This window comes from Frankia sp. Allo2 (genome assembly GCF_000733325.1).
Classification (GTDB): Bacteria; Actinomycetota; Actinomycetes; order Frankiales; family Frankiaceae; genus Frankia; species Frankia casuarinae.
In genome coordinates this window covers 1-107,391 of record NZ_JPHT01000015.1, presented here as the reverse complement: position 1 = coordinate 107,391, position 107,391 = coordinate 1, and the positions used below count along the sequence as shown (strand labels likewise).

The following is a 107,391-nucleotide window of genomic DNA, read 5'->3' as shown; positions in this document are numbered from 1 at the left end:
GTTTGGATGCGCACCGCCGCGGCGACCGTGTCCCGGTGCACGTCAAGGCCCGCGCACCGTGGGAATAACACCTGCATCTGCCAGCCCTCCATGGTCAGCAACCTGTAGGTGCTGTCCGGAGAGGCCCTGACCACAGGAAACTGAGGAACGCGCTCGTAGCAGCAGNAAAGAGTNCCCCAGGNCCNCCACCGCCATACTCTTGGACGGGCTCTGAGCACCAGAGAACGCCGACGTCGATCCGGACAGCATCGGAGATGCTGCACGGGACTCGGCGATACCGGGCCGAAACGGCCCACCGGCCAACATCAGGACCACAGGCGTCCCGCGGCCGGACTCAAATTCTCATACGAAAGGGTGGCGGCCACGCCGCCCTGGCTGCTCTTGTCGTACGCCAGCGGAAGGTCGTGCAGACCCTCATCGAGGGCTGGCAGACGTCCCGGGACCGAGTCCGGCTGCTGCGGGCCGCGGGGCGGCTGTCGGGGCTGGCCGGCTATATGGCGGTGAACCTCGGGGACTTCCCACTCGCGCGCGCCTACTGCGTGGAGGCGTTCACCCTTGCGGTGGCCGTCGAGGACAGCGATCTGGCGGCCTGGGTACGGGGCACCGAAAGCCTGTGCGCCTACTACGCCGGTGACTACCGGCTGGCGTTGGAACGGGCCCGAGAGGGGCAGATCCACGCCGCGGGCGGGCCGCAGGCGATCCGGCTGGCGATCAACGGCGAAGCCCGCGCCCTGGGCCAGCTCGGTGACCGCGACGGTGTGCGGGAAGCCGTCGGCCGCGCGTTCGACCTCGCCGAGGACGCCGAGCTACCCGAGGGCATGTCGCCGTGCATCTCCTTCGGCGCCTACAGCCTCGCGCGGATCGCGGCGAACGCCGCGACCGCCCACGTCGGCACCGGCGACACCGCCCTCGTCCAGAGCTACGCCCAGACCGCCAGCAGCATGCCGGGCGCCGACCGTTCCCGGTGGAGCGATGTCCTGATCACCCTCGATGTCGCCACCGCGCTGACGGCCGGCGCCGACCCCGACCCGGAACACAGCGCCGCGCTCGGCGTCGAGGCCCTCNCCCGCGCCGGTGCCGCCCCGATCGAGTCGATCCGCCAACGCGGCCAGGAACTGGCCCGCCGCACCGCGCCCTGGCGGACCCTGCCCGCCGTCGCTGAACTCGCCGAGGTGACCCAGACGCTGCCCCGCGGCGCGTCACGGTGAGCGAGCACGATCCGGTCCACGACGACTGGGAACGCTTCCGAGTCCTACCCTCCATGACCGACCACTGGGATCGGCCCGGCTGGACCCCGGGCCGGAGCAGCTTCCACTGGTTCCTGACCTTCGACAGCGCCGCGCTACGCGACCTCGCCGCGACCTGCCAGCAGCAGCTGCACGACCTCGCCTGTCTCGACCCGGTACCCGCCGACGGGCTGCACCTCACCGTGCGCCGGCTCGCGTTCACCGACGAGATCGACCCCGCCACCCTCGCCGCGGTCACCCGCCGGGTCGCCGAACAGTGCGGTCACCAGCCGGCGTTCCGGCTGCGGGTCGGACCGCTGGCAGGATCGAACGGCGCGGTCCGCTTCACCGTCNCCCCCTGGGAACCCTTGATCAGACTGCGGGACTCCCTGGACGACGTGTCCACCGCCTGCGGCCTGCCCGCCGTGANACGGCGTTTCCGTCCGCACATCGGCATCGCCTACTGCAACCGCGACACGCCCGCGGAACCGATCATCCACCGGGTCGCGGGGCTGCGTGACCTGCCCCCCGCCGAGGTCTCCGTAGCCGATCTACGGTTGGTGCGGCTGTACCGCGAAGGCCGGACCTACCAGTGGGACACCGCGACCGTTGCCCCTCTGAGCGCCTGACACGTCTCGTCTGGTCGCCCGGGTCGGACGACGCGGCGGGGCTGCAACGAGGGNGCAGGCCGGNGGTTAGGGCCGGGTGAGGGCCAGCTGAGCGAGGCCGACCAGGACAGCAAAGATCTCGGCCAGATCTGCCGGCACCCGCTGGCTCGCATCCCCCGCAAGGAAGACCCGGACAATTCTGATCGCGGGCGGGGCTCGACGGTTCTCCCCAGCCCGGCGACGAGGTCTGCCCAGATCGGAGGAACTCCTCAANCCCGCGCAGGATGNCCNCCCGGANTTGNTTGGCTNTTGACGCTGNGTNGGNGGNGAGGNCCGCAGCNGGTGTNCCCGCCGGTGTCTGCTGATTGAGGCTGCGCTGGAGCACACGGGTAGCGTGCGCGGCGCTGTCCAGGGCGTCCACGGCTTCGACGTGAACCTCATCCAGGAGGCCATGCAGCTCTGGGTCGTGGGCGAACGCGTCGAGGCGCAGCGTGCGGTAGGTGAGGAGGATCGCGCCCGGACAATCCGCGGGGCGTCGAGCATGAGCGTCCAGACGTTCAGGTGGCGGCGAGGTCGGATTCGCGGCGAGGAAGGCCACGGCGGTCGGGGCCAGGTCATCGACGGGCATGGTCGCGTCGATGACCTGGCCCCGACTCCCTTGTCCACCACTCGGCGCGCTTCCGTCGATGTCGTCGCTGGCAGGCCGAGTGACTCGACGGACGCGTGGACGGCCGGTATGAACGCCGAAATGGCGATTCCGCTAGTGAATGCCCTGGATGTTGAGGGTCGGCTGGTACTCCTCGATCAGCCGTCCTTCGGTGCGGTCCATCTGACGGCCGTCCCGACATCGGATCACCGTGACCCGCTGGACGCGGTAGCGCCTCGTCGAGTCGCTCATGTGCTGGCCGAGCCGGGCCAGGATGTTGGTCGACTTCCCCACGTAGAGCGGTCTGTCGGGGTCGGTCCCCCAAAGCAGGTAGACGAAGCAGCCGTGCGGGTTGAACTCCCTGTCCACGGCGGTGACGACCAGGTTCGCGAGCGCGTTGCGCACCCGTGACTCGACGACTCGAAGCACTCGCGTGTGGGCGCGCTCGGTGCGTTCTCGTCGTTCGGTCTCGACGGTGATGCGCAGCGCGGCCTCCTCCGCCAGCGCCTTGACAGCCACCAGCTCAGGTGCGATCGCGTCGAGTACGGCATCTGGGTCGGACACCAGTCCGTGCGCAGCAGCTCGCCGGATCGCGATCTTTATGCAGGTATGCGCGTCGCGAAGATCTCCGATCACGTCGTCCGACGATTGGCGTACAGGCGCAGCCAAGCCCTGATGCGTACAGGACATACCTGCCGTGTCGGTCATTGCGCGACGTTAGTCCGGCGCACCGACAGATCCGCCCATCGCCACAGGAGTCGTCGGCATCTGCACCTGGCGGAGGAGATGGCCGCAGACCGTACGCTGGGCAGATGACCTTGAAAGCGCGTCTACGGGGCCGGGAGACCGACCTCGCCCTGCTCTCGCGGGTGCTGCCCACGGGTGACACTCAGGTCTCCTGCGACGAGGAGGGCTATTACCTCACCTCGACAGCGGTGGACCACCGGCCCGAGGACACGGACTTCTACGAGGCAGCGGCCGAGGTGCTCGCCTGGGTCAACGGCATCGGTTGGCTGAACGGCACCGACTTCCACGCCGTCGAGCTGACCGGGATGTACGACGACGGTGATCGACGTCACGCCGTCCTCACGCCTGAGACAATTAGGTGTACTACCCAATTCGGGAAGGTCGTTGTAGGAGGAGACGCGGTGGCCTCCGAGCCGCCNCCGCCGCCAGGCCCGCCGCAGGCGGCTGCCGCGGCCCGCGGTCCGGCGCTCGCGGAGGCCCTGGCGATGCTCGGCCGGGCCACGCACCTTGGGTGGGTCGAGCTCTACAAGGTGTGGGAGATCGTGCAGGACGGCCGCGACCCGATTGCCCTCGGCTGGGTAACGAAAGCCGAGAAGCAGGCGTTCAAGCAGGCCGCGAACCATCCCGGTATCAGCGGACAGGCCGCACGGCACGCCAGGATGCCCGGCACCCCGAGCAAGACATCGGCCATGAGCCTCACCGAAGGACGAGCCCTCATACGACGAGTGATCCTCGCCTGGATCGCGGCGGAATCGATCTGACGCCGGCGGACTACGACTGGAGATGCCGGGGAGCAACGACAGCGGCGACGGCCATCGCNGCNTGGTCGCTGAGGCCNTNGTGGCGGGGGGCNTGGANGTAGTCGCANCGGGTCAGGTCGAGNCGGTCGNNGGNGAGGAAGGNGTGGTCGAAGCGGTAGCCGTTGCCGCCGCGGCCGTACCAGCTGTGGCCCGGGGTGGTGGGTTGCAGGGTGCGGTAGGCGTCGATGAGGCCGGTGTCGGTGAAGGAGCGGTAGAAGTCGTATTCCCAGCGGCCGAAGACTGGATAGTGCGGGACGTGGCCGGGTTCGACGACGTTGAGGTCGCCGGTGACCACGACGGGCCCGTCGAAGCCGGCAAGGACGTCGGGCAGGGCCCGGGTGACCGCGTGTTGGAAGGCGCGCTTGTTCTCGTTGCGGCGTGCGGCCGGTCCGCGGGACGGGACGTAGAGGCCGACCAGACGTAGGCGCTGTCCATCGATCCGCAGGTCCACGACGGGTGCGCGGTGGGCAAGAACGTCGATGCCCGTGGCCACAGGTTCGAGGGGCGCGTTGCGGGAGGCGATGACCGTGCTGTAGTCGGGCGCGCCCGGCCGTGGGGCGTGGATGTGGGCGTAGCCGTGCTGCGCGAGTGCGTCGAGCAGGGTGTGGCCGCCGGGTCCGTGGCCGACCTCGGTGAGCACGACGACGTCCGCGTCGGTCTGCTGTCCGAGCCAGGCGGCTTGGCGGCGGGCCCGGTCGGGTGCGGCGTGCTGGGCGTTGAAGGTGACCAGCCGCAGCTCGGTCGTGGCCGCGGGAGCGACCGGTGCGGGCGGGTTTGGGAACAGGGCCTGCTGGGGGTTCATGCGGGTGGCGCCGTTTCGTCGAGGAAGACCTCGCCAGCGGCGTCGAGGTCCTGCTGGAGCTGGCCGAGGGTGGCCCGGACGAAGGTGAGGTCGTCGGCGGACAGGGGTGTGTCGAGGGCGGTGAGGTTCTCGCGGATCTGGTCGGGGGTGGTGAAGCCGACGAGCACGGCCGCGTTGTCGGCGCGCTGAAGGCTGTAGGCCAGCACCACCCGGGCCAGGTCCTGAGTCGACGGGCCGAACCGGTCGCGCAGGGGCGCGAGCCCACGGTCGACGACCGCGAGTGCGTCAGGGGTGTACCAGCGTTTGCGTCGCCGGTGATCCCCGTCGCCGAAACGGGGTGGACGGCGCGGGTCGTATTTGCCGGTGAGCAGGCCCTGGCCGAGCGGCTTGTTGATCAGAATGCTGGTGTGATTTTCGGCGGCGAGGGTGAAGATGTCCTGTTCGCCGGCAGGTGCGGGCGGGGTCAGCGGGTTGTGGCGGACAGCGAGGAAGTCAGGACGGACGCGGTCGAACAGGGCCCGGAACCGGGCGTGTTTGTCTGGCCGGGCGGATGGTGGCTGGGTGAGCCGGTGGGGGGCGTAGCGGTGCGGGCCGCGCATGCCGACGGCGCGGATGAGGCCTTGGCGTTGGAAGTCGCGCATCTGCTCGATGGCGCCGTCGAGGTGGCGGTCGTCGGGGCCGAACTCGTTGTTGTGGAAGAAGTAGATGTCGAGCCGGTCGGTGCGCAGGTTCTCCAGGCTGGTCTCCAGCTGGCGGCGCATCGCCGAAGGCAGGTAGGCGTGGGCGGCGGTCCCGGCGAAGTAGCCGACCTTGGACGACAGGACGAGGCTGTCCCGGTCGACCTGCGCGACGAGCTGGCCGAGGAGGCGTTCGGAGTGGCCGTGGCCGTAGACGTCGGCGGTGTCGAACAGGTTCGCGCCCAGGGTGTAGGCGAGTTCCAGTCCTGCGAGGGAGGCGCGGTCGTCGGCGGTGGACCAGCCCATCGGCAGGCCCAGGTTGTGGTCCGGTCCGCCGATGGCCCAGCAGCCGACGCCGACGGGGTGGACCGTCAGCCCGCCGGCGAGCGTCCGGGCGGTCAGAAGATTCGGTGCCGTCATCTCGTTCCCCTCGTTGTCCGCCGGCGATCTCTGGGATCGACCTGTGTGTGAACGCTGCTGGCTGTGACGTTAGGGTCACCGGCATGACGACTCCGGACCCTGCCACCCTGCTGGACCTGGATGCGATCAGGGCGAAGGGGTGGGCCGACCGTAGCGACTTCCCCGACGCCGAGTTCGACCGGGCCGCGGCGTTCTACGCGGCGATGCGCGCCCACGACGAGCGACTGCACGCGGTGCGCGCGCAGGCGTCGGACCTCATCGAGCGCTGGACCGGGCACCGGCCGCGGGACGTCGGCTCGTTCGGGACCCGGCTGAACCTGGAGGCCTCCGACCTGGACCTGGGTATCGGCTACCCGGTGGAACGCCGCGCCGAGCTGATGTCCACGCTCGACGGCCGCGCCCGTTTCCTTGGCGAGCGCCACACCAGCTTCTCCACCACCCGGCTGGTGTTCAGCTTCACCGTGGACGGCGTTGAGGTCGATCTGAGCGCGCTCACGGTGGACGATTTCGCGGTGGCCTGCCGGATGCTCGACCAGATCGACACCGCGATGAGCCACGACGAGCGGGTCTGCCACACCTGGGTCAAGCACCTGCTGCGCCAGAGCGGCCGGGTGGAGGACTACGCGGCGTGGAAGCTGGTGACCTACGCCCGGTTCTGTCCGGAGTTCAACTGGGTGCCGATCCCGGAGAAGACCGGCACCTNTTGTTGTGGAAGAAGTAGATGTCGAGCCGGTCGGTGCGCAGGTTCTCCAGGCTGGTCTCCAGCTGGCGGCGCATCGCCGAAGGCAGGTAGGCGTGGGCGGCGGTCCCGGCGAAGTAGCCGACCTTGGACGACAGGACGAGGCTGTCCCGGTCGACCTGCGCGACGAGCTGGCCGAGGAGGCGTTCGGAGTGGCCGTGGCCGTAGACGTCGGCGGTGTCGAACAGGTTCGCGCCCAGGGTGTAGGCGAGTTCCAGTCCTGCGAGGGAGGCGCGGTCGTCGGCGGTGGACCAGCCCATCGGCAGGCCCAGGTTGTGGTCCGGTCCGCCGATGGCCCAGCAGCCGACGCCGACGGGGTGGACCGTCAGCCCGCCGGCGAGCGTCCGGGCGGTCAGAAGATTCGGTGCCGTCATCTCGTTCCCCTCGTTGTCCGCCGGCGATCTCTGGGATCGACCTGTGTGTGAACGCTGCTGGCTGTGACGTTAGGGTCACCGGCATGACGACTCCGGACCCTGCCACCCTGCTGGACCTGGATGCGATCAGGGCGAAGGGGTGGGCCGACCGTAGCGACTTCCCCGACGCCGAGTTCGACCGGGCCGCGGCGTTCTACGCGGCGATGCGCGCCCACGACGAGCGACTGCACGCGGTGCGCGCGCAGGCGTCGGACCTCATCGAGCGCTGGACCGGGCACCGGCCGCGGGACGTCGGCTCGTTCGGGACCCGGCTGAACCTGGAGGCCTCCGACCTGGACCTGGGTATCGGCTACCCGGTGGAACGCCGCGCCGAGCTGATGTCCACGCTCGACGGCCGCGCCCGTTTCCTTGGCGAGCGCCACACCAGCTTCTCCACCACCCGGCTGGTGTTCAGCTTCACCGTGGACGGCGTTGAGGTCGATCTGAGCGCGCTCACGGTGGACGATTTCGCGGTGGCCTGCCGGATGCTCGACCAGATCGACACCGCGATGAGCCACGACGAGCGGGTCTGCCACACCTGGGTCAAGCACCTGCTGCGCCAGAGCGGCCGGGTGGAGGACTACGCGGCGTGGAAGCTGGTGACCTACGCCCGGTTCTGTCCGGAGTTCAACTGGGTGCCGATCCCGGAGAAGACCGGCACCTGACCTGGCGCGGGCCGGCGGGTCAGCTGGCACAGGAGTCCACCGCGTTGATCAGCGTCCAGCCGCGGGCCGCCGACCATCGCCGGTGCTCGCCGGCGAGCAGCTCTGCGTGCTCACGGCTGAGGGCGGTGAGCAGGTCGTGCACGGTGGCCGCGAGCTCGCCCCGCAGCAAGGCGAGGCGCCTTTCGAGTCGCTGCCAGATCCGGGCGTCCAGGACGGCCTCGGCCGTCGGATCATGATGTGGCGGCTGGGTGTCGATTTCGGCGATCAGGTCGCCGAGTAGCAGGTAGCTTGCGTCCTTCAGCACCCTACGGGCCTCGCGGATCAGGCGGCGCGGCTCGCCGTCGAGGATTTTCTCCGTCGACTTGAAGGTGTAGTCGAGGGCAAAGTGCCGGTCGACCCAGCGTTGCGCCCAGCCGGCGGCGNCCCCGATCCGCCAGTCCGCGTAGCGGGCCTCCACCCGCCCCATCGACGGCGTCACCGCCCCGGTGAGACCGGCCCGCTGGACCTGGCGGGTGTAGGCGGCACCGATCAGGCATTCCATGCCGACCAGCAGGTAGGAGATCCCCCGGTAGAACGGCATGCCCGCGCTGGCCGTCGCGACGAAGCGGCCGTCCCGCACTCCGCGCGCGACCTCGGCGGCGGGAATATCCGGTTGCGGGGCCAGGAGCAGGTCTGTGCGCCCCTGGAAGGCGTGGGTGGCTTTCAGCTCGTCGAGGGTCATCAGCGGGTCGAAGGTGATGTAGGTGAACCGGGTCGGCACGCCGAGCACGGACAGGGTCCGGACCGCCAGCACGTTCTGGTCGCCGCTCGTCCCCTTCGCGAACCGCTCCAGGACGCTGTCCACCCCGGACTCGACACCCAACAGCATCCGCCGCAGACCCCAGGCGACCAGCATCCGCCACATCTCGGCGCGCTCGGCATGCCAACCGAGGTCCCGGTCCGGGTCGACGACCTGGTCGATGCGGCAGCTGGACTCCCAGCCGAAGCCCGCCCCGCGCAGCAGACCGGCCAGCCGCAGCGCCCGGCCCGGGGCATCGGGGCCGCGGCCGAGGAACTCCTCGTCGACCAGGTACAACGTCCGCGACACCCGCGGGTAGCGGTCGAAGACCGCGCCCAGCTCGCCCAGCAGCCACGGCAGCCGCTCGACACCGGCACCCGACCAGGCTCCCTTGTGATCGCGGGGGCAGAACGAGCAGTAGCTGGTACAGCCCCGGCTGGTCTCCAACTGTGCGACACCGTGACGGTCCAACGTCGCCGGCAGCAGATCGAGCTCGGGAACGACATTCGCTGTCACGTCCCGGACGACGGGTTTCGCGGTTCGCCGCCGTCCGACCGCCAGCCCGCCCCCACGGGGCGCTCCCACGTAGCCGAGCGCGGGGACCTCGTCGAGGCCGCCGTCGCCGTGCCAGTGCGCCAGCAGGGCGCTGATCGTCGCTTCCCCACCCGCCCTGGCGACCAACAACTGGGGAAACCGGTCCAGCAGAACCCGCTCGACCCTGGCGGTGAGACTGCCACCGGCGACGACGAGCGGCGGATCAACGTTGGCGTAGACCACCTCCAGCAGGCGGGTGAGCAGGTCGTACTGGCCGAACGTCGCGGAGACCCCGAGGACGTCCGGCCGGTCCGCCTCGACGCGAGCGATCAGGTCGTCGAGGGGGAGACCGAGCTGCATGTCTGCCAGCGACACCGTGCCGAGCAGTGTTCCCCGGGCCGCGCGCGCCACCGTGCTGATGCCCAGCGGGAACCGCGGCAGCGGAAACGTCTCCGGGTGATAGAGCGCCGCCAGGAGAACATTGGGACGCGACAGCCGGCGCACGGCATCCTCGGCCAGCATGGCCAATGACAGCGACGATCCTGGATCTTCGATGACGACCGACTCTCGCGCCCACGGGGGCCAGGCCCGGGAACGGTGCGGCTGACCGGACAGATCCGCGACGACCCACCGATCGTCGAGCCGTTCGACGAAGACCAGACGGCGGTCAAGCGTGCCCGCGACCCGGACTCGGCCCACCTCGTCCGCGAAGCGTCGTTCCACCCAGCCGCGCAGCGCACCGGGATCCAGAAAAAGATCACTCTGAGGTGGCGTGGGGGCTGAACTCGCGCCAGCGAGGCGCAGGGCAGCGGACAGCCGGGCGAAGGGCTCATGCGGATGCTGCATGGACTTTGCCTCCGGACGGACGGTGCCGAAGCCCTGCCCTGAGGCTTCCAAAAGGTTTCGGCGGTTGTAAAGGTCCTGTCACTGTCCGCGACCTGGCGACATGAGTCATTCCCCGTACTGCGAAGAAGTTCTTCGGTACCGAAAAGGGCCTCCACCTGCGTAAACAGCGGAGCCGGGCCGCGTTACTTCCAGCGTGACCGGGCCTGCAGGGCGACTCACTGGTGAGAGGTGAGTGCCTGTCGCAGCGGACGCGTCGAGGCTCCCGCGAAGCAGGCTGGATTCATCGCCGGAGAAGTCGGCGGGGCCGATCTCGCAAAGCCCCGGTTCCTCTTCGCCTCCCCCGGGCTCGTGGCTGAGACATGCGGGCGCGAGCCCCCGATGTGGGCAGGTCGCGACTGGCGCGGTCGGAAGAAGTCGGACACGCCGAGCCTCGACGTCGAGAGGGGATGACCGTTGCCCTATGCTGACCTCTCGGCCGCACCACAACATCTGGCGCCCCTCGCTATGTAGTGACGCTATCTGTTGTGATCATTACTGGATGTAGCTCGTCAGAATGAACATGTCGATCGAGAGGAACGCGCCGTGGTTGACGCGACGTCGACGATGGGAACCCGTACGCCCAGTGGCGTGGCACGGCGGGCGCCACGCCATCGTCAGTCCATGACGAGAGCCTTCACGGTTGGGGGCGCCTACGGCTTCATCATCGCGTCTCTGCATACCGACGGTTCGCTGGCGGACGTCAATCTGATCATGGCGAAGCAGGGATCCACCTTGCGTGGAATGACCGAGACCGTCTCGTCGGCGATCTCGACCGGTCTGGCACACGGAGTGCCGCTGGCGACATACGTTCGGCAGTTCGCTGACCTGCGGTTCGAGCCCGCGGGAATGACGGACGATCCGGAGATCCCGCGAGCTCTGTCGATCATCGACTATGTGGTCAGGCGGCTGGCGCTGGATTTCCTGCCGCTGGAGGATCGCACTGCGTTGGGCGTCCTCACGCCGCTGGAGCACGCCGAACTCGCGGCCGAGTCGGCACCACCGCCGCCCGCGTCGTCGAACACGCCGCAGTCGCCGAGATTCGCGCCTTTCGACATCCCCGTCCAGGTCTCCTACTGAAGCGCGTCGGCCTGACGGGCCGCCTCAGGCCGCGTCGGTAAGCGCACGACATGCTGCTGCCAGGGCACTGTCTATGTCATTACTGATTGTGACGGACGGCAGCATGTCGAAGCTGCACTGCGGTGAGCCCTTGGCGATGATCACGGGTTTGCCGTAGGCGAGTGCACAGCCGATCTCGGTCGTGACGCCGTCGCTGCGCCGGCTGAGCGGGTAGGCGAGGAGAAGTCGGGCGCGGGCGATGTCGTCGATGCAGAGTTGGGCCGCGAGCTGGTTGAGGACGATGCCCGCGTCGAACTGGCTGCTGGGTCGCGTGAGGGGGTCGAGATCGATCCAGCGAGCGGTGGATTCCAGGGGCGGTGGCATGCGGGCGCGGACGCGCCGGATTTCCTCCCGGTCACGCAGCGTCGCCGCAAGGTAGACATCGTGACGGTTGGCAGAGTCTTCCGCGGGACTGTGCGTCGTCGGCTGCGGGGCGCGTGGTGGCGGCAGGACGGCGATGGTGGCCGGTGCCGGCGGGTTGACGGGTGCGCTGCGGGCCTGCCGGTAGGGGGNGATCGGGCAGTAGGCGTAGGGCGTGTCGTCGGCCAGAGTCGGCAGTCCGATTCGCTGCCGCTCATCGTCGACCTTGCTGATTTCGGCGGTGGGGTAAAGAAAGCATGGGCGGTCGTCACGGACGAGGACGAACGTTCCGTACCGCTGCTCCTCGCCGCGCAGGGATCGGTCCCGGTCGGTCAGAAGCGCCAGATGCCGAGGGTCTGCTCCGCGATTTTTCCAGGCGTCCGCCATGTCACGGAGAAGGTCGCGGCGGGTCTCGGTCTCGGTGTCGGNGTGTTGGAGTAGCAGCCAGGCGGCGTCGCGGGCCGCGGGGTGGCTTGGAGGCGGCCAACCCCATCGGCTCAGTGACGCGAGGACCTGCGCGGTCGCGGCGGTGGAGACAGCTGCGTAGGCGGCGAGTTCGGGTGTGCCGGCGGTGAGGTGCGCGGCCCTGCTCGGGAGCAGCGTCAGGGGCAGAGGCCAGTCGGGGTAGTTCAGGGCCGCGGCGACCTGAGATTCGAGCTGGGAGTCGGTGACGAGCCGGGTCAGGACGGCGAGGAGCGCCTGCTGTTCCTGCTCGGCGAGCGCGATGAGGTCAGCCCACGCGGTGATGTCGGGTGTTGTCATGAGCTGGCCTCCTGGTCGCTGAGGAGCTGGCGGGCGCAGACGAGGTCGACCTTCCCCGCCGGGGTTCGGGGTATGGCGGCAACGACCCGGACCACCCGTGGGATCTTGTAGCCGGCGAGGTCGCCGCGGATGTCGCCGAGCACCTGCGCGAGTCTGCCTCCAGCGCGGAGCTGCAGGACGCAGCCGACGGCGCTGCCGAGCCGCGTGTCGGGAACGGCGAGGACAGCGGCATCGGCGACATGGGGATGGGCGAGGAGCGCGGCAGCGACCTCGGGGGCGTAGACCTTCTCGCCGCCGGTGTTGATGCAGTCCTGCCCACGGCCGAGCAGCTCGATCTTCCGGGACGGCAGAAGTCGGACGAGATCCCCGGACAGCAGGTAGGTGCGTCCGTCATCGGAGTGGACATAGCGGTCGGCCGGAAGGGCGCCCTGAGGGTGAAGACCGGCTGGTAGCGGTTGGCGGACGGCAACACGGCCGATTTTGCCGACGCGGGTCGGTGTTCCATCCGCGCCGAAGACCTGGGCGTGGCGGCCGAGGTCGAAGTGCCCGGTTGCCGGCACGTGCCCGGAACGGGCAAGAGACGAGCCCAGGCCGGTGGCCTCGGTGGCGCCGAAGGTCTCGACCAGCCGCAGATGCGGGACCAGGGCGAGGAGTTCGGTTTTGGCTTCGGCGGTCCAGGGCACACCCGAGGAGGTGACGGTGCGCAGCGCCGACAGGTCGATTTCAGGGCCGGCGTGGATGATGTCGATGAGCGGGCGCGCGTAGGCGTCGCCGACGATGGCCAGGGTGTCAGCGCGGTGCCGCACGACCGCGTCGAGCACTCCGGCGGGGTCGTAGGAGGCCCCGGGCACGGTGATGACCATCCCGCCGGCGCACAGCGCGCCGAGTGCTCGGGTCAGACCCGAGCCGTGGCTCAGGGGGCTGGCGACGACGATACGAGCGTCGGCCAGAGCCAGGGCGGTCCGCGCGGGAGAACGGGTCAGGTCATGGCGCGCCCAGGGGTTGTGGGCGTTGAGATTGTTGAGGATGTCGGCGACGCGCCAGGCCACGGCCTGAGGAGTCCCGGTGGTTCCACCCGTACATTTGATCATGATGCACTCAGTTGATTCATCCCGCGGCGGCACCGAGGAGAGGCGCTCGGCTGCGCTGGCCACGAGCAGTGGATAAGCGCCAAGCGGNCGGATCTGTGTTTCCTCGCGGAGACGGTCGCCGGCGTGGAGCGCGGCGATGTGAGAGCCGGAGTCCGGGTCGGAGATCGTCGCGGCGGGTTGCAGGAGGCGGAGCAGCTGGTCGAGTTCACGGGAGCGGTAGCGCGGGTTGAGCTGTGCGGGTGTCGCGCCAAGACGCAGAACGGCAGCGAGGCTGACGAGATGCTCAGGGATGTTGGGCAGGCAGAGGGCGACGACCTGACCGGGTGTCACTCCTCGCTGGCGCAGGTCGTCCGCGACGGCCGCTGCCGCCGTGTCGAACTCCGCCCAGGTCCACGCCAGGTCGCGGTGGACCAGCGCGGTCGTGTGGGGCTGCAGTGTCGTGATGTGCTGCCAGAGGGCCGTGAGGGTCCATGAGGTCGTCATGACATCTGCCTGGCCGTGACGGGGGCAAGGTCGTCGACGGTGCGGCGGATGAGATCGGTGTGCGGGGCGGCTTCCCAGTCCCAGGTGCCGTCCTCCAGCCGCGGGTCGAGCGTGGCGACGACCTGCCGCAACCGAATGCGCGGCTGTGTGTCGGTGGGGACCGGGAAGACGGCCAGTACGCCACTTTGATCGCGAACGGTGATGTAGGAGTGGGCGGGGTTGGCGGGGAGGTCGGCGAGGGAGGCGATGGGGTACCCGGTGAGCCGGTCCGCCAGCCAGCCGTGCAGATCCGCCGTGGTGGGCAGGAGATGGAGGTGCCCATGTTCGATCCGGCGCTGCCCGGCGGCGTTCAGGCCGTACTCGAAGCCGAGCACCGGGCTGTCGTACCGCTCGGCGAGCCGCCCAGCCATCTCGCGCATCAGTGCGTCGACGCCGGCTCGGGCATCCCGATCGAGACCTCCGAGAGACAGGACATGGGCCCTGGGGACGAGGAGCAGGTAGCCGGCCGTGTAGGCCCCGATGGTCGGGATCGCACAGGCATGCGCATTCGCCGCGAGGACGCGAGGTTGCGCCCTGGCCAGATGCCGCTGCAACGCGCAGTCGATCACGGCCGGGTCGAGAGCGGCGCAGAGGTCACAGATCGACGGCATGGGCAGTCGCCTCCGGCGGACTGGGACGGATCAGGTCAAGACGGACGGGGCGCTCGGGCGCGGCAAGGCGGGCGGCGCAGTAGGCGTGGAGCTTCTCCGTGGTGAGCGTCAGGGCCCGTGTCTGGACCTCGGCGATCAGCCGATGGCCGTAGACGGTGTCGGGGACTGCGGACACCGTGCAGTAGTCGATCGCGGGGTGCGCGGCGAGTACTGCGTGGACGTGTGCGAGGGCGACGTTGACGCCGCCGACGATGGCCCGTCCGGCCATGGCAACGGAGGCGAGATGCAGCCGCCCTGTGCTGTCGAGATGGCCCTGGTCACCGACGGTGTGCCAGGCGCCGGGTGGTGGGCATCCCTCGGGGAGGAAATGGCTGGCGAGCCCCACGTCGCTGCGCGCCTCGACCGTGCCGACGGTCCCCGCCGGGGCCGGTGCACCGTCCGGTCCGCAGATCCGAATCTCGGCCCCGTTGATCGGGACGCCGCCTGCGGCGTCACCGATGCGGAGTGTGCCGTCGTACCCGGCGGAACCGTAGTACTCCGCGATCCGCTCGGCGCCGAACACGGCGAGAAGACGGGCACGGAGGTCGGGCGGACAGGGCTGGGAGGAATACACCAGCCTGTCCACCGAGGCGGCGGCCTGGGCGACAACGGTCTCGCCGACGTCGTCGAACAGCCGACGTAACTGGGTGGGGACCAGGAAGATCCAGCTCGGCCGATGCCGGTCCGCATATGTGACCCAGACTTCGGGGGCGTAGACCGGACAGATCACGACGGTGCCGCCGAGCAGAATCTGCCGCACGGCGAACTCGAACGGACCGTTGAGGNGTAACGGAGAACTGATCAACGCGCAGCCGTCGGGCCGCATGCTGAGCGCGAGCGCCTTCCGTGGGACGCTCGGTGGCTCCCCGTGAGTGACCAGGAGACGGTAACGACCTTCGTCGATGCCGAGGACAGCCTTCCACGGCTCGCATCCGGCGCCCGGGGTGCGCGGCAAAGTGCGCGCCAGCTCCGAGGCACCGTGGGCTGGCAGTGGCAGGGGGATTCCGCCGGCCAGCCAGGTTGCGAACACGTCGACGAGGAAGTCGACATTCGATCTGGCAGTGACGGGACGCAGCCGACGGCAGCAGTGATCGAGATTCCGTGACCTGTCGCGAGCCCGCCGGTGCAGTTCGTTGAAGGTAAGCGGGCCTGCAGAGTCGATCACCGCCGGAGCGTCGCGGCGATCATCCGCGAGGCGATCGAGAACAGCGGCAAGCTCGTGCCGCCATGGCCGCGTGCCGCTCACGCGCTTCCGCCTGCGGGGCCGGCGGGGACCGATGGCGGCGTCCAGGTGGATGCGGCGACGCGCTGGAGATCGTCGGTGAGCCATCCGCCGCGCAGGCCCCGTTCGACGGCACCGGGCCGCCGGTCGGCCACCGGCAAACTGATCCAGCATCGCAGCAGATGCCGCGCCAGCCGCGGATCGGAATCCGTGTAGGCCGTGCGGGAGTGCAGGACGCAGTGATTGTGCACGATCTGGAGATCACCGGGCTGGAGTTCCATGTCGCAGGCCAGGCGGTCCGCGACATCGTCCAGGAGGTCGAACGCGGCAAGCGCCCGCGACGACAGCGGTACGTCGGTTATCTTCTGCGTCTCCAGCAGTGTGTGCCGCACGAAGCGAGTACTGAATTGCTCGCGGTGCACGCAGAAGATCGGTGAGATGAACGTCGGTGGACCGCCAGGGATGTTCCCCCCGGCCATATGGAAGTGAAATGGCTGGTAGAGCTCGGCGACGANGTCCGGTGCATCCGCCAGCATCGCGTTGTGCACGGCCGCAGCGGAGGCCACACGACTCAGACCACCCCGGTCGGCGGCACGCAAGCACAGCAGAAGGGCCGCGTCGGCGCCGTCGGTGTGGAACCACAGACGCTCAGCTGTCTGGTGTCCCCGCACCCGACCGTCACCGAGAGTGTGACCGGCGCGAACGTGGCGGATGAGCTGCCCGTCACGGCTCTGAGTCGCGATTCGTCCCAGCTGAGCAGCCACGCCGCGGATCAGTACGAGGCTTTCGTGTTCACTGAGTTCGTCGACCGGAAGGCTTCGGAGCACGGCAAACCCGGGCCCGTTGGTGACGGCCGCAGACAACGCGCCTAGGTGCGTGTTCAGCTGCGACAGAGAGAAATCGTCGTCCGTCAGGTCGCGGTCACGGAAAACGTCCCTAGCTGCCAGCCGTGCACTAGCTGCGCGCACTTCCGCAACCAGATCGGCACGATGGCCGTCNTCGATCCGCTGAAGATAGATATCTGGGCGCAGATCCCGACCGATCCAGATCGGCGCATGGTCGGTAGAAAGCTGTACAGGGGAGAAATCTGGGTCCGTGGGATTCGCCATTGGAGCCCTCCGGATTGAAGGAACTGGCAGTTTTCGAGAGATATCTAGCGGTGCGCCTCGGCGGTGATAGCGTCGCCCGCGATCCAGCCGGTTTCGGCGGCACCGATGATTCCGCCGGTCAGTCCGGGCCCGTCGCCCACGAGATACAATCCTGGATGGCCAAGGGCTGACATATCGTCATTGACGGTGAAGCGGGACGCCCAACGCTCTACCGCCGGCCCGTAAAGGACATTCTCCGGATGGAGGATTTCAGGGCACAGGGCGGAGAGTCGGTGAAGGTATGACTGCAGGACGTGAACGATTTCGGCCGGGAATTCGGTGGTGAAGTCGCCGGGAGTAGCTGCCGGGATGCTTGGCGAAAAACCGCGTACCGCCCGGCCGGCGGCGACGTCCTCGTTCGAGAGGAAATCGCCGAGACGTTGGCTCATCAGACCGCCGTAGCGGCTGTTGATCCCGGCCACTAGCCCTCGGACATCCGCCGCGCTGAGGGGAAGCCGGCGCCCGGCCGTAGCGATGATGGCACTGTTCGAACGGTTCTCGGCGTGGGTGGAGGTCGCATGCCCGCCCACGAGCAGCAGGCCGTGATAGTCGGCAGGGACCACATTGCCGCCGTAGCACACGCAATGGGTCCGCGCCTCGACCCCGTCGGGTCCGCTCCAGATGACTTTGGGATCAGTAGCGACCTTCAGGAGAGGTGCGAGAAATTCCTTCGCCCCCTCCAATCGGAAACCGNTCTTCGGTTGCGCCGGGTCACGGCGCAGGTCGAGGGCGCGGCCAACCTCCCCGAGCCACGATGCTCCTACTTTCCCGGGCGCCAGGACAACGTTGACCGCATGGACCCGCTTGAAAACTGGGCCGTCCAGCTCCAGCTCCCACCGGAAATCGCGACGTCCAGACGGGCGAAGGTCCAGACAGGTCGTACGGCAGGCGATAGTGGCATTCTCAGACAACCGCAATCTCAGCCGCTTGAGCATCCGTGGAAGCTGGTCGGTTCCTAAGTGTCGGACCGGATAGTGAACATACTCCAGGTCGGCGGTCTCGGCCAGTTTCTCCAAACCTTTTGCGGTCTCCGCGTCGGAGCCGNGAAGGTCTGCCCGTTCACCGGAACGAAGAATCTCATCGATCGCGTGCTGACGCTTCGAGACGAGAGCTGGGGGAAATCTGTGGCTGACGGTGCTCCCGATCCGCGGAGACAGGCACAGCTTCCCGTCGGAGAACAGGCCAGCGCCCCCGAAACCNCTGGTCACGACATTACGTCGATCTCCCGACCGCATGACGCCAACGCGATCGTCTACATCGTCCCCTCCGTCGAGGAGGAGAAGTCCTGGCGCAGGCACATCACTTCGGTGCGCCGCCATTAATCCGCCGGGGCCTGCCCCCACGACGACGGTATGAAACTCGCGCTCGTTCATCGTGAATATGAATCCTTTCGGCAAACTGTGCTACGGATCCCCGGGGTGATCAATTGGACCGCTGGGTGCGAGTGGATTAGCGGTGATGAGCCGAAGATCGACTGAAATCCGGCAACCTTCGATGCGGAATATCGGAGTGGAGACTCTCTCCGGCGACTCGTCGGAGCCGATATCGGTGTTCGCTAAATATTCCAGCCGGAGACGGTGAAGTTTTTCTTCTGCTTGCAGAGTTCAATTCCAACGCGAGTGTACGGGTAGGTATTTTCGGGGAGGCTGTCGAGTGGGAACCAGGCGATCCGGGCGCACTTGTGGGGTTCGGAATTGACCGGCTCTCCGCTCCATGACCTTGCGTGAAAGAAGAGTCCAAGGCGTGCTTCGCCGTGCTCGTTTCGAAAATGCACGGTCGAGGCGAGAGACAGGTCGTCCCGGGTCAGTAGAATGCCAACCTCTTCGCGGGATTCACGACATACTGCGGCGACCGCATCCTCATCGGCATCGAGTTTTCCACTGGGAAGATTCCACCACCCGTCGGCAAACCCGGTACCGGACCGCAGGGCGAGTAGAACGGTGTCGCCGCGGAGGAACAGGAGCATGACGTCGATGACGCTGCGGTACGTCATGGTGGGTCTCCCTGCGGTGCGAGGNGGTCAGCGGGTGGTCGGGTCGAGGCCGAGCGCGATGAGCTGCCCGGCGATCCAGTCGACTCTCGCGCTGGTGGACATGTTTGGTGGGATATCGTAAATGTGCTGCCCGACGCTGGCGCAAATGCTGCGTACGACTCGGTCGGCTGCTGGCTGAATGTCGAGGACTTTCGACCGGTAGGGATCTCCGATCTGGTGCTGGTCGAACTTGTCGCAGCAGTAGAACACCGCGTCGTAGACGTGCGACCAGGCCCGGCAGAAGGATTCCATGGCGCGTAGGATGGGCGCATGTGGTCCGTCTGGGCCGCCAGGCAGGACCAGCCAGGCGTAGGCGAGGACATTCGCGATGGTTTTGTCGGCGATGATCATCGTGTGTTGGCGGGCGGTGCGCAGCTGGCTGGTCAGCTGGGCGGCGAACAGGTCGACCTCGGTCTCCAGGTCGAACTCGCCGCGTCCGTGTACGACGATCTCCTCGATGAAGGGGCTGTTGCGCGCGGGTTCGGGGACGCAGGCGACGTGTACGCCGCGTTCCCGGTAGTAGGCGGCGAGCGCGTGGGTGAGCGTGGTCTTGCCGGAGGCATGGGTGCCTTCAACCGCGACAACCAGGCAGTTACGCAGCATCGGCAAGCTCCTTTCAGGACCAGAGGCCGGTCGTCGCGTTCGGCGGGACGGTGCGCGGAAACGCGCGCAAGGCCGGATCGGCCCACGTGCCTGACGACGTCATGGGACGGGCGTGGAGCACAGTTCGGTGAATTGGTCCCAAGCGGTGGCCTCGATGACTGTGTCGAGGTGGAGCGCGTTCCATTGGTAGTGGCTGGTGCTCCCCGCGGCGATCAGCGCGATGGCCAGCGCACGCGTGACGAGATGCCGCAGGATCTGCGAGCCCGACCACGATGAGCCGGCCGCGACCCAGGAAGCATCGAGGGAAAGACCATGAAGACGGTGGGCGGCGCACACGTCGGCCAGCGTGGCCGGGGCCGGTTCGCTGGCAGTTTCATACAGGCGCGCCAGACCTGGCTTCGGGGGCTGGCCGTTCCACGCGCCTGCTACCGCAGTGATTCCCCGTGTGACCTGTCCGGAGCTGGTGGCGGTCAGGGCCGCGAGTTCGCCGGCGAGCCGGTGGCCGGCGAGGATCGCCGCCTGTCGTCGGGCTTGGACAAACAGAGCGTCGACCGAGGCCACGACGGCGGCAGCCTCCGCCCGCCCTTCGGCTGCGACCGCATGGAAGCCGAACCGAACCGTCGTGTCAGCCACTTTCAGTGGGCGCGTCTGTGGCAGCGGCAGGTACACGGCGGCGGCGGCCGGTGAGTCGTCTGCCGCGTTGATGGTGAAGGCGGCAAGCAGGGAGGCCCGGTTGGCGAACGGGCGCCGTGCGCCGCCGAACGGGGTGTCGATCCAGTTCAGGTTGGTCGCGTCACGCATGTGTGATCCGCAGCGGATGGCGTGCGGCCGGCGGTCGCTCGGTGCGACTGGCGGAGTGGATCGTGTGCCCGAGGTACTTGGCGTAGTGGTTGCGCTTGAACCGGTAGCGTGCCCAGATCGCGGAGATCGGCTCGTCGAGCAGGTTGCCCAACGGTTCGAGTAGATCGGGGGCGTCGTAGACCGGCCAGGCACTCGCCAGCCCACGTGGGCTGATCACGATCATGTGACCTTCGGTGTCTGGGGTCCAGGTTGTCAGCCGCAACGCTGGCCGCCAGTCGTTCACGGTGCGTAGCTCGGCCAGCCGCTCAAACGCCGCCGTGGCCTCCTGGACCGTGAGGAACTCGTGGTCGGCGAGATCGAGGGCGTTGCCCTTGCGCAAGGGGAGGATCAGCTTGAGCTTCCCGGCGTCGAGTACGTCGGCGATCTGGAGGGTGAATGGCAGCGCCGTCAGCGTTGAGCGATAGACGACCGCCGACAGCGACAGCGGCAGGCCCGCGTCCTGGAACGCCCGCNCCCCCGCCATGATCCTGTCGTAGTCGCCGCGGACCCGGTTCGTCGTCGACCGCGGCCCCTCCAGCCCAACGGTGACGAACGTGACCTTGCCGGCCAGGTGACGTGCCTGCTGAAGGCCCCGCGTGGCATTGGTCGGCAACCCGATCACGGTGCCAGCGAACATGTCGACGATGTCGACGATGTCGCGGCGCAGCAGCGGCTCGCCGCCGGACAGGAACNCCCGGGGCNCCCCCACCAGATTGTCCCGCACCCGCCCCAGCGTGGCCAGGGTGGGATCCGGTTCCTGCAGCGTCTCGGAACAGAACGAGCAGTCGAAATTGCACCGCTTTGTCACCTGCAGGATCNCCGACAGCGGGCCGGATGCGCCTGCGGCGATCGTCTCCAGGTCGCCGAACGCCGCGAGGTTGAAATGGTGACCTTTAGTGAAGACGACAGGTTCGTCGGTGTGGATAGGGTTCTCGGCTTCGTTGGACTGGCTCGCGGGGCCGTGGGCAGGCGCGGGCGGGGAATGCGTGATCACCGTGTCCTTCTCGATGTAGGCGCGTACGACGACCGGGCCAGATACTCGCAGCCTTCATGGCGGCGGGCTGCCGAACCGATGCTGAACGCGCTCAGCGTCCCAAGCGACCCACGTGTTGGTCATTCCCCACGGAACGAACATCTGATTCGGGTCCGTAGGTGGTCGCTGACCTGCCCGAAAGCGCGCTGGCATGCCCTCATGTTCGTCTCGGCTGCGGGGAATCGTTCGGGTGCTCATTGAGCCCAGGCTCACCCGAAGCCCCCGTTTCGCCTGCGAGTGGACGGCTACGGTGGTGCTGGTTCAGTCGGTGGCCGAGATCCCCAAGGCCGATCGAGTCGAAGTTGAGGAAGGGGACACCGGGCCATGGGCGAGATCAGTCAGCGGGCTGAGTAGGAGGAGCTGCGCCCGAATGCGCGCGGTGGGTATGGCGCACGATGAGATCGCTGTCGAGTTCGCGCGCCGCTACCCTGCTGCGACCTCGTGCCGCGAAAATGATCAAGAGGTAGATGTATGGCAGGGCGAATTTCAACCTGCTCCGCAAACGAGTTCTCCTCGCGACCTGAAAGCGTGAGGGTCCACTTCGACCACAAGATCAGGGGTAGATCCTGTTTTCAGTGTCCGTTGACAGGGGTGCCTCACGCGTTGCCTGGGGTCCATTGCATCGACATGCGCGGATCCTCAATCCGCACGACTTCGAACCCGAGGCGGGTATAGAGGGCCCGTGCTGGATTGTTGACGAAGACGCTGAGCCGGACCGGAACGCCACGCCGCTGAGCCGCCCGAAGGATGCCCTGTAGCAGATGGGTGCCAATGCCACGGCCTTGCGCCTCGGGGAGCAGCGCGATCTCCTCGATGAAGTCGTACTCACTCTGGTGGATGACACACGTGTAGCCGATGGGTCGCCCGCTCTCCTCGACCACGGCACATGGCAGATTGGCGAACTCCTTGTCGGCGGTTATGCGCTGTTCCGCATCATCCCACCCCGACGTCTGTTCGACGTATGCCCGCAGGGCGGCTCGCCTCACCTCGAAGAAGAACTCTCGATCGCTGCTCAGAGCGAGCCGAACCCGAAGGTCATGGGAACAGGTCATTGCGTGAGGCTACGACTTCGATCAAAGGGAAACCTTCACGGCTGCGGCACGAGCCCGACTGGTGGCGAAGGGAGCCGGGAACGCGCCGCTGACCTGGTCTTACCCCGCACCGTGCGCTGAGGCGATTGCCTGGATGCGCCGGGCGAGCTCGATGTCGTGCTCGGCGACGTAGCCGCCGATGTCGCTGGAGCTGATGGACACGTGCACGGTCTTGTAGCCGAGCGTCGCGTCGGAGTGGTGACCGAACTCGTGCTGAATGGCGGCGATGTGCATCACGAACGCCGCTCCCTGGAGGTGGGGCAACGAGTACAGCCGTTCGATGCGTCGGCCATCGGTGGTCCAGCCGTCCAGGGTCGTGAGGTGGTGCTCGATCTGTTCCCGTGACAGAGCCTCAGCCATGTTCTCTCCCGGTCTCGTCAGTGGTGACGGGCGCGAGCGCCTCCGCCAGATCCTGGCCTACGGAGTGTGTGTGCCATGGGGTCATCGCTGCGGCGACCGCGGCGAGTTCTCGACGGGCTCGCGCGGAGCCGGTCTCCACCGCGAGCGCGGTCGCGTAGCGTGCGAGGCCCACCGCTCGTTCCGGCTCGCCTTGCTGCGCGGCGGCGACGGCATGGCGTGCGGACCAGACCCCGACATCGCGGCGGGCAGAGGGAGGCGCGGCGGGGNTGATCTNCTGCCAGAGACGGTCGGCGTCGTCAGCCAGGCCGAGCCGTCCGTAGCAGGTGGCGCGCTGCACCTCGACGTAGCTGTCGGTGCGGCGGCAGGCTGTGCCCCACTCCTCGACGTCGACCTGGTCTACGAGCCTGCCGGCCTGATCGAGCAGGAGATCGACCTGCCGGCGGTCGCCGCGCAGCGAAGCACCGTGCGCCTGCTGCTGCAGGGCGAAGATCTGAACCTCGGGCGTGAGATGCCGGGCGTCGACCAGCGCGGCCTGGCACAGGTCGATCACGGCCATCGCGTTGCCCAGGTCGGTGAAGGCCATCGCCCGGTCGACCAGAGCGCAGGCGACGGCGTCGCGTTCCCCGCAGCGGTGGGCCAGTTCGAGGGCGGCGTCGTGGCAGCGCATCGCGGCGACCGGATCGCCGGCGTCCAGCCACAGCCACGCGGCGAACGCGGCGAACGACGAGCCGACCTTCGCCATGCGCTGGCGGGTCGGCCCATCCGCTGTGTCCACCAGCTGCTCGATGACCTCGAACTGGGAGACGACCGTGCCGATCAGCGCGCCGGAGCCGAGCAGCATGTCCGCGCGGTAATGGCCCTGCAGTTGGTCGTCGAAGTAGGAGACGAGCGCCGGGTCGACGCGGCGGGCACGACGTGGCCCTGCCAGACCCGCCACAAGCGCGGAGCCGGCGAGGAGGGTGAACCCGCGGCGGCCGAGAACGTCCACTCCCTCGATGCTCCCAGCCGACGCATCGAGACGCAGCCGCTTGGGCACACCGCCGAATCCCGCGTCTGCGCCAGGATCAGCCGGCGGCCGGGAATAGGGAACCGTGGGCGGTGACAGCGCCGCGGGGAATCCTGCCAGCGGTGTCGATGGAGCGTCTCCGCGTGTGGCATTGATCAGGAGTGTGTCGGCGGGGTTGAGGTTTTCGCGGTCGTCGAGGTCGATGAGGTTGTGGATGCTGGTGCCGTAGACCTCGGCGAGTAGCGCGAGGAGCTGGGGGGTGGGGCGGCGGCGGTTGTTCGGTAGTGGCCAGTTCTCCAGTTCCGAGAGTNGGGGGGTGGTCATGGGGGCGGTGCCGTGGGGGTCGAGGCCGGTGCGGGCGGCGTGGGCGTTGATGTGGTTNGCGGCCTGTGCCTGGGTCCAGCCGTGTGCGATGCGGTGCGCGGCGCGGGGGCGCAGCTTGTAGCGGCGGGCGAACTCGACCGCGATCTCGTCGTGGGACATGCCGGCCGCGCGCATCCGTGTACGCAGCTCATCCTGCTCCGCCCGCAGACTGGGCCTCGTCATGTCTCACCCTTCCTGGGCCTGTGCGCCACCCAGGTCGTCCTCGGTCGCTCGGCGCGGCTGGGAAGCGGCATCGGAGTGCTCGCCGGACAGCCGGTCCTGCGTGGAGGACGGCCAGGTAACCGCGATACGGCTGTGGCGGCGGGTCAGGATGAGGGCGCCCGGAGGAAGGGACTCGTCCGGGGCGTCTGCGGGGTGAACGCTGATGCGGGCGTTCAGACTGGTGCCGTCCCAGGATCCGATGAGGTCGGCCAGCTTCGCGGCGGTCGTGTCGGCGTGGGGGCCGTGCCCGTAGGCGCCGAACTCGAAATGCTCGCGTGTCTCGTCCGTGGGTCGGAAGGTCAGGTACGCGAAGCTGTCACCGTCGAGAAGGGTCGGGACTCCCAGCCCCCAGGAATGGGTGACGAGGCCGGAATCCACGGCGGCTTTCGTCACGGCGAGCAGCCCGAAGTCGGGCAGCTTCATGGCCATCCACAGGAACAGTCCGTCGAACCTGCCGCCTTTCTCGACGCTCCCTGCCCACGCCTCCTTGCGGGGCATCGTCAGCGCGGCGCCCAAGGCGTCACCGTCGGCCTGCTGGCCGTCGTCCAGGCGCAGGCGCACCTCGTCGCCGTGGAGCGGGACGAGGCGTTCACGTTGTTCTCCGGCGCCCTGCATCGGCACGAAGCCGCACAGCTCGTAGCCGCGGTCCACCAGACGGTTGTTCTCCCGCTCGAACGCCACCGACCGGGTCAGGCCACGCATCCGCAGCGGGACAACGAGCCGGCCGCCCTCGGCGAGCTGGTCACTCCAGGCTGGGGGCAGGTCCATCGCGCCGACGGTGACGATGATCCGGTCGAAGGGAGCGTGCTCGGGGGCGCCGAACTCGCCGTCGGTGCGCAGCAAGATGATGCTGTCGTAGCCCGCCGCCGGTAGGAACCGAGCTGCCCGGTCGATGATGTCCTGATCGATGTCGATCGAGACGACCTGGCCGGTCTCGCCCACGAGTTCGGCGAGCATCGCGGCGTTGAGCCCGCCGGTGCCGATCTCCAGAACGCGCATCCCGGGGCGGATCTGGGCCTGCTCCAGCATCATGGCCTGAACCCGCGCGGCGGACACCGAACTGATGCTGACCCCCAGCTCGTCGTTCTTCGTCACGTAGTGGCGCTCGGCGGCGTACGCCTCGGTCAACGGCAGCTCGGGGACGAACAGATGCCGGGGCACTGCCCGCACCGCCTTCTCCACCTCCGGCGTCACGATTGCCTTCAGTTCCCGCAGTTCCTGGATGAGCTCCTCGCGCAGGCGAGCGACATCGTCGGGCTGGGGGGCCACCTGTTCCTGGGTGGGCTCACTCGTGGAGGTGGACACCAGGCTTCTCCTCGCTCGGATGACGACCTTGTGTGATGGCCTGTCGACTCTACGGCGTCAACGATCTTTCGGGTGCGGGTGGATTGGTGCGACGCGGCTCTACGATGCCTGGCGCCGCGAGGCGGGTCATTCCCCTCGCCACGAACGTTTCCTTCGGTACCTGCAAGGCGGCTGACCTGCGAGAACTGTTGCTGCTGGCCGCGTTTGTTCGCCACGGGCATGTCAGTTCGTTCGGCCGGATCAAGCTTTTTCGATCTTGAACGGCGTCTCCGTCCTGGCGGAGAGGGGTCTGCGGGCTGGTTCGCTAGCGATCAGTCCTTGTGTCCGACTCCGCACATCCCGAACGGTGCGAGTGGGTCCTCCGGTTCAGGAGCGTTTCGCCAGTGTGCTGGGGGCACGATGCCGGGTTCGACGACGTTGAGGCCGTCGAAGAATCCGGTGATCTCCTGTGGTGTTCGGTACTGGTATCCGTGGTGTTCGGACAGCTCTTCGAGCTCTGTGATCTGTTCGTTGTCCGGGTCGACCGTGCCGTCGTCCAGGACGAGGTAGCTGCCCGGTGCCAGGCCATCCAGGAGTGTCTGGGTGATGGCGTACGCCTCGTCGAGGTCGACCAGCCCCATGACCGCCGTCAGGATCAGGCCCACGGGTTCGGCGAGATCGAGGGTCTCGGCCGCGCGTCCGAGGATCACCTTCGGCTCGTGGATGTCGGCATCGACGGTGACGGTCACCCCCTCGGGCGCTCCGATGAGCAGCGCGCGAGCGTGAGCCAGGACAAGAGGATCGTTGTCGACGTAGACAATGCGTGACTGCGGTGCCACCTGTTGGGCGATCTGGTGGGTGGCGTGTTCGACGGGCAGGCCGGGCCCGATGTCGAGGAACTGCCGCACGCCCGCGTCGACGGCCAGGTAGGTGACCGCACGGACCAGGAACTGCCTGGACGCATGGGTCGCCTCCGCAATGTTCGGGACGATCGAGACAAGGGCGGCGGCGTGCTCCCGGTCGACCGGGAAGTGGTCCTTGCCCCCGAGGAAGTAGTTCCGCACCCTGGCCGGGTGGGGGCGGGTGGTGGCGAAGGTGGGCGGCGGGTATGCGGCCATCGGTGGACTCCCGAACAGATGTCAGGTTCGTGGGTGGCGGTCCGCGGCGCCGCGCCCTGCGCGACGCGGCGGTGTCCAGCGGTCAGGTCCCGGTGTCTGGCTTGACGGCGGTCAGGTAGACGATCGGGGTGGTCAGCACGAGGGGGCGGCGGCGCGCGGTTACGCGCCACGCATCGGCGTAGCGGCGGGCGAAGGCGGCGCCCNAGGCGCGGNTGATTGCCTGGTAGACGGACTCGCCGGCCGGGCCCGGGGCGNGCAGTGCAGCCTCGGCGGCGGCCACATTCGTGATCCTGGCGGTGACGGTGTCGGTGATGTGCTCGATGTGGACGAGGCCGGCGAGGCGGGCGTTACCGACCGCGGCGGGCACGGNGAAGGCGTGAGCTGCGGGCTGGACGTCTGTTAGGACCTTCACGACCTGGGCGAGGTCGTGCCAGCTCAGTCCGTCGAGGTCGGTCGGGCTTCGCTGGCCGAGCAGCGGTTCGCAGATCGACAGCCGTCCGCCCGGTCGCAGGACGTGGGCGATGTCGATCAGCATGCGGCGGGGATGGCCGAGCGGCGCCAGGACGGTGCGGCCGATCACGGCGTCGGCGCTGGCGTCGAGGAGAGGTAGATCGGTGAGGTCCCACACGGATCCCCACCGATAGCGGGTTTCCGGGGTTGGCCGGATCAGGGCCAGGGCTGAGGCGGTCGGGGCGACGGCGGTGACGCTGCCCCCGGGGCAGACCGCGGTCAGCGCGCCCGTCATCAGCCCTGGGGTCGGGCTGAGCGCGACCAGGTCCTGTCCGGGCCGGGCGCGTGCGCCGGCGAGGACGACGGTCTCGCCGGCGGAGGGTCGGCGGTGACGGGGGTCGGGCTGATCGAAGCGGCGGACGACGAGCAGGTCCGACTCGGTCCACTCGCTGATACGGAGGGCGCCCCAGCTCGTGTCGGACAGGTGCTGCGAAGCCACGGCCACTCCTGGAATTGAGACGGTACCCACCTCCCGCGGGCAGGCAGACAAACAGAATGATCAGCTGGATTGATCGCCGTGTCGTCCCCCGCGGAGGGAACGTTCTGTTCGCCTGGTGGCCACTGGCCTGAGCTGCGTGAACGCCGTGATGCGGCGCCCGTTGTTCGTCGCCGAGGGCGGCAGACCGTCGACCCCGGCCCCCGCGATCATGGCGGCGATGTCGACTTGCTGGCATGCCTCGTCCAGGTCCAGTCTCTGTTCAGCTGCGTGGTCATAGGCGTCCAGCGCCGCGCAGAGGTCAATCCAGGCCGCGCCCGCGGGGTCAATGGGCGGGATGAAGGCGGCGAGCACGTCTGCCAGCTCGGTGGGCGGGAGGAGATCGCGCATCCGCGCGAGCAGGACGACCGGTCGGAGCGTGGGTGGGACCGTGCGCGGGGGCGTCATGGGCGTCGGCTTCGGTGTCGAGGGGTGAAGGCGGGCGGGCTCGGCTGCCGGGTCGTGTGACGCTTCCCCTCCAGAGACGGGGTGGTGCGTCCCAGGGGTAGGTCTGCGGGCAGTGAGGTTGGAGCCCAGTAGAAAAGAATGATCACGGGATGTCAGGGCAGGACGGGCCAGTCTGGGCTGGCCCAGCCGATCTCGGTGTAGGGCGTGATGGTGAGGAGCACCGGAAGGGCTTGGGCGTCCCAGGGGGCCATCCGCTCAGGGGGTCTGCCGGGAGAGGCCCACTGACGCCAGGCGCTGTGGGCAGGTTCGCCGTTCCACACACCGACGCTGAAGACCAGACGAATCGTGTCTTGCGCGGTGGTTCTGTGCGCGCTGACGTGAGCAAGCAGGAGATCGCGTTCGGCGACCTCGATCCCCAGATCCCTCCCGGCGAAGGCGACGACATGGCGTTGGGGTGAGACGTCGAAGCGCAGCTCGGTCGCGGGCAGGCCCCACCGGCTGTTCGCCGCCTGCTGTAGCAGGATCCGTCCCGTCTGGTCGATCAGGAGCAGGTGCGCGGTGACCGCGATCGGCACGGAGCGTGGGGGGTGTGTGGGCTTGGTGGCGGTCGGCGCCGCGCCGGCCACGGGCCCGCTGCTGCGCGGTCCGGCCGCCCGGCTGGCCGCTAGTGGGTGGATGCGCGGACCGCTGGCGTCGGCAGGGTGCGTCGGTGGATCGGCGACCGTACCGGATCGGGGTGTGCCCCGAGGCGTGTCAGACGGGGCCATGGTCGTCCTGTGTGTGGCACGGCGAGGTGGTACGGACGCGGGTGACCGCGCGGGTGAGGGCCGAGATGAGGGCGTCGATCTCATCGAGGGTGAGGGCTTCGTTGTCCGCGTCGTCGGCACCTAATCCGATGGCGATCATCGGCTGGTGGGTGGTCGTGGCGGTGACGTACTGCTCGATCGCGACCTGGATCGCGGNGGNGTCCCGCAGGCCGGGGNTCGGTGGCAGGNCGATGACCGTGAACGCGGAGATGTGGTAGTCGCCGGGGCCGGCGGGTTCGGCGACCAGGTGGCCGGCGGGCTGCGTGCACCACGGNGGGCAGGAACGGTCGGCGGATCGGGTCATGCTGTGCCGCCTGTTCCAGGCTGGTGGGGGTGGCTGCTGGTGTGGAGGTGGGTCCCGTCGTCCAGGTTGCGCAGGCCGTCGCGTACTCGTTGCAGCAGCGCCAGGTCGAACCCGATCGGGTCCTGTGTCGTCTCGGTGAGGCCGGGGGATGTGGCGCGCCGCGGTAGATCCCCAGCGGCGGTGTCCCGCGGCACCTGGGTGGATGGGGTTGTGTGCGGCAGGCTCGCCCAGGTCACCTTGCCTTTCGGCCGGTGGCCGGCGGCGGTGCGGACCCGGGCCTGGTAGTGGCCGCTGTGTCCGCTCAGGGCGGTGACCAGTTGCAGGCCGCGGCCGTCCTCGGCGTCGGGTCCGGCGGTCCGGCGGGTGGGGCGACCAGCGCCTGCGTCCCACACCTCGACGATCAGGTCCTGAGGGCTGTAGGTCAGGCGCATCGCGATGCGGGAGGTCAGGTCGTCGTCCCCGCTGTGGCGTGCGTGGTGGCTGGCGGCGAGCGGGTTGGTGACCAGCTCGGAGGTCACGAGGGCGGCCGTGTCGGTCAGGCTGTTGAGGCCCCAGTGGTGGAGTTGGGTTGTCACGTGGTGGCGGGCATCGGAGGCGGACCGCGGGGCGGCGGGGTAGTGCCAGATGCGGTGCGGCAGCGGCTGGTCGGGCGGTTCGGTGGGGGCGGATGGGGCGGCAGCGGTGGTGGTCACGGGGTTCTCCCGGCGGAGGGTTGCGGGCCTGGTCGCGCCCTCGCGCAGCGGGGGCGTAGACGGGGATCGGGCGGGGGTCGTCTCGTGGACGAGCGCGAGGTTGTGCTCGGCGAGTACCGCGGTGCCGCACGGCCAGGTGCCTCCGCAGCCCGCGCACACGCCATCGCGGTGAACGTGAACATCCAGGAGGTGGACGGCGGTGCGACGAAGCCGCTCGAACGCAGCACTCGCCTGGTCGGGCGCTTGTTCGCCTACGCGGCGGCCAGCCTGCCCTTCGCCGATGATCACCGGATCGGTGCCGGCATCGGCGACGATGCCCCGCAGGCCGAGGCGCCGCTGGGGCCAGGTTCGGGTAGTGACCGGTTGTCCGCCGACGGGCGGAGAGCCGTAGCCATGCAGAGACACCTCGGGTTCTGAACGGGAAGGCGAACAGGGTCGGCAAGATCAGCGGGGTGTGGCTGTTGCGGTGAGCTCTGCGCTGTCGGTGGCGGTGCCGGCGGATGTGGTGCCGGCGAGCGCGTTGAGGGTGGCGTTCAGCGCCGCATCGGTGCCGCGGCGGCGTAGCTCGCAGGTCAGCACGTCGAGAGCGGCCAGCGCTGGCAGGGGATCGGTCCGGAGCGCTGCGGTGACGGGTGCGAGCGGCAGGGCGGCGGGCAGCGTTTCAGCGGTGACGACCCGGTCGAAGACGGTGGCCGCCCAGACCGTGAGGACGGCGGACAGCCAGCCTTTCCACTGCTCCCGGCGGGCCGCCAGCTGGCCGGCGAGCCAGGCTTCGAGGCCTTCGACAAGGTCCGCCCGTACGCTCGGCGCGGCACCGACCGCCAGCAGATGCAGGTGGCCGAGCAGCGTCCCGGTGTCCGCCGGTTCCCCCTCGGGCCCGAGCGAGGGTGCTACCAGCATCGGCGCCGGCGAACCGTCGGGATACAGCATGTGGCCGGGGGAGAGGTTCCCGAAGGCGAGTCCGGCGCTGGGACAGGCCGTGGGATCCCACCGGGCGGCCAGCCGGCCCAGCCGCATCGACAGGCTTCCCGCGAGCGCCCGCAGCTCCCCGACCTCCCCCGCCGGCGCCCGGTCGGCGTGGAAGTGATCCGTCGTGTGCTCCAGCGCCGCGGTGACCACCCGAGGCAGGCTGCGGGCCTGGGCCGGTGCCGCGACCTGCCGCAGCTGTCGCGCCGGATCACGGTGCAGTTCGCTCAGGTCGTCCATCAACGTGGCCAGCAGCTCGGTCAGCATCGCAGGCTGGGCCTGTACGCGGGCGGCTAGGCTCGGCCCCGCCGCCCAGGGGGTGAACAGCACCCCGCCGGTCAGGGCGGTCGGGGCGGCCACCCGAAGCCCGCTGTGCGCGGCCAGTGCGGTGAGCTGCTCTGCCTGTGCCTGTGCCTGTACCTGGTCCGCGCACCCGCGGTCGTCCGAGCGCACCGCGGCGAGGTCACCGTGGTCGCCGCGGACGACACGCGACAGCGCACCCCCAGGTCGCACCGCCGCGCACACCACGGACCCCCCGACCTGGACCCGGCTGGCGAACGTGGTGCCCGCCGTGAACAGCGGCCCGATGTCCACCCGAAACTGCGGCCACAGTTCCGCGGTCGCGGACACGATCCGCCGTCGCGTGTCCTCGACCAGCCACCGCACATCGGCATCCGGCCAGCAGGCCGGGCAACCGGACGGCCGGCTCACCGCGCCAGCTCCCCGCTCCCCGGCAGGACGCAGTCGTCGCCCCTCGCACCGCCCGGACCTGCAGGCCCACCCACGGCGAAGCCCGTCGAGCCCGTCATGGATGCGCCTGCGACCAGCCGGCTACTCCGATGCGGCCTCTGGCCGGTCGACACCGCCGGCTCCATCCGGCCGGTGCGGGTGGCGCCGGGTCCGGGGGGATGGTCGCGGAGTGTGGCGTCGGCGATCCACGTCATGGGAACGGCCCTCACTGACGGTAGGCAAAGTGGAACCGTTACACCATCGCCCCAGCCGTGCCGCCGGTCATTCCCTCGAACGCGAAGAAGCTGTTCGTCTTTCTCGACCCCGTGTGAGCTGGGAAAACACCAACGGCGGCAGCAATCGTTTCGCGGCGATACCGCCCCTGCCTCCCCGGGGCGTGATCGATCGACTACCGTGGACAGGCCTCCGGAATCGCGAGATGACACTCTGTCACGGAAGGGACTCACGATCGTCGTGGCCACGCCCAGCCATCGCGTCGAGCAGGACGAATTGCGGGAGCGGATGCGCGCCGTCGGCATGTCCCACGACGAGATCGCGATCGAGTTCGCCCGCCGTTACCACTACCGTCCCCGCGCCGCGCACCGGATCGCGCACGGCTGGACTCAGCAACAGGCCGCGGGCCGTATCAACGCTCACGCCGCCCGCACCGGCCTTGACCCGCACGGCAAGGCCCCGATGACCGGCCCCCGTCTCAGCGAGCTGGAGAACTGGCCGCTGCCCCTGCGTCGCCGGCCGACCCCCCAGCTCCTTGCGCTGCTCGCCGAGGTCTACGGCACCAGCATCCACAACCTCATTGACCTTGATGATCGCGAGCAGATGCCCCACGACGATCTGCTCCTCATCGCGCAGATCCACAAGAGCATTCCACGGCCGGCGCAGGACGGCACCGCACACANCGCCACCGCGATCAGCAGCCGACCGCGGCCTGAGCCGGTCAGTGTCGAACACGTGCGTGTGCCCGCTCTTCCGGGCCGGGTGAGCTCTGTCGCGCCCGCTGGCAACGATCCCATAGAGGAGGACATCGACGCGGATACNGCTCTGCGCCGCGCGCACGAGTGGCTGGTGACCGAACCACCCCAGGTCGTGGAGACCCGCGTAGGAAGGCGGATCGGCGAGGCGTTTACCCGCACGGTGGAAGGCCGGGTCGTGCAGCTGCGCCGTCTGGATGACTTCGTCGGCGGCCGGGACCTGCACGAGTTGGTCTCCCGGGAAGTCGCCGCCACGACCGCCGTGCTCGGCGACGCGATCTACGATGAGCATCTCGGACGTCGGCTGCAGTCCGCGGTCGCGGAGCTCTGCCAGCTCGCCGGATGGGTCGCGATGGACGCCGGCCACACCCAGGCCGCGCGCCGTTTCTATCTCGACGGAGTGAAAGCCGCGCACGCTGCGGGTAACAGCCCGGTCGCGGCGAACCTGATCTCGACGTTGAGCTACCAGTTCGCGAATCAGCACGACCCGCGCACCGCGATCCTGTTGGCCCGCACCGCCCTGCGCGGAGCGGAGGACTCCGCCACACCGGCCACTCTGGCGCTGTTGTACGAACGGATCGCCTGGGCACATGCGAAGGCCGGCGACCGGTCGGCCACGGAGAAGGCGCTCGCCGCGGTGGAACGGCACTACGAGCAGCGCCACCCTGACGACGAACCGACCTGGGTGTACTGGCTCGACGACAACGAGATCCAGATGATGGCCGGCCGCTGCTACGTCGAACTCGGCCTCCCGAAACGCGCCGAACCACTGCTGGTCGACGCGGTCGCCCGCTGCGACGAAGACCACGCCCGCGAAGCCGCCCTCTACCGCTCCTGGCTCGCCGAGGCCTACCTGCAGACAGGCGATCTCCACCGGGCCGTCGAGGAAGCCTCACACGTCGTCCGCCTCGACGCCCGCGCAGGATCAGCACGCACTTCCGACCGGGTCCAACACCTGCGCGCTCGTCTCGCCGCGTTTCGAGCCGATCCGGCGGTCCGCGCCTTCGAGGACCTCTACGAAGCTGAAGTGGATCTTCCAGGCCTCCCACATCGGCCCCGCTGACTGGCTTGCCAGCGGTCAGCGGCACGGTGAAGAAGGCCACGATCCCCTAAGCACGCAGCGACTGGCGGAAGCATCATGGGCTGCGGCCAGCCGACACCTNGTCTGGAGCGGCAGGCCACGAATCCCGCACACCCGCACCCGTCGCGCGATTCATGGGGCAGGACTGCCTGGTGCCGCCCGGATGGGCGACGCGGGTACAAGCCCGGCGGCGGCTCCGATGAACGCGACCGTCTGGTCGAGCGTCGAGTGTTCCGGGACGACCTGTTCGCCATCTACCCCGAGAAGATCACGGGGCAGGTACCAGCCGCGCATGTCCTCGCTGGTGAACTCGGCCGCCTGCGGCCGGGTGGCATGACGACGCAGCGTCTCCTCCAGCGACACGTCAAGGTAGAAGACGAAACTCCGGCCCTGATGCGCACCAAGCAGTCCTTCGATCATGCTGGCGTAGCGGGCCGCGGTGAGGATGCCCTCCAGCACANCGTGGAAACCATGATCAAGACAGAAACGCACGGTCTGATCGATCAGCGCCGGAGCGAACCCGCCGGGATCGCAGGGCCCCGGCAAGTTTGCTGACGCGTAGGCGGTGGGTCAGGCCTGGGGTTTGTGGTGGGGCTGTGTAGCGGGAGACCGGCCCGCGGTCGGGGGCTTCATGGGTGCGGGCACGACACCTGGAGATCATGGAGGTTCCTACGCCATCATGATCGACCTGAGGTGCCGTGCCCGCCGTACCAGTATCACCGCCTGTTCCTGTTCTCGATCAGCTGGCTGTCGCTGTCACTGACGGCTATCAGGGCCCGTCCTCGTTGTCGGGTCTGCTGGCGGTCTTCGGCCGGGTGCCGGATCCACGGAAATCCCGAGGGCGGCGGTACAGCCTGGCCGTGGTGCTGACCTTGGCGACCTGCGCGGTCGTCGCTGGCGCGCGGTCGTTCACCGCGATCGGCGAGTGGGCCGCTGATGCCGGTCAGGCGGTCGCCGGTCCGCTCGGGATCGTCCGGGTGCCTGAGGAGTCGACGTTCCGCCGGGTGTTCGCAGCCCTCGACGCTGATGCGCTGGACACGGCGCTGGGAGCCTGGGCCGCCGCGGTGACCAGCCCGCGGGAGGGGACGCGGCGGCGGGTCGCGGTCGACGGCAAGACCCTGCGTGGCTCCCGCACCGGCGAGGTCGCGGGTCGGCATCTGCTCGCCGCGCTCGACCATGACACCGGTGTGGTGCTCGGCCAGGTCGCGGTGGACGCGAAGTCGAACGAGATCCCCGCGCTACCCGTCCTACTCGCGGGCCTCGACCTGGCCGGTGTGATCGTTACGGCGGACGCGTTGCATACCCAGACCGAGACCGCTCGCTGGCTGGTCGGCCGCGGGGCGCACTACGTCCTGACGGTGAAGGCGAACCAGCCCAGCCTGTATGCCCAGCTCGCGGCTCTGCCCTGGGGCCAGGTGAGGACCAGCGCGCGGACCGTCGAGCGGGGCCACGGCCGCCGCGAACGGCGCACGGTGAAAGCCACCGAGGTTCGCGCCGGGCTGTTGTTCCCGCACGCCGTGCAGGCGGTGCGGATCACTCGTCGACGTCAGCCACTCACCGGCGGGCTGGTCGAGACCGAGGTCGCCTACCTGGTCACGAGCCTGCCAACCCATCAGGCGAGCCCGGCTGAGCTCGCCGCGTTCACCCGGGAGCACTGGCACGTGGAGAACCGGCTGCACTGGGTCCGCGACGTCACGTTCGGCGAGGACCTCGATCAGGTGCGGACCGGTAACGCGCCCCAGGTCATGGCCAGCATGCGCAACCTCGCGATCACGATCCTGCGCCTGGCCGGTACTACGAACATCGCCGCGGGAATCCGTTATCACGCCCGCCGCCCCGAACGCCCACTGGAGACGATCATGAAGATTGCTTGCTAAGCGACAACTTTGCCGGGGCCCTGGCCGGGATCGTCCCGTTCTCTGAGCACCACCCGGCGCAGGTAGTCCTGCTCGACCTTACCAACCGCCAAAAGTGTTGAGTCGCCTCCAGGCTGGGCATCCACGTCGTGAACATGTTCGCGACGTGGGCTGTCGCATGCGAAGCCTTACACGGTTTCCCGAGAGTCGGGTGTCGGTAGCGAGCGCCGCGCAGGCGGCCGACAACGGTCATCGGGTGGGAGAAATGAGCACGGGTTCCAGCATGATTCTGGAGAGATCGGCGTCGCTTGACCATGATCGGATGTGATCGAGGCGGTGCTCTCCTTCGCTCCGCAGTTACCGGAGCTGGGGGAAAGTCCCGGTGGCCAGCCCTAGATTCTTCAGGTCGTCGCTCAGCCAGCGGGCGGCGACGCTGGACGCGGGTCGGACTTCGGCCATGTCGTCCGCGGCGGTGTGGGCCCAGCCCAGGCTGGCGGTCGACTCGCGTCCGCGCTGCGCCAGCCAGGCCCGTACCTGTCCGAGCATCGCCGGGAACCGGTCTGCTGACGGTTCCGGCTCGGCGTAAGCGATGATCGCTCGGCCGGATGCGGACCGGATGGCCGGCTCGCGTTCGGCGGCGAACTGTGGGAGCAGCGCCACCGGCACTCGCGTCAGCGATAGGCCCGGCGGTTGGTCGCCGCTGGCGCTTGTGAATTCCATGACGACGCCGAACGGCGCGAGCGCCGCACCCGGCATTGACCAGCTGAGTCGAGCGAACGCGTGCGCCGCGGCCTCGTCGTAGGCGTCGCAGGCGCGGCCGTAGACCTCGACCTCGAACTCCATGAGTCGCTGTGGCGAGAACCGGTCCCAGNCCCNCCCGCCGGTCGGATGCTCGATGTCCGCGGTTGGCAGGTGGGACTCCACGTGTTCCGCGGCACTGTCGTCGATCCAGCGGACGAGGTCGTCGAGGTCACTGCCGCCGATCTTCCGGCCGTTGAGCACGATCCTCGCGTTGCGTGCCCCGCCGACCGCGTCGAGGATTTTTACGGCCTGCGCGCGTACCCGTTCGGCGGGCAGCGGCTGTTGGAATCGCGAGCCCCGGTTGAGCAGCCGCCGCGCGAGGTCGAAGCGGTGCTCGGCGACCCACACGCCGTCCGAGGCACCCAGCCGATGGTCCCAGGACAGCCTCTCGATCGTCGCCTTGGCGACCTGGTTGCGGACCATGGTCCACGGCCAGACGTCGCCTTCGGGCGCTCCGCCGCTGATCCACGCCGACCAGCCCACCGTCGATCCGCCAGCCAATGGATGCACTCCCTGCGGCAGCTCGGTTACGAGATCCGCCGCCGGCGCGGACCTGGCGAACCCGACGTCGATGCGGGGCCCAGACACGGCGACGCCCAGTTCGACCGGGCCTGCCACGACCGGCCACGGGACGGTGTCGGCAGCGAGGCCTCCTAGCGCGTCAGTCCAGGTGCGCAGCGCGCGGAGCAGGCGCGCGCCGCTTGTCGTCGGGTCGAGCGCTTTGTCGTCCGGCGCGCGCCAGTCCCGGTGACCGGCGAAGGCCGTCTTGAGGATCCAGGCGGCTGCGCCCGGGTTCGCCGCGACCCACGCGGTGAGCAGGTCGTCAACGGCGTCAGGCCCGTTCGCGCTGAGGGCGGCCACAGCCGCGGCCCAGCGCCATCGGTTGAAGCTCATCGCGTCAGCCATGACTTCGCTGGCGGGCACATCTCCTGACAAGAGCGCCTGGGCCGCGAACCAGTGCTGGAAGATCGGCAGCGAGAACCGGGCCGTGCCATCGACGGCGTCGGCGACGAGCCGGCTTGACCGAGCGATCTGGCGGTCGCCGAACGAAAGCCCGTCGGTGCCGGAGCGGGTGAGTGCCACGGCCATCGCTGTGAGGACCGATCGCGTCTCGGTCGAGGTGACCGCCGCGCGCTGCTTCCCGTGCTTGAGAGCGTCCTCGACGAGCCCCCGGATCAGGTCGGCCTCACCGCGCGGCGCCTCGTCCCGCGCTAGCATCGCGCCGGCGGCGAGCGCGAAGAACGGCCGCGCGACGGTCGTGCGCATGTTGGCCGTCCACTGCCACGTGTCGTGTGCTCGCCCCCCTGCCAGTTCAACCAGGCTCTGAGCCTCGTCATCGGCCAGAAGCGGCGCCGTCAGCTCCTCTGCATCCGTGGGCGCGAGGACGCCGGGCCGCGCTGTGAGCAGCATGCGGACGTTCGTGAACGTCCGAACGGTCGTCCGCGCCGCTTCCAGCAGCGCCTGCGCGGTGAATGGGTCCACCTCGTCGGCGCCGTCGACGACGGCGGCGGCGCCGCGGCCGTGCCGCCACGCGGCGCCCACCTGCCGTTCAACGGCAGCCTCCAGCGACTCGGCGACGAGGTCGCGGGCGTTGCACCAGACGGGGAACGGCGCCGACTCGTGCGCGGCGAGGTCTGTGATGCGGGCCCGGTGCCAGGCCTCGCCGATTTCAGACTTGCCGGAGCCGAAGTCGCCAAGCAGCACCCGGACCTCGCCCGCCGGAACCTGCACGATCTCGACGTGCGCGAAGTGCGGCGCCAGCGTGTCCTCGTCCAGTTCATAGGGCTGCAGGCGTACCGCGCGCCGCGCTCGCGAGCGGGCTTCCAGGGCGCAGGCCAGGTCGGGCGAGCTGAGCCCGGCGCCGGGGCCGACCAGTTGGAGGAGCAGGTCCCGCACTTGCAAGCTGCGCTGCTGCGCCCAGCTCTCGCATATCGCCGTCCGATTGGCGTCGCCAAGTCCGGCGGCGATCGCCGGGTACGTCAACTCAACCAAACGCAGTGCCCGTGATAGGTGCTCCGGCGACTGCACCCAGTCTGTCGACGCCGCGGCCAGCATCGCGTCGAGACGAGCGGCCAGGTGCGCCTGGATCTCCTCGACCGGCGCAGCGAGCTCCTCCGCCGTGAGGGTCTTGAGCCACTTCCGATAGGCGCGCCACGGACACGGCCACTTGACCCGCTTGCGTACGCGGCGACAGACCGCCCGCCGGAACGTCGCCTTCCGCGCGAGCGCCCGAGCCGCGGGCGAAGCCACGGACGCGAGCAGACGCACCCCGCCCGCGGCGGCCAAAGCCCCCAGCCCGGTCATTGCCCTCCCTGGGTGAGGCGGCGAGTTGATATCGGTGCCTGACACGCCAGCCGCCGAGACGTGCCTGTGCCGGCGAGGAGCCGACGAGCGTTGTCTACCAGAACCCCCGTCAGCGCCGGCGGTCGGCTCATCATCCGCTCATCGATCGAAGCGCATATTGAATCATGGTCTCCAGGTCGCGATCGTCAGCGCCGGAATGACCGGGGGTCCGCCCCTGTAGGGCGGGGTGGCTTCCGACCGCGTAGGTCACCGATCAGGACGATCAGGTCGGGAGCCTGTCGGTCGGTTCAACTGTGCGTCGACGAGTTCGGCTTCAAGGTCGGCGAGGCGTTTGNCGAGGAAGCGGTTGTTGGAGCGGGCGGCGTGCAACTTCTGCTCCAGGCTCCGGTTGCCGTCGGCGAGTTGGCGAACACGCTGCTTGAGCGCGCCGTTCTCCTCTGCGAGGCGTTGGGCGGTGCCCTCGGTGTACTCGGCATGCAGGTCACGGAGTTGTCCGAGGAGGATGCTGATCCGTTCCCGTTGGGTGTCGATTTCGGCGTAAGCGACCTTGATGGCGTCCTCGGCGTTGAGAGCCCGCTGGTGCCAGGATGCTTCGACCTGCGCGTCGTGTGCTTCCTGGGTTCGGCGTCGCTGGTCGCCGCTGGCGGCGATCGCCGTGGTCATCAGTTTGTTGGCGTCGGTGTTCTGGTAAAGGAAGGTGCGCGAGACGCCGGCCCGTCGGGCGACGGCCGGGTAGGTGATCGGAATTCGCTCGCGGCGCAGGGTGCGCAGCGTCGCCTCAACACGGGTGAGCTTGTCGCGGGTGGCCTGCTGGCGGGCCTGGTTGGCGGCCGTCGTGCGCGCTACTCCCGCGTCCAGGTTGGTCATGCGCTGGCGTCCGCGCCGCCGATGGTGGCCAGGTCGGTGGTGCGGAAGCCGGTGGTCCAGAGGCGGTGGAAGTAGTCCTGGGGGCGGCGCAGGTCCAGCGCGAGTGCGTCGTCGAGCAGGCCGAGTCCGGCGAGGGCGCGTTCCAGGCCGATGATGGCGCGGGCGGTGGGCTCGAACTGCTGGTGCAGCCAGTCGGCCATCTCGTCGGTGGGTGCGCGTTCGGCCAGGGAGTACCACTGCTCGCGTTTGCGCCGCCAGTAGTGCAGGTCGGCGCCGGTCATCACGAACTTGTCGCAGTGCTCGCAGTCCAGCTTCCACGGGCAGGCGCCGCCGTCAACGACGACCTGGTAGGTGCAGATCCCACCTTCAGTCGGGGTGGCGCGCCGTCCAAGATCGATCGCGAGGGCGTGGACCTGCTCGTGCGGCAGCGGTGTCACCTTGTCGGAGATCAGCTGGCCGGGTTGGGGCGCGCCGGGGCCGGTGACCCATACCTGCTGGAGAACGTCGTCGAGGTCGCTGAGCGCGACCTTCGCATAGTGTTCGGTCATCCGTTCGGAGACGTGGCCAAGGTAGCGCTTGATGTGCGTCAGGCTGGCGCCGGCGGCCAGCAGTCTGGTCGCGAGCGTGTGGCGGGCCTGGTGCGGAACCGCCGGGCCCAGGTTGAGGCCGTGCAGCCAGCGGCGGAAGTGCCCGTGGAACCAGGTGTAGCTGACGGCGTGAGTGCCACGCGGGTTCTTGTGGCCGCGGGGGAACATCGCCATGGTCGTGCGTTCCTGCGATGTCGGGGTCCGCGCGTAGCGCTGCTCGAAACGGGTGATGGTCGTGCGTTGCCGTTCCCGCAGCCGCTCGTGAAGGTAGTCGGGGATGCGGATGGCCTCGTTGTAGTTGCCGACCTTGGTCTGATCGTGCCAGAGGAGCGGAACGCCGTTGTAGATTCCGACGCAGTCCAGCCGTAGCCCGAGAACCTCGCCGGCCCGCCGCCCGGTGACCACGATCGTTTCCCAGATGTCGCGGGCTCCCCGGCCTTCGATGTCGGTCTGGTCGAGCAGGGCGAGGTTGGCTGGGTCAGCGAGGGCGCGGGCGGTGTCGTCGGTGTAGGGGCTGCGAGGCCGGAAGATCGGCTTGTCTCCCGTGGGGAAGGCGGCGACGAACTCCCGGTCCAGCCCGATCTGCTCGGTGCGACCGGACTCCAATGCCGCCCGCATGATCCTGCGAAGAATCTCGAAGGTGCTCTTGCAGTTGACGTCGGTGACGACGGGCCGCTTGGCATGGTAGCTGGGCCGGAGCGCCGGTAGCTGGTCTCGGGCTCGGCGACGATGATCGGCAACGAACTGATCGACGTGTGCCGCGCGCAGTAGCGACGGGTCCTGGCCGGCGGCGGGAGCGTTGGCCTCCAGGAACGCCCCGAGTTCCTGGACCGCGACGCGGATCGCGAAGAAGGTGCCCCGGCCGCGGGGGCAGTCGACCGAGCGCAGAAGGTCCGCGAGGTGGTCCCAGAGCAGATCACGGAGCCACCGTTGCGGAATCTGGGTCAGGTCGAACCTGCTGTTGAGATGGGTGATCCTGCGGCCGAAGTGCTCGAAGTCGATGTATCCGGCCGTCTTGCTCTCGCTCGGCGCCACGTAGACGATCTCCAGATCGCGGCGGATCTCGGACACGATCATCCGCTCGTGCGCGCCTGCGCCGACGAGGTCGTAGTCCGCCATCGAGGTGAGGCCGCGGCAGCCGTCGACGACTCGCAGGATCGCGTGCATCCACCACCGGGTGTGATCGCTGCGCTGGCTGTAGGCATGCAGGGCCCATTTCAGTTCCGCCGTGACCAGTGGGCTCAGGCCGTGCAGGCTGATCTGCCCCGGCCGGGCGGCCGGCTGCACCTGGCGGCACCAGCGTCGAAACGCCGGCTCGTCGTCATAGGAGACCGCGACGCTGCGACCACGGCGATCGAACCAGCGGCCCCAGTTGGATGGCAGCTGGGCGCCGCCGGGGCGCCCAGCCCGTCGGTAGAGCTTCTCGTGGTCCTCACACAGCCGCAGCGGTGAGCGGGCCAGATCCGTGCAGCACTGCGCGGCGCACGCGCCGAACGAGGCGCGCGGCGCCTGGACGACCATCCACGCCTCGAACTCGCCGTCTTCCAGCACGCGCACAGACCCGGCCCGCTTCTGCCAGCGGCGCAGGTGGAAGGCGCACAACTCGGCGAACACCTTCCGCTCCGCAGGCCGGCCGCACCGCGGCACCCGACAGCCGCCAGGCGCGGCCAGCCGCTTCTGCGCGGCGACCGGCGCGGCGGTGCGCAGGAACTCCAGCCGTTCCACGCCGGCGGCCTGTGCCTCGCGCCAGCGGATCAGGTGATTCCCGCACAGCTCGCGGGCACGGATGTAACCGTCGCAGCCCTCGATCAGGCAGTTCCAGTGCAGCGCCGGATGGTCGCGCGGGACGCGGATGACATCGTCCCGAAACAGCGGGTCNAANCCCGGCCCGCCGATCAGAGCGGTCAGAACTTCCAACCGGTCCCGCGACTCCCGGCTGGGCCGCGGCAGGGCGAGTCGGGCGGCGGTCTCGGTCACGTCTGGTTCCAGACCTTGCGCAGGGCCGCGTCGAACTGGGGATCGTGGATGTCGGTATGGCCGTAGATCTGGNCCNCCGTGGCGGCGGACGCCCAACCGCCGGCGTCGCGGGCGATCGTGAGGTTGCCGCCCGAGGCGTCCAGGACCGCTGTGGCGAAGGTGTGCCGCGCCTGGTGCGGGTGAACCCGGCCGAGCCCGGCCCGCAGGCCGACCCGGCGGAACATGCTGCGCGCACCCGCGGCCGACAGCGGCTGCCCGTGGTCCTCACCGGCGAGCTGCACCAGCAACATCCCGTGGCCGCTCGCCGCGGAGCGCGGGTACTCGCTGGTCATGTAGACGAAGTAAGTGTGGATCATCTCGGGGCTGACCCGGCGGATCAACCCGCCCTGTACGACCCCGTTCACCAACTGCCAGGGGTGTTTCGTCTTCGCCCTGGCCTTGTTGACGTTGCTCTCGCGGTGGCAGATGTGCACGTGGGCGCCGCGCGCCTGGGCGCAGCCGGCGTTCTCCCGCAGGTGCAGGTCCGCGAGATGCAGCCCGCACAGCTCGCCGATCCGGAACCCGCCGTCATACAGCCACGTGACGATCATGCGGTCGCGAGCCGTGGTCGCTCTCCGCAGCAGCCGGCCACGGCCCTCGTCCGGCAGCATCTTCGGATGCCGCTGGGTGCCCTTGCCCGGTGCCAGCGGGTTGGCCGGCATCGTCGAGGTCACATGCCCCAGCAACGACCTGTTCCGGTCCAACTTCGAGGGCAATCGAACCTGGTCCAGGTCTCGCCGGAGCTCGACGTGGCGATGCTCGTCCGAGAGTCCGAGGTAGAAGCCCTTCAGCACCGATGCCGCGGTGCCCAAGGTCGTCGCGCTGTAGGGCCGCTTGCCGACCCGCCATGGCTCGCCCAGCGGCATCCGCACCTCGGCGCCGACGATCCCCATGTACCGCTGAAGATCCCGCAGCCGCACTGCCTCAAGCTGGAGTGCTTCGCGTTCCAACCACCGCAGATGATCCACCAGCAAGTACGCGTACGTCCGCTGCGTACCTGGCTCGCCCTCATACCGACGCAGGAACCGGTCCGCGTCCTCGTAGACCGCGCCCTCGGGCCACAGGATCGTCCACGCCCGGCGACCGCCACCGAAGACGATCTCCTGCACTCGTATCTGCCCAACGACCCGTCTGCGGTCCACGCATCCTCACATCCCCACGTCCCGAACGTAGAGATCATGAAAGGTTAGAGGCCCAGAAGGATCAACGATCCACGCCGCCGCAGACGTCACGTGCACCAGGAGGACGGTCGGAAAGCTCCACCAGCGCGACACCACGCCCAGCCCGCGCTCGTAGCGCCCGCGCGACCGAGCTCTTCCCCGCTCCCGAGTTGCCGCGAATCACCACCAGCATGGTCGTCGCTGATCCTGCCATCGCCTCGTCCGGCACCTCCACGATGCTGCCAGTACCGACACCACGACCGACAGCCAGTCCGGACGCCCGTGACGGTAGGTGATCGGCGCATCCGGCCGCGCTCGCTTTGCAGACGTGCGTGACGTGGGCTACGCCCACGAAGAGATAGCGCTCAGTCTCCGCATTCGCGCAGGTCACGTAGACGATGCCGCGCGAGCAGATCGTTCGTCGCGGCGGGAATGACGCCGGCGGCTGTCCGGGCGATGGTGTGACAGTGTCCGCTCGTCCGCCACGAAGGACCGTCTTGATGTCGGCTGCCCTGGTGGCGTGGAGCTGCCCCGCCCGGCGTGTAGTTGGAAAGGACCGACCTGCATGACCATTGAGTTCAGTGCCGAGCCCGACGATCAACTCCGGGCTGACGTTGCCTGGCTCGGAGCGTTCCAAGATGTGCCCGGGGTGCTGGAGTCGTTTATCGCCAGGCACGCGCCCCGTCTATTCGCGCTCGTCGAGCAGGACGTCGGTCTGTTGGAGGATGCGGTGTTCGGCTGGGGCTTCCAGTTCGACGACCACGCCTTTGTCATCGCGGGTGGCGCGACCCTTCACGCGTCGTGTGCCCACGCGGAGGACGCCGTCAGGATCTTCGCAGTGGCCGGACGGAACCTCCGCCTCGTCTGGCACACCCCTCTCGGCATGCGTTCCTCGGCAGGCAGCGGCGTCGTGACACAGCGGGTGATCCGGTGACCGCCAGCGACTCCTGCCCCGCGTGGTGCCAGCTTCCAGAGGGCCATCTCCGTCCCGAACCCGGTGGCCCCGGCGACCACCACATTGCGGAGATCGCGGAGATCGACATCCCGGAGATACCTGGGCTGCGGTCCGCGAGCGGCCTGCTGCGCGTACGGGTCGAACAGCGGATGACGGCGTCCACCGTCCATCCCGCGGTCGTCAGTGCCGACTTCGGTGATCGTGCGCCCACCCGCAGCGGCATCGAGTACCTCACCGCGCAGGAAGCGCACGCCCTCGCCTGGATGCTGATCCGCGCCGCGACCACCATCGATGCCGGAGCCTGCCTCCAGCACCCAAAACGGAAGGATGTTGCAGGCGAACGGGCCTGACCCTTTGGACGCAGCGACAGGCACGCGGCACTCCAAGCCCCGAGCTCGGTCAGCCACTTGGGACCGTAGGGGGTCTGGCAAGCCACCTAATCAGGGTGCAACCGAATAGCTATTCCGCTTCCAGTAGACCGGTGTGTTCGAGGAGGCTGCGGCCAATTCGTTCCGCCACGCTTACGGCTACGGCGTTTCCGATCGCCCGCATGGCCGCCGTCCGTGTCGCTGGGAACTCATAGTTGTCCGGGAATGATTGAATTCGAGCTGCTTCTCGGACGGTCAAGTAGCGGACTGACTCGTCGTGGAAGCGGATCATCGCTTCCCCTCCGCAGACCCCGTGCACTCCCGCCTTGAGGGTCTTGGCCGGCCAGTCTATCAATCCGCCGGTATGCCGTTTGTAGGTGCGCGCGCCGGGAATCCCGCGGTGGTTGACGAATTCCTCATGGTCAACATTGTCGATGGGTTCCGGTAGGCCACACAACCCGTCACGTGTGGTNTTCCAGCGAAACTGATCCGCCGTATCAAATTCTTGCTGGCGGAGCGTGCGTACCCGCGCAGCGAGCCGCGGCGGAATGTCTGGCCGTTCAAGAATCTCGTGCTCTTCCCAATATTCCCCTGTCAACCATTGCGCGCGTAGGAGCTGATCCCTGCTATGGCTGGCCGCAATACCAGGCCAACTATCGAAGTTCGCGACGTCGGTTCGAATGCCGACAAGGAAGACGCGCTCTCTTACTTGCGGGACACCAAGATCCGCAGCGTTGATCTTGGATCGATAGACTCGATAGGCGAGTCCATTGCGATCCCCTTGCCTTACTCGGCTCCAGTGAGTCTGCCACGACTCGTCGGTTCGGGGCATGATATCTGGGTTGGAGAGCTGGTCGAAGATGTAGTTGTAATATGGTAGAAAATTGGGTCGCAGCAGTCCTGGCACATTTTCGAACACGAATAGTTTCGGGCGAAGTCTGCGAACCGTCTCGATCGCGGCGGGGAACATGTTGCGCTTATCGTTGTGGCCCGCATGTACCCCACTGATCGAAAACGGCTGGCAAGGTGGCCCACCGGCGACAAGATCTACACCATCAAGATGTAGATCGTCAAGTTCCTCCAACCATTTGAGGACGTCCATCTCGCGGACATTGTCACTCTTCCACAGCGATGGGGTACGCTCGGCGTTGGCGCGGAGGATGTGACTGGGCTTGGACTCCTTCTCGACAAGCTGCTCGTGCTCGAAGTCGGCGTTACGCATACCGAGCGCCATACNGCCACCACCAGCGAAGATCTCTACCGATCTTGGCATTCGGCCACCACGCCCCTACTTCCCGAAAGTTGTCCACCTTAGGCCTATTATGTCGAATTTTTTCAGGTGTGTCGAGAGGCTTGGGAGCGTACGAGGTATTCGACCTCGTCCGCGACGTCGCCGAGGTTTTTCTGGAGCCGTGACTCGTAGACTCGGTAGACGGTCCACCCTGCCTGTTGCAATTCATGGGTCACCCGCTCGTCGCGGGCCATGTTGTTCCGGATCTTCTTCCGCCAGAAGTCAGGGTTGTTCATCCGCTCGAACTGACTATCGAAGGTCGGCATGCCGCGCACCCGCCAGGCATTACCGTGCCAGAAATCACCATCAACGAAGACGGCCACACGAGGTGTCGGGAAGACAATGTCGGGCTTCCCAGGTAGACGGCTACGAATACGGTAACGTAGCCCACGTCGCCACAATGCTTGACGGAGACCGACCTCGGCCTTGGTGTCCCGGGACCTGACGGCGGACATGATCCTGCTGGTGACCTCTGGATCGCGCATCGTCAGTCCGCCCCCGTGGTTGGAGTATCACGCACTGTGGTGTGTCGAACTTCGAGTCCCGCCTGCTTTGCCAGAAGGGCGTGCCGGGTGATCTCCCCGTCGCTCAACCGCTGTCCCTGGCGACTGACGACGACGAGGAGGGGCGTGGGCTCGTGGTCGACCTCAGCGTTGATACCCGCCCAGATCAGCGCGCGAAAGTTGGCCGGTTTCCCCCAAATCATCAACCGATCGGTGCGGCCGTCGCTGACTTCGCAGCGGTTGGGCTTAGCGCGAATGGTCTGCTCCCGGATGGACCAGCCAGGGCCGAGCACCTGACGAGCCAGATGATCGGGCCCAGGAAGCCGGCGGCGTACCAGGGGGGCGTAGGGGCCGATNCCGCGGCGGGCGCGATCGTAGTGCTTCATCGGCACGTCCTTGATCCACACTCTGGCGCGTTCGGGAGCGAGGAAGCGGAGAAGGACCGCCCCAATCTGGGGATCATCAACCCAGCTGTCGTAGGCCCTGGAGCGCTCCGCCTGGCTGAGGCCATCCCAGTCGAGCTGGTCGGCTCGGTCGAAGATCTCCGCGATGATCTCGCGGCGTAGCGGTTCGGGGATGTCACTCATGCCATGTACCCGAGAAGACCTCAGGGGAGGGGAACTGTAGTCGTGCTTCGTCCAGCGCCGTCTCCAGGCTTGCCGCGTCCTTGATCCATTCCTGCATTAGGCTCTCGACGGCTCGGTCCATGAACTCAAACCGGGTGCCAGCGCCGGACAAGCGTAGCGTCTCGATCTCGTCGGCGGACACCCGCTCTCGCAGATTCATGATCGCGGCGACCCGCCGGATGTCGCTAACGAAGTCGAGGGCTTCGACATGCGTCTTGCCCTCTCGTAGACGCAGGCCACGACCCAGCTGTTGAACGAAGATCCGCCGACTGTGAGTAACGCGAGCGAAACAGATGATGTTCACGTCAGGTACGTCGACGCCTTCGTTGAGAATGTCGACCGCGGTGATGATCGGTGTCTCACCGGAGCGGAACCTCATCAGGCGAAGTTGCCGGTCTCGCTGGTCAAGGCTTGCGTGGACTGCCTCGGCTCCTCGCCATTGCGGCACTCCGTTAAGGAGGGTGGCCATCCGTTCGGCGTGTTCGATCGTGCGGCAGAACACTACGGCGCGAGGCTCAACTGTACGTGCCCAGGTGTCTACTAGCTGATCGCGGATTGCCTCGTCGCGTTCCGCTACGAATAGCCGAGCATTAAGATCTTTAATGGTATATCGGTGACGACTCGCTTCCCGAACGAAATCCCAGTCGATGTTATCGGCAAACAGGCGGTACCGTACTTCGGCGAGGTAACCGAGCCGCATCCCATCCTCGATGCCGAGGGTGTAACTGGGTTCGCCGAAACGATGCCGGATGTCGAACCGGTCTCCACGCCAGGGCGTCGCGGTAACTCCGAAGTGCTGCACGTCACGAAGGAGATCGAGTAGCTCCGCGAACTGCCCGTCCTCGGCGACGTGATGAGCCTCGTCCACCATCACCAGCCCCGGTCGATAGCCTCCTTTCACATAGGACAGAGCGCTCGCGACGGTGGCGCAGGTGATCCCGCGCAGGTCGTCCGGCTTGTGGTCCCCAGTCAGGAGCTGGGTACGGGTCTCCTTACCGACGTGGTGCCATAGCGCCCGCTCTAGCTGCTCGACCAACTCCTTCGTGTGCGCCACGACGAGGACACGGTCAGCCGGCCGACGGCGAAGGTGGCGAGCAATGACCTCACCACCGATGACGGTCTTCCCGAGTCCAGTAGCGAGGACGAGTAACGCCCTACCGTGTTCCTCAAGATCCTCTACCAACCGCTGGAACGCCTCCGCCTGGTATGGCCGTAGGGGACGCTCAGGCAAGCGCGGACGGGTGACGCGCTCGTCGGCGTAGAGCTCGACGAGCTCCTTGCCTGACCACAGGTCGACCCGCACCCCTACGCGCAGCAGCTCGTCGCGGCGTCGGTCAACTGAAGGACCAAAGCGGGAGTTTGTGACGACGGCAGCCCGATCCGTCTGATAGTAAGCGCGCGCCCGAACGACCTCGTCAATCGCGCTAGATGGTACCGCCGCCCTTGCCTTCCACTTTGCCTGGAAAACCCACCGCTCGCCGAGGCGGTCGGCGAGAAGGTCGCCACCCTGATCATTGGAACCGTCGATATTGACGATGTTGGTGAACCCCAGATGCCGCAGCAGGCGCTCCACCTGCCGGGCAAACGCGACAGGGCCAATCTCGTGAAGGAACGCGGGGTCCATGAAGGAAGTCTTCACTCCACCTCCTCCCACTTGGTCTCTTGGTCTAGAATGTCCAATACCAGCCGGACCATGGCAAGGTCGAGACGGCTCTTGGCGTCAGTACTCGACATGAACTCCGCGAGGGCGTCGAAGCGACGCGCGAGGCGTTCGACCTGACGTGCCTTGGCGTCATGGCTGGGCCAGGTGGCCCACGTGGTGCCGAAGACGATTCCGTCCAGCACGAGATCGGGTCGTCCGCGGATGATCGCCGCGACGGCGCCCGCACCAATATGAGCGACGAAGCGCCCATCCATTGTCGCTTCCGGCCAGACAAGCCGCGGCTCGGTGGCTCCAGCGTTGCGTTCCGCAGCCTCTTTCTCACTGATTGGCAGACAGGCCCACAAAGCCGCAGCATGGTCTGCTGCGACGGGCGCCATCGTCTCCCGGACACTCTGGAGCAGATTGTTGACACGCTCTCGCAGCGCCGCGTCGGTGAACCTCTGGTCCGGCAGCCGTTCAGTGATGTCGGCGGCCACACGCGCGATGGCGTCGTTGCTGCGAGCCTCGGTTCGCAGCCCTTCCGCTAGCGTCATAATTGCGTAGTCGCGCGGGTCGCGACCACACTCACGAAAAACCGCGTGAGTACCGCTGACGAAGATGGTCAGCTCCCCGCGTGCGCTGCGGGACAAGGATGGTGTCTCCTGCCCGTTCGCGTCAATGAGCCGCTCGGAGGTCTCATAGACCACCACCCTGCGACGGCCAAGCTGCGGAAGGCTAACATCACCACACAGGTCCGGCAACCGCCGCGCGGCCGCCCGGTATCGGCGGAACCGCTCGTCTTCCGTCTCCGGACGCGGGTCGGGGCCAGCCGGAGCAGNCCCACCGCCGGTAGCAGGCTGCGACACGCCGAGCCCGGTCCGGGTGAGCAGGTCATCCGGTGTTTGACCTGGGTCTTTCGTTCCGCCGGGTTGGTTCCCGGGCGGAGGGGGTGACGGCGGGTCCGCCTGGCCGGTCCTTATCCGATCGTGCTCCGCCGCCGCCTCGTACCACCGCTCATCGGTAAGGTAGTCAGCCTGACCTTGCCGAAACCGGACAGCCCACTCGCGGGCGCGTTCATGCAGCGGATTCTGGCCGTCACCCGGAATTAGGCGCTTCAGACCCGCGGTATTCCTACGGTAGGCGCTGAAGATCCAACCGAGAGGTGACTGATTTTCACTGAAACCTTTTCCCTGTGCCTTCCGAGGCTGAAGGGGGCCCTCGCCGCGGACGATGTGGACTGCCGTCAGCCACTCGCGTCCTCGTTCGAAATCGTTCTTCTGATAGTGGACTGGTACGTGGTCCAGGTGGATTTCGCCGACGATCCGGCCGCCGGTTGTACTACCAAACTCGATCGGGTACTCCAGCAAAACATCGCCGGTGTCCGGATCTTCCCAGGAGAAAAGACTCTTATCTGACATCAAAATTTTTCGGCCATTGCGGAGCAGGTCGATACCAAAATCGTTCTTGTCCAGATAACGCTGAAGGCCGACCCATCCGACGACACGGCGTTCGCGAAGCTCCAGATTCTCGCTTTCGCACTTCAAGCACCGCTCGGGATCATGCTGATGCCAATGGCCGCAGCTCATGCACGCCCACGCAGGCTGAAGCTCACGGTTGATCTCGATGACCGCTGGAACCCGGGTGCCACGGTAATCGACACCGCGACTCGGCGACCATACGCAAGGTAGCCATGGCCTCACCCGCGTCTGATTGACATAGAGCCCGAAGCCTCGGCCGGCCAACACCGGTTCAGGCAGTTCTCTAACCGCGTTCCCTTGTCGGAGCAAGTAGGAGTAGACCTTGCCGAGGCGCTCACGTACCTGCGCTACGGTTGTCGGCCGGCGTAGCCGGTCGCGTGTCTCCGGACGAAGGCGCCTGACGGTCACCTCGGTCCCGTGAAGCCCCGGGTCATCCTTTGGCTCTCGCCTCAACGGGATGCTAAAGGTGCTCTCCCGCTCCATCCGCCGGAAGTCGATCTCAGCCACCAGCCAGTCGGTGTCGCCCGACCGGGTGGTACGCACCTCAGTGAGGGAGCCGAGACGCGCGGTCGCGATGTTGAACCCCATGCCGAACAGGCCGAGCGTTCCGTAGCGGAACTTGTTGCTGTAACCAGCTCGGAGGGACCGCTCCAAATCCTCCTTGCTCATCCCGCGACCGTTGTCCGACACGCAAACGATCTCGCCGCCCTCAACTGTCCTGGGTGTCGGCAGCGTCACCTGCACGGCAGGCGGGTTCGACGGGTCCCGCTCATCATCGGCGAGGAAGTCGTCGAACGCGTTGTCGATCAACTCGGCCAAGCACTGCCAGGGCTGATAGGGGATGTCGCCCAGCNCCTCCAGCAGCCGCGGCGACGGCGTCAGGTCGAGGCGCTCGAACGAACCTCCNCCCGNCCCGCCCGCCATAGACCCTTCCTCCATCCCCAAGCCCCCCTCGCCACCAACCCGTCTCACCAGCCATCCCGCCTGCCGGTGAACCCAGGGTCTGACGCAACTACGAAGTGAAGCATAGTCATACCAAATTGTGACAGGAGGGTTGATTCGGCTCCTGCGATTCACAGCGACAGGCAGGTCGGCACCACCAGGCTCGCGACGCCCTCAGGCGTCGCCGCATGAGTAACGGTGAGAGCGCTCGGCCGCAGCCACGGGTCATGACCGCGCTGGAGAAGATCCTCGACGCCGAGATCGACGTCGAGGTGTGCCCGCCGTGGCTGCTACGCCCCGGCCGCGCGGAGTGCGCTGCTGCCTGGGCACCCCTGAGCACGATCTACCGCGCCCTCACCGGACAGGAACTACCCGAGACCGCCCCACCCCGCGAACGTCGACGCCCCGACCCAGCAGNCCCTGCAANCCCTGGAATGGGTGCACCGCCGCGAGAACCTCGTCATCGCCGGCCCCGCCGGCACCGGCAAGACGTTCCTGCTCGAAGCCCTCGGCCAGACCGCCGTCGAGGCCGGGCTGCACGTCGCCTGGTTCACCCTCGAAGCCCTCGGCGTCCTCGTCCGCGCCCACCGCGCCGACGACACCGTCACCAAGGCCGTTGAGAAGATCCTCCGCGCCGACCTGATTATCGTCGACGACATCGGTCTGCTCCCCGTCGGGCCCGACGCCGCCGAAGGCCTCTACCGGCTCGTTGACGCCGCCTACGAGAAACGGTCGATCGCGGTCTCCTCGAACCTGCACCCCGCCGGCTTCGACGAGATCATGCCCAAGACCCTCGCGACCGCGACCGTCGACCGGCTCCTGCACCACGCCCACCTCTGCCAGACCAGCGGCGACAGCGTCCGCCTCGCTCAAGCCCTCGCAGGCAAGGGGGTGAAAGCCCTGGCCTGACACAAAAGCCGCGCCGAAACGGTGGCCGCCAGTGGGCAGATCTGGTGGCCACCACCGGGCCGGAACCATGACCGCCACCGGGCCGTTCTCAGGCTCTGGCACAAATTCCGTGAACAAAGGACCTTGATCTTTAACGGTCGAGGAGGACGCGTTTGCGGAGCAGGTCGGGCTCGGCTCGACCGTACATCTGGCGTTTCAGCATCTTGATTCGGTTGACCTGGCCCTCGACCTGGCCGGAACTCCAGGGCAACGTCAGCGCGGCGGTGACCGCCTGCCAGTCGCTACGCAGTCCGGTGGCAAACCTGGCNAGCTCGGGCAGGGAGCTGGCCTCAGCCCGCTCGGTCCAGCTCTGCAGCGCGGCCAGGCCGCGGCGGTGCACGAGCAGGTCGGCGAACGAGGCGACCAGCTCACGGGCTAAGGCCAGCTCGGGGCAGCGGTCACACAGCTCGGCGAGGCGGGCCTTGTCGCCGTCGTCGACCTCGTCGGGATGGCGGGNAAGTGCTCCGGTCACCTCCCTGCGGGTGGGGTCGGTCGGACGCTCGGGGACGGGGGTGCCGGCGCGGAGCCGGGCCACGAACCGTCGCACCGTGCGTTCGCTGACGTGGACGCCGCGTTCGCGCAGTTCCTCCCGCAGCAGGCTGGTACTCGTGGCGCCTTCGGTGAACCGGGCGGTCAGGTAGTCGGCATGGCGGTCGAGGACGCTGGGCCGGCCAGCGGGCCCCGAGCCGAGCAGCTCCTCGGGGGTGGCGGCGCGCGCGAACCGGCGCACGGTCCTGCGGTTGAGCCGGAGCCGCTCGGCGATGCGGGACAGCGGCAGTCCGGTCGCAACCAGCGCGTGGACCTCAGAGTGGCGGGCTCGGGTACGCGCCGCGAGCGCGCCTTCAAGCTCCACAGGCACGACCGGTACGGCCACCGCGGCCGGCTCGGGGCACGGCGAACGCCACTGGGGCCGCAGCCGGCCCACAGCACGCTCGACCGCCTGGCACAGGTTGTGCCACAGGTGCCAGCGGTCGGCCACGTTCGTCGCGGTCGGCGCGCCGCGTGCGGCGCCTTCGGCGTAACAGGCTGCGCGGTCCCGGCAGATCACCCCCACGCCAGGATGGGCGTCCAGCCACGCTGCCAACGCGTCGGCGGAACGCTCGGCGAGAAGGTCGATCACCCGGTGGGCCTCCAGGTCGACGAGGACCGTGCCGTAGCTGTGCCCGCGCCGCCAGGAGAAGTCGTCGACCCCGAGCACCCGCACCGCCCCGACGTCCGGGTCGGGACGGGCACGGACCAGGCGCAGCAGCGTCGCCCGGCTGACCGCGACGACGAGCCGCCCGGCGAGCCGGGCCCCGGCCCGGCCGCCCAGCGCCGTCGCGACCGACTCCCACACCTGCCCCAGCAGCAGGGTGCGCCGGCCGTAGCGGACGGTCAGCCCGGGGATCTGCTCGGCGAACGTCCGGCGCGCACAATCGACGGTCGCGCAGAAGAACCGTCGCACCCGCAGGTGCACCACCAGTTCCTGACCGCCGACCGGACTGTCCGCCACCCGACGCTCGTAGCGGCTGTGGACCCGCACCGACTCGACGCCGCACCCCGGGCACACCCCCGCAGTAGCCCGGCTCCGGGCGAGCACACGCACTGACCGCCCAGCACGCACGATCTCCTCGACGATCAAGCCGGCGAAGTGAGGGAACAGGACATGGATCGGGTCAAGGACTGCCACCCGTCATGATCCACGAGGCCTCGCGCCGGCCCGCCCACCGGGCCATCACGGAATTTGTGCCAGAGCCCGTTCTCAATGGCCCTTGACAGTTTACGGAGGGTCTCGGCGGAGATCGGCCGGCTGTGTGTACTCCAGTGAAGGGTGTCCTCTGCGCGTTCTCGGTGAATCAGGTCCTGCTCAGAGGACCGCCGCCGGTGCCCGCGAAATTCGCTCTCCTCCTGGTGTGGTTGCTCCGTTTTTCCCGTCCGGTCAATGCCGCAGATCCGGTGCTGCTTTCGCCTCTTCTGAACTTCACGACAGCCGGACCAGGAACGGGTTTTTCGGGGGTTCCGGTGTTCTGGATGGCTGTTCGTGATCTTGCGCGCCGGACACGGCATCAGGGCCGTCGATCGCCCATCCGGGGCACGGTGTGGTTACACGCCGTGCCGACGGGTAGCTCGTTGCCGCAGGTCCCGGCGGAGATCGATGCTGCGGGCGTTGTTCAGTTGGGCAGGAAGAACGCCGGCTCGTAGCCGGACGCGGCGAGGTCTTCGTAGGTCTGGGTGGCGGGAACCCGATCCCACACGCCGCCGAGTAGCACCGCAAAGCCGGATGGCGCCGCCATGAAGAGGTGGAGTATTGGCGGATTGACACGGCGCGCGATCTGCCGGCTCAGGTCGCGAACGGCCAACGCGACGGCATATGCGTGATCTCTGTCGGCGATGCTACTACCCGAGATTCCGGAGGGCAGGCTGATCGTGATGATGGGTATATCGCGTCCAGTGCTAGCGATGTAGCTGGTGACGTCTGGGGTCAGGTCGGCGGAGATCGCGAGCGCGAGTGCGACCTCGCTGCCTGGCCGAAGTTCAGCGATCGATGACGAGAGGCAGATGGAAGCGGGCATGATCGTTCCGCCGGGTTTGAGCCACAGTTGGCCGTCCTTGGTCTTGGCGGGGATAAATCCGGCTGTCTCCTGGAACATGACGGCAGCGGTGAACCAGGTCGGCAGTCGCATGGTGCCGGTGATGAGGATGCGTTTCGCGCCGAGGCTGCGCAACGTCCGCTGAGCGTCGATGAGTTGTGGCCGAAGAACTGTTTCCCATTCCTTGGGGTTCTTGAGACCGCGTCGGCTGCGGGCCTCGCTTCCTCGGAATCGGTCCACCCAGTCGAGCGTCACGCGGGCGTCCGGGTTTGTGAAGCCTTCGTCGAGGGCGTTGATGGCAACCATGGTGAATGGCTCTTGCGCCCGGATGCCGAGGCGGTCGATGGCGGCCGCGATGTCGGCTGGTCGTTTCTGGCTGCGGCTGGTTTTGACCCACTCTCGAACTTCGGCGATTCCGAGCCGGTAGGCGACTTCGTCTGCTTGGACACCCGCCGCGTGGCTTATGTCTCGGATATGATAGTCGCGCCAGGCAGCTTCGGATGCGTCGGTGTGTAGCCGCAGGTTGGACAGGAATTCGTACAGCTCGTCGTCGGTGCAGTCGAGGTGACGGAGTAGGTTTCGACGTCCGGCCGCTGTAGCTGCATTAGTCGCGGTGCACAGCCGATCCGCCAAGTGATCATTGCGGTCTCGCAGGGTGAGCACCGGGTCGTCGGGGTGGATGGACCGATTCGTGACCAGGGTCAGCCTCGGGTGGGCACCGTCGACCCGCAGCTGCTGCGAGGTGCGGTAGAACCGCTGGAGAATGCTGGGGCCTCGCTTGCCCGACAGCGCGGTCAGCCACTCAATGGTCGCTGCTTTCTCGGCTGTGACGCTGGCCTTGACCTGCATGTAGTCGTCCGGCCCGTGGGCCTTCCCGATGACGACGTCGTCCACGTTGCCGGCCGTCACCGCCTCGACAGTGACGGCGTTGGCGCCCGAGTGTGGCACAAGGGTGCGCAGCGCGGCGTGCCAGGCGACTGCGTACTGGAGGTCATCGCCGGTGACGCGTGCGCCGCTCGCGCTGGGCCTGCCGCTGTCGGCTGCCATGGCGCGTCAGTGGCGCGAGGTGAACGGGGGCGTGGGCGGGTTCGCCTTGACCTGGCTGATGATCATCTGTGCGGTGACAGGCTGGTCGGGGTAGGCGGCCAGGCAGGTGGAGGCAACGAGGCGGTCGGTGAGGTCGGAGTAGGTGAAGCCGTAGCCACGNCCATTCGGGCCAGTGAGCCGCACGAGAGTTGCGATCTCCCCCTCGCTGAGGGTGACGCCATCGAAGATCCTTGCGAGGACCGCGCCGCGTTGGCTGTCGTCTGGCCGGCTGAAGTCGAATTCGGCGGCGGCCCGGCGGCGGATGGCGGGATCGAGCGCGTCCCCACGGTTGGTACACATGATCACCAGAACAGCGAGCTCTTCCGCGGCGATCTGGCTAATACCGCGGATCAGCGCGTTCACGCCGGCCCGATCCTCGTGGTGCATCTGGCTGGCTTCGCGGGACTGTGCGAGGGCGTCGGCCTCGTCGATCACCAGGATGAGTGGCCGGCGGCCACGGTTTGCTCGGGCTTCGGCAATGATCGTGTCGAACGCTGTCCCGATCAGACGGGTCATCTCGCCGACGATGCCACTCCCGCGGGTGCGCAAGCTGAGCCGTTTGACGCGCACGGTGATGTGATGCTCGCGAGCGATGGCGTCGGCGAAGGTCTCGGCGAGCGTCGTCTTTCCGGTTCCGACATCTCCGCTAAAAATGATCAAAGGTGGGCGGTGGGCCATCAGCCTCACGGCGGGCAGCACGGCCCCGTGCATGGCGGTGCTCCAGTCCTCCAACAGCGAGGGCTTGAGGATGACCTCCGCTTCCTTGAGGAGGCGGGTCTTGATGTGGTCGAGCCCGACCAGCGCCGTGTAGCGCCGGAGGGCGAGCGGGTCTGGGAGATCGAGGTCGTCGTCGAAGATCTCGGCGGGNGTTGTGCTCATAGCGGGCGGTAGCTGCTCCTGGTGAACCCCGTCCCCTGGGCGGAGTAGGTGCGGTCGGTGGTGTGGAAGCCGCCGGAGTACCCCGGCGCCGCCGCCGGGGTCCGCACGATCGGCAGCGACTTCTCGATCGTGTCGCGGATCGCGGCGTCCAGGCGCCACCAGGCGGGTGAATGGATCAGGTAGCTGGTAAACGTGGCGTCGACGACGTCGGCGTGCCGGCACACGCCTCCGGCGCGGTCGTCGGTTGTGAGTGTGCCGTTGACGAAGACGTACTCCAGGGTCAGAATCCAGGCGCCGCGACATTGGAAGCCATAGATGACCTTGTCCACGTGGCCCCCGTGGGCCAAGGCTGTGGCTTCCGCTGCGAGGTCAATGATCTCTGTGTCGGACGGCTTGCCGTAGTACCGCTGGAGCTGGGCCAGGTCGGTAGCAATCTTGGATGCGACATACCGCGCCGAGGCGATGCTGAAGGTCTCGTTGGTGGTGAGCGTGGCGGTGATGGTCATAATCAACCCCGGAACCGGTCGCCGAGGACGACCTGCCAGCACTCGATGGCCTGGGCCCTCGTCGTGGCGTGCCGGGCTTCAGTGATCGCGTCCAGTGCCCGCTCGGCGGCCGTGACGATCCTCTGCTGGTCCTTCATCGTGTAGAGGCGTGCCGCGTTGTTCTCCGGGTTCACCGGGTCGAAGATCTCGATCACGTCGGTCCGCTGCCGTGGGAGGGCGTAGGCCGGGTAGTAGTCGGTGAAGGCGATTCGCTCGTTCAGTTCGGTCCGGACCACCAAGTCGAAGAAGCCGTCCAGGGCCGTGACGTAGTCACTGAACACGATCTTGTCTGTGTCGAGCAGGTGGGCGCACAGCAGCTCGACCATGAACGACTTGAAGCGGAAGTCCGCGTCTCGGTCTTTCTGCGCGTGGACCCACCACTTCACCAGCCGCACGACCTGCGCCCAGTCCGTAGGGCAGGCGCGCTTGCGGGCGCGGACGAAGTCGAGGTGGAGTCGCACACTGGTGAGCAGCCGGCGCCCATCGCTCTTGGAGACGAGGTAGCCCCGGTCGTCCGGATCGCCTTCGTACAGCACCGGGACGACGTCGACGTCGATGCCGCTGGACTTGAAGTGGATGTTGACGCAGTGGGTCGTCGCCTCGATCTGTGACGGGTCGATCAAGCCGCCGTATGCCTCCCGGAGCCGCTCCGCGAGCCAGTCCACCAGCTCCGCGCCGTCCTGCGGGGCTTCCGCCAGGCGGACGTACACGGCGACGTCGTAGTCGAGGACGTTCCGAAGCGCGGTCCCCTTGGCGACCGAGCCCGCGTGAAGCATCTTCACCAGCGAGAAGTTTGGGTGCTTGGCGATATGCGCGTGCAGGCGCTCGCGGAGGTGGTTCACCTGCTTCCGATCCTCGTCCGCAGTCGCCTTCGGCAGGTTCACGACGCGTCCGGCAAACACCGCGAGATCGTCATGAGTGATCTTCATGTCGTTCGGGTGCCCCCCTCCAGGAGTCGATCAAAGGGCGGCGCAACCGTACCACGGATGTTGACAAGGACAGCAAGCCTGGTCCAGGATGTTTGTATCAATCACATGATGTTGGCGTCACTCGCACACGGGGTCAAGGATGACAATCGAGCCCGCCTACCAGGAGTTCGGAGAGCGGCTAGCCCAGACACGTCGACATGCTTCGCTGACCCAGCGCGACGTCGCCGAGCGTTCAGGTATCAGCCGCCCGACTATCGCNAACATTGAGAAGGGGCGGCAGCGCCTGCTCTACCATCAGCTNNTCNNNTNNNCNCACGCGATCGGGGTCGANCCACGCGNCCTCCTGCCCGCCCCGCCGACACCGTCGCCGGCTCTCGCGCACCTCGATGACCTGGCGCCACCTGCTCATGTGCTTGACTGGGTCCGTCGGGGCGTAGATAGAACAGGCAGACAGGACCGTGGCGAGCAACGCTGAGCGCGCAGCTCATGACCTCCTCGCCCGTCATGCCGTCGCCGCTCCACCCGTGCCAGTCGACAAGATCGCAGCGGCCGAGGGGATCTCCGTCGTTCAGGAACCGTTCCGCGACGACGAGGTCTCGGGCGTACTCCTCCGCGAGCCCGACCGGACGATGATCATCGTCAATGCGGCCAACGCTGTCGTCCGACAAAGATTCACTATTGCCCATGAAATTGGACACTTCACGTTACATCGTGGAACTGTCTACCTAGACGGACGCGCCCGCGTGAACTTCCGGGATGGCCTGTCGTCTATGGCTACAGACCAGGAAGAGATCGAGGCGAACTCATTCGCCGCAGCACTTCTCATGCCCACCAAATGGGTCAGAACAGCATTCGAGACCACAGTCCGAAACAGCCCGGTCGGCAGCGAGGAAGAGTTGGCCGGGCTGCTCGCTGGGCGCTTCGTCGTAAGCCGTCAAGCGATGCTCTTCAGGCTCATCTACCTCGGGCTTATTGCCGCACCTTAAAGACATCCCAGCTTCCATAACTGGCCGGCAGCCCTACAGGGGAAGCTCGGCAGCGATGCCCGNGCCACCAGACCAGCTGCGGGCACGGGCATCGCTCAGTCTCTGTCGATCAGAATGCTTGCTGGGGCTCACCGCCGACTGACCTTGCATTGCCTTCGATCTGGGCGTGGATGTCGCTGCGTAGCTGCGCGACCAGTCTGCGGGCAGTACCGGCGCCGACATGCAGCCGTTTACGCAGCGTCTCAGCGGAGATCGGGCGCTGGTGCTGCTGCCAGTGCAGCACGTCTTCGGCTCGCGCCCGGTGGAGCAGGTCCTGCTCCCGCGCACCCAGACCGTTCCGACAGGGTGTCTCGTCTGCCGAGAGCACTTCCGCCCTGCCATCCTGACCAGGCTGCGCGGGCACCGGTGGTTGGTCCATCAGCATCGACTCATACGAATCATCCGCGGTTCGTGAGGTCGGCAGGGGCGCGCGCGCCCCGGTAGTCTGCATGGCCTGAATCAGACCTGGGCCAACCTCGGCCCAGCCGATCATCAGAAGTGGGCNGACGGCGTCGAACGCGGCTTTGCCGTACTGGCCGGCAATCAGGGGCTCGGCGACGTTGAGAGCCAAGGTGACCAGACTGGCGAAGATGAGCAGGCGCCGGGCGGATCGCTGCACGTCGGCGGGGCCGCCGTACAGAGCCATCTGACGGGTACCCAGCAGCAGCCCGACAACGGACAAATCCACCGCGGGAGCTACCAAGGGGGCGATGAAAACCGGAACTCCCAAACGCAGGCCGAGGGCGAAAGAGTTCCCGAACCCGAACAGAAACGTCAATCCCACGACGATCCCGATCATTGTGGTCACGAGCTTCACGGCGTACGCGGGCCCAGCCGAGCCCGAGGAGTCCTCGCAGGGCGAGGCGGCTGAGGTTTCGCTCTGGCCGTTCACTGGGTACCACCCCTGACCGACAGCAATACGGCCATCCCGATCGGCCAGCCTGCGGCGGCGTTGCACCGAAGCCAGCCAGTGATCGCAGATGGCCGGCGGCTTGTCCCCGGCATCCGCAAAACCGATCTTCTTGGAGTGGGGGAGGACAGGGCAGTGAGTAGGACGGTGCCTCGTGCTGAGTTCGGGCTCGGGGCGGCCCCAGGCGACGTCGGAGGGGCACAGACACCGGCAAGTCGCGCGGACCCACACGGGCGTGGGGTCGAGCGGATGCGCTGCCGTGCGAGCCGCACCCTCGTCAAGGACGGGTCGAGGTGTAGCAACGGGTGTAGCAACGCCGGCGAACCGGCGCGTACGTCGGCGGCCTTCCACGGCCGAAAACGTACGTCCGCGGACGTCGAAATGACGGTCATTTCGGCCTGAAAAGCGGAAGGTCGGCGGTTCGACCCCGCCCCTGCCCACCACCTCTGATCAGGGGTTTTACCTCGCGACTGAGATCGTTTGAGGCCATTTGAAGATCGTTATGTAGCAACGTCTGTAGCAACGGCGACCGCAGTTAGACGGCGGACGGTCGCCCGCGCACCCCGCTGACCTGCACAGACACTTCCGACAGACCGTCCGCTTTGCGGCAAAACAGTCGAGCCAGCTCGATCGCCTCGGCACCGCGCCCCATCGCATCCGGCGTCGCGCAAAAGCCCTGGTCAAGCGTTCGTCACGAGGCGCAGATCCGGCGCCGCACCGCTCTGAACGGGCCGTTGAAGCCTCATGACCTGCGATGTTCGCACTCGCGGTCCGGCGCGCCGCATCACTCCCGGATGGTCGTGGGCCGCTGCTACACCGGTAGCTACAGATGGGCCGGAGAACCTGACGGAATCCGCTGATGTAGCCGTCTGACCTGCCCCGACTCGGGAAGCGTCGCGGCCGGACCGTCCGTTTCAACGGCGGACGGTCCAGGGAGCGCGTGCTGGTGTCAGATTGACACGCTGCTACCACACGAGTCCTCGTGATCTGACCGGAAATACCAACTGAACGTGGGCACGCTCGCGCCCGCCAGGGCACTTGGCCGCTGGTGCGCGCGACAGCGGCGGATCCCGTGGGCTGCCGGCTGGCCGTTCTGACGGTGAGCGGTGCTGGCGTGTCCGGTCGTCGCCCCGACAGAGCGGCCGTCAGGCCGCCGGGTCGGGCGTTCCGCTCGCGGCGGCCGTCAGGCCGCGGCGAGCAGGGCGGTGATCTCCTGTGCGCTCAGGTTGAGGCTCTTGAGCTCGCGCAGGGCGTTGCGCTTGCGGCGTTCCCTGCTCTGCAGGCTGGCGTGGTAGTCGACTCCGAGGTCATGGAACCGCGCGGTGGGGTCGTTCAGCAGATGCCAGACGATGGTCAGGATGGAGCGGGCGACGGCGACGAGGGCCTTGAGATGGCCGCGGCGTTTGACGAGGCGCCGGTAGCGGGAGCCGAGGAAGGTCTTCGTCTTCGCCGCCGCCATGGCGGCCTCCCCGAGGGCGCCGCGCAGGTAGGGGTTGCCCTTGCCGGTGCGCCCGGTGCGGCTTTTCGCGCCGGACTGGATCGTCTGGGGGGTCAGTTTCGCCCACGAGTTCAGGTGGCCGGAGGTCGGGAACTGGGCCATGTCGGTCCCGATCTCGGCGATGATCACCTGGGCGGTGTGGCGGGCGATGCCGGGGATCTCGTCGAGCCGGTCGAGGATGTCCAGGCCGGGCCGGGCCGCGGCGCCACCGCCGCCCTGGCCGGTCCCGGTGGTGGCGTCCCCGTCGGGGCCGGTCTCGCCACCGCGGGCGGCGTCGGCGGCGGCGTGGGCCGGGGCAGGCAGGGCGGCGATCGCGGTGTCGATCCGCTCGGTGAGCTCGGCGATCCGCCGATCGAGGCCGTCGATCTGGGCGAGCAGCACCGAGAGCAGGTAACCGTGGTGCTCGGTGAACTGGCCGGTCAGCGCGGTCGCCAGCTCGGCCTGGGTGGCCTTGACCCGGCCGCGGGCAAGCGCCGCGAGCTTCTTCGGATCACGTTCGCCCGCGACGAGCGCGTCGAGCATCGCCCGACCGGAGACCCCGAAGATGTCCGACAGCACCGTCGACAGTTTGATCAGGGCGTCCTCGAGGAGCTTCTCGACCCGCAGCCGGTGCCGGGTGCACTCGGCGGTCAGGTCCAGGCGCAGCCGGGTGAGGTTACGGATCTCGCGGATCTCGGGTGGCGGCACGAAGGAGGGCCGTAGCATGCCACGCTCGTTGAGTTTGGCCAGCCAGATCGCGTCGAGTTTGTCCGTTTTGGGTCTTCCCGGGACNTTCTTGACGTCCCGGGCGTTAACCAGCCACACCGTGAGACCGCGGGCCTCGAGCAGGTAGTAGAACGGGCGCCAGTAGTCAGGCGTAATCAGGCGTCGCCGTAAGGCCGTCCGTGACGGAGGTTGACGGGTCGGGAATCGGTCCGGCGTGTCGGTCACGGACTGCGAATCTGTAGTCGATACGTTACGAGACGTGACGGACGTTGTGGAGCCGTGCCGGACGCAGCGGCTCGTGCTGCCGGACGGTGCGACGAGCTGGACGGTGCTCGGACCGGACTACCGGGTGGTCGGGCCGGCGGAGGAGTTCCTGGAGTATCTGCGGGCGCAGGGCTCCTCGCCGAACACGGTGCGCTCGTATGCGCGGGCGCTCGCGCTGTGGTGGAGCTATCTGGCGGTGTTCGGCTTGGCCTGGGACGCGGTGACGCTGGCGGGGGTCGGCGGGTTTCTGACGTGGCTGCGTTCCGGGGACGGGCCGGATGTGGTGTCGATCGAGCCGCGGGCCGCGCGGGTCGCCGAGTCGACGGTCGCGAACCGGCTGCGGGCTATGACGTCCTGCTACCGCTACCACGAGCTCAACGGCGTGCCGCTCGGCGGCGACCTCGTTCGGCTGGTGCATGGCGGGCGGGCGGCCTACCGGCCGATGCTCGAGCACGTCGCGCGCAGGCGGGGCCGGGAGCGGGCGGNCGTGCGGGTCCGCACCCCGTCGCGGCAGGCACCTCCGGTGCTCACGCCGTCGCAGATCGAGCTGATCTGCGACACGTGCGCGACGTTCGACGCGGCCACGGGCAGGTGGCAGGGGCAGGTGCGTGACCGGCTGCTGTGGTCGCTGCTGGCGGAAAGCGGCCTGCGCCTGGGTGAGGCGCTGGGTCTGCAGCACCGGGACTGGCACACCGGCCGCGGCGACACCCCGTTCCTCGAGGTCGTCCCGCGGGAGCATCCGCACCGGGTCCGGGTCAAGGGCGGCCGCTACCGGCGGATCTATGTGTCGGACGTGCTCGACCGGCTCTATGGCGAGTACCTCTGGCAGCTGTGCGATGCCGGCGTCGACCAGGCAGTGGCCGATCTGGACACGGCGCCGGTGTTCGTGAACGTCGCGGGCGGGACGCGATTCGCGCCGTGGCGACCGGAGACGGTCTACGACCTGGTCCGCCGGCTGCGCCGCGACCTCGCCGGGAAGGTCCCGACGGGCTGGGCGCCCCACTGGCTGCGCCACTCGCACGCGACCGCCCTGCTGCTGGCAGGGGTGCCGGTGCACGTCGTGTCCCGCCGGCTCGGCCACGCCGACGTGCAGACCACGCTGGAGATCTACGCCCACGTGACCGAGGACACCGACGCGCGAGCAGCGGCGAGCTGGCGGGCGTTCACCGCCGGCTGGCGCCCCCAGGCCGTGGCCGGCGGCGGGCAGATCGGACCGTGCTCGTGAACATCACGGTCGAGGAAGTCATGGACAACCTGGCCGCCGCGGGGTGCGGATATGCCCCCGTGATCCTGGACCAGTTGTGGGCGACGGTTCCTGATGACCTGCGGCTGGGCCGGCTGTCGGCGGCGACGGTGCCCGAGCGCTACCGCAACGCGTTCACCGCGGCCGCCCCGAGCAACGCGATCCTCGTCGAGAGACTGCCGGAGCCGATGGGCCGCGAGCTGACCTGGTGCTGCCTGAGGGTGATCGAGCTGGGCGGGAAGATCGCGCTACCGGGGGTGGCGATGCTGACCCGCCGCCTCGCCGAGGCCGTCGCCGACCTCGGCGCTCGCGGCCCCGTCTCGCTGATGGACCTGCCCGCGCGGGACTGGTGTCAGCAGTTCTCGTTGGCGGTCCACCGGCGCAAGGGCAGGCTGCCGACCGCGCGCTCGACGCAGACCGTGCGGGAGACCTTGGTGCGGTTCCTGCGGCTGCTCGCCCTCGCCTACGACACCAGACCCTGGTGGCAGCGGGAGTCCTGGAACCCGGTCGAGGATCCCCGCATCCCGCTGCGCGCGCACGAGCCCCAGGGTCGCGAGGCGATCTACTTCCAGCGCGTCAGTGCGTCCCGGCTGCGCCTCGGCCTGCAGTGGTACTGCAAGATCAGCCTCGAGACCGGGGCGCTGCGATGGTCGACCGTCGGCCAGCGGGTGTTCGCCATGACCATGTTCGACGCGTTCCTCGCGAGCCGCGGCGGGCGTCCCACCCACCTGGCCGACACACCGGAGGGGGTGCGGGCCCTCATGCTCGACTACCTCGGCCACGTCCGTGCCTCGCGTGCCAGCCGCGGGCCGACCGAGGGACAGCCGCTGTCCGCGAACCACATGAAGATCCTGCTGATCTCTGTCGAGCAGTTCTACGCCTTCATGCACGACCACAAACACGAGGCCGCGGCGGCACTGGGCGACCCAGGCTGGCTGCGCCTCGGACCGCAGCATGCGGCGTTCTACCGGCGCGGCGAGATCCCCCGCCCCGTGGCGCACCGCGACACCGAGCAAAACGTCATCCCCGAGGCCGCGTTCACGCAGATCATGGCCAGCATCGGGATGCTCGGCGATCCGGTGGCCGACGGAGGGTTCGGCGACGAGCAGGCCATGCGGATCATGATGCTGCAGACGCGGCTCGGCCGGCGGATCAGCGAACTGCTCCTGCTCGACCACGACCCGCTCTGCGCGCTCGCCATGCAGGCGCCGTCCGACGAGGAGCCAGACGCGTTCGCCGCCCGGCTCCGCTACCAACAGACCAAGATCGACGGTGCGCCGGACACGGTCCTGGTCGACCGCGAGATCGTGACGATCATCCGCGCGCAACAGGAATGGGCGTCCGGATGGATCGCTCGCCACGGCGCGCCGGGAGCGACGCCGCGTTACCTGTTCCTGGGCGAGAAGATGAACCGCCACGGCAACCGGCCCTACGTGTCGAGCACCCTGCACCGGATGCTCACCGAGATGGCCCGCCGGCTCGATATCCGCGACGACGTCGGCCGTCTGGTCGACTTCCAGCGCACGCACCGCTTCAGGCACACGAAGGCGACCAGCCTGCTCAACGCCGGGGTGCCGATCCACGTCGTGCAGCGCTACCTCGGGCATCTGTCCCCGACGATGACGATGCACTACGCGAAGACCCTCACCGAGACCCACGAGGCGGAGTTCCTGCGCTACCGCAAGCGCACAGCCGACGCCCGCGAACTCGCCATGCCGGCGGCCGATCTCTACGACCTGCTGCATCTCGACAGCCGCACCGACCGGATCCTGCCGAACGGCTACTGCCTGCTGCCACCACGGCAGTCCTGCGACCGGGGAAACGCCTGCCTGACGTGCGACAAGTTCACCACCGACGCGACGTTCCTGCCCGAACTGCGCGCCCAGCACCGCCGCACCCTGACCCTCATCGACACCCGCCAGGCAGCGTTCACCGCCCGCACCGGCACCCCGATGGGCACCGACAACGTCTGGCTCGCCGGCCGCCACCGCGAGGCGGCCGCCCTCGAAGCGGTCATCGCCGCCCTCGACGCCGACACCGCCGCGCAGGGGCAGCCAGTCCGCGGCGCCGGGGTCGTCGCCCGCACCGACGCCACGGCCCGCCGCGCGACCGGCGACCTGGGACGAGGCCAGCCCGATGGCCGGTAACCTCGACAACCTGCGCAGGGCCNCCGCGNCGCGCNCCGCCACCGCCGTGACCAGAGCCGAAAAGACGCTCGAGGAGATGCGCGCCGCCGACGAGCCGGTCACCTTCCGCGGCCTGGCCGCCCGCTCCGGGGTCTCCCTGGACTTCCTCTATCGACACACCGGCCTGCGCAGCCGGATCGAGCAGTTGCGCGCGACACAGACCGCCCAGCCATCCCGACCGGCGGAACCGGACCAGCCGAGCAACGTCGTGCGGACACTGACCGCGCAGCTCAGCGAACTCAAAGCCCGCCACCGCGCCGAGATCACCGCGCTGAACGAGGCGCTCGCCGCAGCCCACGGGGAGAACCTGATACTCCGCCGCCGCCTCGGCCCCAACGCCACGGCCGGCACCGACACCAACCCCAACGACCCGTNAGCGCCACCCGGACACAGTCGTCACGTGACGACCGCCCCCAGCGCGGCGCCGGACGACCCCACGCGGCGCTATCCCTGCCTCGGCGCCTCGACGCCAACCCCGGGTCCGCACACTGATCCGGCCGAGCGGACCCGCCCCGTCGCGGACGCGTCCGTGACGGCCCTGACCTGCCAAAACAACTATATTCGATCTTGAAAACTACAGATAACGCCGGTGGATTCCATACCCACCGGAGAAACCCGCTGTTCCGACAGCCACCCGGCCAGCCGGGTCAGTCCCGCTCCCGTCGTGGCGAAGGTCCGCNCCNCCCCCCGCCGGCCGCCACCACGCCCGCCAACCCGGACCGCCGCCACGACCGTGTCCCGGTGCACGTCCAACCCGGCGACCCGGTCGATCAGCACATCCATGAAAGACCGCCTCCTTCCCTTACGATCAGTGATCCACACGGACCGCCCGGGGAGGGCCTGTCATCAAAGATTCTGAGGTACGCGCTCGTGGCAGCAGGACAGGATTCCTCAGGACCTCCGCGCCACACTGACCTACGGGCTCGCAGGCACCACAGAGGGACGACGTCGGACCGGACGGCACCAACATCCTCATCAGGACAGGGTGCCGGCGCAAGCCGGCATGATCACTGACCTGCGACGATTCGCCGAGCGTCGGGCCTCGCCGAGCGTGTCGACCTATTAATATTACCAGCTATCAGCCAATATACGGTTCACTCCTTTCTTCGAGATAATGATCAACTCGCAGTCGGATCGACGGATGCATTTTATATGAAGGGAGATCGCTAATTGCTACGAACCTCACCTGTGAAGATTCGTCACTCGTTCTAGGTTCACCACCGGTCATCCTGGTTCGAAAACAGATGGAGAATTGTTGCCGCACCTCGCCATTGTCGTAGGCCGCTACGTGGCCAGGATTGGAGTAGATCCCAACCACTCCGGTTACTTCGCAGGATATCCCGGTCTCTTCCATGACTTCACGCGCGGTAGCCTGCCTGACTGATTCGCCAGGCTCAACACCCCCGCCAGGGATGGCCCAATATCCGTTGTCGGTACGACGGATCAGGAGAATCCGTCCTTCGCTATCGGGAACGATCGCACTTACAGCCGGAACAATGCTGTTAGCCGCTGGAGCTTCGGGATCGTTCAAGTAGTCAACACGAGGCACAGGTCACCCCTCCTTGTTTTCCAGCACTCGGCTCTGCGCCCAAATTCGCTCAAAACATTCAGCGTAGGTCTCGAACAGGGGTCCGCCGTCGATCTTACGCAGATGGACAATCGGGGCGCGGAATGCGGGCATGCTGTAGATGTGCGGATTGATCAACATCTGATCGTCGAATCGGATGATCGAATTATACAGCACCGTTGCATGAAAGCGGACCTGAAGGTTTTCTACTCCGAGTATCGGTTGATACCAGGAGAGCGCATATCTAATGCGCGCAGCCATCCCAGCGCCAACCCCTTCCTCCTCTCCGCGCGTTCGCACTTCCTCTGATTCGGGGTCGCCGAACGCGATGCGTACTTGCACCCCATCGCCACAACGCCTCTGGATTTCCGGCACCCAGGACGGGTTGGCTTCAGGTAGGTGTAGACCTGCATAGACGAGGATATCGAGCACGCTCGAAGTTTCTTGTAGAAGGGCGAGCCACAGAGCATTCGGGACGGCGCTTCGCTCCGTGTAGACCGTGACGACTTCGCCGTGTCGTTCATCCATGGCGACACGCTTACCCACATTGGGCCATAGATAGTCGCTTCCTCCCCGAGTAGTCGCGCGGCCTTCATCGCGGTGGTTCGGTGCGGAGTCCGCCCCTTCGTGATCCATCGTTCAACCGTTTTCGCGTCGACACCCAGAGCCTCACCGAGCGTGGGCGGTGTCCAGCTACGGCGAGTGAGCGCGGTTCGCAATCTTTCGTTGGGCACGTTGCGGCTCCCGAGACCGAGGGCATGGGACGTTTCGATCTTAGAACGTCCCAGCATGTCCCTTGCGGGGGGTGACCGCGTCCCTCGCTATCTGTCATGTTCTGTCGTAGGGCGCTTCGGGTCACCTTGGGCTACACACGACGGGGTGCCCTACCTAGACGTCCCCGGGTGTGCTGCCGCCGACGATGCCGGTGCGCCCGGGGACACCCATGTGAGCCGCGAGGGGGACGGGATGCCGTACATAAAGATCGTTTACAAGGGGGCCGCGCCGACCACGACCTACATGCAGTGGGCTCCGGTCGTGGCGGCCGGTCTGCGGCGGATCGTGGGCGAGGCTCTGGAGGAACCGGGGGTGGCGTCCGTGGAGCTGACGGACGACGCGGGCTCACGCGTTCTGGTTGCGGAGAAGCCACGCGATCTTCTTGCTTTGGAGTGCGGGGGATGCTGAACGCAGCTGCGATCAGGGACCTTCCGCCATGTTGAAGATCTTGGTTCGTTATGAGGATGATCGAGGGCCGTCCGCAACCATCGCGAGTCCGGACGTGCTCCGTAACGCCGACCTTCCGGCGCTGGCCTCGCGGTTGCTGCGGATGCTTCCGGCGGTCGAACGGGTGCAGATCTTCGATGGTGAACGGCCGGTCGCCGATACCGCCTCGCGGGGGCAGGGTGAGGTGAGTCGGGGCTCATGCCGTTCGTCCGGCTGATCGCGGCGCCTGGTAGGGCCGGAGCGTTGTACTACGTTCCTGCGTGGAAGGCCCGAAGGATGGACCTTCCCGACGCGGCCCGGCGTGCGCTGGTCGAAGATCCGACTGTGACCCGCGTNGACCTGCTGTCGGATACCTACGAGGTAGAGCAGATGATCAACAGAGAGTAGCTGCCTCGTCGCGTCTCTATCGGAGTGAGGCTCTGCCTGTGGCGCGGTGCCTGCCGGTAGCGGTGCGGGTGGGAGCGTAGCGGCGCCACACGCTGTCGTCTTGTCCGGTGCATCCGCTGTGACCTGCATCGATAGCGATACGGGCGACCCCGGCCCATGCCGGCCCCGGTCCGACGGGCGACCCCAACCCGGGCGGCCCCGGTCCGTGCGGTCTCCTAGAAATCAACTGGGTAGTGTGTTATGCCTCTCGTATTAGGCCTGGACATATTATCGGGTGAGCCATCCTAGCCATGCTCCGGCGATAACGGACGGCACGGCGACGAAAAGGACGACTACGGCGATAAAATACCAGGGGATTTTTCCGTCGGGCTCCTGGTAGAACCGGCTGAACATCACGGACCTCCTTTTGCTTCCCTCTTTGCAAGGGGACGGAAGGTGCTTGCGGGTGGCGGTGGGTTTTTGGGTCCGGGACGCGTGGATGGCATGCGGCCGTGCCCGTCTCCGGCATGATCACCGCGTGTGGTGTCATGCCCGGTGGTGAGTCGGTGGTCGATTTCGATCGCGAGCGCGGTTATCAGGTTTTTCTCGTGTGTCTTGCGGAAGGTGTCTCCCTCAATCCGGTAGTAGACGCTGGCGGCGTGGCGCCGTTCCGTTTTTGTGAGCCGCACTCCCATGCCACGCGGCGCGGGGTCCAGCGCGAGTAGTGCCCGCAGGGCTGACCCGCGTGGGTGACCGAGTGCCTGTGTGGCCGCGTGCAGCAGCCTCACGACCCCCCGCGCGCGCGCCCACTCGCCTCCCTGCGCTGCCACGAGGGCTAGCAGGCGTGGCGCGGCGTTGATGATGTCTTCGGGACCCCGGACGCCGTGATCGGCAAGCCTCCCAAGATCTTCTATGAGTCGCCGTTGGCGGTCATCGCCCGTCATGATCCGTCTTCCCGTCGTCCCGTGCATACGCCGTTGCGCCTGCACACAGCAGGCCAGTGATCGCACGCTCACGCATCCGGGTTTTTTCCGGGTTTGGTCAGGGTTGAGTCCGGGGTGTCCGCGCGCTGATGATCGTTCCGGGTTTGGTCCGGGTCCGGTCCCCCGGAATTCCGGCTCCCAGCCACTAATACCCCCCGGATTTGCCGGTCTAATACCTGCGGTGCGGCTTTTCATCGGGAAACATGGGCGGTGTCCGGCGGGGCTGACAGAAACGGCCCCGAAGGCTTGCCCCCATCCCTCGGGAGTTCCTGTGTTCCTACTTCTTCTATTCCTTTTCCTGCTGGTTCTGGCCGTGCCGCTGTGGCGTTTCCTCGCGGTGTTCGTGCCGGTTTCCCTGGCCCTCTGGACATTTTCGTGGGCGGCCACGACATCCACCCCCGGATACGGCAAGTACTTCATCGCTATCATTTTCATTCTTCTGGCCGCGCGGGCTATTACGAAGTGGACACACAAGCCGTGACCAGAATGCACCGCGTTCTCTTCTGGACAGCCCTTGCAGTCTGGCTCGCCGATCTTTTTCTGCTAGGCGTCCTAGCCGGATACAACCTGCAGCATGAATACCGCCCGCGGCCGTGCCCGACGCCGGTTGGCCGTGCCATTCCCGCGTTTTCTTTCTCCCCTCTCCCTTCCCTTTCGCGAGGTGACTGCCGTGTTCGATGATCGCGAGCTCGCCGTCCTTGAGAAGCGCGCGGCCGACGCCTTCGACACCCATATGGACGGCTATACGGCAAGCGCAGTCCTCCACGACATCTTCATGGACATTCTGGGCCAGGACGAAAAAGGTATCGAAGCAATCCGGTACGTACAGAGCCTGCTGAAAGCCCACCGGGACAAGACCCTCGCGGAATGGCTGACCGCCCAGGATCTGTGGTTGTTCGCGGCAGGCATCGCCTATGACACCAACTTTGACGATGACGAAGACGAGGCCAACCACTGATGATTCCCTTTTCCATTCTCTTCCTGCTTCTTATCGTTGTCATCGTCATGATCCGCGCGTTTGACCTCAACCCGTGGCAAGCGTTCGCCTGCGCCGCGCTCGGTTTCTACGTCGCACAGTCCAATTTCTCGGACACGTTTCAGGGCATTCTCAACCAGATTTTCGGCATATTTTCCTCTATTCATCTGTAGGCCGCGCGGAGGTGTCCGGCTTCCGGACACCCCCGTTTTCCTCTGAGAAGAGAAGCCATGCCACGAACCCACACCAACGATCAGCGTCGGATGACACGGGAAATACGGCGGATGCGCCGCTACATGCGCCGTTCCACCCGACGAAAACTCCGGGAGAACCACTCCGGCCCGATGGCCGTGACCAGTATCACCGGTTTCTTCTGGCGGTTCCGCAGCGAATTTCTCCCGTTCTATATCGCTCTGTTCCTGGCGGTGTCCGCCACGGTGGCACACCGGGCGTGGGGCGCCGGTGCCGTGGTGCTGATGACCCTGTTCAGCCTGGCTACGGCGTGTGTGGTAGCACGCAGGATGCCGCGCCGGATCGAACGCGCCTACGCCGTGACCGTGGCCATCCTCGCGTCCGGATGGTGGTCAGCCGCCGCGATTCTCAGCCCTGGCCACCCACCCCTTCCCACCCTGCTCGTCACAGCCGGCACTGTGGCCGCTATCCCATGGTGGGCACATCGGCGCCGACGTGAACGGGTCCGGGTCGAGCGCACCATGCAGGCGTGGCCTGTCCTCGCCGAAAACGCGGGGCTTTCCGGTTCACGGGTGATGTCCGCGATAGTAGATGCGTGGGGATATACCGCGCGAGTGGCGCTACGCCGTGGCATGTCCGCCCGTAGCGCCATCGCCCGGAGCGACGAAATAGCCTCCATGCTCGGTGTCCGGCCAAACTCGGTACGGGTGACCGCCGATCCCGACCGTGAAGACCATGTCATCGTCCGAGTGACAGAAACCGATCCTCTGGCACGCCCGAACCCCTGGCCCGGACACGACCACCCCGCGACGATCACCAAACCGATTGCTATCGGCGTTTCCGAGGATGGCACGGCCGTAACCGTTCTTCTCCTCCGCCGCCATGTCCTCATCGGTGGCGTCGTCGGCGCGGGGAAATCGGGCCTGGTGAACACGATCCTCGCCGGGCTCATTCCCGCAGACGATGTGACCGTCTGGGGAGTGGACCTGAAAGGCGGCATGGAACTCGGCCCGTGGGCGCAATCACTCGGCAGGCTCGCGACCACACCGGACGATGCCCTAACCCTCTTCACCGCCGCATGGGAAGAACTGAACCGGCGCACCCGCGAGCAAGCACAGCGCGGGGAAAGGACCTGGAACCCCACCCGGGAACGCCCAGCACTCGCGATCTTGGTCGACGAATTCGCGGAACTCCCCCCGGAAGCACTGGACATAGCTGATTCCCTGGCCCGTCTCGGCCGCGCAGTCGCGGTCACGCTCATCGCTGCCACGCAACGACCAACCCAAGACGCGACGGGAAACGGCGCTATCCGTAGCCAGATGGACGTCCGGATAGCGCTGCGAGTCCGGGAACGCGCCGACACAGACCTCATCCTCGGCGCAGGCGCCTACAAAAGTGGTTGGCGAACCGACGCCTTCACCCTTCCCGGCGTGTTCCTCATCCTTGACCCCGACCACACCACGCCCACACCCCACCGTGCCTACCTGCTAGACGACGACACCGTGGCGGATATCACCAGCCGCTATCCCACGCCACCGGCTCTACCCGCCCGGTCGGACGGGCCGCACACGGACCATAACCCCGACCCCAACAGTGCCCTGTGGACTGCCCTCACGGCAACACCGGACGGCGCCAGCGTGCCCGACCTGGTGACCGCCACCGGCCGGTCCCGTCGATGGGTGTACTATGCCCTACAGCAGCTCCAGGAAGCCGGCAAGGTGCGCCAGGCCGCGCCCGGCCGTTGGCACGCCNCCCCCCNCCGCCCATGACCCACCGTCACGGAACCGCCGTGCACACCCCCGTGCAACGCCGTGCACCCCGGCGTGCATGCACGGCCCTACGCGCGCGCGTGCGTGCGCGCCTACGCGCGTAGGCACCCACACACCCCCACCCGTGCACACCACGGCACATCGCCACAGACAGTCACATCACCGGGCGGACCCACCCCGCACCCCTACACGCGGGTAGGGCACACCCACACCCACACCGCGCACGCCCGCGCAGCGACCACCCCCGCCACACCGCACCCAACCCCGGGAACGCCGCCCGCTAGCACCACGCCCGCGACCAGGTAGCGGCAACACCCCATGCCCGCACCCCGCGCACCCCCGGTGATCTGAACAAACACAGCACGGTCGCGGTAGCCGTCCACCCCCGGGTGCCACGCGACCGTCCCGAACCACCCCCGCCGACCCCCACCCGGCGCAACCGCAACCCCCCTCCGGTCGTCACGTGACGACCGGCGGGGGGTCAGGGAGCCGCGATGACCAGCACGCCGGACCACCCTGCCGACGAACCGGACGACGAACACACGGCGATCCGCCGCGCCGTATGGGCGATGCCCCCACTGACCGATGAACAGATCAACGCCCTCGCGGTGCTGCTCGCCACCATGCGGGACCATCCACGCCCCCGACCCCCCGACCCACCCCCCACCGACTGACCCCAACATGCGGCAGGCCCCCCGCACCGTATCCGGTGCGGGGGGCCTGTTCCTGTAAGCGTCTAGCAAGCGGCTACGGGCGTGGGGTCCGGGGGACGAGACCGATGCCACGGATCACTCCGCCGCTGGCCCGCAACATGGCCTCGTGGCATAGGGCGCACGCCAACGCCGTTTCTCTCCCATCGGAGACGATCACCAGTGCGGGTGCGGCACAACGGGGTGTCTCACACGTCGGCACGTCGCTCATCGCGCGTCCCCCGGTCCGGCCGTGACCAGATGCGCCCGTGTCTGCCTGCCGTAGCGCACGGTGAACCCCAGCGCGTCGAGCGTGGCCGCTACCGCGTAGGTCAGCACATCACCCACCCCGGCCGGGACGGGCCGATTCGCCGTGGGGATGGTGGCCATCCGGGGATGGGTAGCCCACCCCAACGCCNCCCCCCGGTACGCACCCGTGCGCACCGGGACAAGCAGGACCCCGCCGGTTGCCTCCCGCCCGGTAGTGTCCGCCACCGGCACCCCCGCCAGCACGAGCGCACGCGCTACCCGCACCGTGAGCAGCGCGGTAGCGTCCCGGGTCGCGCGCACCCTCCCCCCATGGTCATCGGTGAGCCGCGCGACCTGTTCGGACCACAGGCGATTAAACGCGAGATCATCCGGTGCGGAACGGCTCGTCAGCGTCCCGTCCGCCGCTACCACCCCGTAGCCGACGGCGCTACCGGGATGGTCATCCCCCGCCCGGACTGCGTCATACCGGTCCGCCCACGGGCCGGCAACCACCCGCCCGTCCACCACCGTCCAGAACGCCGGAACCGACGCCCGGTCGTGGCGGGCACGCGGTCCGCGCGTCGCATCCTGCGAGGGATCGGTGCGCCCCGCATGCGGCACGGTCGGCACCCACCCGCCGGACGCGAGGGGACCGTCCGGGACGGTCGGCGCGTCGTTCCCGGCGGTCGGGAACGGAAGTGGAAGGCCGTCGACGTGCGTGGTCGGTTGCCTCTGTTGCTACACCCGTTGCTACACCTCCCCATGATCGCTGCGGCGCCCCAGACTGTCGCGCTGGGCTTACCGGGTTGATCGTGTCGTCATGGTCGGTCTGGGGTTCCCGGATCCGGCTGGCCAGATCGGGGTGCGGCCCGTGACACCCGAAAACGTCCGCCATCGACGTATGGCAGCAGCCTCGCCGCCCCGGCTGGGTTAGGGCTTCCTCTCGTGGGGCAATGGCGGCCTCGTGACGGGGACCGTGCGTAGGAGCCGTTCCAGGCCGGTGTAGTCGCCGGGGTTGGTGGTGAACAGTGGAAGGTCCTCCGCGACCGCCGTGGCGGCGATCATCAGGTCCGCGGTCCGGCGGCGCGGTTTGCGGCCCGCGGCGACGACGGCCGCGGTCAGCCGGCCGTAGACCCGCGCCGCCTCGGCGTCGAACGGGATCGGATCGAACTCGTTCTCGGCACGTTGGAGGATCTCCATCCGCCGTGCCCGTTCCTCATGCTCGTCGTACAGGTCCTGCTCGTCGTTACGCCGCACCTGGTGTGGCCCGGCGGACAGCTCCGCCAGCGTCACCACGCTGATCGCCATCTCGTCCGGAAGCTCGGCCACGTTCACCCAGCGGCGCAGGATCAGGATGTTGGTATCCAGCAGGCCCTGCCGGACGGGCTCACTGGTCATAGGCATCCGTCGCCTCGTGGTCGGCCGCGGCCTCCTGGTCGGCGCGGAACGCCTCCAGGCCGGTGTCAGGTGCGTTGCGTGACATCGCGGCGAACTCCTGCCGCGAGACGAACCGGCGCCGGCGCCGGATCGGGACGAGCTGCCCGATCTGGTGACCATCCCGAGTGACCGTGAACGACTGCCCATGCTCGACGGCGTCCATGATCTCCCGCGACCTCGACCGCAGGTCCCGCTGCGTGATCTCAGGAGTGCTCACCATGCCAGCGTAGCACCCGGTGCTACAGCGTGCCGCGACGAAGATCCAGAGTCTGGCCAGGCGATGTTGACCGCCCGGCTTCGCCATACCGCCGTGTGCCTGCGGTCGCCTCCTGCACGAAAGACGCTATCCGCAGCGCTCAAGAATATTGCGGATCCGCCGGGCGCCTGGATGATCGTCGTCATACGCGGCTTCGACGATTCGACGATTCCCATTACCTGCCGCGTCAGGTCCTTCCTGCATTCGGCGGCCCCACGATCCGGCTATCCGGATGAGGCCGAGTAGTTTGCGCGTCAGCGATGCTGCTGTGAGCTACTCATCTACCTGATTCCGCCCAATTTGCCGGACGCCGTGAGGTGGTCCTGTGTCGCGTCCAACCAAACCCAACGAGCGCCAGCTCGCGGTTCTCCGCTGGATTGGCGACGGATGCCCGCCGCGAGATTGGCCCGACCAGAGCCACAAGCTCACCGCGCGGATCTTGGAGGGACGCGGTCTGGTCCAGGTCAGTGATCATGCCGGCTTGCGCCGGCACCCTGTCCTGATGAGGATGTTGGTGCCGTCCGGTCCGACGTCGTCCCTCTGTGGTGCCTGCGAGCCCGTAGGTCAGTGAGCCATTTCAAAGTTGGTTTTCCTAAAGGCCCTCGGTGGCGAGGACGAGGGCGGCCTGGGCGAAGGTGCCGACGCGGCGTGGGCAGCCACGGAAACGGTCGAATATGTGCCAGTTCTTGAGGACCGCGAATCCTCGTTCGCCTTGTGAGCGGGTGGTGGCGTGGGTCCGGTTGGCCTCCTTGTCACGGTCGGGGAGGTCGTTGTTCTTGGGTTTCTTGATCGGGACGAGGAGGCGGTCGCCCTCGCCGCCGACGTAGCCCTTGTCCGCGTAGAGGTAGAGCTCCGAGCGGTCGATCAGATCGAGAATGTCGTGCATCCGGGCCGCGGTGAGGTCATGGACGGAGCCGGGAAGCCCTTCGGAGATCCAGATCAGCCGGCCGTAGGGGTCGGTGAGGCCCTGCAGGTTGATGCCGTGGTACTTGTGCTTGCCCGAGTAGTACAGCTTGTTGTGCGCGCGGACACGGTTGGTACGCACGACGGTGCCGTCGAGGATGAGGAAGTTGCTCTGGGTCCACGCGAAGATCCAGACCGCGGCGAGCAGGGTCCGGCCGTGAGTGGCGAGCAGGCGGACGGCTTCGCGGATGTAGTTGTGGACGGTGCCGACACTGACCTGGAAGCCCTCGGCGAGCTGCTCGTAGCGTTCACCCTTGCGGAGGTGGACGAGCACCAGGAGTGCCTGCTCGGGTGGGGGCAGCTTGCGCCAGGTCCGGCGCTGGGCGCGATCCTCGGCCAGCAGCCCCGCAAGGAAGGTCAGGGTCGACTCGGGCAGGTCGACGACACCAGGGTAGGTTAGCAACGGAAGTCCTCGGTCAAGGGCACAGTGGGGTAGACACCCTGTGATCTACCGGGGACTTCTCTATTTACGGCACCCCTCCGGCCACCGCCCGGCCAACTATCGCCGCCGCCAGATGACGGAACGACCGGAACCAGTGCCCGTTCAATTCGTCAATTGGTGATCCTCAACGGCCGAAAGAATCAGACAAACAGAGATTGAAAAGGCTCAATGATCAATCTCACTGGCGTCGGGGGGCGTGGTCCGTGTCGGTCGAAGAACTGCAGGTACGTCGCTCGTAGAAGAACTCGATCGAACCGGAGGCCCGTAAAGACCGCCGCTGCGCGACGGTAATCCCGCGTGCCGCCCGTGGGCCGCCCGCGATCTGGTGACGTTCGGCACAGTCGGGCCACACCCCGGAAAGATCGACATTGGTTCCCATCAAAATACCTTGGCGTAAGCCGTGGTCGGCGGCGAGAATAGCAGCGGATGGGAGATCTTCCCCACGCCGCCGCGCGCCTGGAAGGCCGTACCGTGGTAGGGTCCGGCAGTCGTAAGATCATTTTTATTCATCTCTCGGAAACGCCGGCCGACGGAGTGCTTTGGGTGCTTACCGACCCCGGCGAGTAGCATGCGATATCTCTGTCGTGCATGCGACATCGTCATGAAAGGTCGCGGATCGTTCGTATCATGAAGCCAGCCAGTGAAAGGGCCTCGCTGAGTGCCGGCGCGCTCTTCGCGAGTCAGTCGGCGCTGGTCAGACGTCTCTGCAATCGCCGCCGAGTCATCGGGCCTGGCGNCTGCGACTGGAAAGCAGCCGTGGCGCGTGGACCTCAGCTCTCCTTTCGGCCCGCTGGCCCGTGGACCGTAACCACCCTCAGGAGGAGCATGTCCATTCAGTGAAGCGAGACCAGAAGACTGAAGGTCGGTTCGAGCGAGGAGCCCACGAGCATGGTGGACAGCATCAATGCGTTCATGATCTTCGGTCCTCTGGAGATCATTCTCAAAGGAGAGATCATCTCGATTGAGTCCGGAAAGCTCCGCACCCTGCTGGCAGCCCTCCTGCTGGACGCGGGCAGCGTCGTCGGCTCCGATCGGCTGATCGACTGGTTGTGGGACGACCACCAGCCAGCGAACCCGCGGGGAGCGCTACACACGTACATTCGGCGGCTCCGTCAGCTCCTGGGCGACCCGAAGATGCTGAGCACTGTCAGTAGCGGCTACCGCCTGAACCTCGGGACGGCGGTCCTGGACCTGCAGCAGTTCCGCCGGCTGGTCAGGGGGGCCGAGGAGACGGCGGACCCGCAGGCTCAGGCGAAACTGCTGACCGACGCGCTGGCGATCTGGCGCGGCCCCGCGCTGGCCGACGTGCCCTCCGAGTCCCTGCGCCGGGAGAAGGGCGCGGCGCTGGAGGAGGAAAGGATGTCCGCGCTGGAGTCCCGCTTCGAGCTCGAGGTGCGCTTGAACCGAGCCGCCCAGATTGTCCGCGAGATCCGCCTCGCGGCTATCGACAATCCCTATCGGGAGAAGTTCTGGGAGCTGCTGATGCTGGCCCTGTACCGGGCCGGCCGGCAGGCCGAGGCACTGGACGTCTACCAGCAGGTGCGCACGCTGCTGGTAGACGAGCTCGGCATCGAGCCCGGCAGCGGCCTGCGGGACCTGCACGGGCGGATCCTCGAGTCCGACCCGCAGCTGTGCCTGCCGGATCGGTCCGCACCCGACGCGGCGACGCCGTCCACAGTGCCGGCCCAGCTCCCCGCCGACGCGATCGGGTTCGTCGGCCGGCAGGAGCTGATGGACCAGCTCACCGAGGCCTTGCGCCCGTCTGGGACGCGCCCGGGCGTACCGGTCGTCGTGTTGTGCGGGCCGCCCGGAATCGGCAAGACGGCGCTGGCTGTAAGTCTCGGCCACCGGTTGCGGCCAGCGTTCCCGGACGGGCAGCTGTACGTCANCCTGCGCAGCCACGAGCGGCTCGGCCAGGACCCGCCGCTCACTCCGGAGCATGTGCTGCCGCAGTTCCTACGCAGCCTCGGCGTTCCGCCGGGCCAGATCCCGGTCGAGCTGGCCGAGCAGGCGAACCTGTTCCGATCGAAGGTCGCCGGCCGACACGTGCTGGTGATGCTCGACAACGCCTCGAGCATTGACCAGGTGATGCCGCTGTTGCCCGGCGACGCCGGTTGCTCCGTCATCATCACCAGCCGACGGCACCTGGGTGGCCTGGTCGCCACGCTGGGCGCGCAGGTCGTCCAAGTGGGCACTCTGAGCCCCGAGGAGTCCCGCGAGCTCGTCGAGGGCATGTTGCGCAACGTCGCTGTCCCGGTGGATCCTGCGCTGATTCCGGAGGTGGTGGCGCTGTGTGCGTATCTCCCCCTCGCCCTGCGCATCGCCGCCGCCAATCTGATCAGTTTCCCGGGCGGCCACGCCGACGAATACGTGGACAGCCTGCGCACGGGCAACCGGCTGGCGGCGCTTACCGTGGACGACGACCCGGTCTCGGCGGTGTCCAACGCCTTCGCGCTGTCCTACGACTCGGTCGGGCCGGACGATCGCCGGTTGTTCAGCCTGGCCGGGCTCTTCCCCGGGCCCGACTTCTCGGCCAATGCCGTCGCTGTCCTGGCAGACATGAGCACAGCCCAGACCCGCAACTCGTTGAACAGGCTCACGGTGGCGAACCTGCTGCAGCAGCAGGCGCCCGGCCGGTACCAGTTTCACGACCTGCTGCGGGAATACGCTTACAAGCGGGCAGGCGACCATTTCACTGCCCAGGAGATAGCGGCGGCAGTGGACCGTCTCGGCCTGTGGTACCTGGTCGGCACGAGAAACGCGGTGGATATCCTGCACGTGGAGTTCCTCCGGCTCCCGCTGCCGCCAGAAACACGCTCCGTGATCGACGCGCCGGAATTCGTCGACGAGAGCCAGGCGATGGCCTGGCTGCTCGCGGAGTGGCGCAACGTCCTTGCTTGTATGCGCGCGCTCGACGGTTCCTGTTCAAGCCATCTGACCTGGCATCTTTCCGATGCGCTCCGCGGGTTCTTCTGGACCGGAAGATATCGGACTGAATGGTCGGAGGCGGCGCACGGCGGTCTGATTGCGGCCGGTCGGAGTAAGGACAAGCTCGGCATGGCCGCGATGCACCGCAGTCTCGCCAACCTGTATAACACGCTAGGTGACTATCGTCAGGCGATAAACCACCTTGCTGAAAGTGTCGCCCTGCACACCGACCTCGGCATGTCCGAGGAGGTGGCCGCCATCCTGAACAACCTCAGTCTCGCCCATCTGAGTCTCAGCCAGGTCGATCAGGCCGAGCGCATCGGGCAGGAGGCCTTGGCGATCGCCCGGGAAGTCGGGTCCCCGCGGACCGAGGCCGCCGCGCTTGGACTACTCGGCCAGATCCACTGGGCTCAGGGCGACATGACTGTGGCCACGACCTACATCACGTCGTCGCTGCGGGCCGCCGGCGAGCTCGGGCTGCATCACATCACCTCGTACAGCCTGAGGAACCTGGGCCTGGTACGTGAGGCGTTGGGAGATCTGGACGCTGCGAAGTCCTGCTTCTCCCAGGCTCTTGAGGTCTCCACGCGTATCGACTCCTTCTACGACCGGAGCATCTCGCTCTACGGGCTCGCGCTGGTGCACCACGATGTCGGTGACAACCAGGCCGCGCTTGAGTTCGCCGAGCAGGCGCTGGGCGCCTTCCAGGAGTGCGGTGACCGGACCTTTGAGGCGGAGACCCTCTGCATCATGTCGGGGATCAACGCCGAGCGCGGGGACTGGACCGCATCCATCCAGTGCGCCCGGCAGGCATTCGAACGGGCAAACGCCATCGACTACACCGACGGGAAGGCCTACTCGCTCGTCCGGATCGCGCTCGCGGACGACCACTTCGGCCGTGCCGCCGCCGCGGCGCTGCACGCGGCAGACGCCTTCGCCCTGGTGGCCGGCACCAACCGGATCACTCAGCGCAGGATCCTGGTAGACCTCGGGCTGATGTACGCCGAGCAGCAGGAGTTCGAGCGAGCCACCGAATGCGCACAACGCCTGCGCACCATCTCGGAGGAGACCGGGCAGCTTCTGGGCGCGGCCGAGGCGAAAAGGATTATGGCCCTGGTCACGCGCCGGTCGAACCTTTTGCCATCCGCCGAACCCCTCCGGAACGAAGCGTCGTAGACCGTCGGCTGGACCGCGTGCCTGATACAACCCGGGTGCGCGGACCGCGCGACATCCGGCCTTTCTCACCCTCTGATCATGCGCCCCTCGGCGGAACTGGTCTGATACGCCGGCGTGGTCCCGCTGATGTCAACCGCCAGCCAGCCGTCAGCGGCACGAAAGGATGGTCGGGGTAGCTTTGTCCTGCGCAGGAAATATGCGCCCAGTACAAGCAGATGCCGTCCTGGCGACGGGCGCAGCAATCAGCGGAAGAAATCCCGCGCAGGACCCCAGCGAAGGATCCGTAGATGCCGGCTGACACTGAGATCGCACACACCGAGGACTCTCTCCGCGAGCTGCACTTCATGCAGACGGTCGACCGTTCCCTCATCCACCGTCACGCGCTTTCCGAAGTGTTCCTGACCGACACCGTGCCCACCGGTGCGACGTCCTACCTGGCTGCCGCCCAACTGCCGTCGTCCCACGCGTACTTCACCGACCACGTCCGACACGGCGCGGTGGATCCACTGCTTCTGCTGGAATGCTCACGCCAGGCTGAGACCTACGGCGCCCACGTGCATTTCGGCGTGGCACGGGACACCCGGTTCGTCCTGAGGTCGTGGTCCATGCAGCTGCCGGGGCTGTTCGCCATCCGCACCCGAGGCGCCAGCGAGCTGACGATGGCGGTCGGCACGCGCCCACTCGTCGGCGACCGGCCGACCAGTCGGTCGCTGGCCTACGACATCCGGCTTTCCCTGGACGGCGTGGCCATCGGCGACACCCGGATCGCGGTGGGCTACCTGTCTGACTCCGCCTACGAACACGTNCGGGCGCTCCGCCGGGGAAGCGCGCCGCACACATCGGACGACATCCGGCCCACGCCCGCGACGATCGCGCCGGCCGCTGTCGGGCGAGCCAGCAGCGTCAACACAATCCTCGTGGATCCCGTCCAGTTCGCTGGCGGGGCCACGGCCACCATTCGGGTGCCCGTCGACAACCGCAGCATGTTCGACCACGCACTGGACCATTTCCCCGGCATGGTACTCACCGAGGCGGCCCGGCAGCTGTGCCTGTGGTCCGGCGCGGACCTGCTCGGCGTGCCGGCCACCGCGGCCACCGTCGTCGCCTTCGACCTGGCCTTCACCCGGTTCGCCGAGCTGGATGTGACAACCACCGTGGCAGCGGTCCACCAGCATGAGGACGTGGTCGGCGGGTCCACCTTCGCCGTGTCCTTCCAGCAGAACGACGCCGTCATCGCGGCGGGAACCATGACCATCTGCCCGGTTCCCACCAGTCATCTCACCGACGACTGAACCCACAGCCGCACACAACGCCAGCTGCACAGGGCGAGGACGGGCACCGGCGGTGGCGCCGCGGGCCCGGGAGGAGAATGCGATGGGCCGATCGATCTTCATCACGGGCGGGAGCCGGGGCATCGGCCTGGCCGCCGCACGGTCGTTCGCCGAGGGGGGCGACCGGGTCGCCGTCGCCGGCCGGTCGGGGGCCGCCCCGGAAGGCGTGCTCGGTCTGCGCGCGGACGTCAGGGTACCTGGCGACGTCGAGCGTGCGCTGCGAGAGGCGGAGGAGGCGCACGGAACGGTCGAGGTACTCGTCGCCAACGCGGGCATCACCATCGACGTCCCGCTGCTGCGGATGTCCGACGAACAGTTCGAGACCGTGGTCGACACGAACCTGGCCGGAGCGTTCAGAGCCGTCCGGGCCGCCGTCGCCAGCATGCTTCCGGCCCGGCGTGGGCGAGTGGTGTGCGTGTCGTCGGCACTTGGTTTCCTCGGCTCCCCCGGGCAGAGCAACTACGCCGCGTCCAAGTCCGCCCTCCTCGGCATGGCACGGTCCGTCGTGTGGGAGCTCGGGAACCGCGACATCACCGTGAACGTGGTGGCACCGGGGATCATTGACACCGACATGACCAGGCCGCTGACCGAACAGCGCAGGCAGGAGCTGATGCGGATGACCCCGCTGCGCCGGATGGGGACAGTGGACGAGGTCGTCGCCGCCATCCGGTTCCTCGCCAGCGACGAGGCAAGCTACGTCACTGGCACCGTCCTCCCCGTCGGCGGCGGCATCGCGATGGGCCTGTAGGCGCAACCCCGACCGGGTGCGGACAGTCCGCGCCGCCGTCAGGTGCGGGCCGCGGCCAGCAGATGCCGGGTGTACGGGTGCGCGGGGCGCTCGAGCACCTGCTCCGCGCCGCCGATCTCGGCCACCTGCCCGTCCTTCATCACCAGGACGCGGTCGCTGACGTGCCGGATCACTGCGATATCGTGGGAGATGAACAGCAGGGCCAAGCCGAGTTCGTCGCGCAGTCCCGCCAGCAGGTCGAGGATCTGGGCCTGCACCGACAGGTCGAGCGCGGACACCGGTTCGTCGCAGACGAGGACCTCGGGTGACGGCGCGAGCGCACGCGCGATCGCCAGCCGCTGACGCTGCCCGCCGGACAGCTCGCGAGGGTGGCGTCGCAGCACCTGTTCGGACAGCCCTACCTGGTCGAGGAGTGCGACGATCCGATCTCGTCGCGCCCGGCCCCGATCCGGACCGGACATGGCGTCGCCGACGATCCGCTCGGCGGTGTGACGCGGGTCGAATGAGCTCAGGCAGTCCTGGTGGACGGCCTGTATCCGGTGCCGCCGAGGCCTGCGGTCACGTTCGCGTACCCGGCTGGGCGAGGCGGTCGCCGCCGCGGCCGCCACCCAGGGCGCGCCGGCGAACCGGACGGTACCCTCGTCCGGTTCGAGCAGGCCGAGCACGATGCGGGCCAGCGTGGTCTTGCCGGACCCGGACCCACCGATGACGCCGAGTGTCTCGGCGGCACGAAGCTCGAACGTCACGGCACGGACGGCGTCCCGCCACCCCCCGTCGGGATCGCGGAAACGTTTGGTGATGCCGGTGGCTTCGACGAGAGCCTCGGCGGTGTCCCTGCGGGCCGGGGCGACGACCCGTGGCGGTCCGGCCCGCTCCGTTTCCGTTCCGGGCCGCCAGCACAGGACGCCGGGTTCGAGACCCGGGTGATCGGGGCGCGGCAGTTCCTCGCGGCACCGGTGGTCGGCGAGTGGGCAGCGCACCGCGTATGGGCAGCCGTCCGGCCCGGCCGGTGGACGGCGCGGCAGGTCCGGGGACAGCACGGTGCCCCGCGAGTGCCGCGAGGGGGCCGCCGCGAGCAACGCGCAGGTGTACGGATGCCGTGGACCGCCAAGCACGTCGACGGCCGGTCCCTGCTCGATGATCCGCCCCTCGTACATGACCGCCACCCGGTCGGCGACGGCGGCCACCGTGGCAAGATCGTGACTAATCAACAGCAGGGCGACACCGCCGCGTACCAGGCCGCGCAGCACCTCGACGATCCGCTCCCGGGAGGCGGCATCCAACGCGGTCGTGGGTTCGTCGACCAGCAGCAGGTCGGGTCCGGCCGCGACCGTCGAGGCGATCAGGGCCCGCTGTCGCAGACCGCCAGAGAGCTGATGCGGGTACTGCCCGGCGCGCCGGGCCGGCTCCGGCACCCCCACCTGCCCAAGCGTCGCGACGGCCCGCTCGCGGACGTCGCGACGGGCCACGATCCGGTGGACGCGCAGGGGCTCGGCCACCTCCGCTCCCACCGTCCGCAGCGGATCCAGGGAGGCCAACGCGTCCTGGGGCACCAACCCGATCCGGCGGCCTCGCAACACCCGCCACCCCGGTTCGGTCAAGGCGGTCAGATCCACGCCCTGCAGGTCCAGCCGGCCAGCACGGACCATCGCACCGCGCCCGGCCAGTCCGATCAGCGTCCGGGCGAGCACGCTCTTGCCGGCACCGGACTCGCCCACGACCGCGAGACACTCGCCGGGACGGACGGCGATCGACACGTCCCGCACCGCACGCACGCCGGCGACGCCGTCCCGAAACGTCACGTCCAGCCGCTCGACGACCAGGGTCGGCTCGGCGGCGGTCACGTCCGGGCTCATCCGCCGCGCCGGACAAGCCGCTGCTGGGCCCGGCGGCCGGCGGCCTGGACGGCGAGCACGGTCAGCGCGAGCGCCGCACCCGGGCACACCCCGACCCACCACGCGGACCGTAGGAAGTCCCGGCCTTCCGCCAGCATCAGACCCCACTGCGCGGTGGAGGGCTGCGGGCCCAACCCGAGGAAGCTCAGCCCCGCCACGTACACGATGGCCGAGCCGACCCCCGTGGTCGCCAGCGCCAGCGCCGGACCGAGCGCGTTTGGCAGCACGTGGCGCACGACCAGCGCCATCCGGCCGACGCCGAGTCCGCGGGCCGCCTCGACGTAACCCGCTCGGCGGGCGACCATCGCCTCGGCGCGGACGAGGCGGCCGTACAGAGGCGTCAGCGCCACCACCGTGGCAATCATGGTCCTGCCGCTGCCGGGCCCGAGCACCGCGATGACCAGGAGGGCGAGCATCAACGGGGGTATCGCGATCAGCACATCCATCACCCGGGTGAGCACCAGGTCGACGAGGCGCCCGCCGAGCGCCGCCGCGAGGCCCAGAGCCGCACCGATCCCCACGGCCAGCGCGACGGAGCCGACGCCGAGCAGCAGGGACGCCCGGGCACCATGCAGCACCCGGGCGCACACGTCCCGCCCGAGCTGGTCGGTCCCACACCAGTGCGAGCCGCTCGGCGCTGCCAGCACGCCTGACGGGTCGACGACGGTCGGCGAGGCGCCCGTGAGGATCCCCGGTGCCGTCACCGCCAGGGCGATCACCAGGAGGATGCCAGTGAGCAGGATCGTCGACGCGCGGGCGACGAGACGCGGCGCGGGCCGGTCAGACAGCGTCGGAGGCGCTGCCAGGACGTTGGTCACCGGTCCATCACCTCGATCCGAAGCCGCGGGTCGAGGACGCGTTGCAGCAGATCCACGACGGTGAAGACGACGGCCGAGACCAGGGCCGATGTGAGGACGACCCCCATCACCACGGGCATGTCCCGGTCGATGACGGCGTGCACGGTCAGCGCGCCGAGCCCCGGGCGGGCGAAGACCGTCTCGACGAGGACGGTGCCGGCGAGCAGCGTCCCGGCGAGCCAGCCGCCGAGGTTGAGCGCGCTTGCGGCGGCGTGGCGCAGGGCGTGGCGCATTGTGACGCCGGTGGGGCTCAGGCCGCGGGCCCGAGCGGCGGCGGCGAACGGCTGCGCGAGGGCGGCTTCCAGTCCCTCCCGCAGCGTCCGGGAAAGCGCGCCGGCGGCCGGCATGGCGAGGGTCACCGACGGCAACACAAGGCTGGCCGCGCCCTGGGCCCCCGCTCCGGGGAAGATCCGCAACTGGAACGAGAACACGCTCACCAGCACGATGCCCACCCAGAACGAGGGCACGGACAGGGCCAGTGACTCCCAGGCCATCGCCGCGGCGCGCAGTCCCGGTCGGCGGCCCGCGGTCGCGACGGCGATGGCCACCCCGGTCAGGACCGCGAGCACCAGCGCCGCGGCCGCGAGTTCGGCCGTGGGTCGCAGCTGATCCACGATCACCTCGCTGACCGGCTGCTGGAGTTGATACGAGGTACCCAGGTCGCCGCGGGCGAGATGGCCGAGATAGTGGACGTACCTCAGCGGAGCCGGCTCGCCGAGACCGTACTCTGCCTGGATTTCCGCCCGTACCTGGGGCGAGGCGGACGTTCCCGGCCCTAGCAGGACCGCCACCGGATCGCCCGGGGCCAGCTGCAGCGCGGTGAAGGTGAGCGTGGCGGCGCCCAGCAGTACCGCGGCACCGGAGAACAGGTGTCGCAGCAGGTGTCGCAGGACGGTCCGGCGGCGCGCGGGTTCGGGGGCGGGGCCGCGATCCTCCGTCGCCGGCGCCTGCTCGAGGACATGCATGTCGCCTCCAGACATCCGCCGCGCTACCCGGAGACGCGCCAGGCATCGAAGAAGAGCGGCCAGGCGTTCGGGTCGACGCCGATGCCGTCGACCCGTCGGGCCACGCCCAGGATCGAGCTGGGCGTGTAGAGCGGGACCACAGCCGCGCTGGCGAGCACGTCGTGCTGGACCCGCCCGTACAGGTCGTCGCGGGCCGTCCGGTCGAGGCTCTCCGCGCCGTCGACCGTCAGCNGGTCCACCTCCGCGTCGGCCAGCTGCGCCATGTTCTGCCCGCCAGATGNCGGGGAGCTGGCGGAGTTGAAGAACAGCCGCAGCACATCCGGATCAGCACGGCTCCAGCTGAAGTCCAGCATCTGCGCCTTGTTGCTGTAGGAGAGCGCCAGGTAGGTGCCGACGTCGAGACTGGGACGGGTGACCTCCACGCCCAGCTTCCGCAGGTCGGCCTGGATCGCCTGGCCGAGCACATCACGCTGGTCGCGCAGGTACGTCGGCACNACCGGCCAGGAGATGCTCAGCCGCCGGCCGTCGCGCACGCGGAACCCGGCGCCGTCGCGCCTGGCCCAACCGGCCTCGTCGAGCAGCTGGCCGGCTTTGACTGGGTCGTAGGGCCAGCTCTGCCTGACGGTCGCGTCGTAGGAGGGAGTGACGTCCGTCAGCGGGCCCCAGGCTCGCCGGTACTGACCGAAGTACACGGCGCCGACATTCCGGTCCACGTTGATTCCCCGCTGGATCGCGGTGCGGACCCGGCGGTCGGTGAAAGGCGCCAGCGACGTGTTCAGGTAGAGACTGTAGGGGACTCCCGGCACGTCCTTCCGCAGCAGCCGCAGATTCCGGTCGGCGCCGACGGACCGCGCGTCCGCCGGTGGCACGGCGGCGGCGACGTCGACCTGCCCGCTGGTCAGCGCGCCGACCCGGATGGAGTTCTCCTTCAGGATGCGGATGACGATCCGGTCGAGGTAGGCGGGGCCGGAGTGCCGCGCGGTCGCGGGCGCCCAGTCATAGGCCGGATTCCTGGTCAGGACGATGCGCTGGCCTCGGGTGCGACTGGTGACGGAGAACGGCCCGGTACCAACCGCTCGTGGCCCGCCCGCGCACAGCTGCGCGGCGTCGGTGGCGAGGACCTTCGGCGAGTAGAAGCCGAGATAGGTGGTGCTGGCGGCCTGGAGGAACGGGGCGAACGGCCGGCTGAAACGCACCCGTACGGTGTAGAGATCGACGACGTCGGTGCCGGCGTACGGGCCGAGCAGGCTCGCGGCGTACTGCGACCTGGTCTGCTTCGCGACGATGTGCGCGAAGTTGGCCCGCACCGCCGCCGCGTCGAAGGCGCTGCCGTCGGTGAAGGTCACGCCGTGGCGCAGATGAAAGGTGTAGGTGCGCAGGCCGTCGGTGATGTCCCAGGACGTCGCCAGCCAGGGGTGGAAATGACCGGCGTCGTCCTGCGCGACGAGTGAGTCGAAGACGTTGCGGAGGACGCTCGCGGTGACGTCCTGCTGGCTGGCGTGGATGTCGAAGCAGGTCGGCTCCGCGTCGATCGCGTAGGTCAGGGTTCCCCCGCGCACGGGTCGACCACCGCCTGCGGGAACCGCGGCGGTGTCGGGACCGCACCCGGTGAGCAGAAGTATCGCCGCGACAACGAGGAGTCCGAGCGCGGACCGTACGGACACGATGGGGTGCACAGCAGAGCTCCGAGGGTCGAGGGCCGGTGTGGTCAGAGGGCCGCGGGCGGGACGTCCGCGGCCGTCGCCCCCCGCCGGTCGGACGTCCCGCCCGCACCGGGTGACCGCACCTGCCCGGCGGGATGCGCCCCGGCCTCGCGGAGATGCCGCGTCACGAGCCCGTGCACGAGCGGGCACCACTGCGGGGGAAAGATGTGGCCCAGCTCGTCGACAACCACCAGCCGCGCGGCGGCGATCTCGCGGGCCAGCGTTTCGCCGTGCGCGAGGGGAAAAACGGTGTCGCGCCGGCCGTGCACCACCAGGGCCGGCACCCGGATCGCGCCGATCCTCGCGGTCAGCGGCGGCGTGCGGTCCAGTGCCCGCAGATGGTTACTGCCAAGGTCCGAGCCCGCCTCCCGTCGCATCGAGCGCTCGACCAGGTCCCGCCAGTAGGTCTCACTGAACGGCGCGCCGGCCCCCACGAGCACGCGCCAGCCGCGCACCGCCGCCGCGACGCGCGCCGCTCTGGTCGTCGGCGGGTTGTCGTTCAGCGCGGCGACGTGGTCGAGCAACGGCCGCTCCGGACCGGGCAGGCCGGTCAGGGGCGGCAGATGGACGTCGCCGTTGGCATCCGGGGAGCAGGACAGCAGGACCAGGGAGCGAACCAGGCTCGGCTCCTCCAGCGCGAGCAGCTGGGCCACGATGCCGCCCGCGGACTGGCCCACCACGTGTGCGGATGCCAGTCCCAGTCCGGTGATGACGTCCGCCGCGTCCCCGGCGAGCGTGGACAGGTCATAGCAGGAAAGGCGGGAGTCGGTCTTCGTGGACAGACCGACGTCACGATGGTCGTATCGGACCACCCGGTACCCGGAATCGGCCAGCATCCGGCAGAGCGCGTCGGGCCAGGTGATCCCCTGCGCGGGCCCGCCCATCACAAGCAGAATCGCGGGATCCGCTGACCTGCCAAAACTTTCGGTCCATAGCATAAGATCGTCTCGTGTCCGCACAAACCGTTCCATCTGCGTCTCTCTGCTAGCGTGCGCGTGTCTGGCAATCCCCGACGGGTCACGTGTGGAGGCGGCGGCGATGCCCGGTTACCGGCGCGGCGAGACAACAGCCCTCGTGCTGGTGGATCTCCAGCACTGGATCGTCGACATGCCGTGGGCGCCGATCCCGGGTACCCAGGTCGTCGACGCCTGCGTCCGGCTGCGTGACGGCCTGGCCGACGCGAAGGCGACGACGGTGATCGTGCGTTATCTGCGTGCCGACGGCCGCGACGGTGGGCCCCAGGCCGCGCCGAACCAGCTCGTCGCCGCCCTGGCGCCGCGGCCCGGCGACCTTGTCGTCACCAAGGACGGCCTGGATGCCTTCACGGGCACCGGCCTGGCCGGGCTGCTGCGCGAACAGGGCCGCACCAGGCTGGTGATCGCGGGCCTGTCCACCGCGCACGGCGTGTCCGCCACCGCTGGAACGGCGGTGGCGTCGGGCTTCGACGTGGCCGTCGTGTCCGATGCCACCGCGAGCGTGACGGTGGCGGAGCACACCGGAGCGCTCGATCAGCTCGCGCGCGCGGGCGCGGCGATCTGCTCGATGGCGGATATCCTCGCGCCGTGAGGCGTCACTGGCTGCTGCTGCCCGTGGGCCGAACGACGTAGACGACCCGGTACTGGGCGTCCGGTGGCGGACCGTCCAGCGCCATCGCATAGCGGTCGGCCAGCGTCATGAAGAACGTTCCGGCCGAATCCGGGTCGATGCGTTCCACCACCCCGCGGATTTCGAGGTACCGGTATGGCTGGTCCGGGTCGTTGATGGAGACCGCCACGTGTGGATTGGCCGTCACGTTTCGGTACTTGTACCGGACGGTCGTGTTCGTGAAACAGAGGAACTCGCCGTCCCAGGAAAACCACATGGGATTCACCTGCGGCTGCCCGTCGGGCCGGATGGTCGCCAGATGGGCGAAGAGCGGCCGCTCCAACAGGTCGCGGTGGCTGTCCGGAATGATGGTCACGTTTTTCTCCTCAGGTCGCCGAGGCCGTCAGGCTGCCTCGTCGGCGGTGCGGTGAACAGTGCGGTCAGTCGGGTCCGCACCGGTGCGGCGTCACGGGAGGCCGTGTCGACATGCCCGTCCGGGCGCACCAGGGCGGCGACAGCGCCCCGCGCCCGGCCGTTTCCGTCGAGCACCCGCACGTCCACCCGGTCCGCGAAGTGGTCGCGGCACAGGTCCGCCAGTGCGTCGAACGAGGCGCCGCCGGAACCGTGCCGCTCGGGCCGCGAGATCAGCAGGGTGTAGCGCAGGTCGTCGAGCTCGGACCGCAGCGGCAGCGGGATCAGTGCGCCCGGCTGGAATCCGGCCACCGCGCGGCCCTCCGACGCCGCCACCCGGTACCTGGTGCGCAGGCCGGCCAGCCAGGGAACGTAGGAGATGTCGAACAGTCGTAGGGCTGAGGCGGCCCGCAGCAGCGTGTCCCGAAGCGCCACCTGGTAGCCGCGGCGCAGCAGCCAGATCCGCGTCTGCACGTCGGCCTGGCGGACGACCGCCCGGGCTACCTGCCCACGCTCCGCCGCGTAGGTGTCCAGCAGATCCGGATCCGCCCGGCCGTGCCAGACGAACGCCATCTTCCAGGCCAGGTTGTGCGCGTCGGTGACGCCTGTGTTCAAGCCCTGCCCGCCGGCCGGGCTGTGGATGTGCGCCGCGTCCCCCACCAGGAACACGTGCCCGACCCTGGTCCGCTCGGCCTGCCTGGCGTGCACCGAGAACACGCTGAGCCAGTCCGGGTCACGCAGGACGATCCCGCCCGGGCCCCGCTCGTCGACCAGCCGCTGGACGGCGTCGAGGTCGGCTCCCTGCTGGGTGAAGTCCGGTGGCGCGGAGGTGAAGACCCGCCACCGGCCGGAGGGCAGCCCGCAGGCGACCAGGATGCCGCGCGTGGAGCAGAAGTAGTGGGTCATCGTCGGATCGAGTGCGGTGTCCGCCAGCGCGTCGGCCACCACGAAGCGCAGCTCATAGGTGTCGCCGTCGAAGCCGATGCCGAGCTGGGCCCGGACCGTGCTGCTCGCGCCATCGGCGCCGACCAGGTAGGCGAACTCCTCGATCCGCTCCGCGCCGTCCGGATACCGCACCCGCACCCGCACCCGGTCGTCGCACTGGTCGAGGTCGAGCAGTTCGGTGCGCCATTCCGGCGAGCCGCCGAGGCCGGTCAGGACCTCCCGCAGTACCTCCTCGACGCCGGGCTGCGGGCAGATCAGCGGCCGGGTGGCCGTCCGGTAGCGCAGGTTGGCGATGACCTTCCCCGAGGAGTAGTAGCGCATCTGCGTCTGCGGCAGGGATCTCGATGCCAGCGCCTCATCGCCCCCGATCCGACGGATCAGTTCACGGGTGCGTGGCCACACCCCGAGTGCCTTGGACAGGGTGCTCGGCCCGCCGGCCCGGTCGATGCAGCGCACCGGCACCCCGCGCCGGGTCAGCTCGATCGTGGCCATGAGACCGGCTGGTCCGGCGCCGGCGACCAGCACCGGCAGCCGCGGTGCCGACGGCGTCATGCGTCCACCGCCACGGTGACGGGCTCCGCCTGCTCGGTGGTGGTGACGCCAACCTCCCGCGGCCGCAGCAGCAGATGAAGCACGACCCCGGTGGCGGCTCCGATGCCGACCAGCAACCACAGCAGAACGTGGATGCCGTGGGTGTAGCTGCGCGTGAGCAGGTCGAGGAAATCGGCGCGGGCGGTACCGGTGAGGCCGTCCGCCGCGCCGGTGAGGTTCCCGCTGACCGCCTTGTTCGCGATCGTGGCGGCATCGGCACCGCCCGGCGGGACCGCCGTCGCCGGCAGGCCCGCGGAGATTCTCCCCCGGGTCACATCGAGCACCAGGGCCCCCATCGCCGCGATCGCCACCGCCTCGCTGGCCAGCCGCACGGTGTTGAACATGCCGGCGGCGGTACCCGCCTGTTCGGGCCGCACCGAGGTGATCGCGACACCGTCGACCAGACCGGCCGTCATGCCCATGCCCGTACCGATCAGGAACAGCGGCCCGATGAGGCTGACGACCGCGATGTCCTGGTCGATGACCGTGAGCCAGGCTGCACCGCCGGCGGCCACCAGCATGCTCAGGCTGAGCACCAGCCGGGTGGACAGCCCGCGCCGGACCAGGTTGCTGACAACCAGCGGCACCACCAGCACAGGCAGGGTAAGCAGCATCATCGTGTCACCGGCGCGGCCGACGGACATCCCGCGGGCACCGGTCAGGTAGGCGGGCAGGAGCACCACCAGGCAGACGAACCCGAAGGACAGGGACAGCGGCACCAGCGAGGCGGCCAGGAAGCGCGGCTGGCCGAACAGACCGAGGTCGAACATCGGTCGCGCCTGGCGCAGTTCGGCGACGACGAACAGCGCCATGAGCACCGCCGCCGCAACGAGGAGCAGCACCGTGCCGGCGCTGCTCCAGCCCCACTGCGGCCCCTGTACGACACCGAGCATCAGCAGCAGCAGGCTCAGCGTGAAGGAGGCGATGCCCGGCCAGTCGAACCGGATCGCGGCGGGATTGCGCGACTCCCGCACCATCGGCACCGCGACGGCCACCAGGACCATGACCACCAGGTGCGAGGCGAACACGCCTCGCCAGCCGAAGGCGTCCACCAGCAGCCCGGCGGTCGACGGACCGAGAGCCAGCCCGGCGCCGGCCGCCGAACCGAGGATGGCGAACGCCCTGGCCTGCGCCGCGCCCTCGAACGTGGTGGCGAGGATTGCCGACCCGGCCGTCATGACTGCGGCCGCGCCGACCCCGGCCAGCGCCCGGGCCGCATCCAGCACGATGATGTCGGACGTCAGCACACTCACCGCGCTCGACAGGCTGAACAGGGTGAGGCCGGCGACGAACAGCCGCTTGCGACCCAGGATGTCGGCGGCCGAACCGCATGCCAGCATGGAACACGCGAAGGCCAGGTTGTAGGAGTTGACCACCCACTGCAACGGAGCGTACCCGGCGTGCAGGTCGACACCGATCCGCGGCAGGGCGACGGACGTGCCGGTCAGGGAGGCCGGCAGGGTCAGCACGGCCAGGCAGACCGCGATCAGAACAATCACCGGGCGGCCGCGGCCGCCCACGGAAGGCGCATTCATGGCAGAGGTCCTTGTTCCCAGAACTGGTGGGGCCGAGTAGGGCGAAAAGAACGGAGGGGACGGGTGGCGCGGAGAAGGACGCGCGACCGGGTCAGGCCGCCGGTCGGCCGACGGCCGCGCAGGAGAAGCTGAAGCCACCGCCGGCGCCGATCACCAGGGCGAACTCGCCCGGGGCGAGCAGGTCCTGTTCGACGATCGCGGCGAGGTTCGCCCCCATGTCGCCCGCGCCCAGATGCCCGGTCTCCGCGCCGAGGTCCACGATCTTGGCGGTGGTGGCGTTCTCAACGGCCGGGTGATAGGTCTCCTGCCGCACCTTGAGACCGACCCGGGGCAGGGCGATGAGGCGCAGCCGCGGATCGTCGGAGGTGAGGCCGCTGTCGGCGAGGCAGTCCGCGATGATGCGACGGAGCGTCGCGTGCACGTCCCGGAAAAAGCCGGCGGTGCCGACGTCCTCCATGAAGGCCTTCTTCGTCCGCCTCACGTCCACTCGCTCGCTGAGCCACCGGCTCGCCGGGGTGAAGGGGTCGCGACCGCGGTGCAGCCCCTCAGCGGCGGAGACCGCCCCGCTGGCCAGACCGAGCAGCGTCAGCTCGTCCACCGCGTCGTCCCGCTCGTGCAGGAGCATGGCCGTCGCGCCGTCACCGTAGAAGACTCCGTAGTCACCGCTNCAGCGGTCGAATCCCTCGTCGCGGAAACAGTCGGCCGTCGTCACCAGCGCGGCGCCGGTCGTGCTGTCGGCGAGCAGGCGGGCGCAGGCCGCCTCCAGGGCGACCCCTCCGCCGTTGCACATGACCTGGATGCCCAGCGGGACGCTGCGGCGGGCACCGAGCTGATCGGCGATGTAGTGCGCGGGCGACCAGAAGTCGTGCCCCTGGTGATGGATCCAGGCGTGCGCGCTGAAACCGAGGCGGCTTCCGTCCCAGCCGGCGGCGTACAGCGCCGCCCGCGCGGCCCGGACCGCCATTTCCGGCGCCGCGACATCCCGCGCGACCGGTACCCGGATGACGGCGGTGTTCGCCAGGTCCTGTTCGCTGATGTGGCCCTGGCCGATCGCGTCTCGGGCGGACACGGTCGCGTCGGGCAACCACGCTCGGACCGCTCGGAGACCGAACCCCGATCTGAGGTACATCATGCCTTCCCATTGCCTCGTGTCGGAATGCCGGGAAGAAGGTCCCAGCCGCGCTCGGCCGCATGGGCGAGGAGAACCGGGTCCTGTCCGACCACGCCGGCGTGGCCCACGGCCGCGAGCATCGGCAGGTCCGAGGAGTGATCGCCGTAGGCGACGCAGAGCCGCCCGTCGACGCCGAACTCGGCGAGCAACGCCCGGGCCGCGGTGGCCTTGCCCTCACCGATGACGGTGCGGACCACCCGGCCGGTGTACCGGCCGGCACGGACTTCGGGGACCGTACCGAGCACCTGATCCGCCCCGAGGTGTTCCGCGATCGGGTCCAGGCAGGCCGAGAACGATCCCGACACCAGGACGATGATCGTCCCGGCGGCCTGGAGTCGGCGCAGCACCCGCACCAGCTCGCCGTGGAAGAGCGAGCCCCCCACCATCTCCTGTTGGAACCACCGCCGGCCGCTTGCGGCCACCTCGGTCTCCCGCTGGCCAGCGAAGACCTCGTAATAGAGCCGGTTGGTCTCCCCGCGTGGCACCCCGTCGGCCGCGAGCCGGTGCAACCGGTCCGCGATCTGCCGGTACCGGTCCGGCGCGCCGAGGTGGAACTCCAGAAAACTGAGCATCCCCTTGACGGTGATGAGTGTTTCGTCGACGTCGAAGAACGCGATCCGGGCGGGATCGATGCCCATGGCGACTCAGTACCTGGTGCCGACGGCCGCCGGCACCGCGTCGAGATCCGCCAGGTCTTCGCCGCTCAGGACCAGGTCCGTCGCCGCCACGTTCTCCCGCAGGTAGCGAGGGTTCTTTGTGCCGGGAATGGGGACGACCTGACTGCCGTGGGCCAGCGTCCAGGCGATGGCCACCTGCGCCGGCGTCGCGGAGTGACGCTCCGCCACCTCGCGGACGACATCAACGATGCGCTGGTTCGTCACGATCGCGGGTCCGCGGAACCGCGGGTTGGTCGCCCGGAAATCGGAGTCCTCGAAACGGTCGACGTGCAGGGTACCGGTGAGGAAGCCGCGGCCCAGCGGGGCGAACGGCACGAAGCTCACCTCGTTGTCGGCGCACCATCGGACGACGTCGCTCGCCTTGTCCGGCCCGAGCGGGTCCCGCGTCCACAGGGACAGCTCCGACTGGATCGCGGTGACCGGGTGGATCGCGTGCGCCTCGACGGCCTGCGCCACGCTGACCTCGGAAAGGCCGAGGAAACGCACTTTGCCCTCGGCGACCAGCTCGGCCATCGCCCCCCAGGTGTCCGCGAGCGGGACGGCCGAGTCGACGCGGTGCAGGTAATACAGGTCGATGACTTCGGTGCCAAGCCGGCGCAGGCTCGCCTCGATCGCCGTGCGCAGATAGGCGGGCGACCCGTCGAGATGTGACCTCCGGGCAGCCAGGTCCTCGATCACGATGCCGAACTTCGTGGCGACGACCACGTCCTCGCGCCGACCGACGGCGGCCCGGCCGAGCAGCTCCTCGTTGTGGCCGGCACCATAGATGTCCGCGGTATCGAGCAGGGTCACGCCGAGGTCGACGGCTTCCCGGATCACCTCGACCGAACGGTTGTCGTCGAGTTCGGACTCCTTGTAGAGCCAGCTCATCCCCATGCAGCCCAGGCCGATCCCGCCGACCTCGACCCCGGTTGCGCCGAGTTTCCGTACCTGCATCCCACGTTCTCCTTTCGGACTCAGGCGGCGAGGAGCACCAGCGCCGCGTTGTGACCGCCGAATCCCAGCGAGGTGCTCAGCGCCACATCGAGGGACGCGGTCGTCGCCGTGCCGGCGACGACCGTCAGGTCGACCGCGGGATCCAGGTCGGTGAGATTCGCCGTCGGCGGGACGGCGCCGTGGCGCAGCGCCAACGCGGTGAGACCGGCCTCGATGGAGCCGGCTGCGGCCAGGGCGTGGCCAGTCACCCCCTTGGTCGACGTCACCAGGGGACGCTCGCCGAGGGTCCGGCGCAGCGCCCTGGCCTCGGTGACGTCGTTGAGCGGCGTCGACGTGCCGTGCGCGTTGACATGGTCGACGTCGTCGCCGGCGATCCCCGCGTCTCGCAGAGCCGCCCGCACCGCCCGCTCGATGCCCGCCCCGGCCGGATCAGGCGCAGTCGCGTGGTACGCGTCCGACGAGGCTCCAAATCCGCTGACCAGGGCGTGGACGTCGGCCCCGCGGGCGCGGGCGTCGGCGGGCCGCTCAAGAACGAGGATCCCAGCGCCCTCACCGGCGACGAACCCGTCCCGGGCCACGTCGAACGGGCGCGACGCGGCGGCCGGGTCGTCACGCCGGGCCGACAGCGCGCCCATCCGCTGCAGGCCGGTGATCGCACCCGCGGACAGGGCCGACTCGGCACCGCCGGCTATCACGACGTCGCAGGTGTCGGACCGCAGCAGGTCCCGGGCGAGACCTACGGCGGTGGAGCCGGACGCACAGGCNGTCGCCGTGACCAGACTTGGGCCGAGCGCCTGGCAGTCGATCGCCACGCAGCCCGCGACCATGTTCGCCATCCCCATAGGGATCATCAACGGCGAGACGTCCTCCGGCGCGCCTTCGACGAGAGAGCGGTGCTGCCGTTCCCAGGTGTCGGTGCCGCCAAGCGAGTTGCCGATCACCACGCCGACGCGCGCGCCGTCCCACGTCCCCGGGTCCAGCCGGGCATCGGCGATCGCCTGGCGAGCGGCCACGATCGCAAGCTGGACGAACCGGTCGAGCCGCCAGGCCATGGCTCGGCCCAGCAGCTTCGTCCCGTCGAAGTCCGGCACCCGGCAGGAGAAGTCGACCGGGAGACCGGCCAGGGCCGGGTCCCGCGCCGCCGTGGACACCCCGGAACACACCCGCTCCCAGGTGGCGTCCGTCCCGATGCCGGCGGCGCTGACCAGGCCCAGACCGGTGATCGCGGCGTCGAACCGGGCCGGCGAGGAACCGGTCACACCCGGCTCCCCTTCGCCTCGACCAGCCTGGCGGTCTCGGCCAGGGTGGTGCCGGTCTGCAGGGCGTCGTCGTCGAGCGACACCCCGAGCTCCTTCCTGATGATCAGGAGGAACTCGATCAGACCGAGAGAGTCGAGCATCAGCTGCTCGTAGGTGCTGTCGGGCGTGACGCCCTCGGCGACGACACCGAGCCGGGACACGAGCAGGTCGGTGAGCGTTCCTTCCAGCGCGTTCATGATGTTCTCCGATCAGCGGGCCGCAGCCGGTACGGGCAGCGCGGCGGGAAGGGGCGGACGAGTCGGGAGCGGGAGCCCGGGCAGCGGCTCGACGGACAGGGACGGGAGCGTCAGCCCCGCGGCTCCCCAGGTGAGGCCGCCACCGAATCCGCAGAGCATGACCTGGTCATCCGGTTGCAGGTGACCGGAGACGACGCCGTCGACCAGGGCGAGTGGGATGGACGCCGCAACCGTGTTCGCGACCCGGTCGAGGTTCACCACCAGCCGTTCCACGGGAATCCCGAGCTCGAGTGCGACGGCGTGCAGGATGCGGACGTTCGCCTGATGCGCGATGACACGGTCGATCTCGCCGACCGACCAGCCGACGCGCTCGGCCACCTTCCCCGCGGACTCGCTCATCCGGATCACGGCGTTGCGGAAGACGGAGCGCCCCTGCATGTCGAAGAAGTAGTCGTCCTCCGGCGCGAGCAGCCCCATCGAGCGCTGCTCGGAGCCACCGGCCGGCACCGTGATGAGGTCGGCCTGGGAACCGTCGCTCCCGAGGTCGAATCCGAGGATCGCACCCCGCTCACCGGCCTCGCCGGCCCGCAGGACGACGGCGCCGGCACCGTCACCGAAGATCGCCCTGGTGGTGCGGTCCCGCGGGNTGAGGATGGTGGAGAACGAGTCGGCCCCGATGACCAACGCGGTGTCGACCGATCCGCTTGCGATCATCGTCGCGGACGTGGCCAGCGCGTAGACGAAACCACTGCACACCGCCGCGATGTCGAAGGCCGGTGCCTCCCCGAGCCCGAGCCTGCTGGCGACTTCGGGAGCCGTCGCCGGACAGGGGTGATCCGGCGTGCTGGTCGCCAGCACCACCAGGTCCACCCTCGACCGGTCGGCGGACCTCAGCGCGCGCCGCCCCGCCTCGATCGCGATACCCGACGTTGCCATGCCCGCGTCGACGACGAACCGCTGGCGGATTCCGGTTCGCGTCCTGATCCATTCATCGGTCGTGTCCAGTTCCTCGGCGAGCTGGTCGTTGGTCACCAGCCGGGGCGGCACCCAACCGCCCAGCCCGGACAGCACCGCGGCGCGGGCCGTCAAGGTAGGATCCCGCGTGTCGTACCGGCACCTTCTCGCGTCGAAAGTCGGCCGAAATCCTGTTCGACACCGGTCCGTGTGGTCATTACCGTCATTGCCGATTTCCCCTTCCAGCGGAGAGGATGTAGTCGTCGCGCATGGCCTCGCGGCGCCGGATGCGGCACGCCCGACCAGGCACTGTGGACAGCGACGACGTTAGCCGCGCGATCTTTCATCCCACTGACGGACTCCTTGCGGCCATCAATGCGGGGTATTATGCAGAATTTCGCCTCGACTCCCGCAGCGGAGTGCTACGGTCAGCCCGCGTGTAAAGAAGCAATTCTCGCGGATGGTTCAGGACCACGTCGGGGTGTCAAAACTCGGGCACCCGCGTTGACCGGGGGTTTTAGGCGGCTCGTTCATATTCGTTGATCAAGCCGCCGAGGACGGGCCGGCGCTTGATCCGTTCCTGGGTCAGGTCCGCGACGGGGTGATCGGGCTGTGGTGGTTGAAGGTCGCGGCCACGATGGGGTCGTCGTCTGTTGTAGTTCCGTGCGTACTCGGCCAGGGCAACGCGAAGGTGCCGCTCACCGAAGATCAGCATCCGGTCGGTGACCTCGGTCCGGACCGTGCGGATGAACCGTTCCGCGTAGGCGTTCGCCCGCAGGGTTCGGGGTGGGATCTTGACGGTGGTGATGCCGGCGTCGGTGAACGTGGTGCCTTCATACTGTTCATCTCGCTGTGATCGTTTGGGTTGTGGAGTTGACTTTCACGGTGCGGGCGGCGCGGTGGAGGCAGGCGGTTTCCACCTGGTCGTTCCAGGGGATGGCGACCCGGCCAGCGTTGAGGCGGTAGGCGGTCAGGTAGCCGCGGCGGATCCAGTAGTAGACCTGCGCGGTGGGGATACCGAGCCTGGTGGCGGCCTGCTGGACGCTGATGTCTCCGTGTGCGGTGGCGGCGTGCGGGAGGGGCCGGCTGCCCGGGCCGGTCGGGCCGGATCCGGGATGTGCGATCCGCGTGCGGCAGGCGGCCTCGGCCTGCGGGTTCCACGGGAGGCTCAGGCACCCGCTCGGGGTGCGCCGCGCGGTCAGCTGGCCGATACGGATGCGGTAGTAGACGACGTCGTCGGGCACGCCGAGCCGGGTGGCGGCCTCGTGGACGGTGACGTCGCCGGGCAGGACCTCACGGGGGCCGGGGGTGCGGGGGATGAGGTGGCCGGAGGCGTCGATCTGGCGGCGACAGGCGGCCTCGACCTGGGCGTTCCAGGGGATGCACCAGCGTCCGGAGAGATCCTTGCGGCCGGCCAGCCGGTCGTGGGTGAGCCAGTAGTAGACGGCGTTGGCGGTGATCCCGAGGGTCGCCGCGACCTGGTCGACGGAGATCTCCCCGTCCCGGAACGGACACCGGCCGGGGATGTGGAAGGCGTGGCGGACCCAGGCGACGGCCGCTTCGTCGTAGGGACGGCCGGTTGCGGTGGTCAGCCCGGCGTCGGCGAGTGCGGTGACGATCTCGGCGTCGGAATGGTCCGGGCCGAGCCGGGNGATCAGCTGGCGGGCCGGGGCCGGGGTCCTGCGCACCTGTGGCGAGGTGGCCGGTCTGCGCAGGGCGAGTTCGTCGGTGGCGCCGGTGTGCCAGCGCACCCCAAGCCGGGCGCGGGCCCGGTCGGTCTCGGGCAGCAGGGTGACGTCCGAGATGAGGGTGCGCAGCAGCCGCTTGCGGTCCCGGTCCCGGGTGTGCGGGTTGTGCCAGAGTCCGGGCAGGTCCGCGGCCAGTGCGCGCAGGCCGTCCCGGTCCGGCAGCGCCGGCCTGCGCTCCCGGACAGCGGCCAGGGCGGCCTCGGCTTCGGCCAAGGCGGACAGTCTGGCTTCCCAGCGGGTCTCCAGGGTGCGGGCGACCAGCCGGTTCTCCGGCTCCACCGCGCCCAACGCCCGCTCGGCGCGGTCGGCGTCGTAGCGGGCGCGTTCCACGGCCAGCTCGGCCGCGCGGTGGGCGCGGGTGTGCCGGGAGGTGACCTCGTCCGCGGCGGCCAGGGCTTGTTCGATCTGCCCCGGCGACACCGTGGCCAGTAGCAGGCCGGCCACCGCGTCGTCGACGACGTCGGCGCGGATCGACCGGCAGGTGGGCGTGGCCTCGTGGTCGGCGCGCGACGACGAGCAGCCGTAGGCCGCCCGCCCCTGTGGGTAGTAGCGGGTGGTCATCGGCCGCCCGCACGACCCGCAGAACATGATCCCCTGGCACAGGGCCAGGCCCTCCCGCGCCGGGCGGGCCCCCTGGTGGGTGCAGTTGGCCGAAAGCCTCGCCTCGATGGCCACATACTCCTCCCAGCTGATGTAGCTCTCGTGGTGGCCGTGGCGCACCACGGGCCACTGCTCGCGCGGGCGCAGCCGCACCCCGGTGTGCACGGTGCCGTCCGGGCGCACCGTCCGGCAGGTGGCGTACCGGCCGTAGACGTAGGTGCCCGCATAGCACGGGTTGGACAGCACCCCCAGCGCCCGGGAGTGCGTCAGCCGGCCCCATCGCAACTGCCCGGCCCAGATCCCCCCATAGGCCCGCAGCGGGAACCGCCGCCGAACGAACGCGGCCACCACCTGGAACGCCGAGCCGCCCGCGGCGAACGCGGCGAAGACGTCCCGGATGGCCCCCTGCACCTCCTGATCCGGGTCGATCACGCAGACACCCTCGTCGTCGTAGACGTAGCCGACCGGCAGCGGGAAACGCAGCTCGCCGCGTTCGGCCGCGGCCCGTTTCGCGCCCTGCAGCCGGCCCGTCAGCAGGTGCAGCTCACACTCGGACATACTGCCCTTCAGCCCGAGCAGGAGGCGGTCGTTGATGTCCGCGAGATCGTAGACACCGTCGGCGTCCACCAGCAGCGCATCCGTCAGACGGGCCAACTCCAGCAGGCGGGCGAAGTCCGCCGACGAGCGGGCCAGCCGGGACACCTCCAACCCGAAGATCGCCCCGACCTCGCCCAGACACACCTGGGCCACCAGGTCGCGGAAGCCCTCGCGGTCGGCACCGAACGTCCCCGACACCCCCAGGTCCGCGTCGATCACCCGCACGTTCTCGCGGTCCCAGCCCAGCTCCACGGCCGTGTCCACCAGGCCGTACTGCCGCACCGTGGAGGCGGTGTTGTCCCGCACCTGCACCAGCGTCGACTGCCGCAGGTAGACCACCGCCACCCGGGACCGATGCGACGCGGTGATCTTCGACAGCCCGTTCACAGCGACCCTCCAGCACCGCCTCGACCATGTTCGCCAGCACCATCACCTGCTCGCGCCACACCCCCAGCCCCGCCATGGCCCCTCGATCCCGGCCCCGCCGGGGCCTCGCACGCCACCNCCCCGCTGTCCTCCCCCTGCCCCGCCCCGACGCGCTCACCCCGGCGCAGCAGGGCATCGGCCAGCGCCCGTGCAGCACCCAGCTGCTCCACCGACAGCCGTAGGGTCATCGGGGCCTCCCCACGATCCGTCCACGCCTGCGGCAACGTCACCGTCCGGCTCACATCACGCACGCAGACAAACACCAGCCCACCACCCCGGCGCTTGACATACAAAATCTCCAGACGCCGGCNAGCAAACGCGTGAAACGGATGGGTCACCGTTAGAAAACCCAAAGACGGCCTGGGCAATTCAGCACTATGCCCTGACCGTCGGAACTCCCAGCATCCGCTGACCGCCCCCAGGCTTCGGGATCATCACCTGGCGGACCGGCGCAGGTCGGTAACTCCCCGCGTCCAACGCCTCCCGCACCACCGGCCAGTGAACAACCAGCCACGGCCGCAACTCGGCCGTGGTCATCCCGTCCACCCCCGGCGCGCCACGATTGGCCTCGACACGCCGCAACGCCACCGACAGGTTCTCCCGTGACCACAGGCCACCTGCCGGCCCGGAAACGGACTCGCCAATGCGCGCCGACCCGTAGCTACGCCCACCGTGGTCTCCGACGGATGCACCGTCTCCTCCCACAACGGCCCCTGGATCGGGGGGCGGCGATCCCCGCGACTGGCGCGAGCAACACTCCCTCGTCCGCTCATCCCAACGTTCGGCCCTTCCCAGCCACCCACAAGATCCCGGCTGGTACTACGGCCACTGCTGACTTCTGCCACAGTCCACGCAGGCCCCATGTGTGCTACGCGCGGACGCACGGATCACGGTGCGGGCAGACCTCCCCGGATAAGAACAGCCGCTGTCCCCCTACGCCCGCGTTTACGCCCCGGCCTTCTTGGCGGTGACGGGCTTCACCATCGCGTGCTGGCTCACCCGACCGAAACGCCTCCTACGCGGTTCGTGTCCCTCGGTGCAGGGGTCTCGCCTCGGGCTTCCTCCCGCCCCCACCTCACGATGACGCCGTTGCCTCCAGCTCAGGGTTGGCACCGCCGCATCCCCCAGAGGACTTCCACCTCCAAACGACTGCCCATGCCGGGCGCACCACGACGACAGCCCTGGGCGGACGAGAGATCGTCCACCCGGGGCTGGTCGCTGCCGAGGAAGAGCACCGGGTCAGTGGCGCGCATCCTCCCCCCGCGGCTGTTTCGGGACGGCCGGCGCGAGCTGATGCCCGCGCCCAGGGAGGAACGCCGCGGGGATCAGCGCTATCAGGGCGAACCCGGCCGCCCACCAGAACGTGTGACTGAACGCGGTGATCAGGCCGGTCTGGCCTCCCCCGCCGTGCGTGGCGATCTGTCGGGCGAGGATGAGCGAGACGATCGACGCGCCGAACGAGCCGCCGACCTGGAGCACGATTCGGGTGGCCCCGCTCGCGTGCGGGACCTGCGCGCGGTCCAGCCCCTGGAAGGCCGAGGTCATCACCGCGATGCTCACCGTGCTGATACCGCAGCCGAAGACCAGCAGGAAGGCGGCCATGAACAGCACCTGGGTGTGGCTGCCGACCTGAGTGAAGCCGATGATCGGCAGCGCGATCAGGACGATGCCGACCAGCACAAGAGGTCTCGAGCCCGTGCGGTCGGCCAGTTTGCCCACCGTGCTCCGGGCGAGCATCGCCCCCNCCCCCTGAGCCACTAGGAGCAGGCCCGCCGACAGCGCGGAGTAGCCGCGGGCCTGCTGGAGGAAGAGGGGAACCAGCAGCGTTCCACCGAACAGCGACAGGCCCGACAGGAACAGCAGGGCGCAGGCGGCGCTGAAGGCACGCACCTGGAAGAGCCGGACGTCGATGATCGGGTTGGCGACGCGCNCGCGCAGCACGTGCACGACGAACGCGACGAGCAACGCCAGCCCGAGAACGAGCGGGATGATCACCGGAAGGCCGAACTCGCGGCGGCTGCTGAACTGGGACAGGGCCAGCAGGATGCCCGCGATGCCGGGCGAGAGCAGGGCCAGGCCCACCGCGTCCAGAGGGTCACCGGGCCGCGCGCTGGTGGGTTCGAGACCCCGCCAGGCGAGCAACATACCGACCAGGCAGACGGGAATGTTGATCAGGAAGATCCACCGCCAGGTGGTGTTGCCGACGATCAGACCGCCGAGCACCGGCCCAAGTATGGGCGCGATCACGGCGGGCATGCTCACCGCGGACATCAGCCGCCCNGNGCGGCGCCCNCCAGCCGCCTGCAGAAGCAGCGTCTGCAGCACCGGCAGCACCATGCCGCTCGCGGTGCCCTGGACCACCCGGAAGGCGATCAGGCTGCCGATGTTCCACGCCACCCCGGCCAGCGCCGAGCCGACCAGGAACAGGACGAGCGACATCATCCAGGTCTGCCTGCCGCCGAAGCGGGCGACGGCCCATCCCGCCAGCGGGATCGACATCCCCATGGCGAGCAGGTAGCTCGTGCTGACCCACTGGACGGCGGAGACCGTGGTGTGCAGGTCGTGCACGATGGTGTTCAGCGCGACGTTGACGATCGTGGTGTCCAGCAGCGGCGCCATCGCACCGATGATCAGCACGGCGATCAGCCTGCGCAGCGCCGGATCCAGCCGGTCGGATTCGTCCGCTACCGCTGCGGGCGTACTCACGGTACTCACGGCGACGTCACTCCTCGGTCTGCTCGAGCCCGGTCGGTCGCCGGCGCGGCCCGGCGGGGCTGGCCCCGCCGGGCCGCGCCGTCCTGCTGCTCCCGCGCGCAGCGGCTAGCCGAGCGCCTCGAGCGAGGCGCCGAACTGCTTGAGCACACCCGCGACCTGGGCGCCACGCAGCACGTTCGTGTAATCCGTGTAGTGGACGATCTTGCCGTGACGAACGCGGATGATGCCGATGGACGACGGCAGGTGGAACGACTCGTTGGTCGCGAGCACCCGGCCGTCGACGAGAAACTGCGCGGTCGCCTCCTCACCGTCGGCGCCCAGGTGGATGACCACGGAGACCTTGTCGAACGCGAGCAGGCTGCGCGTCGGGTTGTCCGCGTTCAGGTGCTCGCTGACCGCGGCGAAGCCCTCCCACCGCGACTGCTGCCCGGCGAGCACGAACGGCGTCTCGTAGACCGCGTCCTCGGCGAACTGGGCAATGAAGATGTCCTTGCGGCCGGTCTCCATCGCGTTCGCGAGCCGCTCGATCACCTCATGAGTGGTGGCAGCCGCGTACTCCGTCGTCTCGGGCACGAAACTCCTCCTTGGGAAGAAAATCAGCAGGTAGGCTGTAGGAAGAACCGGAGAGATCTATCCGTTTTGGGGAACATACAGCGAGGTTTCTCCGGATGTCAAGGCGACCGACGAGGTGGTGGACGAGCATGCGAACGACACCGTCAGCGGCCGCCCGCGCGGCCGGTGGAGGAGCTCCGCCGGCCCGTCGGGCCGACGCGCTACGCAACCGGACGCTGCTGCTGCGGGTCGCGGACGAGCTGCTGGCCAGCGCGGGGACGTCGGTGTCGTTCGACCAGATCGCGAAGCGGGCCGGTGTCGGCGTCGGAACCGTCTACCGGCATTTCCCCACCCGCGAGGACCTGTTCGGCACCGTCATCGTCGCCGGGATGCGCCGCCTGACCCTGCAGGCCAGAGCACTCGCCACGGCGGAGGACCCACGGGCCGCCTTCTTCCGCTTCTTCTACCAAATGGTGGAACAGACGGTGATCAACAAGGCGCTCTGCGAGGCGTTCGACTCCACCTCCGACCCACGCTTCGCGCCCGATCAGCGGTCCGCCGCGGCGTTCGACGCCGCGTTGGATGTCCTGAGCAGCCGGGCCAAGGCCGTCGGCGCCCTGCGCACCGACATGACCGTCGCCGAGATCCGGCTCCTGGCGGTGGGGGCCGCCGTCACCGCGCGGGAACGCCAGACGACGGACTTCTCCTGGCGCATCGTGACGCTCATCGCCGGTGCGCTGCGGCCGGACGAGACCCTGGAGCCGCTGCCGCCCCCCGCCGTAACGAAACAGCCAGACCCTCCGGCCGACCGTAACGAAACGGAGAGCCGGGACTCCGCGCGTTGCGCGCTGTGCGGTCGGCCGATCTCCGCCCGGGCCACCGGCCGTCCCGCGCGCTACTGCGGGGCCGCCTGCCGACAGCAGGCCCACCGGCACCGAGCCAGTGCCCGGCGCGCCATCGCCACGGCACCCGTCAGCGTCGCGGCCGCCGCCGACGCCCCGGTCCGAAGCCGTCACGCCACCGGCCCGCAGGAAAAGACTTCCTGACGGGGGCGGCTGGCTGCGCGTTCCGAGCCCGGTGACTTTGGCGCTGCTTTGCGTCGCCGCCGAAGAATGAGGCGGCATCGCACGACATCAGCGGGTCCTGCCGGTTCGTCGTCCACGCCGCCGTGCCATGGGCCCGACCAGCCCCAGCCACGGGCGGACGCGCCGCCCCACTGGGCCGCCCGCGCTCCCGGTGATGTCGGCTGACCGAGTCTGCGAGGTCCCATGACACACACCGAAACACCGACATCCTCTGCCGAGGCGCCGCCCTTCCCACAGGCGCGGACCTGCCCATACGCGCCTCCGGAAGGCGTGCTACGCCTCGCCGAGCAGGGCCCGCTCAACCGGGTCCGCCTCTACGACGGTCGAGAGGTCTGGCTGGTCTCGGGTTACTCCCAGGCCCGCACGCTGCTCTCAGTGGGCGTTCTGCACGCTTTCGTCGGGCCTCAGCTTGAGTTGATCTCTGGGGTGGCCGGTGGGTCGGGCTGGGGCAGGACGAACAGGCCGGGATCGGGCTCGGTGAGAACNCCCCGCTCTACCAGCCGTTTCAGCCGGGCCCGCATGCTCTCGACATGCCGGGGCTCGGTGCCGCCACCCAGCGCCCGGCACACGTCCTTGGCGTGCAGCCCGTTCCCGCCCCGGGTGAACACGGCCAGCACCTCCCGATACCCCGGCGGCAGCGGCTCGGCCGGTGCGGCGTCGTTCTCGGCGGCCAGGTCCAGCACCGTCTCCCGGGTGATCTCCAACCGTTCCAGGGCACGTTCAGCGGCGGCGAGCTGCCCGGTGAGCCG

87 protein-coding genes and 5 pseudogenes are annotated in these 107,391 nt (G+C 68.5%); 26 read left to right on the top strand and 66 right to left on the bottom strand.

Annotated elements, in window-relative coordinates:
• The first annotated feature begins 1,204 nt into the window (after positions 1-1,204).
• On the top strand, positions 1,205-1,855 hold the full coding sequence (locus ALLO2_RS12590; protein WP_035732244.1) for a 2'-5' RNA ligase family protein: 651 nt from the start codon (positions 1,205-1,207) through the stop codon (positions 1,853-1,855).
• A 739-nt stretch (positions 1,856-2,594) separates the two neighbouring features.
• Here the strand turns inward: ALLO2_RS12590 and ALLO2_RS12585 are convergent.
• The 5 genes from ALLO2_RS12585 to ALLO2_RS12560 form a co-directional block, all read right to left on the bottom strand.
• Complete coding sequence (locus ALLO2_RS12585) at positions 2,595-3,116, bottom strand: GIY-YIG nuclease family protein (RefSeq protein WP_070982392.1); 522 nt, start codon at positions 3,114-3,116, stop codon at positions 2,595-2,597.
• Positions 3,117-3,998: 882 nt separating this feature from the next.
• Positions 3,999-4,829 carry an endonuclease/exonuclease/phosphatase family protein gene (locus ALLO2_RS12575; RefSeq protein ID WP_035732242.1) on the bottom strand — a complete coding sequence of 277 codons (831 nt, stop codon included), beginning with the start codon at positions 4,827-4,829 and terminating at the stop codon, positions 3,999-4,001.
• On the bottom strand, positions 4,826-5,926 hold the full coding sequence (locus ALLO2_RS12570) for an aldo/keto reductase (RefSeq protein WP_023841422.1): 1,101 nt from the start codon (positions 5,924-5,926) through the stop codon (positions 4,826-4,828). Before ALLO2_RS12570 ends, ALLO2_RS12575 begins: the two co-directional genes overlap by 4 nt.
• 349 nt (positions 5,927-6,275) lie before the next feature.
• A complete protein-coding gene (locus tag ALLO2_RS25605) occupies positions 6,276-6,503 on the bottom strand; it encodes a hypothetical protein (protein WP_035732240.1) in 228 nt (75 codons plus the stop codon).
• 89 nt (positions 6,504-6,592) lie between these two features.
• On the bottom strand, positions 6,593-7,039 hold the full coding sequence (locus ALLO2_RS12560) for an aldo/keto reductase (RefSeq protein ID WP_232235065.1): 447 nt from the start codon (positions 7,037-7,039) through the stop codon (positions 6,593-6,595).
• An 83-nt stretch (positions 7,040-7,122) separates the two neighbouring features.
• Here ALLO2_RS12560 and ALLO2_RS25600 point away from each other — a divergent pair, with 83 nt between their 5' ends.
• On the top strand, positions 7,123-7,743 hold the full coding sequence (locus ALLO2_RS25600) for a hypothetical protein (RefSeq protein WP_023841421.1): 621 nt from the start codon (positions 7,123-7,125) through the stop codon (positions 7,741-7,743).
• Between the two features lie 19 nt (positions 7,744-7,762).
• Here ALLO2_RS25600 and ALLO2_RS12550 read toward each other — a convergent pair whose 3' ends face one another.
• Positions 7,763-9,901: a radical SAM protein gene (locus tag ALLO2_RS12550; RefSeq protein WP_084588420.1), complete on the bottom strand. Its 2,139-nt coding sequence runs from the start codon at positions 9,899-9,901 to the stop codon at positions 7,763-7,765.
• Positions 9,902-10,561: 660 nt separating this feature from the next.
• Here ALLO2_RS12550 and ALLO2_RS12545 point away from each other — a divergent pair.
• On the top strand, positions 10,562-11,017 hold the full coding sequence (locus ALLO2_RS12545; protein ID WP_232235064.1) for a ribonucleotide reductase: 456 nt from the start codon (positions 10,562-10,564) through the stop codon (positions 11,015-11,017).
• 24 nt (positions 11,018-11,041) lie between these two features.
• Here ALLO2_RS12545 and ALLO2_RS28240 read toward each other — a convergent pair whose 3' ends face one another.
• The 19 genes from ALLO2_RS28240 to ALLO2_RS12440 form a co-directional block, all read right to left on the bottom strand.
• Positions 11,042-12,178 carry a DUF6624 domain-containing protein gene (locus ALLO2_RS28240; protein ID WP_051875146.1) on the bottom strand — a complete coding sequence of 379 codons (1,137 nt, stop codon included), beginning with the start codon at positions 12,176-12,178 and terminating at the stop codon, positions 11,042-11,044.
• Positions 12,175-13,752, bottom strand: a complete 1,578-nt coding sequence (locus tag ALLO2_RS12535; protein WP_023841417.1) for an AMP-binding protein — start codon at positions 13,750-13,752, stop codon at positions 12,175-12,177. Before ALLO2_RS12535 ends, ALLO2_RS28240 begins: the two co-directional genes overlap by 4 nt.
• Positions 13,749-14,402 carry an HIT family protein gene (locus tag ALLO2_RS12530; protein WP_023841416.1) on the bottom strand — a complete coding sequence of 218 codons (654 nt, stop codon included), beginning with the start codon at positions 14,400-14,402 and terminating at the stop codon, positions 13,749-13,751. Before ALLO2_RS12530 ends, ALLO2_RS12535 begins: the two co-directional genes overlap by 4 nt.
• Complete coding sequence (locus ALLO2_RS12525) at positions 14,386-15,606, bottom strand: class I adenylate-forming enzyme family protein (RefSeq protein ID WP_232235063.1); 1,221 nt, start codon at positions 15,604-15,606, stop codon at positions 14,386-14,388. The genes ALLO2_RS12530 and ALLO2_RS12525 overlap by 17 nt, the downstream gene beginning before the upstream one ends.
• Positions 15,607-15,683: 77 nt before the next feature.
• Positions 15,684-16,772: a TauD/TfdA family dioxygenase gene (locus ALLO2_RS12515; RefSeq protein WP_035732233.1), complete on the bottom strand. Its 1,089-nt coding sequence runs from the start codon at positions 16,770-16,772 to the stop codon at positions 15,684-15,686.
• A 1,594-nt stretch (positions 16,773-18,366) separates the two neighbouring features.
• Entirely contained in the window at positions 18,367-18,804 is a 438-nt protein-coding gene (locus ALLO2_RS12505; protein WP_023841412.1) for an NUDIX domain-containing protein, read from the bottom strand.
• 27 nt (positions 18,805-18,831) lie between these two features.
• Positions 18,832-19,446 (bottom strand): AAA family ATPase, encoded by a 615-nt coding sequence (locus ALLO2_RS12500; protein ID WP_023841411.1) that lies wholly within the window; start codon positions 19,444-19,446, stop codon positions 18,832-18,834.
• 99 nt (positions 19,447-19,545) lie between these two features.
• The gene (locus ALLO2_RS12495; protein ID WP_023841410.1) at positions 19,546-20,247 is read right to left on the bottom strand and encodes a hypothetical protein; all 702 of its coding nucleotides are present in this window, start codon (positions 20,245-20,247) and stop codon (positions 19,546-19,548) included.
• Positions 20,240-21,280, bottom strand: a complete 1,041-nt coding sequence (locus ALLO2_RS12490; RefSeq protein WP_035732231.1) for a radical SAM protein — start codon at positions 21,278-21,280, stop codon at positions 20,240-20,242. Before ALLO2_RS12490 ends, ALLO2_RS12495 begins: the two co-directional genes overlap by 8 nt.
• Before the next feature lie 635 nt (positions 21,281-21,915).
• Positions 21,916-22,371, bottom strand: a complete 456-nt coding sequence (locus tag ALLO2_RS12485; RefSeq protein ID WP_023841408.1) for a GNAT family N-acetyltransferase — start codon at positions 22,369-22,371, stop codon at positions 21,916-21,918.
• Between the two features lie 99 nt (positions 22,372-22,470).
• Positions 22,471-22,770: a 4a-hydroxytetrahydrobiopterin dehydratase gene (locus ALLO2_RS12480; RefSeq protein WP_023841407.1), complete on the bottom strand. Its 300-nt coding sequence runs from the start codon at positions 22,768-22,770 to the stop codon at positions 22,471-22,473.
• The gene (locus ALLO2_RS12475; RefSeq protein WP_035732229.1) at positions 22,763-24,322 is read right to left on the bottom strand and encodes a hypothetical protein; all 1,560 of its coding nucleotides are present in this window, start codon (positions 24,320-24,322) and stop codon (positions 22,763-22,765) included. The genes ALLO2_RS12480 and ALLO2_RS12475 overlap by 8 nt, the downstream gene beginning before the upstream one ends.
• A 3-nt stretch (positions 24,323-24,325) precedes the next feature.
• Positions 24,326-25,666, bottom strand: coding sequence for a methyltransferase, FxLD system (fxlM, locus tag ALLO2_RS12470; RefSeq protein ID WP_023841405.1), 1,341 nt, complete (start codon positions 25,664-25,666; stop codon positions 24,326-24,328).
• Positions 25,667-25,977: 311 nt separating this feature from the next.
• Positions 25,978-26,763: an SAM-dependent methyltransferase gene (locus ALLO2_RS12465; RefSeq protein WP_023841404.1), complete on the bottom strand. Its 786-nt coding sequence runs from the start codon at positions 26,761-26,763 to the stop codon at positions 25,978-25,980.
• 82 nt (positions 26,764-26,845) lie between these two features.
• Positions 26,846-27,712: a methyltransferase domain-containing protein gene (locus tag ALLO2_RS12460; protein ID WP_084588419.1), complete on the bottom strand. Its 867-nt coding sequence runs from the start codon at positions 27,710-27,712 to the stop codon at positions 26,846-26,848.
• A gap of 60 nt (positions 27,713-27,772) precedes the next feature.
• A complete protein-coding gene (locus ALLO2_RS23355) occupies positions 27,773-28,156 on the bottom strand; it encodes a hypothetical protein (protein ID WP_023841402.1) in 384 nt (127 codons plus the stop codon).
• Between the two features lie 152 nt (positions 28,157-28,308).
• Complete coding sequence (locus ALLO2_RS12450; RefSeq protein WP_232235062.1) at positions 28,309-28,731, bottom strand: hypothetical protein; 423 nt, start codon at positions 28,729-28,731, stop codon at positions 28,309-28,311.
• 178 nt (positions 28,732-28,909) lie between these two features.
• Positions 28,910-29,266: a hypothetical protein gene (locus ALLO2_RS12445; protein ID WP_035732227.1), complete on the bottom strand. Its 357-nt coding sequence runs from the start codon at positions 29,264-29,266 to the stop codon at positions 28,910-28,912.
• Positions 29,263-29,958, bottom strand: a complete 696-nt coding sequence (locus ALLO2_RS12440) for an ATP-binding protein (RefSeq protein ID WP_023841399.1) — start codon at positions 29,956-29,958, stop codon at positions 29,263-29,265. Before ALLO2_RS12440 ends, ALLO2_RS12445 begins: the two co-directional genes overlap by 4 nt.
• 84 nt (positions 29,959-30,042) lie before the next feature.
• On the opposite strand from ALLO2_RS12440, the gene ALLO2_RS12435 reads away from it, so the two are divergent.
• Entirely contained in the window at positions 30,043-30,375 is a 333-nt protein-coding gene (locus ALLO2_RS12435; RefSeq protein WP_023841398.1) for a hypothetical protein, read from the top strand.
• Between the two features lie 27 nt (positions 30,376-30,402).
• Here ALLO2_RS12435 and ALLO2_RS12430 read toward each other — a convergent pair whose 3' ends face one another.
• Positions 30,403-31,635, bottom strand: a complete 1,233-nt coding sequence (locus ALLO2_RS12430) for a hypothetical protein (RefSeq protein WP_023841397.1) — start codon at positions 31,633-31,635, stop codon at positions 30,403-30,405.
• Positions 31,636-32,175: 540 nt separating this feature from the next.
• Here ALLO2_RS12430 and ALLO2_RS27215 point away from each other — a divergent pair.
• The gene (locus ALLO2_RS27215; protein WP_369808151.1) at positions 32,176-33,705 is read left to right on the top strand and encodes a hypothetical protein; all 1,530 of its coding nucleotides are present in this window, start codon (positions 32,176-32,178) and stop codon (positions 33,703-33,705) included.
• Positions 33,706-33,855: 150 nt separating this feature from the next.
• Here the strand turns inward: ALLO2_RS27215 and ALLO2_RS12420 are convergent.
• Positions 33,856-34,251, bottom strand: a pseudogene (locus tag ALLO2_RS12420) (kinase); the annotation flags it as partial.
• Between the two features lie 266 nt (positions 34,252-34,517).
• Between ALLO2_RS12420 and ALLO2_RS12415 the strand changes: the two are divergent.
• Positions 34,518-35,600 carry an ISAs1 family transposase gene (locus tag ALLO2_RS12415; RefSeq protein ID WP_082456752.1) on the top strand — a complete coding sequence of 361 codons (1,083 nt, stop codon included), beginning with the start codon at positions 34,518-34,520 and terminating at the stop codon, positions 35,598-35,600.
• A gap of 3,330 nt (positions 35,601-38,930) precedes the next feature.
• On the opposite strand, the gene ALLO2_RS12405 is transcribed toward ALLO2_RS12415, so the two are convergent.
• The 4 genes and pseudogenes from ALLO2_RS12405 to ALLO2_RS28235 all read right to left on the bottom strand — a co-directional run.
• Positions 38,931-39,551, bottom strand: coding sequence for a DUF6262 family protein (locus ALLO2_RS12405; protein ID WP_051875139.1), 621 nt, complete (start codon positions 39,549-39,551; stop codon positions 38,931-38,933).
• Positions 39,548-42,115, bottom strand: coding sequence for a site-specific integrase (locus ALLO2_RS26410; RefSeq protein ID WP_035732222.1), 2,568 nt, complete (start codon positions 42,113-42,115; stop codon positions 39,548-39,550). Before ALLO2_RS26410 ends, ALLO2_RS12405 begins: the two co-directional genes overlap by 4 nt.
• A complete protein-coding gene (locus ALLO2_RS12395) occupies positions 42,112-43,296 on the bottom strand; it encodes a tyrosine-type recombinase/integrase (RefSeq protein WP_035732220.1) in 1,185 nt (394 codons plus the stop codon). The genes ALLO2_RS26410 and ALLO2_RS12395 overlap by 4 nt, the downstream gene beginning before the upstream one ends.
• Before the next feature lie 115 nt (positions 43,297-43,411).
• Positions 43,412-43,528 (bottom strand): annotated as a pseudogene (locus ALLO2_RS28235) (kinase); the annotation flags it as partial.
• Positions 43,529-43,879: 351 nt separating this feature from the next.
• Here ALLO2_RS28235 and ALLO2_RS12385 point away from each other — a divergent pair.
• Together ALLO2_RS12385 and ALLO2_RS12380 are read left to right on the top strand one after the other, a co-directional pair.
• Entirely contained in the window at positions 43,880-44,248 is a 369-nt protein-coding gene (locus ALLO2_RS12385; protein WP_023841388.1) for a hypothetical protein, read from the top strand.
• On the top strand, positions 44,245-44,619 hold the full coding sequence (locus tag ALLO2_RS12380; protein WP_023841387.1) for a hypothetical protein: 375 nt from the start codon (positions 44,245-44,247) through the stop codon (positions 44,617-44,619). Before ALLO2_RS12385 ends, ALLO2_RS12380 begins: the two co-directional genes overlap by 4 nt.
• Before the next feature lie 109 nt (positions 44,620-44,728).
• On the opposite strand, the gene ALLO2_RS24425 is transcribed toward ALLO2_RS12380, so the two are convergent.
• The 4 genes from ALLO2_RS24425 to ALLO2_RS12360 all read right to left on the bottom strand — a co-directional run bounded on the left by ALLO2_RS24425 (position 44,729) and on the right by ALLO2_RS12360 (position 51,101).
• Positions 44,729-45,910: a DNA cytosine methyltransferase gene (locus tag ALLO2_RS24425; protein ID WP_084588415.1), complete on the bottom strand. Its 1,182-nt coding sequence runs from the start codon at positions 45,908-45,910 to the stop codon at positions 44,729-44,731.
• A gap of 62 nt (positions 45,911-45,972) precedes the next feature.
• Complete coding sequence (locus ALLO2_RS24420) at positions 45,973-46,413, bottom strand: very short patch repair endonuclease (RefSeq protein ID WP_023841385.1); 441 nt, start codon at positions 46,411-46,413, stop codon at positions 45,973-45,975.
• A gap of 597 nt (positions 46,414-47,010) precedes the next feature.
• Positions 47,011-48,696 (bottom strand): DEAD/DEAH box helicase family protein, encoded by a 1,686-nt coding sequence (locus ALLO2_RS12365; protein WP_023841383.1) that lies wholly within the window; start codon positions 48,694-48,696, stop codon positions 47,011-47,013.
• Entirely contained in the window at positions 48,693-51,101 is a 2,409-nt protein-coding gene (locus ALLO2_RS12360; protein ID WP_035732216.1) for an ATP-binding protein, read from the bottom strand. Before ALLO2_RS12360 ends, ALLO2_RS12365 begins: the two co-directional genes overlap by 4 nt.
• Positions 51,102-51,518: 417 nt before the next feature.
• Here ALLO2_RS12360 and ALLO2_RS12355 point away from each other — a divergent pair.
• Positions 51,519-52,028 (top strand): annotated as a pseudogene (locus ALLO2_RS12355) (ATP-binding protein); the annotation flags it as partial.
• 130 nt (positions 52,029-52,158) lie between these two features.
• On the opposite strand, the gene ALLO2_RS12350 reads toward ALLO2_RS12355, so the two are convergent.
• The 5 genes from ALLO2_RS12350 to ALLO2_RS12330 form a co-directional block, all read right to left on the bottom strand.
• A complete protein-coding gene (locus ALLO2_RS12350; RefSeq protein ID WP_035732214.1) occupies positions 52,159-53,736 on the bottom strand; it encodes an ISL3 family transposase in 1,578 nt (525 codons plus the stop codon).
• Positions 53,737-54,217: 481 nt separating this feature from the next.
• Complete coding sequence (locus ALLO2_RS12345; protein WP_011434598.1) at positions 54,218-55,684, bottom strand: SAVED domain-containing protein; 1,467 nt, start codon at positions 55,682-55,684, stop codon at positions 54,218-54,220.
• Between the two features lie 6 nt (positions 55,685-55,690).
• The gene (locus ALLO2_RS12340) at positions 55,691-56,602 is read right to left on the bottom strand and encodes an ATP-binding protein (protein WP_011434599.1); all 912 of its coding nucleotides are present in this window, start codon (positions 56,600-56,602) and stop codon (positions 55,691-55,693) included.
• Positions 56,599-57,108: a hypothetical protein gene (locus ALLO2_RS12335; RefSeq protein WP_011434600.1), complete on the bottom strand. Its 510-nt coding sequence runs from the start codon at positions 57,106-57,108 to the stop codon at positions 56,599-56,601. Before ALLO2_RS12335 ends, ALLO2_RS12340 begins: the two co-directional genes overlap by 4 nt.
• Positions 57,109-57,110: 2 nt before the next feature.
• A complete protein-coding gene (locus ALLO2_RS12330) occupies positions 57,111-58,076 on the bottom strand; it encodes a CBASS oligonucleotide cyclase (RefSeq protein WP_011434601.1) in 966 nt (321 codons plus the stop codon).
• A 139-nt stretch (positions 58,077-58,215) separates the two neighbouring features.
• On the opposite strand from ALLO2_RS12330, the pseudogene ALLO2_RS28230 reads away from it, so the two are divergent.
• Both ALLO2_RS28230 and ALLO2_RS12325 read left to right on the top strand, forming a co-directional pair.
• A pseudogene (locus ALLO2_RS28230) lies at positions 58,216-58,551 on the top strand (helix-turn-helix transcriptional regulator).
• A gap of 49 nt (positions 58,552-58,600) precedes the next feature.
• Entirely contained in the window at positions 58,601-59,062 is a 462-nt protein-coding gene (locus ALLO2_RS12325) for an ImmA/IrrE family metallo-endopeptidase (RefSeq protein ID WP_049760801.1), read from the top strand.
• Positions 59,063-59,171: 109 nt separating this feature from the next.
• On the opposite strand, the gene ALLO2_RS12320 is transcribed toward ALLO2_RS12325, so the two are convergent.
• Positions 59,172-59,993: a hypothetical protein gene (locus ALLO2_RS12320; protein ID WP_035732211.1), complete on the bottom strand. Its 822-nt coding sequence runs from the start codon at positions 59,991-59,993 to the stop codon at positions 59,172-59,174.
• A gap of 1,201 nt (positions 59,994-61,194) precedes the next feature.
• Complete coding sequence (locus tag ALLO2_RS12315) at positions 61,195-62,439, bottom strand: IS110 family transposase (RefSeq protein WP_232235058.1); 1,245 nt, start codon at positions 62,437-62,439, stop codon at positions 61,195-61,197.
• Positions 62,440-62,473: 34 nt separating this feature from the next.
• Between ALLO2_RS12315 and ALLO2_RS12310 the strand changes: the two genes are divergently transcribed.
• The 3 genes from ALLO2_RS12310 to ALLO2_RS23340 are packed head-to-tail and all read left to right on the top strand — an operon-like array spanning position 62,474 to position 66,478.
• Positions 62,474-63,703, top strand: a complete 1,230-nt coding sequence (locus ALLO2_RS12310) for a tyrosine-type recombinase/integrase (protein WP_198030992.1) — start codon at positions 62,474-62,476, stop codon at positions 63,701-63,703.
• Positions 63,694-65,868 carry a tyrosine-type recombinase/integrase gene (locus tag ALLO2_RS12305; RefSeq protein ID WP_051623989.1) on the top strand — a complete coding sequence of 725 codons (2,175 nt, stop codon included), beginning with the start codon at positions 63,694-63,696 and terminating at the stop codon, positions 65,866-65,868. The genes ALLO2_RS12310 and ALLO2_RS12305 overlap by 10 nt, the downstream gene beginning before the upstream one ends.
• Positions 65,858-66,478 carry a DUF6262 family protein gene (locus ALLO2_RS23340; RefSeq protein WP_051875134.1) on the top strand — a complete coding sequence of 207 codons (621 nt, stop codon included), beginning with the start codon at positions 65,858-65,860 and terminating at the stop codon, positions 66,476-66,478. Before ALLO2_RS12305 ends, ALLO2_RS23340 begins: the two co-directional genes overlap by 11 nt.
• A gap of 507 nt (positions 66,479-66,985) precedes the next feature.
• Here ALLO2_RS23340 and ALLO2_RS24405 read toward each other — a convergent pair.
• Together ALLO2_RS24405 and ALLO2_RS25595 are read right to left on the bottom strand one after the other, a co-directional pair.
• Positions 66,986-67,456 (bottom strand): NUDIX hydrolase, encoded by a 471-nt coding sequence (locus ALLO2_RS24405; RefSeq protein WP_011434606.1) that lies wholly within the window; start codon positions 67,454-67,456, stop codon positions 66,986-66,988.
• 3 nt (positions 67,457-67,459) lie between these two features.
• Entirely contained in the window at positions 67,460-68,110 is a 651-nt protein-coding gene (locus ALLO2_RS25595) for an XRE family transcriptional regulator (protein WP_131728957.1), read from the bottom strand.
• A 243-nt stretch (positions 68,111-68,353) separates the two neighbouring features.
• On the opposite strand from ALLO2_RS25595, the gene ALLO2_RS12290 reads away from it, so the two are divergent.
• The 7 genes from ALLO2_RS12290 to ALLO2_RS12260 all read left to right on the top strand — a co-directional run bounded on the left by ALLO2_RS12290 (position 68,354) and on the right by ALLO2_RS12260 (position 73,655).
• Positions 68,354-68,656 (top strand): hypothetical protein, encoded by a 303-nt coding sequence (locus tag ALLO2_RS12290; protein ID WP_023842162.1) that lies wholly within the window; start codon positions 68,354-68,356, stop codon positions 68,654-68,656.
• A gap of 28 nt (positions 68,657-68,684) precedes the next feature.
• The gene (locus tag ALLO2_RS12285; RefSeq protein ID WP_023842163.1) at positions 68,685-68,912 is read left to right on the top strand and encodes a hypothetical protein; all 228 of its coding nucleotides are present in this window, start codon (positions 68,685-68,687) and stop codon (positions 68,910-68,912) included.
• Positions 68,913-69,588: 676 nt separating this feature from the next.
• Positions 69,589-69,786 carry a hypothetical protein gene (locus ALLO2_RS25590; protein ID WP_139168599.1) on the top strand — a complete coding sequence of 66 codons (198 nt, stop codon included), beginning with the start codon at positions 69,589-69,591 and terminating at the stop codon, positions 69,784-69,786.
• Between the two features lie 529 nt (positions 69,787-70,315).
• Complete coding sequence (locus tag ALLO2_RS12280; protein ID WP_023842166.1) at positions 70,316-70,525, top strand: hypothetical protein; 210 nt, start codon at positions 70,316-70,318, stop codon at positions 70,523-70,525.
• A gap of 93 nt (positions 70,526-70,618) precedes the next feature.
• Complete coding sequence (locus ALLO2_RS12275; RefSeq protein WP_131728958.1) at positions 70,619-71,002, top strand: hypothetical protein; 384 nt, start codon at positions 70,619-70,621, stop codon at positions 71,000-71,002.
• Complete coding sequence (locus ALLO2_RS12270; RefSeq protein ID WP_023842167.1) at positions 71,002-71,193, top strand: hypothetical protein; 192 nt, start codon at positions 71,002-71,004, stop codon at positions 71,191-71,193. Before ALLO2_RS12275 ends, ALLO2_RS12270 begins: the two co-directional genes overlap by 1 nt.
• Positions 71,194-73,475: 2,282 nt before the next feature.
• Positions 73,476-73,655, top strand: coding sequence for a hypothetical protein (locus tag ALLO2_RS12260; RefSeq protein WP_023842169.1), 180 nt, complete (start codon positions 73,476-73,478; stop codon positions 73,653-73,655).
• Positions 73,656-74,849: 1,194 nt separating this feature from the next.
• Here the strand turns inward: ALLO2_RS12260 and ALLO2_RS12250 are convergent.
• The 3 genes from ALLO2_RS12250 to ALLO2_RS12240 all read right to left on the bottom strand — a co-directional run bounded on the left by ALLO2_RS12250 (position 74,850) and on the right by ALLO2_RS12240 (position 76,978).
• Positions 74,850-75,323: a type II toxin-antitoxin system VapC family toxin gene (locus ALLO2_RS12250; RefSeq protein WP_011434616.1), complete on the bottom strand. Its 474-nt coding sequence runs from the start codon at positions 75,321-75,323 to the stop codon at positions 74,850-74,852.
• A complete protein-coding gene (locus tag ALLO2_RS12245; protein ID WP_011434617.1) occupies positions 75,307-75,576 on the bottom strand; it encodes a type II toxin-antitoxin system Phd/YefM family antitoxin in 270 nt (89 codons plus the stop codon). Before ALLO2_RS12245 ends, ALLO2_RS12250 begins: the two co-directional genes overlap by 17 nt.
• 628 nt (positions 75,577-76,204) lie before the next feature.
• On the bottom strand, positions 76,205-76,978 hold the full coding sequence (locus ALLO2_RS12240) for an IS5/IS1182 family transposase (protein ID WP_011434618.1): 774 nt from the start codon (positions 76,976-76,978) through the stop codon (positions 76,205-76,207).
• A 927-nt stretch (positions 76,979-77,905) separates the two neighbouring features.
• Here ALLO2_RS12240 and ALLO2_RS12235 point away from each other — a divergent pair.
• The 3 genes from ALLO2_RS12235 (at position 77,906) to fabG (ending at position 83,200) form a co-directional block, all read left to right on the top strand.
• Positions 77,906-81,121, top strand: a complete 3,216-nt coding sequence (locus tag ALLO2_RS12235) for a BTAD domain-containing putative transcriptional regulator (RefSeq protein ID WP_084588411.1) — start codon at positions 77,906-77,908, stop codon at positions 81,119-81,121.
• Positions 81,122-81,408: 287 nt separating this feature from the next.
• Positions 81,409-82,413 (top strand): AfsA-related hotdog domain-containing protein, encoded by a 1,005-nt coding sequence (locus ALLO2_RS12230; protein WP_023841856.1) that lies wholly within the window; start codon positions 81,409-81,411, stop codon positions 82,411-82,413.
• Between the two features lie 82 nt (positions 82,414-82,495).
• A complete protein-coding gene (gene fabG / locus ALLO2_RS12225; RefSeq protein WP_011436539.1) occupies positions 82,496-83,200 on the top strand; it encodes a 3-oxoacyl-ACP reductase FabG in 705 nt (234 codons plus the stop codon).
• A gap of 38 nt (positions 83,201-83,238) precedes the next feature.
• Here the strand turns inward: fabG and ALLO2_RS12220 are convergent, their stop codons facing one another.
• The 5 genes from ALLO2_RS12220 to ALLO2_RS12200 form a co-directional block, all read right to left on the bottom strand.
• Positions 83,239-85,056 carry an ABC transporter ATP-binding protein gene (locus tag ALLO2_RS12220; RefSeq protein WP_023841855.1) on the bottom strand — a complete coding sequence of 606 codons (1,818 nt, stop codon included), beginning with the start codon at positions 85,054-85,056 and terminating at the stop codon, positions 83,239-83,241.
• Positions 85,053-85,913 (bottom strand): ABC transporter permease, encoded by an 861-nt coding sequence (locus ALLO2_RS12215; RefSeq protein ID WP_011436537.1) that lies wholly within the window; start codon positions 85,911-85,913, stop codon positions 85,053-85,055. Before ALLO2_RS12215 ends, ALLO2_RS12220 begins: the two co-directional genes overlap by 4 nt.
• Positions 85,910-86,917, bottom strand: coding sequence for an ABC transporter permease (locus ALLO2_RS12210; protein ID WP_023841854.1), 1,008 nt, complete (start codon positions 86,915-86,917; stop codon positions 85,910-85,912). Before ALLO2_RS12210 ends, ALLO2_RS12215 begins: the two co-directional genes overlap by 4 nt.
• A gap of 23 nt (positions 86,918-86,940) precedes the next feature.
• On the bottom strand, positions 86,941-88,593 hold the full coding sequence (locus tag ALLO2_RS12205; protein ID WP_035732199.1) for an ABC transporter substrate-binding protein: 1,653 nt from the start codon (positions 88,591-88,593) through the stop codon (positions 86,941-86,943).
• Between the two features lie 32 nt (positions 88,594-88,625).
• Entirely contained in the window at positions 88,626-89,558 is a 933-nt protein-coding gene (locus tag ALLO2_RS12200; RefSeq protein WP_160323729.1) for an alpha/beta fold hydrolase, read from the bottom strand.
• A 100-nt stretch (positions 89,559-89,658) separates the two neighbouring features.
• On the opposite strand from ALLO2_RS12200, the gene ALLO2_RS12195 reads away from it, so the two are divergent.
• Positions 89,659-90,186 carry a cysteine hydrolase family protein gene (locus ALLO2_RS12195; RefSeq protein WP_023841852.1) on the top strand — a complete coding sequence of 176 codons (528 nt, stop codon included), beginning with the start codon at positions 89,659-89,661 and terminating at the stop codon, positions 90,184-90,186.
• A gap of 4 nt (positions 90,187-90,190) precedes the next feature.
• On the opposite strand, the gene ALLO2_RS12190 is transcribed toward ALLO2_RS12195, so the two are convergent.
• The 13 genes and pseudogenes from ALLO2_RS12190 to ALLO2_RS12130 all read right to left on the bottom strand — a co-directional run bounded on the left by ALLO2_RS12190 (position 90,191) and on the right by ALLO2_RS12130 (position 105,578).
• A complete protein-coding gene (locus ALLO2_RS12190) occupies positions 90,191-90,580 on the bottom strand; it encodes a PPOX class F420-dependent oxidoreductase (RefSeq protein WP_011436532.1) in 390 nt (129 codons plus the stop codon).
• On the bottom strand, positions 90,577-92,112 hold the full coding sequence (locus ALLO2_RS23330) for an FAD-dependent monooxygenase (RefSeq protein WP_011436531.1): 1,536 nt from the start codon (positions 92,110-92,112) through the stop codon (positions 90,577-90,579). The genes ALLO2_RS12190 and ALLO2_RS23330 overlap by 4 nt, the downstream gene beginning before the upstream one ends.
• A complete protein-coding gene (locus ALLO2_RS12180; protein ID WP_023841851.1) occupies positions 92,109-93,686 on the bottom strand; it encodes an MFS transporter in 1,578 nt (525 codons plus the stop codon). Before ALLO2_RS12180 ends, ALLO2_RS23330 begins: the two co-directional genes overlap by 4 nt.
• Positions 93,687-94,814: 1,128 nt before the next feature.
• Entirely contained in the window at positions 94,815-95,495 is a 681-nt protein-coding gene (locus ALLO2_RS12170) for an HAD family phosphatase (protein WP_011436514.1), read from the bottom strand.
• 6 nt (positions 95,496-95,501) lie between these two features.
• Entirely contained in the window at positions 95,502-96,470 is a 969-nt protein-coding gene (locus ALLO2_RS12165; protein ID WP_011436513.1) for an aldo/keto reductase, read from the bottom strand.
• Positions 96,471-96,490: 20 nt separating this feature from the next.
• The gene (locus ALLO2_RS12160) at positions 96,491-97,729 is read right to left on the bottom strand and encodes a beta-ketoacyl synthase (protein WP_011436512.1); all 1,239 of its coding nucleotides are present in this window, start codon (positions 97,727-97,729) and stop codon (positions 96,491-96,493) included.
• The gene (locus tag ALLO2_RS12155) at positions 97,726-97,965 is read right to left on the bottom strand and encodes an acyl carrier protein (RefSeq protein ID WP_011436511.1); all 240 of its coding nucleotides are present in this window, start codon (positions 97,963-97,965) and stop codon (positions 97,726-97,728) included. Before ALLO2_RS12155 ends, ALLO2_RS12160 begins: the two co-directional genes overlap by 4 nt.
• Before the next feature lie 12 nt (positions 97,966-97,977).
• Positions 97,978-99,054 carry a beta-ketoacyl-ACP synthase III gene (locus tag ALLO2_RS12150; RefSeq protein ID WP_035732196.1) on the bottom strand — a complete coding sequence of 359 codons (1,077 nt, stop codon included), beginning with the start codon at positions 99,052-99,054 and terminating at the stop codon, positions 97,978-97,980.
• A 382-nt stretch (positions 99,055-99,436) separates the two neighbouring features.
• Positions 99,437-99,736, bottom strand: a pseudogene (locus tag ALLO2_RS24400) (integrase core domain-containing protein); the annotation flags it as partial.
• A gap of 25 nt (positions 99,737-99,761) precedes the next feature.
• The gene (locus ALLO2_RS12140) at positions 99,762-102,251 is read right to left on the bottom strand and encodes a recombinase family protein (protein ID WP_035732194.1); all 2,490 of its coding nucleotides are present in this window, start codon (positions 102,249-102,251) and stop codon (positions 99,762-99,764) included.
• A 414-nt stretch (positions 102,252-102,665) separates the two neighbouring features.
• Positions 102,666-102,878, bottom strand: a complete 213-nt coding sequence (locus ALLO2_RS26405) for a hypothetical protein (protein ID WP_023841848.1) — start codon at positions 102,876-102,878, stop codon at positions 102,666-102,668.
• A 651-nt stretch (positions 102,879-103,529) separates the two neighbouring features.
• On the bottom strand, positions 103,530-105,005 hold the full coding sequence (locus tag ALLO2_RS12135; RefSeq protein WP_035732192.1) for an MDR family MFS transporter: 1,476 nt from the start codon (positions 105,003-105,005) through the stop codon (positions 103,530-103,532).
• Positions 105,006-105,110: 105 nt separating this feature from the next.
• Positions 105,111-105,578: a nuclear transport factor 2 family protein gene (locus tag ALLO2_RS12130; protein ID WP_011436505.1), complete on the bottom strand. Its 468-nt coding sequence runs from the start codon at positions 105,576-105,578 to the stop codon at positions 105,111-105,113.
• A gap of 128 nt (positions 105,579-105,706) precedes the next feature.
• On the opposite strand from ALLO2_RS12130, the gene ALLO2_RS12125 reads away from it, so the two are divergent.
• Positions 105,707-106,603 carry a TetR/AcrR family transcriptional regulator gene (locus ALLO2_RS12125; RefSeq protein WP_023841846.1) on the top strand — a complete coding sequence of 299 codons (897 nt, stop codon included), beginning with the start codon at positions 105,707-105,709 and terminating at the stop codon, positions 106,601-106,603.
• Between the two features lie 443 nt (positions 106,604-107,046).
• Here ALLO2_RS12125 and ALLO2_RS26400 read toward each other — a convergent pair.
• On the bottom strand, positions 107,047-107,391 hold a 345-nt coding region (locus ALLO2_RS26400; protein ID WP_035732190.1), incomplete at its 5' end, for a hypothetical protein.

Coding starts and splice junctions, on each gene's coding strand:
- ALLO2_RS12485 (WP_023841408.1), bottom strand. CDS start 22,371: ATGACCTGTTCCCATGACCTTCGGGTTCGGCTCGCTCTGAGCAGCGAT.
- ALLO2_RS12270 (WP_023842167.1), top strand. CDS start 71,002: ATGATTCCCTTTTCCATTCTCTTCCTGCTTCTTATCGTTGTCATCGTC.
- ALLO2_RS12180 (WP_023841851.1), bottom strand. CDS start 93,686: ATGAATGCGCCTTCCGTGGGCGGCCGCGGCCGCCCGGTGATTGTTCTG.
- ALLO2_RS23355 (WP_023841402.1), bottom strand. CDS start 28,156: ATGACGCCCCCGCGCACGGTCCCACCCACGCTCCGACCGGTCGTCCTG.
- fabG (WP_011436539.1), top strand. CDS start 82,496: ATGGGCCGATCGATCTTCATCACGGGCGGGAGCCGGGGCATCGGCCTG.
- ALLO2_RS12125 (WP_023841846.1), top strand. CDS start 105,707: ATGCGAACGACACCGTCAGCGGCCGCCCGCGCGGCCGGTGGAGGAGCT.
- ALLO2_RS12500 (WP_023841411.1), bottom strand. CDS start 19,446: ATGCTGCGTAACTGCCTGGTTGTCGCGGTTGAAGGCACCCATGCCTCC.
- ALLO2_RS12465 (WP_023841404.1), bottom strand. CDS start 26,763: ATGGCCGCATACCCGCCGCCCACCTTCGCCACCACCCGCCCCCACCCG.
- ALLO2_RS12335 (WP_011434600.1), bottom strand. CDS start 57,108: ATGACCATCACCGCCACGCTCACCACCAACGAGACCTTCAGCATCGCC.
- ALLO2_RS12245 (WP_011434617.1), bottom strand. CDS start 75,576: ATGGTGAGCACTCCTGAGATCACGCAGCGGGACCTGCGGTCGAGGTCG.
- ALLO2_RS12195 (WP_023841852.1), top strand. CDS start 89,659: ATGCCCGGTTACCGGCGCGGCGAGACAACAGCCCTCGTGCTGGTGGAT.
- ALLO2_RS12345 (WP_011434598.1), bottom strand. CDS start 55,684: ATGGCAGCCGACAGCGGCAGGCCCAGCGCGAGCGGCGCACGCGTCACC.
- ALLO2_RS25595 (WP_131728957.1), bottom strand. CDS start 68,110: ATGGATCACGAAGGGGCGGACTCCGCACCGAACCACCGCGATGAAGGC.
- ALLO2_RS12330 (WP_011434601.1), bottom strand. CDS start 58,076: ATGAAGATCACTCATGACGATCTCGCGGTGTTTGCCGGACGCGTCGTG.
- ALLO2_RS25600 (WP_023841421.1), top strand. CDS start 7,123: ATGACGACTCCGGACCCTGCCACCCTGCTGGACCTGGATGCGATCAGG.
- ALLO2_RS12480 (WP_023841407.1), bottom strand. CDS start 22,770: ATGGCTGAGGCTCTGTCACGGGAACAGATCGAGCACCACCTCACGACC.
- ALLO2_RS12165 (WP_011436513.1), bottom strand. CDS start 96,470: ATGCAGGTACGGAAACTCGGCGCAACCGGGGTCGAGGTCGGCGGGATC.
- ALLO2_RS12275 (WP_131728958.1), top strand. CDS start 70,619: ATGAATACCGCCCGCGGCCGTGCCCGACGCCGGTTGGCCGTGCCATTC.
- ALLO2_RS12210 (WP_023841854.1), bottom strand. CDS start 86,917: ATGCATGTCCTCGAGCAGGCGCCGGCGACGGAGGATCGCGGCCCCGCC.
- ALLO2_RS12155 (WP_011436511.1), bottom strand. CDS start 97,965: ATGAACGCGCTGGAAGGAACGCTCACCGACCTGCTCGTGTCCCGGCTC.
- ALLO2_RS12570 (WP_023841422.1), bottom strand. CDS start 5,926: ATGACGGCACCGAATCTTCTGACCGCCCGGACGCTCGCCGGCGGGCTG.
- ALLO2_RS12200 (WP_160323729.1), bottom strand. CDS start 89,558: ATGCTATGGACCGAAAGTTTTGGCAGGTCAGCGGATCCCGCGATTCTG.
- ALLO2_RS12285 (WP_023842163.1), top strand. CDS start 68,685: ATGTTGAAGATCTTGGTTCGTTATGAGGATGATCGAGGGCCGTCCGCA.
- ALLO2_RS12250 (WP_011434616.1), bottom strand. CDS start 75,323: ATGCCTATGACCAGTGAGCCCGTCCGGCAGGGCCTGCTGGATACCAAC.
- ALLO2_RS12260 (WP_023842169.1), top strand. CDS start 73,476: ATGACCAGCACGCCGGACCACCCTGCCGACGAACCGGACGACGAACAC.
- ALLO2_RS12505 (WP_023841412.1), bottom strand. CDS start 18,804: ATGACGTACCGCAGCGTCATCGACGTCATGCTCCTGTTCCTCCGCGGC.
- ALLO2_RS12530 (WP_023841416.1), bottom strand. CDS start 14,402: ATGCCGTCGATCTGTGACCTCTGCGCCGCTCTCGACCCGGCCGTGATC.
- ALLO2_RS12220 (WP_023841855.1), bottom strand. CDS start 85,056: ATGAGCCCGGACGTGACCGCCGCCGAGCCGACCCTGGTCGTCGAGCGG.
- ALLO2_RS12385 (WP_023841388.1), top strand. CDS start 43,880: ATGACCATTGAGTTCAGTGCCGAGCCCGACGATCAACTCCGGGCTGAC.
- ALLO2_RS25590 (WP_139168599.1), top strand. CDS start 69,589: ATGATCACCGCGTGTGGTGTCATGCCCGGTGGTGAGTCGGTGGTCGAT.
- ALLO2_RS12170 (WP_011436514.1), bottom strand. CDS start 95,495: ATGGGCATCGATCCCGCCCGGATCGCGTTCTTCGACGTCGACGAAACA.
- ALLO2_RS12495 (WP_023841410.1), bottom strand. CDS start 20,247: ATGCGTGACGCGACCAACCTGAACTGGATCGACACCCCGTTCGGCGGC.
- ALLO2_RS23330 (WP_011436531.1), bottom strand. CDS start 92,112: ATGACGCCGTCGGCACCGCGGCTGCCGGTGCTGGTCGCCGGCGCCGGA.
- ALLO2_RS12545 (WP_232235064.1), top strand. CDS start 10,562: ATGACGAGAGCCTTCACGGTTGGGGGCGCCTACGGCTTCATCATCGCG.
- ALLO2_RS24420 (WP_023841385.1), bottom strand. CDS start 46,413: ATGCGCGATCCAGAGGTCACCAGCAGGATCATGTCCGCCGTCAGGTCC.